At 37.9% G+C, this 109,728-nt stretch carries 87 protein-coding genes; 48 read left to right on the forward strand and 39 right to left on the reverse strand.

What is annotated here, in order from left to right; genetic code table 11:
• Positions 1 to 365: transposase (locus tag QNI15_RS30570; protein WP_314035506.1), on the forward strand; the 365-nt coding region annotated here is incomplete at its 5' end.
• Between the two features lie 622 nt (positions 366 to 987).
• On the opposite strand, the gene QNI15_RS30575 is transcribed toward QNI15_RS30570, so the two are convergent.
• Positions 988 to 1,782 (reverse strand): outer membrane protein, encoded by a 795-nt coding sequence (locus QNI15_RS30575; RefSeq protein ID WP_313992902.1) that lies wholly within the window; start codon positions 1,780 to 1,782, stop codon positions 988 to 990.
• A 199-nt stretch (positions 1,783 to 1,981) separates the two neighbouring features.
• Here QNI15_RS30575 and QNI15_RS30580 point away from each other — a divergent pair, with 199 nt between their 5' ends.
• Genes QNI15_RS30580 through QNI15_RS30595 form a run of 4 tightly spaced genes read left to right on the forward strand, consistent with a single transcriptional unit; the run spans position 1,982 to position 3,914 of the window.
• The gene (locus QNI15_RS30580; protein ID WP_313992904.1) at positions 1,982 to 2,497 is read left to right on the forward strand and encodes a DUF4442 domain-containing protein; all 516 of its coding nucleotides are present in this window, start codon (positions 1,982 to 1,984) and stop codon (positions 2,495 to 2,497) included.
• The gene (locus QNI15_RS30585; protein ID WP_313992906.1) at positions 2,478 to 2,918 is read left to right on the forward strand and encodes a GNAT family N-acetyltransferase; all 441 of its coding nucleotides are present in this window, start codon (positions 2,478 to 2,480) and stop codon (positions 2,916 to 2,918) included. Before QNI15_RS30580 ends, QNI15_RS30585 begins: the two co-directional genes overlap by 20 nt.
• 23 nt (positions 2,919 to 2,941) lie before the next feature.
• The gene (locus QNI15_RS30590) at positions 2,942 to 3,421 is read left to right on the forward strand and encodes a nuclear transport factor 2 family protein (RefSeq protein WP_313992908.1); all 480 of its coding nucleotides are present in this window, start codon (positions 2,942 to 2,944) and stop codon (positions 3,419 to 3,421) included.
• 43 nt (positions 3,422 to 3,464) lie between these two features.
• On the forward strand, positions 3,465 to 3,914 hold the full coding sequence (locus QNI15_RS30595; RefSeq protein ID WP_313992910.1) for a nuclear transport factor 2 family protein: 450 nt from the start codon (positions 3,465 to 3,467) through the stop codon (positions 3,912 to 3,914).
• Between the two features lie 61 nt (positions 3,915 to 3,975).
• On the opposite strand, the gene QNI15_RS30600 is transcribed toward QNI15_RS30595, so the two are convergent.
• The 4 genes from QNI15_RS30600 to QNI15_RS30615 all read right to left on the reverse strand — a co-directional run bounded on the left by QNI15_RS30600 (position 3,976) and on the right by QNI15_RS30615 (position 9,559).
• Complete coding sequence (locus QNI15_RS30600; protein WP_313992912.1) at positions 3,976 to 5,367, reverse strand: hypothetical protein; 1,392 nt, start codon at positions 5,365 to 5,367, stop codon at positions 3,976 to 3,978.
• A 468-nt stretch (positions 5,368 to 5,835) separates the two neighbouring features.
• The gene (locus tag QNI15_RS30605; RefSeq protein WP_313992914.1) at positions 5,836 to 6,045 is read right to left on the reverse strand and encodes a heavy-metal-associated domain-containing protein; all 210 of its coding nucleotides are present in this window, start codon (positions 6,043 to 6,045) and stop codon (positions 5,836 to 5,838) included.
• 103 nt (positions 6,046 to 6,148) lie between these two features.
• The gene (locus tag QNI15_RS30610) at positions 6,149 to 7,084 is read right to left on the reverse strand and encodes a cation diffusion facilitator family transporter (protein ID WP_313992916.1); all 936 of its coding nucleotides are present in this window, start codon (positions 7,082 to 7,084) and stop codon (positions 6,149 to 6,151) included.
• A 36-nt stretch (positions 7,085 to 7,120) separates the two neighbouring features.
• Complete coding sequence (locus QNI15_RS30615) at positions 7,121 to 9,559, reverse strand: heavy metal translocating P-type ATPase (protein ID WP_313992918.1); 2,439 nt, start codon at positions 9,557 to 9,559, stop codon at positions 7,121 to 7,123.
• Between the two features lie 219 nt (positions 9,560 to 9,778).
• On the opposite strand from QNI15_RS30615, the gene QNI15_RS30620 reads away from it, so the two are divergent.
• Together QNI15_RS30620 and QNI15_RS30625 are read left to right on the forward strand one after the other, a co-directional pair.
• On the forward strand, positions 9,779 to 10,657 hold the full coding sequence (locus tag QNI15_RS30620; RefSeq protein ID WP_314035508.1) for a LytR/AlgR family response regulator transcription factor: 879 nt from the start codon (positions 9,779 to 9,781) through the stop codon (positions 10,655 to 10,657).
• 123 nt (positions 10,658 to 10,780) lie between these two features.
• Positions 10,781 to 11,878, forward strand: a complete 1,098-nt coding sequence (locus QNI15_RS30625) for a serine hydrolase domain-containing protein (RefSeq protein ID WP_313992922.1) — start codon at positions 10,781 to 10,783, stop codon at positions 11,876 to 11,878.
• A gap of 142 nt (positions 11,879 to 12,020) precedes the next feature.
• Here QNI15_RS30625 and QNI15_RS30630 read toward each other — a convergent pair whose 3' ends face one another.
• Complete coding sequence (locus QNI15_RS30630; RefSeq protein WP_314035510.1) at positions 12,021 to 12,542, reverse strand: helix-turn-helix domain-containing protein; 522 nt, start codon at positions 12,540 to 12,542, stop codon at positions 12,021 to 12,023.
• A 317-nt stretch (positions 12,543 to 12,859) separates the two neighbouring features.
• Here QNI15_RS30630 and QNI15_RS30635 point away from each other — a divergent pair, with 317 nt between their 5' ends.
• Positions 12,860 to 13,666 (forward strand): 3-keto-disaccharide hydrolase, encoded by an 807-nt coding sequence (locus QNI15_RS30635; RefSeq protein WP_313992926.1) that lies wholly within the window; start codon positions 12,860 to 12,862, stop codon positions 13,664 to 13,666.
• Positions 13,667 to 13,698: 32 nt separating this feature from the next.
• Here the strand turns inward: QNI15_RS30635 and QNI15_RS30640 are convergent, their stop codons facing one another.
• On the reverse strand, positions 13,699 to 15,027 hold the full coding sequence (locus QNI15_RS30640; RefSeq protein ID WP_314035512.1) for a hypothetical protein: 1,329 nt from the start codon (positions 15,025 to 15,027) through the stop codon (positions 13,699 to 13,701).
• A 138-nt stretch (positions 15,028 to 15,165) separates the two neighbouring features.
• On the opposite strand from QNI15_RS30640, the gene QNI15_RS30645 reads away from it, so the two are divergent.
• Together QNI15_RS30645 and QNI15_RS30650 are read left to right on the forward strand one after the other, a co-directional pair.
• Positions 15,166 to 15,690: a DUF2911 domain-containing protein gene (locus QNI15_RS30645; protein WP_313992929.1), complete on the forward strand. Its 525-nt coding sequence runs from the start codon at positions 15,166 to 15,168 to the stop codon at positions 15,688 to 15,690.
• A gap of 87 nt (positions 15,691 to 15,777) precedes the next feature.
• On the forward strand, positions 15,778 to 16,935 hold the full coding sequence (locus tag QNI15_RS30650) for a hypothetical protein (RefSeq protein ID WP_313992931.1): 1,158 nt from the start codon (positions 15,778 to 15,780) through the stop codon (positions 16,933 to 16,935).
• Between the two features lie 86 nt (positions 16,936 to 17,021).
• Here the strand turns inward: QNI15_RS30650 and QNI15_RS30655 are convergent, their stop codons facing one another.
• Both QNI15_RS30655 and QNI15_RS30660 read right to left on the reverse strand, forming a co-directional pair.
• On the reverse strand, positions 17,022 to 18,749 hold the full coding sequence (locus tag QNI15_RS30655; RefSeq protein ID WP_313992934.1) for a serine hydrolase domain-containing protein: 1,728 nt from the start codon (positions 18,747 to 18,749) through the stop codon (positions 17,022 to 17,024).
• 64 nt (positions 18,750 to 18,813) lie between these two features.
• The gene (locus QNI15_RS30660) at positions 18,814 to 19,935 is read right to left on the reverse strand and encodes a helix-turn-helix transcriptional regulator (protein ID WP_313992935.1); all 1,122 of its coding nucleotides are present in this window, start codon (positions 19,933 to 19,935) and stop codon (positions 18,814 to 18,816) included.
• 119 nt (positions 19,936 to 20,054) lie between these two features.
• Between QNI15_RS30660 and QNI15_RS30665 the strand changes: the two genes are divergently transcribed.
• Complete coding sequence (locus QNI15_RS30665) at positions 20,055 to 21,098, forward strand: phosphotriesterase family protein (RefSeq protein ID WP_313992936.1); 1,044 nt, start codon at positions 20,055 to 20,057, stop codon at positions 21,096 to 21,098.
• 14 nt (positions 21,099 to 21,112) lie between these two features.
• On the opposite strand, the gene QNI15_RS30670 is transcribed toward QNI15_RS30665, so the two are convergent.
• Positions 21,113 to 22,132, reverse strand: a complete 1,020-nt coding sequence (locus tag QNI15_RS30670) for a VOC family protein (RefSeq protein ID WP_313992938.1) — start codon at positions 22,130 to 22,132, stop codon at positions 21,113 to 21,115.
• A 214-nt stretch (positions 22,133 to 22,346) separates the two neighbouring features.
• Positions 22,347 to 23,690 carry a Gfo/Idh/MocA family protein gene (locus QNI15_RS30675; protein WP_313992940.1) on the reverse strand — a complete coding sequence of 448 codons (1,344 nt, stop codon included), beginning with the start codon at positions 23,688 to 23,690 and terminating at the stop codon, positions 22,347 to 22,349.
• A 304-nt stretch (positions 23,691 to 23,994) separates the two neighbouring features.
• Between QNI15_RS30675 and QNI15_RS30680 the strand changes: the two genes are divergently transcribed.
• Complete coding sequence (locus QNI15_RS30680; RefSeq protein ID WP_313992942.1) at positions 23,995 to 24,930, forward strand: CPBP family intramembrane glutamic endopeptidase; 936 nt, start codon at positions 23,995 to 23,997, stop codon at positions 24,928 to 24,930.
• A gap of 36 nt (positions 24,931 to 24,966) precedes the next feature.
• Here the strand turns inward: QNI15_RS30680 and glpK are convergent, their stop codons facing one another.
• Positions 24,967 to 26,442, reverse strand: a complete 1,476-nt coding sequence (gene glpK, locus QNI15_RS30685) for a glycerol kinase GlpK (RefSeq protein ID WP_313992943.1) — start codon at positions 26,440 to 26,442, stop codon at positions 24,967 to 24,969.
• 303 nt (positions 26,443 to 26,745) lie between these two features.
• Here glpK and QNI15_RS30690 point away from each other — a divergent pair, with 303 nt between their 5' ends.
• A complete protein-coding gene (locus QNI15_RS30690; RefSeq protein WP_313992944.1) occupies positions 26,746 to 27,738 on the forward strand; it encodes a 2-hydroxyacid dehydrogenase in 993 nt (330 codons plus the stop codon).
• A gap of 40 nt (positions 27,739 to 27,778) precedes the next feature.
• On the opposite strand, the gene QNI15_RS30695 is transcribed toward QNI15_RS30690, so the two are convergent.
• The 4 genes from QNI15_RS30695 to QNI15_RS30710 form a co-directional block, all read right to left on the reverse strand.
• Complete coding sequence (locus QNI15_RS30695; protein ID WP_314035514.1) at positions 27,779 to 29,566, reverse strand: ABC transporter ATP-binding protein; 1,788 nt, start codon at positions 29,564 to 29,566, stop codon at positions 27,779 to 27,781.
• A 220-nt stretch (positions 29,567 to 29,786) separates the two neighbouring features.
• Positions 29,787 to 30,440, reverse strand: coding sequence for a DUF2461 domain-containing protein (locus QNI15_RS30700; RefSeq protein WP_313992946.1), 654 nt, complete (start codon positions 30,438 to 30,440; stop codon positions 29,787 to 29,789).
• 72 nt (positions 30,441 to 30,512) lie between these two features.
• A complete protein-coding gene (gene ispG, locus QNI15_RS30705; RefSeq protein WP_313992948.1) occupies positions 30,513 to 32,522 on the reverse strand; it encodes a (E)-4-hydroxy-3-methylbut-2-enyl-diphosphate synthase in 2,010 nt (669 codons plus the stop codon).
• 93 nt (positions 32,523 to 32,615) lie between these two features.
• Positions 32,616 to 33,326: an SDR family oxidoreductase gene (locus QNI15_RS30710; RefSeq protein ID WP_313992950.1), complete on the reverse strand. Its 711-nt coding sequence runs from the start codon at positions 33,324 to 33,326 to the stop codon at positions 32,616 to 32,618.
• Positions 33,327 to 33,617: 291 nt separating this feature from the next.
• Between QNI15_RS30710 and QNI15_RS30715 the strand changes: the two genes are divergently transcribed.
• The 5 genes from QNI15_RS30715 (at position 33,618) to QNI15_RS30735 (ending at position 37,314) form a co-directional block, all read left to right on the forward strand.
• Positions 33,618 to 34,355 carry an MlaE family ABC transporter permease gene (locus QNI15_RS30715; protein WP_313980594.1) on the forward strand — a complete coding sequence of 246 codons (738 nt, stop codon included), beginning with the start codon at positions 33,618 to 33,620 and terminating at the stop codon, positions 34,353 to 34,355.
• Positions 34,356 to 34,410: 55 nt separating this feature from the next.
• Complete coding sequence (locus tag QNI15_RS30720) at positions 34,411 to 35,175, forward strand: ABC transporter ATP-binding protein (RefSeq protein WP_313980596.1); 765 nt, start codon at positions 34,411 to 34,413, stop codon at positions 35,173 to 35,175.
• Positions 35,176 to 35,211: 36 nt separating this feature from the next.
• Entirely contained in the window at positions 35,212 to 36,585 is a 1,374-nt protein-coding gene (locus QNI15_RS30725) for an MATE family efflux transporter (RefSeq protein WP_313992952.1), read from the forward strand.
• Between the two features lie 144 nt (positions 36,586 to 36,729).
• Positions 36,730 to 36,906 carry a DUF6728 family protein gene (locus tag QNI15_RS30730; protein ID WP_313980600.1) on the forward strand — a complete coding sequence of 59 codons (177 nt, stop codon included), beginning with the start codon at positions 36,730 to 36,732 and terminating at the stop codon, positions 36,904 to 36,906.
• A 48-nt stretch (positions 36,907 to 36,954) separates the two neighbouring features.
• Positions 36,955 to 37,314 (forward strand): MmcQ/YjbR family DNA-binding protein, encoded by a 360-nt coding sequence (locus tag QNI15_RS30735; protein WP_313992953.1) that lies wholly within the window; start codon positions 36,955 to 36,957, stop codon positions 37,312 to 37,314.
• A 10-nt stretch (positions 37,315 to 37,324) separates the two neighbouring features.
• On the opposite strand, the gene QNI15_RS30740 is transcribed toward QNI15_RS30735, so the two are convergent.
• The 4 genes from QNI15_RS30740 to QNI15_RS30755 all read right to left on the reverse strand — a co-directional run bounded on the left by QNI15_RS30740 (position 37,325) and on the right by QNI15_RS30755 (position 41,025).
• Positions 37,325 to 37,627, reverse strand: a complete 303-nt coding sequence (locus QNI15_RS30740) for a hypothetical protein (protein ID WP_313980604.1) — start codon at positions 37,625 to 37,627, stop codon at positions 37,325 to 37,327.
• Positions 37,628 to 37,700: 73 nt separating this feature from the next.
• Positions 37,701 to 39,206, reverse strand: a complete 1,506-nt coding sequence (locus QNI15_RS30745; protein ID WP_313992955.1) for a Do family serine endopeptidase — start codon at positions 39,204 to 39,206, stop codon at positions 37,701 to 37,703.
• 325 nt (positions 39,207 to 39,531) lie between these two features.
• Entirely contained in the window at positions 39,532 to 39,960 is a 429-nt protein-coding gene (locus tag QNI15_RS30750) for an Hsp20/alpha crystallin family protein (RefSeq protein ID WP_313992957.1), read from the reverse strand.
• Positions 39,961 to 40,287: 327 nt separating this feature from the next.
• Complete coding sequence (locus tag QNI15_RS30755) at positions 40,288 to 41,025, reverse strand: SDR family oxidoreductase (RefSeq protein WP_313992959.1); 738 nt, start codon at positions 41,023 to 41,025, stop codon at positions 40,288 to 40,290.
• Positions 41,026 to 41,401: 376 nt separating this feature from the next.
• Here QNI15_RS30755 and QNI15_RS30760 point away from each other — a divergent pair, with 376 nt between their 5' ends.
• The 3 genes from QNI15_RS30760 to QNI15_RS30770 all read left to right on the forward strand — a co-directional run bounded on the left by QNI15_RS30760 (position 41,402) and on the right by QNI15_RS30770 (position 50,362).
• A complete protein-coding gene (locus QNI15_RS30760; protein ID WP_314035517.1) occupies positions 41,402 to 44,671 on the forward strand; it encodes an AAA family ATPase in 3,270 nt (1,089 codons plus the stop codon).
• A gap of 38 nt (positions 44,672 to 44,709) precedes the next feature.
• Entirely contained in the window at positions 44,710 to 48,045 is a 3,336-nt protein-coding gene (locus QNI15_RS30765; protein ID WP_313992963.1) for an AAA family ATPase, read from the forward strand.
• Between the two features lie 76 nt (positions 48,046 to 48,121).
• Complete coding sequence (locus QNI15_RS30770; RefSeq protein ID WP_313992965.1) at positions 48,122 to 50,362, forward strand: AAA family ATPase; 2,241 nt, start codon at positions 48,122 to 48,124, stop codon at positions 50,360 to 50,362.
• A gap of 50 nt (positions 50,363 to 50,412) precedes the next feature.
• On the opposite strand, the gene QNI15_RS30775 is transcribed toward QNI15_RS30770, so the two are convergent.
• From QNI15_RS30775 to QNI15_RS30790, 4 genes are all read right to left on the reverse strand, one after another.
• A complete protein-coding gene (locus QNI15_RS30775; protein WP_390902226.1) occupies positions 50,413 to 51,600 on the reverse strand; it encodes a DmpA family aminopeptidase in 1,188 nt (395 codons plus the stop codon).
• 143 nt (positions 51,601 to 51,743) lie between these two features.
• A complete protein-coding gene (locus QNI15_RS30780) occupies positions 51,744 to 53,888 on the reverse strand; it encodes a xanthine dehydrogenase family protein molybdopterin-binding subunit (protein WP_313992967.1) in 2,145 nt (714 codons plus the stop codon).
• 2 nt (positions 53,889 to 53,890) lie between these two features.
• Positions 53,891 to 54,352 carry a (2Fe-2S)-binding protein gene (locus QNI15_RS30785; RefSeq protein ID WP_313980625.1) on the reverse strand — a complete coding sequence of 154 codons (462 nt, stop codon included), beginning with the start codon at positions 54,350 to 54,352 and terminating at the stop codon, positions 53,891 to 53,893.
• Positions 54,353 to 55,195: 843 nt separating this feature from the next.
• Positions 55,196 to 57,055, reverse strand: coding sequence for a glycoside hydrolase family 13 protein (locus QNI15_RS30790; RefSeq protein WP_314035519.1), 1,860 nt, complete (start codon positions 57,053 to 57,055; stop codon positions 55,196 to 55,198).
• Between the two features lie 242 nt (positions 57,056 to 57,297).
• Here QNI15_RS30790 and QNI15_RS30795 point away from each other — a divergent pair, with 242 nt between their 5' ends.
• Positions 57,298 to 58,944 (forward strand): VWA domain-containing protein, encoded by a 1,647-nt coding sequence (locus tag QNI15_RS30795; protein ID WP_314035521.1) that lies wholly within the window; start codon positions 57,298 to 57,300, stop codon positions 58,942 to 58,944.
• 81 nt (positions 58,945 to 59,025) lie between these two features.
• Here QNI15_RS30795 and QNI15_RS30800 read toward each other — a convergent pair whose 3' ends face one another.
• The 3 genes from QNI15_RS30800 to QNI15_RS30810 all read right to left on the reverse strand — a co-directional run bounded on the left by QNI15_RS30800 (position 59,026) and on the right by QNI15_RS30810 (position 63,908).
• Positions 59,026 to 60,141 carry a hypothetical protein gene (locus QNI15_RS30800; RefSeq protein ID WP_313992972.1) on the reverse strand — a complete coding sequence of 372 codons (1,116 nt, stop codon included), beginning with the start codon at positions 60,139 to 60,141 and terminating at the stop codon, positions 59,026 to 59,028.
• Between the two features lie 77 nt (positions 60,142 to 60,218).
• Positions 60,219 to 61,322, reverse strand: coding sequence for a serine hydrolase domain-containing protein (locus QNI15_RS30805; protein WP_314035523.1), 1,104 nt, complete (start codon positions 61,320 to 61,322; stop codon positions 60,219 to 60,221).
• A gap of 138 nt (positions 61,323 to 61,460) precedes the next feature.
• The gene (locus QNI15_RS30810; RefSeq protein ID WP_314035525.1) at positions 61,461 to 63,908 is read right to left on the reverse strand and encodes a T9SS type A sorting domain-containing protein; all 2,448 of its coding nucleotides are present in this window, start codon (positions 63,906 to 63,908) and stop codon (positions 61,461 to 61,463) included.
• Positions 63,909 to 64,319: 411 nt separating this feature from the next.
• On the opposite strand from QNI15_RS30810, the gene sucD reads away from it, so the two are divergent.
• Entirely contained in the window at positions 64,320 to 65,195 is an 876-nt protein-coding gene (gene sucD, locus QNI15_RS30815; protein ID WP_313992978.1) for a succinate--CoA ligase subunit alpha, read from the forward strand.
• Positions 65,196 to 66,198: 1,003 nt separating this feature from the next.
• On the opposite strand, the gene QNI15_RS30820 is transcribed toward sucD, so the two are convergent.
• Positions 66,199 to 67,065, reverse strand: a complete 867-nt coding sequence (locus QNI15_RS30820) for an SDR family oxidoreductase (protein WP_314035527.1) — start codon at positions 67,063 to 67,065, stop codon at positions 66,199 to 66,201.
• A 342-nt stretch (positions 67,066 to 67,407) separates the two neighbouring features.
• On the opposite strand from QNI15_RS30820, the gene QNI15_RS30825 reads away from it, so the two are divergent.
• Positions 67,408 to 67,593 (forward strand): CsbD family protein, encoded by a 186-nt coding sequence (locus tag QNI15_RS30825; protein WP_313980642.1) that lies wholly within the window; start codon positions 67,408 to 67,410, stop codon positions 67,591 to 67,593.
• 164 nt (positions 67,594 to 67,757) lie between these two features.
• Here the strand turns inward: QNI15_RS30825 and QNI15_RS30830 are convergent, their stop codons facing one another.
• Both QNI15_RS30830 and QNI15_RS30835 read right to left on the reverse strand, forming a co-directional pair.
• Positions 67,758 to 68,042 carry a hypothetical protein gene (locus tag QNI15_RS30830; RefSeq protein WP_313992984.1) on the reverse strand — a complete coding sequence of 95 codons (285 nt, stop codon included), beginning with the start codon at positions 68,040 to 68,042 and terminating at the stop codon, positions 67,758 to 67,760.
• A 630-nt stretch (positions 68,043 to 68,672) separates the two neighbouring features.
• The gene (locus QNI15_RS30835) at positions 68,673 to 69,368 is read right to left on the reverse strand and encodes an OmpA family protein (protein ID WP_313992986.1); all 696 of its coding nucleotides are present in this window, start codon (positions 69,366 to 69,368) and stop codon (positions 68,673 to 68,675) included.
• 622 nt (positions 69,369 to 69,990) lie between these two features.
• On the opposite strand from QNI15_RS30835, the gene QNI15_RS30840 reads away from it, so the two are divergent.
• Positions 69,991 to 70,620, forward strand: a complete 630-nt coding sequence (locus QNI15_RS30840; protein WP_314035529.1) for a porin family protein — start codon at positions 69,991 to 69,993, stop codon at positions 70,618 to 70,620.
• Positions 70,621 to 71,063: 443 nt separating this feature from the next.
• Here the strand turns inward: QNI15_RS30840 and tamL are convergent, their stop codons facing one another.
• The 3 genes from tamL to QNI15_RS30855 are packed head-to-tail and all read right to left on the reverse strand — an operon-like array spanning position 71,064 to position 78,655.
• Positions 71,064 to 73,442 (reverse strand): translocation and assembly module lipoprotein TamL, encoded by a 2,379-nt coding sequence (tamL, locus tag QNI15_RS30845; protein ID WP_314035531.1) that lies wholly within the window; start codon positions 73,440 to 73,442, stop codon positions 71,064 to 71,066.
• 4 nt (positions 73,443 to 73,446) lie between these two features.
• Entirely contained in the window at positions 73,447 to 78,462 is a 5,016-nt protein-coding gene (locus tag QNI15_RS30850) for a translocation/assembly module TamB domain-containing protein (RefSeq protein ID WP_314035533.1), read from the reverse strand.
• A 10-nt stretch (positions 78,463 to 78,472) separates the two neighbouring features.
• Positions 78,473 to 78,655 (reverse strand): hypothetical protein, encoded by a 183-nt coding sequence (locus QNI15_RS30855; RefSeq protein WP_313980655.1) that lies wholly within the window; start codon positions 78,653 to 78,655, stop codon positions 78,473 to 78,475.
• Between the two features lie 333 nt (positions 78,656 to 78,988).
• On the opposite strand from QNI15_RS30855, the gene QNI15_RS30860 reads away from it, so the two are divergent.
• The 3 genes from QNI15_RS30860 (at position 78,989) to QNI15_RS30870 (ending at position 80,792) form a co-directional block, all read left to right on the forward strand.
• Positions 78,989 to 79,507, forward strand: a complete 519-nt coding sequence (locus tag QNI15_RS30860) for a hypothetical protein (protein WP_313992994.1) — start codon at positions 78,989 to 78,991, stop codon at positions 79,505 to 79,507.
• Positions 79,508 to 79,596: 89 nt separating this feature from the next.
• On the forward strand, positions 79,597 to 80,403 hold the full coding sequence (locus QNI15_RS30865; RefSeq protein ID WP_313992996.1) for an SDR family oxidoreductase: 807 nt from the start codon (positions 79,597 to 79,599) through the stop codon (positions 80,401 to 80,403).
• Between the two features lie 140 nt (positions 80,404 to 80,543).
• Entirely contained in the window at positions 80,544 to 80,792 is a 249-nt protein-coding gene (locus tag QNI15_RS30870; RefSeq protein WP_314035535.1) for a hypothetical protein, read from the forward strand.
• Positions 80,793 to 80,896: 104 nt separating this feature from the next.
• Here QNI15_RS30870 and QNI15_RS30875 read toward each other — a convergent pair whose 3' ends face one another.
• Positions 80,897 to 81,235, reverse strand: a complete 339-nt coding sequence (locus tag QNI15_RS30875) for a response regulator (RefSeq protein WP_313980662.1) — start codon at positions 81,233 to 81,235, stop codon at positions 80,897 to 80,899.
• A gap of 447 nt (positions 81,236 to 81,682) precedes the next feature.
• On the opposite strand from QNI15_RS30875, the gene QNI15_RS30880 reads away from it, so the two are divergent.
• From QNI15_RS30880 to QNI15_RS30890, 3 genes are read left to right on the forward strand one after another with little or no spacing between them, the layout of a single operon-like run.
• A complete protein-coding gene (locus tag QNI15_RS30880; RefSeq protein WP_313980666.1) occupies positions 81,683 to 81,955 on the forward strand; it encodes a YtxH domain-containing protein in 273 nt (90 codons plus the stop codon).
• Between the two features lie 42 nt (positions 81,956 to 81,997).
• Positions 81,998 to 82,318, forward strand: coding sequence for a phage holin family protein (locus tag QNI15_RS30885; protein WP_313993000.1), 321 nt, complete (start codon positions 81,998 to 82,000; stop codon positions 82,316 to 82,318).
• Entirely contained in the window at positions 82,302 to 82,697 is a 396-nt protein-coding gene (locus QNI15_RS30890) for a hypothetical protein (protein ID WP_313980670.1), read from the forward strand. The genes QNI15_RS30885 and QNI15_RS30890 overlap by 17 nt, the downstream gene beginning before the upstream one ends.
• Here the strand turns inward: QNI15_RS30890 and QNI15_RS30895 are convergent.
• A complete protein-coding gene (locus QNI15_RS30895) occupies positions 82,685 to 83,128 on the reverse strand; it encodes a response regulator (protein ID WP_313993002.1) in 444 nt (147 codons plus the stop codon). The two genes, QNI15_RS30890 and QNI15_RS30895, sit on opposite strands and share 13 nt — an antisense overlap.
• Positions 83,129 to 83,604: 476 nt before the next feature.
• On the opposite strand from QNI15_RS30895, the gene rpoN reads away from it, so the two are divergent.
• The 4 genes from rpoN to QNI15_RS30915 all read left to right on the forward strand — a co-directional run bounded on the left by rpoN (position 83,605) and on the right by QNI15_RS30915 (position 90,186).
• Positions 83,605 to 85,074, forward strand: a complete 1,470-nt coding sequence (rpoN, locus tag QNI15_RS30900; RefSeq protein WP_313993004.1) for an RNA polymerase factor sigma-54 — start codon at positions 83,605 to 83,607, stop codon at positions 85,072 to 85,074.
• Positions 85,075 to 85,182: 108 nt separating this feature from the next.
• Positions 85,183 to 86,664: a sigma-54-dependent transcriptional regulator gene (locus QNI15_RS30905; RefSeq protein ID WP_313993006.1), complete on the forward strand. Its 1,482-nt coding sequence runs from the start codon at positions 85,183 to 85,185 to the stop codon at positions 86,662 to 86,664.
• 99 nt (positions 86,665 to 86,763) lie between these two features.
• A complete protein-coding gene (locus tag QNI15_RS30910; RefSeq protein ID WP_313993008.1) occupies positions 86,764 to 88,674 on the forward strand; it encodes an ATP-binding protein in 1,911 nt (636 codons plus the stop codon).
• 72 nt (positions 88,675 to 88,746) lie between these two features.
• The gene (locus QNI15_RS30915) at positions 88,747 to 90,186 is read left to right on the forward strand and encodes a hybrid sensor histidine kinase/response regulator (RefSeq protein ID WP_314035538.1); all 1,440 of its coding nucleotides are present in this window, start codon (positions 88,747 to 88,749) and stop codon (positions 90,184 to 90,186) included.
• 28 nt (positions 90,187 to 90,214) lie between these two features.
• Here QNI15_RS30915 and QNI15_RS30920 read toward each other — a convergent pair whose 3' ends face one another.
• Entirely contained in the window at positions 90,215 to 91,186 is a 972-nt protein-coding gene (locus QNI15_RS30920; protein ID WP_313993012.1) for a YihY/virulence factor BrkB family protein, read from the reverse strand.
• 231 nt (positions 91,187 to 91,417) lie between these two features.
• On the opposite strand from QNI15_RS30920, the gene QNI15_RS30925 reads away from it, so the two are divergent.
• The 10 genes from QNI15_RS30925 to QNI15_RS30965 all read left to right on the forward strand — a co-directional run bounded on the left by QNI15_RS30925 (position 91,418) and on the right by QNI15_RS30965 (position 103,194).
• Complete coding sequence (locus tag QNI15_RS30925) at positions 91,418 to 91,573, forward strand: lmo0937 family membrane protein (RefSeq protein ID WP_313980682.1); 156 nt, start codon at positions 91,418 to 91,420, stop codon at positions 91,571 to 91,573.
• 209 nt (positions 91,574 to 91,782) lie between these two features.
• On the forward strand, positions 91,783 to 93,132 hold the full coding sequence (locus QNI15_RS30930; protein ID WP_313993014.1) for a sigma-54-dependent transcriptional regulator: 1,350 nt from the start codon (positions 91,783 to 91,785) through the stop codon (positions 93,130 to 93,132).
• A 560-nt stretch (positions 93,133 to 93,692) separates the two neighbouring features.
• Positions 93,693 to 93,770, forward strand: a complete 78-nt coding sequence (gene kdpF, locus QNI15_RS39025; protein ID WP_390902227.1) for a K(+)-transporting ATPase subunit F — start codon at positions 93,693 to 93,695, stop codon at positions 93,768 to 93,770.
• 37 nt (positions 93,771 to 93,807) lie between these two features.
• Entirely contained in the window at positions 93,808 to 95,520 is a 1,713-nt protein-coding gene (kdpA, locus tag QNI15_RS30935; RefSeq protein WP_313993016.1) for a potassium-transporting ATPase subunit KdpA, read from the forward strand.
• Positions 95,521 to 95,580: 60 nt separating this feature from the next.
• Entirely contained in the window at positions 95,581 to 97,653 is a 2,073-nt protein-coding gene (gene kdpB / locus QNI15_RS30940; RefSeq protein ID WP_314035540.1) for a potassium-transporting ATPase subunit KdpB, read from the forward strand.
• Between the two features lie 77 nt (positions 97,654 to 97,730).
• Complete coding sequence (gene kdpC, locus QNI15_RS30945; RefSeq protein ID WP_314035542.1) at positions 97,731 to 98,300, forward strand: potassium-transporting ATPase subunit KdpC; 570 nt, start codon at positions 97,731 to 97,733, stop codon at positions 98,298 to 98,300.
• A 45-nt stretch (positions 98,301 to 98,345) separates the two neighbouring features.
• Positions 98,346 to 99,455, forward strand: a complete 1,110-nt coding sequence (locus QNI15_RS30950) for a porin (protein WP_314035544.1) — start codon at positions 98,346 to 98,348, stop codon at positions 99,453 to 99,455.
• Positions 99,456 to 99,542: 87 nt separating this feature from the next.
• Positions 99,543 to 100,673, forward strand: coding sequence for a sensor protein KdpD (locus QNI15_RS30955; RefSeq protein ID WP_314035547.1), 1,131 nt, complete (start codon positions 99,543 to 99,545; stop codon positions 100,671 to 100,673).
• Complete coding sequence (locus QNI15_RS30960) at positions 100,674 to 102,521, forward strand: ATP-binding protein (protein WP_314035549.1); 1,848 nt, start codon at positions 100,674 to 100,676, stop codon at positions 102,519 to 102,521. It abuts the gene before it with no gap.
• 49 nt (positions 102,522 to 102,570) lie between these two features.
• Entirely contained in the window at positions 102,571 to 103,194 is a 624-nt protein-coding gene (locus tag QNI15_RS30965; protein ID WP_314035551.1) for a DUF4240 domain-containing protein, read from the forward strand.
• Between the two features lie 77 nt (positions 103,195 to 103,271).
• Here QNI15_RS30965 and QNI15_RS30970 read toward each other — a convergent pair whose 3' ends face one another.
• Both QNI15_RS30970 and QNI15_RS30975 read right to left on the reverse strand, forming a co-directional pair.
• Positions 103,272 to 103,733, reverse strand: coding sequence for a ferritin-like domain-containing protein (locus QNI15_RS30970; protein WP_314035553.1), 462 nt, complete (start codon positions 103,731 to 103,733; stop codon positions 103,272 to 103,274).
• A 159-nt stretch (positions 103,734 to 103,892) separates the two neighbouring features.
• A complete protein-coding gene (locus QNI15_RS30975) occupies positions 103,893 to 104,462 on the reverse strand; it encodes a hypothetical protein (RefSeq protein ID WP_314035555.1) in 570 nt (189 codons plus the stop codon).
• A gap of 523 nt (positions 104,463 to 104,985) precedes the next feature.
• Between QNI15_RS30975 and QNI15_RS30980 the strand changes: the two genes are divergently transcribed.
• Positions 104,986 to 105,978 carry a YheT family hydrolase gene (locus QNI15_RS30980; RefSeq protein WP_314035557.1) on the forward strand — a complete coding sequence of 331 codons (993 nt, stop codon included), beginning with the start codon at positions 104,986 to 104,988 and terminating at the stop codon, positions 105,976 to 105,978.
• 15 nt (positions 105,979 to 105,993) lie between these two features.
• Here QNI15_RS30980 and QNI15_RS30985 read toward each other — a convergent pair whose 3' ends face one another.
• Positions 105,994 to 106,746 carry a sterol desaturase family protein gene (locus QNI15_RS30985; protein ID WP_314035559.1) on the reverse strand — a complete coding sequence of 251 codons (753 nt, stop codon included), beginning with the start codon at positions 106,744 to 106,746 and terminating at the stop codon, positions 105,994 to 105,996.
• A 270-nt stretch (positions 106,747 to 107,016) separates the two neighbouring features.
• Between QNI15_RS30985 and QNI15_RS30990 the strand changes: the two genes are divergently transcribed.
• A complete protein-coding gene (locus QNI15_RS30990; protein WP_314035560.1) occupies positions 107,017 to 108,459 on the forward strand; it encodes an exonuclease domain-containing protein in 1,443 nt (480 codons plus the stop codon).
• A 35-nt stretch (positions 108,460 to 108,494) separates the two neighbouring features.
• Positions 108,495 to 109,505: an ion channel gene (locus tag QNI15_RS30995; RefSeq protein ID WP_313993038.1), complete on the forward strand. Its 1,011-nt coding sequence runs from the start codon at positions 108,495 to 108,497 to the stop codon at positions 109,503 to 109,505.
• Positions 109,506 to 109,728 lie beyond the last annotated feature (223 nt).

The raw sequence follows: 109,728 nt of genomic DNA on the forward strand, positions 1-109,728 counted from the left end.
GGTTTGCTCTGATCGAGAATCAGGCACAATTGTGTAGTTATGCTGGCTATGATGTAATTGAAAACCAATCGGGAAAACGGGTAGGTATGGGTCGGATCAGTAAAAAAGGCAATGCCCATATTCGACGGGTGTTGCATTTACCTTCTTTTTCAGTGGTCAAATACGAGAGAAGATTTACCGTTTTCTATCAGCGTATTTTTGAAAGAAGTTATCTGAAGATGAAAGCCTATGTAGCGGTTCAACGCAAATTGCTTTGTGTGATCTATGCCTTGTGGAAAAAAGAAGAACGGTTTCAGGCTCAGCTTGATACCACTCAGCTTAATACCACTCAGACCAGTTCCACTCAGGCTAGTTTGGTTCAGTAGAAATAAGAGTAAATACTCACAAGCCTATTGCGCTAAAAAGGTTGTAGCTACCACAGTGGGTAGCTACGCAAGATGAACGACCTGCTAAACAGGACCTGTTCTCTTTGAGAGTGTAAAGATAAGAATAGCTTAAAATAATTATAACATTTTTGTTGACTTTACAGACAGTACCTTGTGGCAAGGTTAGCGGCCTTTCCGATTGGAAAATAATTTTTTCTCACAAACCAAACAAAGCTCTATTTGTCAAAAATTTCTTTCAGACGGACAAAAAAGTAGTAATACAAGGCAAAATATTCAAAAGATAGTCAACACAGATGATTGACCGGAACTATGGTCAAAATGGTAATCGAAGACCGAGTGATCGGGCAACTATTCAACAAGGTGAGTGAACAGAAATCGAATCACCTTGCTAAATGACCAGAACTTTGTTCACTTTTTTGTTTTGACCATTTTTCCAGTCACTTTTCAGAAATATTCGAACTCTGTTCATTTTTATCTTTGACTGGAAGTATGGTCACTTTGCCTAATGACCATACTTCCAGTCGTTCTTACCATTGACTGATATTCCGTCCATAACTGAAAACTATCCGAATGTCAGTCAAACAATTGTTCTTTCTATAAATTATTGGCCCTGAAGAGTCAACGTAATACCTAATCGGAAGGTAATCTGTTCAATATAAGACTGATATACATTGCCTACATGGTGCTCGTGAACGACCTGGCTTTGGGTATTGATAAATCGGGCAGTATAGGGAGTCGATCCATCTGCATTCGTTACCGGATGGTGATGATTTACCGGATCAGGATCTGCAGGGATATTGACATTCATATATCGTACAGACCCACCCTTTGTGTAATCTGCGGATAGATCTATCCAGAATCTTTCTGGAATTGTTTTCTTACATATTGTACTTATATCCCATCGAACGCCAGCCCCCAAGGTAGCAGCAAAGGCTCCATCCTTCAAAAGTGAAGTGTTTTCCAGAGGTTTACATCCATCTGTATCCTGAGGGTCAGGGATGCTTAGATTTGTCCAGTAGTGGAAATATCCTCCCTTAGCCTGTATATAAGGAATTATTCCACCTGTTTGTACAAGATTTACCCTACCCACCAGCATAAATGAACTAAAGCTATTGTTAACATTGACATCTACCTCAGTAGAAGACCCATCACTAAACTGATACCTCTGATGTGTTTTCTGACTACCATAGCCATTGATCCCTATTTCTGCACCTACAGAAAAAGGGGTATTAGGTAGTCTGTACATACCTTGGAGATTTAGCCCACCAGCATGTTTAATATACTTTCCCATGACACCCTGAGGGCGTGAATAATTCCCTTGTAACGACCATTCCATCTGAGCTGATGCAAATTGAAAAATGGCCAGAAAGAAAATAAGTAAAAATGCTTTTTTCATAGTATGCAAGTAGTTGAGTTGAAAGATAAGATATTGTAAGAGAGGGAATTGTGATGCAATCTTCAGAGCAAAATTCATGCTGAACTTATGTGGATATACTTCCTTGTATGAGATTTATTTATATTTACTAGTTTTTTTACTGGCAATACCTATTTTATTTAGATTGTAGATAAGGCTAACGCAAAAACTTAGTGTTGGTATGAAGAAAGAATCGTTTAAAACCTGGTGTTTTCGTTTGTTTATGAACTGGTATCCTATGTACATGGGTACAGGCGGTAAGATACTGCGTATCTCGGGTGACTGGCAGGAAGTCAAGGTTCGTTTGCGTCGTAGTTTGTGGACATACAATTATGTAGGAACCATATTTGGCGGAAGCTATTTCAGTGCTTCGGACCCTTTTTATATGCTTATGTTACTTCATAATCTAGGTAAAGGATTTGTTGTATGGGACAAATCGGCTGGTATACGTTTTAAAAAGCCCGGTAAAACCACTCTATATGCTGACTTTGTAATCACATCTGCTATTTTAGCTGAGATCCAGCAACAGATACTTATTTCAGGTGAGATAGATTACTCATTTGTTGTACACTGGAAAGACAAAACCGGCAAGGTCTATGCAGAAATAGAAAGAACTGTATATATTGCCAACAAACAGCATTACCTAAAAAAACAGGCTGCCCGTCAGCTTTCTGCTCATGAAAATTCAAATTCGTGAAGGCACCATTGATGAAGTGCTTTCCGTTTATCAATCCATTCCTGAATTTCAGAATGCTCCAGCCAAAAAGGCCTATGAACAGCGTTTGTTTCATTCTAACCGATATCTGATCCTGATAGCCTGCAATTATACACAGCCTGTTGGCTTTAAAGTAGGATATGAAAAGGATGCAGATGGTTCGTTTTACAGTTGGATGGGGGGAGTTGCCAACGAATACCGCCGACATGGTGTTGCCGGGCAATTGATGGATGTAATGATACAGTGGGCTAAAGATCAAGGATATACAACTCTTCGCTTCAAAACACGTAATTGCTTCAAACCTATGCTGATCTTTGGAATAAAACGTGGATTTGATATTTATGGCATTGAACCCAGAGAAACACTGGAGGATTATAGAATTTTACTGGAAAAGAGATTATAAAAGGATAAACTTCATACTTTTACATGAGTCAAAACCAACAAGTTATAGAAACCTTATATTCTTCTTTTTCCAGAAAAGATTATAAGGGAATGGCTGCCTGTTATCATCCGGATGCTACCTTTACAGATGAAGCTTTTAATCTGAAGTCAGCAAAAGAGATTGCTGCTATGTGGCATATGTTGATTGAGTCCGGAAAAGATATGCGCATGGAGTATAGAGATATTGAGGCTGATCAACAGAGTGGGAAGGCGCATTGGGAAGCCTACTACAGTTTTTCCAGAACAGGGAACAAGGTACATAATATCATTGATGCTACTTTTGAGTTTAAAGAAGGTAAGATTATCAGGCATCGGGATTATTTCAATTTCTGGAGATGGGCAGGCATGGCTTTGGGGATGCCTGGGAAACTTTTGGGATGGACTCCACTAATCCGGAATAAAGTACAGAAAACAGCCCGGGAAAATCTGGATAAATTTATAGCCAAACATCCTGAATATTCATGAGCTTTGGAAACTTCCGTTTTTTGTTTTATAACCATATTAAACTATGACTGATTATTTAGAAGTAGTAAATGTTGTCCAGAATATCTTTATTGGGGCAGATGAACGAGACTGGCAAATGGTGCATGCTTCATTTGCGCCCAGAGTGTTGTTGGATTATACATCTATGACAGGAGGTAAACCGACAGAGCTGATACCAGAACAAATCATTGATGCTTGGAAAGCTTTATTACCCGGTTTTCAGGCTACACATCATCAGTTGGGAAATTTTAAAACAGTCATCCAGGAGAATAATGCGGATGTGTTTTGTTATGGTACGGCAACCCATTATCTACCAAATCCCAGTAATCAGCATGTATGGACAGTAGTTGGGACTTACTTGTTTCAACTGATTAAGAAAGATAATGAGTGGAAGGTGAGCAGAATGAAATTTAACTTTAAATACCAGGATGGCAATCTAGAATTACCAAAACTAGCAACCGAAAAAGTAAAATGATAAAATCCATCCAGTAGAGTGCTAACTAGTACTGGATGGATTTATAGCTACCTATATAGCATCAATGATGCATAGAATGTTTATTCATACTAAGCAGAGAAGGCGTGAGACGTATATATACCTGTGCTGAAAGCGGTGTCTTCCCATAGATACTTTCCAGTGTTTTTTCTGGCATATAAAGTGATCCCTGTAAACCTGCGTTCACATTGGTATGCAGAAATGTATATACAGTGTAACTAACTCCAAGAGTAATAGCATGTACATTAAAGCGTTGATCTGCTAATATGGGGTTTCCGGAATCTACATCTAAACCAAGTTCTTCTGACGATTTTTGTACAAATTCATAACGGCCATAGGTTGCAAAACGGTTGAGTTGTAAATTGCTTTCTGCCAGCACAGAGTGCTCTTTATGATGCCCCCCCGCATCATTAAGCCCCCATACCAGGGATGATGTCCAATGGCTATTGGGATTCAGCATTTTGCTATGAATAACAGAGGCTGTAGTTCGTTTAATGTCTTCTGACGGATGTAATTGTTCCGGACTTTTAATCCAGCCCTGTGAAAATTGCAGAGCAAAATTAGCCGTTGGGTTCAAGGAAATCCGATAGCTGTAGCTATCAAACCGGGGTTTATCAAAGTCATACCGATGTTCGTCTGGTTCACGACCTGTGAAACTGGAGCCTTCTACTTTAAACATCTTATATCTGAATCCTACTGTTGCTACTCCGAACACAATGTGTGTTGCATCCTGCCAGTGGTGACTCAGCGGTGCATCCGGATTATTAAAAGCAGAAATACGGTGCATAAAAGCTGTAGGTCCAATAGCAGGTTCGCCAGGATATCCAATATACCCAAACACATCTATATCCTTGCTAATCATATGCGTATAGCCTACACTTACTTCTGAAAACAAATCATGCGGATGTTGCCTGTCAATCAGTGGTTTCCCTTGATACGATTCACCAGACTGAAAGAGAAGGGGATATCCGTCATTTCCCATAGTTAAAGGATCTAATGACATCATGAGATGGAAAGACAGCAATCCTCTTTTGCCAATTTCCCGTTGAGCCATGCCCATAAACCAGTTAGGCACATCAAACTTTTTGCCTCCCCGACGATAATCATTGTTCAGATTCTGCCAGTTCTGACGCAGGAAAATACTCCCATGTACCATATAACTCCATTTGTGGGAATGTTTCATATAGGCATATAGTGGAGTTTCATCTGGTAGCCAGGAGGTACCTGAACCATTCCGGTTCATGGGAAGGTTTCTGGAAAACGAATGTGTCATAACAGGCATTTCATCATGATTCATATGCTCTGTATATGCAGAATCTTTTTGACTATTTGATGTGCTATCATGTTTCATTCCTTCCATGTTGTGATGTTCATGTTGGGCAATAGCAGGATAGATGCTGAAAGTCAGCATTAGCATAAAAAATATTATTTTCATATCAAGGGTATTAAATGGTGTTGAAGATCTGATTAGAATAGAAGCAATCCAATAGTTTATAGAACAGCTTCATATAATAAAAAATTGGGTCTCTGTCAGAGCTAGTATCAGATAATCAGCTTCCTGTATTGGAGATACAAAGGAAGAGGAGGTATTTTCAATTTTGTAGTAAATAGAAAGAATGTACTATTGTCAGCAAGTGGAAAGGCTGAATAAAAAAGTGAATAAAACGTACTGACTACATTCTTCTCTGAAGGGGTTTTACACGATTGACTATGTGAAGCTACTTGCCAAAAAGCGGACAAACTGTAGCAATCCTTAGTTGTTGAGCGACAAGTCTGTTGTGTATGGCATGGACATTCTCTGGTACAAGTCTTCTGTGTTTCGGCTGGGAGCAGGAACGAGAGAAGAATCAATACCAGAGATGCTATGTTTTTCATATGGAGTGGTTTTTACAATTTTCTTATTTTATATGGTCTCGCCTTTATATCCGGCTTTTCCAAGAGCTTCTGATACTTCTTCTGCCTTCACATTTTCTGTTTCTACTTCTAACACCTTGTCTGGACTTGTCAGATCTACTTTCCAGTGGTCTATGCCTTGTACTGCATTCAGGTGTGGAGTTACTTTGGCTATACAGCCATCACATTTGATATTGGTTTTAAATTTTAGTGTCTTCATAACTTTAGTGAATTTGATACTACAAAGATAGCAGGGGATAGAAGGTATACTGTTATATAATTGTCGCTATCATGTGTATAATTTTGGTGTAATCTTACAAATATTAACACTGTTTACTGGTACATTCCTGTGTAACTAGCTCTGTTTCAAAGGTTGCATGCTGAATATTCATATGTTCCAGTTCATGCCGGAGTTTCTTCTTGATCTGATCTGCTGCTTCAAAATCCGTATTGCTATCCAAAACCAAATGGGCTGTGAGTGCATTTTCAGTTGTGCTTATAGCCCAGATATGAATATGGTGTATTTTGTGAATACCTTTTATCTGTAAAGCTTTTAATTCTACCTCATCAAAATTAATGTCTTTGGGCACACCATCCAATGAAAGAATAATGCTATCTCGCAATAGTCCCCATGTTCCAATCAGAATCACAACAATTACAATAAAGCTGGTAATACTATCTACCCAGTACCAGCCTGTGGCAGAGATGAGTAAACCCGCAAAGACTACTCCTAACGATACCAGCGCATCCGCTACCATATGCAGATAAGCCCCTTTAATATTCAAATCGGTATGCTGACTTCGAAAAAAGAGAAATGCTGTCAATGAATTAATTAGAATTCCCACACCTGCAACAATTGCCACTTCACGGCCTTCTATGGGTTGAGGGTGATTTAGTCTCATGGCTGCTTCGTAGCCAATGCCTCCAATTGCAATCAATAGGATAACTGCATTCAATAAGGCAACCAGTATAGTAGTTTTTCGATAACCATAGGTGAATGTGTGGGTTGGCTTTACTTTGGCAAGACGAAATGCCAGGAGTGCTAATGCCAGACTGGCTACATCACTCAGATTATGACCCGCATCTGTAAGCAGAGCCAGTGATTTGGAGTATAAGCCCACCCCGGCCTCAATAACTACAAACGCCAAATTGAGCACAATACCTACCACAAAAGCTGTGTTTATATTGGTGATTGGGCCATGCATATGTCCATGATCGTGTGAATGACTGTGCCCGTTATGCGAATGTGTATGTGCCATAAGATGCAGTAGTAATGGTTGTAAAGTTGCGTACAATCAGGAATCTAATTTTTTCCAGCGTAACCGAAGGCTATTGCTTACTACAGATACAGAACTCAATGCCATCGCAGCTCCTGCAACCATGGGATTGAGCATATACCCATACAATGGATAAAGAATACCTGCTGCAACCGGAATACCTATCAGGTTATAGATAAATGCCCAGAACAGATTTTGCCGGATAGCATTGACTGTCAGACCGGATAAACGAATGGCTTGAGGGATACGTTGCAGATCGGATGAAATAAGTGTCATTTTGGCGACATCCATAGCAATGTCTGAACCTTTGCCCATCGCAATACTTACATCTGCCTGTGCAAGTGCCTGTGAGTCATTGATGCCATCACCCACCATTGCCACAACGTTTCCCTGTTGTTGCAAGTCTTTGATAAAATCTGCTTTCTCAGATGGCATTACCTCTGCCTTATAGTGCCGTATACCGACTTGTTTTGCTACTGCCTGAGCTGTATGTGCATTGTCCCCTGTGAGCATATAAATTTCAATGCCATTCTTTTGCAAACGACTGATTGCCTGAGAAGATGTCTTTTTAATTGTATCTGCAATAGCCAGAATAGCTAACAATGTGTTGTCTTCTGAAAAGAAAATTACCGTTTTACCTTCTTTTTGCAAATTTTGGGATTGATCTTTTAGTGTAGAATCAGCAGAAATGGCATTTTCTTCCATAAAGCCTTGACTACCTATCCGATAGGTTTTGCCCTCATACATGGCTTCCACACCTTTTCCTGTGATACTTTCAAAAGAGTCCAGCGGTACAGATTTGATGCCTTCTTTGCGTAGTTTTCGTACAACTGCCTCTGCCAATGGATGCTCTGATTGCGATTCAATTCCCAACAAAATGGATTGCTGCATACCAGATAATGAAGCGATTGAATGCATATCAGTCACCTCTGGTTTTCCTTCCGTAATGGTTCCGGTTTTGTCCAGCACAATAGCTGTAATTTTATGTGCTAGTTCCAGGCTTTCTGCATCTTTAATCAAAATGCCATTTTCTGCACCTTTACCAACACCTACCATAATGGCAGTAGGAGTTGCCAGACCGAGAGCACAAGGGCAGGCTATAACCAAAACGGTGACCAGCGCCAGTAAGCCTTGTGTAAGAGCATTGTCTCCTCCAAAGATTTGCCAGAGTACAAAGCTCAGCATAGCAATACCAATGACTACCGGTACGAAGATACCTGCAATTTTATCTACCAGTTTCTGGACAGGCGCTTTGCTACCTTGAGCTTCCTGTACCCGTTGAATAATGTGCGCCAGTAAAGTATCACTTCCTACTTTCTCTGCTATAAACCGAAAACTTCCTTTTTGATTGACTGTACCTGCCAGTACTTTTAACCCTTCTTTCTTTTCCACAGGTATTGGCTCTCCGCTGATCATGCTTTCGTCTACAAAGGAACTGCCTGATAGTACTAAACCGTCCACGGGTATTTTATCTCCTGGACGAACCAGTAATTTATCTCCAACTTGTACCTCACTGATAGTGATTGTTTGTTCCTGTCCTTCCGGAGTGATTCGGGTAACTTGTTTGGGTTGTAAACCAATGAGTTTTTTGATCGCAGATGAGGTATTGGATTTTGCCTGCTCTTCCAGCATTTTTCCTAATAGAATAAAAACAATGATTACGGCAGCAGATTCAAAATATACATGTGGATGTAAACCTCTGTGATGGAAAAATTCGGGATACACTGTAGTGAATACACTAAATAGAAAGGCAATCCCAGTACTTAATGCTACCAGGGTATCCATATTAGCATTGCCATGACGAGCCAGTTTAAACGCATTTACAAAAAAGCTTTTACCAAATACAGACAATATAACTGCCGTTAATACCATCATAATCCAGTTGCCATAGGGAAGATCCATCCAGAACATCCCAATAATGACTACAGGTATGGCAAGAACCGCTGACCAGACAGTTTTGAACTTTAACGCCAGGTAATGCTTTTGTTGAGCCTCATCCTGAATATTGCGACCTTCTGTCTGTTCCAATACCAGATCATAACCAACCGATTGAACCGCTTTACGGAGTTCCGCTGTGTCAAGAGTGCCTGGAATATATTCTACCTGCGCTGAGCCATTGGCATAGTTTACGGAAGCATTCACTACTCCTTTCTGAACCTTTAAAATACTTTCTACACTAATAGCACAGGATGCACAGGACATTTCCAATACAGGAAAGGTTTGTTTCAGTGTAGCTACATCATAGCCAAGATCCCGAATGGAACGTACAATTTGGGGAATGCTGTTTTTTTGCGGATCAAGGCCGACTTTCGCCCATTCATTATTTACGTCTACGCTATGGTTTGTAATGCCATCAATTTTATCTAATTCCTGATCGACAAGCATTGCACAATGTTGATTGTCTACTCCAACCAATGGAATTTTAACAGATGTGGTATGTTGAGTTGTTGTTTCCATGACAGCTTTGTATCAACGTGTTGTTATGATACAAAAGTATACCTTCAATGCCTGAATAGTATTACATAATTTTCGGGAAGTATTGCAAGATTTTCGGTAAAGCTTTTATCAGTTAACCATTAGGCTTTAAAATAAACCTCTGATACAAAAAAAATCAACCACTTATTCTATGGATCTATTTTTGAATGAAAGATAACAAATCTATTCTTTGCCATCAGCATGATCCCAGCATCAGTTTCTCAAGTAGCTTATAAAGATAAATGGGTAAGAGCCATTATTCTGCCCCTTATGTTATCCTTTCAGTTATATCTGGACTATAGTGAAGATTTTTGGGATTGGAAGTTGGTATATTGCATAGTTGCAGATATTCTGACTGCTATTTTGGTTTGGGAGTTGGTACGAATGGTTGTTCTACTATTAGATCGTTATTATCACTGGCAGAATGGTTTTCTGAAACGATTGTTACTCCAATTGCTGATAACTGTTCCCGTCTGTCTGGTACTTATCATTGGTATCACCTGGACGACTTACACATTTATTGTTACGTCACATGATCCCAATCTATGGATTTACTTTTATAGAATTGATTTACCTGTTATTGCTATTTTGTTGTGTATGCTCAATTTTATTTATGTAAGCCTTTACTTCTATCGCTTCCACCAACAACAAAGCTTCGCTATGCCATTGGCAGAGAAACCCATTGAGGAGGAAAGAAATGTGCCTTTACCAACACCTGAGAATAGCCGACTATTGATAAAATCAGGTAAGAAAGAATTAATTCTTAATATATCAGAAGTTATAGGGGCATTTGTTACAGATGGAATTTGTTGGGTAGTAACTACAGAAGGGAAGAAATTGGTTGTGGATTGTTCGTTGGATTATCTGGAAGTAGCATTGAAAACTGGCAATTTCTTTCGGGCTAATAGGCAATTGATTCTTTCTCGTATCTTGGTAAAATCAATTCATTCTGATACATATGGAAAAATAAAAGTAGTGCTTAAAGAAGGTAGTGGAGTATCAGGAGAAATCTTTGTGAGCCGAACTAAAGCAGCAGAATTTAGGAAATGGATAAAAACGGAAATAGCATTTCATGGTTGAAGAAATATCATTTCAGCTAAAAAGGGGATTTAAAGGCTGGAAATGAAAGAATATGGATCTTGTTTTGAGTGATCAATAGTATCTCGTTCACTCAATTGTTTCATTCATTCAAAACAAGTAACTATGAAAGCTTATCTGATGAGTATTCTACTCCTTGCCAGCTGTCTGGGTTGTAAAGAAGATGCTACCCAACCAATTGTGACCAACAATCCACTGACTTCTTCACTTGACCAGACAGTTCATAGCGCAGTCGAAAAATATGCTTCTGCATCCAGTACCGGAGGATTTGTGATTGGAATCTTTCGCAATGACAGTACATTTATTTATCGGTATGGACACAGCAATAAAGAGGCACATCAACTGCCTGATGAAAATACTATTTTTGAAATAGGGTCAATCTCAAAAACCTTTACTGCTGCACTTATGGCTGATTTTGCTGCTAGCCTCCAGATAAATCTGGAAGAGCCAGCCAGTAAATTTTTACCTCTTCCTTCTTTGGAAAAAAATGGAATTCAGGTAAAATTAAAAGATCTACTCAATCATAGTTCCGGATTACCCAGACTGCCTGACGACCTGGTAAATGGAGCAGATGCTCAGGAACCCTATAAGCATTATGATAGTACAAAGGTATATACGTATCTGAAAAATAAACCACTGAAGAATACACCTGAAACAGTATTTGAGTATTCAAACTTGGCTTTTGGAGTTGCAGGGCTGCTTCTTGAACGAAATACAGGGAAAAGCTATGAACAACTTGTGGAAGAGAAGATAGCTATACCTCTGGGAATGCAGGATACAAAAATAACTTTGTCCGAAGATGAAAAGCTGAGATTTGCAAAAGGGTATGATACGAAAGGTAAACCTGTAGCATACTGGAATGATATGAATGGGTTTAAGGGAGCAGGTGCATTGCGTTCTACTGTAAAGGATTTGTTAGTATATGCACAAGCAAATATAACCCCTGGCAATAATACAATAGGCAAGAGTTTCGCAGATTGTCTTCAGATTACATCTACTTTGGATAACACAAAAGTAGGATTAGCCTGGTTTGAACTGACCATTAATGACCAGCCAGTATATGTGCATGATGGAGGAACAGGAGGGTTTACCAGTTTCATTCTTTTCTCAAAAGAGAAGAAAAGAGCACTGGTATTACTGGCTAATAACTCAACAGAAAACTTGAGTAGTGTGATAGATAGGTTAAGTAAATCTGTCTTTTGATTGAAAGTTGGACTTTATTAATTACCCGAAAAGAAGATTTTTTATTAGAAAGCACTGCCACTTTTGAAGTGAAAGAGAATGCCTCATGTACATAAATATGAGGCATCAGTGTTGTATTTTTATAGATTTGTATGGATGTGGTTTATATCTGATCCAGAGACTTTCGTTTCTTTTCTTTCAAGTGCTTGAAATAACTAGGTGTTAACCCCGTTACTTTTTTGAATTGATTGGAAAGATGTTGTACACTGCTATAGTGAAGTTGATCGGCTATTTCACTCAATGACAGTTCATCATACATGAGTAGTTCTTTTACCTTTTCTATTTTCTGATTGATAATGTATTTTTCAATCGTAATACCTTCTACTTCTGAGAAAAGACTGCTTAGATAGCCATAGTCACGATTAAGCTGTTCAGCTATATAATCGGAGTGATTTACTTTTTGCAGATTATCATTTTCTGAATGAATTAGGGTAATAATTACTGTTTTGATACGTTCGATCATTTTTTGTTTTTTGTCATCCAGTAATTCAAATCCCACTTCTTCCAATTTTTCTCTGAGTGACTGAGCTTGATCGACAGCTAATTCTTCCTGTATCTGTACTTCTCCCAACCGGATATCTATAGGATGTAATCCTTCTTCCTGGAGTACCTGTTGTACAACCATCTTGCAACGGTTGCAGACCATATTTTTTATATATAAAGTATTCATTGATGGCTTGTTTTACGTATTTCTATGATGTTGTATCCTTCCATAAGATCAAAAAGAATTGGTCAAATATACAAAAAGCTATATTTAGCAGAAGCACATTTATATAGACATATACCTCGTTTTCTATCTTGCTCATAGTAAATAACATAAGATCAGAAAGTTTTGGTTTGACTCATTGCTTTTTTGAGTTGAAATTCTGTAACATTGTGTACCTCACCTTTTACTATAGGTGTTTTGTTTCACTTATTCATCTCAAACCTTCTGTACAATCCATGAATGCTAAATTTTTACTGGTATTTGCCGTAACAGGAAGTGTATGGTTATCAGCCTGCAACTCTTCCACTAAGCATGATGAAAACACAACTGATACTGCTTCTGTAGCGACTAATGATACTACAGCAGTACTGACTGAAACAGCTTCTTTAAATAAACTTACCAGTGAAGAAGAAAGTCAGGGTTTTAAATTGTTATTTGATGGACAGTCCACCGCCGGATGGCATAGCTATCTGAAAGGAGACAGTGTAATTGGCTGGAAAGCAGAAGGAGGTATATTGGTGTGTCCAGGTAATACAGGAGCTGATTTGACCAGTAATGATGAATATGAAAACTTTGAACTTCGGTTTGACTGGAATGTAGAGCCTAAAGGAAATAGCGGAGTAATCTACAAGGTACTTGAAGACAAGAAGTATAAAAGTACCTATGAGTCAGGCCCTGAATATCAGATTATTGATGACAATGGCTATCCGCCTTATATGGAAAACGGAAAAGAGATTCATATAACAGATAAGCAAAAGTCAGGAGCTAACTATGATATGCAGGCTCCATCCGCTTTCAAAGCCAAAGCACCTGGTGAATGGAACGAAGCAGTGATTATTGTAAATAAAAACCATGTGGAACACTGGCTAAATGGTGAGAAGGTAGTGGAATACGAGTATGGAGGACCTGAATGGAAGAAACAATTAGCTGTGAGTAAGTTTACTAAATGGCCTTACGCTACTCCTCACGCCAAAGGAAAAATAGCTTTCCAGGATCACGAACACAAAGTAGAATACCGAAATATACGCATTAAAATATTGTAAGTCCTGCAAACTATCTTTCAGACTCAGACAGATTACATAGCTGTCTGAGTCTGAAAATTTTCTTCATATACGACCTCTCCATTCAATCGTTGAAGTTTGGTATAACGTATTGACCCCGTTCCCTGAAAACCATAATGAATCCCAACAATCCGAGTGGCGGCATTAGAGAATGAAGTTTCTAGTGCTTTTTTACCATTGATGAAAAATTGTACTTTTTTGTTCCTGGATTCCACTCTGACTTTTGTCCAATGACTCATATCACTTCCAAATCCTGACAAATCAGTCGTTTTGCCTTCCATAAACTTATCGCCTACCGACATATTCAAATCTGATACACAACCTAGGTTACTTAGCGGTATACTCATCATATCATTTTCCAGTAACAACATAATCTGTGAGAACTGACAAATTGCTGAGCCCTGGTTGTAGTTGCTTTTTACTTCTGTTTCAAAAATGAAATTATCGTTAAGTATTCCTTTAAAGTCGCGAACATTCCGAAATATGACAAAAGGAGGTTGAGGTTGCATAGGGATGTGTTTAGCCTCGATCTGTACAGGCGACAATCCAAGTGTACCATTCTTTCTCGTTTCCTGTTCTGAGAAATAGACAGGAACAGGTTCCTGTTGAACGGCTACAATCCAGCCATCTGATGGAATAAGCAAGTCATGTTCTTTAACAATCCGATCTCCTACTACAAGTTTTGCTTTAAAGAATCCAGGATAATAATAAATGGAAGTATATTGATGTTTGTTTTTTGGAACCTGAACCCGTCGTTTAGGGTCCCAGGATTGCTGAATAAATACCGAATCAGTAGTAGCCGCAGTAGCATCATAGGTAAAGACTACAGAATTTGGGATGCCTTTGGTAACAGGTTTACTAGTAAACGAGAATGGGGTCGAAGATTGGCTTTCTTTTTTTATGTCTGCTTTGGAAAACGTTTGGATAGTAAGCCAGCCTGCACCTGCCAGTAGCAAAATCAGACTAAATACCCCAATGCTCTTTGTCTGAAAACGTGGTTCTGTTTTGGGTGGGTTTATCTGTTGGGATACCACTTCAGTTTGAGGAACAGTAATACGAGGTTGTTCTTCCTGTATACTTTTTAGCTTAAACTCTCTCCAGTTTTCATACCCTACAAAGCTAGCCAGTGTATTAAGCGTGCTTAGATTAGGTAAACTCTCATATTTTACCTTTCCCCACACTCGTTTCAATGTAGTAGGACTGAGGTTTATTTTTGTCTCTTCATAAATCTTTTCACTCAGTTCTGTAAAATCCTGATTTTTCCAGGACTCACTATTTCCCCAGCCTGTCTTTTCCTCAATCAGGTGTTTACACTTTTCAATAAGAACATCTTCCGATTGCATTGTTGTAAGGGTTTTGGCTTATCAAAGATACTATTTTTATGCTTGCTCCAACTTGCACCAATTTGGAAAAGTGGTGAATGGCGCATTTGGCCCATATATGGGACCTTTGCACCATGTTTCATTCAAATCTAATCACACATGACAACCCAATTAAGAAAACACACACTGAGTGCCATCCTGTTTATGTTAAGCTTTATCACTATGGATGCATTTGCTCAAAATGACAAGCCACGTGAGAGTCCCCCAGCTACTGCAAGCGGAAAGGCTGGAAATAAAACCATTACCATTCAGTACAGTCAACCTGCAGTGAAAAACCGGGATGTCTGGGGTAAGCTGGTTCCTTATGGGCAGGTATGGCGTACAGGTGCCAATGAGACTACTTCTATTGAATTCTCTGATGATGTAACCATAGAAGGAAAACCTCTGGCTAAAGGAAAATATGCCTTGTTTACCATTCCAAATGAAAAAGAGTGGACAATCATTTTCAATAAAACTATTAAATGGGGTGCTTTTAGCTATAAACAGGAAGAAGATGTATTGAGAGTAAATGTGCCAGTAAAAAAATCCAAAAGCTTCACTGAGAGAATGACCTTCACTGTTTCCAATCAGGGACTTGTAACACTTAAGTGGGAAAATGCACAGGTAGATTTTACTGTGAAATGACTTATTCTGCTTTCTTCTATAAACGAATGAAAGCAGAATTTTTACGTTGTTGAATCCGAAAATCTCAATCTCCAAACTACTACTTATATGAAAGCTATATATTTATTTCTAAGCTTGTGTTTGACGTCAATGGTTTTATTTGCCCAATCTAAGAGTAAATCACGTTCAGGGGCTTTAACACAGAGCAAGGTCATCACTATACCTATGCAGGCAGATCGCTGGGAGTTTGCACCTCAGAAGGCAGAGTTTATGACCTATAAAAATGTGCAAGGCATGAAGTTACTGCCTAAATCCGGACCTGTTGTATTGAAAGACTTTATATTCTCAGACGGAACTATTGAGTTTGATGTCGAGCAAACCGAATCCACCTTTGTGGGTGTATATTTCAGATGGCAGAATGCTATGGAATCTGAATTTGTATACTTACGGGCACAAAGAGTTAATAACCCCAAAGCAATAGATGCTATACAATATGCACCAATTATTGGGGGAGTAAACATGTGGGATATGCTACCTCTTTTTCAGGGACCCGCTTTGATCAAAGAAAAAGAGTGGAATCACATTAAACTGGTCGTTTCAGAGTTACAAATGAGAGTGTATGTAAATAACAATGCTCACTCCACACTTGAAATACCTCGTCTGGAAGGAAATATCAAACAGGGAACTATTGCCTTTGAAGGCCCCGCTGTTTATGCCAACCTTGTTGTAAAGCCTGGACAAATTGAAGGCTTATCAACTACAGAAGGTATTGATCTGACCAATCATGATTCCCGATATATTCGTTCCTGGGCCGTTACAAAACCTGATTCTCTTCCAATGGGAAGGGAATTACTTAATGTAAAGGCATTTCCTACAAAAGAGACCTCCTGGGAATCTATACAATCCGAAAGACAGGGTTTAGTAAATCTGACTCGTATGTATGGAAAGAGCGACTCTAGAAGATATGTATGGTTAAAAACTACCATTAAGGCAAAGTCAGATCTGATTCGGCAAGTGAGAATGGGCTTCAGTGATGAAGTTTGGGTAATGTTGAATGGCAATCCGGTATATGTAGATAAAAATCTGTATGGCGCCATCCTGATGAAACCTCCCTTTGGCAGATGCTCTATTGAGAATACATCTTTCACTTTACCTCTAAAGGCTGGTGACAATGAGTTGCTTATTGGTGTTGCCAATAGCTTTTATGGATGGGGAGTTATTGCCCGCTTTGACAATCTGGACGATATAGAACTGGCTGAAAAATAGTTTTATTCAGAGGCAGTTGTTATATGCTGCCTCTGAGTAGTTTTCTTAGTTGTTGACAGGAATGGTAATGCCTCTAAATAAGAAATTTATTTTTCGAACCGGACATTTCGAAAATCGTCAGCACCTATAACAAAATGATCTATTCGATCTTTTTCTTTTCCTCCAAACTGAAAGATTGCCTGGTTATCAGGTGCATAAAAAGTATGTGTTCCAATGGGAATGGTTTTGATGCGAATAATACCCTTAAAGGTGACAATCAAATTTTGCTTTTTGACTTTTACCTTCATTCGGCTATGTGTCTCTTTATTGGTGTAGCTACCTGTATATTTCTTTAGTTCAGCCGTTTGTAGAGTAGGAGAGGGATTCATTCGAAAGTGGGTAGTATCATTTTTGAATTTTTGGTGGAGTAATACTTCTCCATTTTCCGAATGAGAGAACCAGATGTGAAGGTACAAATCGGGATCGCCAACTTTTGTCACAAAATGATTATTTCCAATACCCATTAATTCGTGTAAGGACTTATTGGGTCTGAAAGCCAGATATACTTTTTCATCTTTTATCAGAATCTGTCTGAATCGATAGCGGTTTTTCTTACTGATGCCTTCATAGTTACTGAGTTTATCTTTAAAGAAGTTTTTATCGATAGGAAGAAATTGATAAGGTTTTCTAACTGTATCAGTAGGCTGAGGTCGGATATTTAATATCAGATCCGCCAGGGCAAAGGCTTTTCTTTCTGTATCATCATAACGGGAACTATTGGCAAGACAAATAATGCTTAGGTGTTTGTCAGGAAAACGTACCATAGAAGCTGTATATCTGTAATCATCACCTCCATGCCCAATTGCAGCATTATTGTGATACGAATGGATATTTAATCCAAAGGCATAATGAATGGTATCGCCATTATTGAGTATGTAAGGAGTTTGCATGGTTGATATAAGTTCCGGATCTTTTTGGCCTAACCGATTATCCCAAAAGTTTTCATTCCATAAGATCAGATCATCAACTGTCGTGATTAGATTGTGATCACCTACTATACCTCCATCTATAGGTGATTTTCGCTTGAATTTTGTCGGATGTTTACGTCTGGGTTGATAGGGAACAGCTCGTGTGGATGGTTCGCCAGATACTACATCATTAAAGAACGTATGATTCATCTGAAGAGGTTTGAAAATATACTGATCTGCAAATAATCGTAATGACATTCCGCTAATCCTGTGTACAATCTCACCCAGTAATACATAGTTTATATTAGTATAGGCATGTTCATCGCCAGGCTTAAAATTCAGATCCTGTTGATTTGACATCAGAGAAAGCATGTTAGCTGTAGTATTGTATTTTTTTCGAATGTTTCCTTTCAGATTTATTTTGCCTGATAATACCGCCAGTACATATGCTTCCCGTAAACCACTCGTATGTGTGAGCAAATGTCTGACAGTCACTTTCTCTTTCAACTTAAATTCAGGAAAGAATTTGCGAATATCATCGTCAAAAGAGAGTTTACCTTCTTCTTCCAACAGAGCTATACACATGGCGGTAAACTGTTTGGCTACAGAGGCTACATTAAATGTGGTTTGAGGTGTATTGGGAAGATGCCGTTGGATATTCGCCATACCATATCCTTTGAGTAATAGCACCTTTCCTTCTAAAACTACTGCAACCGAACCACCAGGGCAATCTGATTTATTCCAGTCAGAAAAAATAGAATCAACTCTATTTTCCGTAGTTTGGAACGTAAATGAAAATGTATTTTGAGATATACAAGGACATGAAGCAACCAGAAACAAGAGCGAGAATAAGAGAGCTTTTTTCATTCGTTTTTTTGAGCGAAACAATAGAAACTCTCTTTTCAAATCTTCTCAAAACTGGTTTTGAGAGTTAATTTTTAACTTTTCTGCTTTCAGACTGTATAAACTCCTTAGGTGTCATTTGCGTCAAAAGTTTGAAAACACGTTGAAACGTTGCCTGAGAGCTAAATCCACAATCCAGGGCGATTCCTGAAATAGTCATGTGTTGATTTTCGCTAGCCAACAGGCGTTGTTTAACTTCATTAACACGATACTCATTTACAAACTCACTAAAGCCTTTCTGTAAATGTTGATTGAGAATAGATGAAACTTGTCTTGAATTTAGGGAAATATGATCTGCTAATTTTGCTACGGTGAGATCTGGGTCGAGATAAAGTTTTTCGCTTTCCATAGCTTCCTGCATTTTTTGTACACAAACAGCAATTTCATCAGGTGTTAATGTGTCCAGAGAAGAAGAACCTGCTTTGACGGTTTCAAGATACACTATCTTGGTACGATGATACCCTGCAAAGCTAATCCAATAAATAAGAATGACGAGTAAAATTTCTGAAGGGTAGTAGTGATTATCGTTGTAAGTAGGCCATAGAAATGGTGAAAGCACTGTTGCTATCCATACAACACCTAATACAAACATGGTTAAAACTAACAATTTTATCCATCGGTATACCGTAGGTAGTGGCTCAGAGGAATCCTTTTGACGAATCAACCTGGCTGTATATACAAGATATACCCAGAATATAGCCACACTAAAAGGTTCTGCAATCGTCGCCTGCCAATGATCTATTTTCTGAGCAGAAAAACCTGGCTCTATAAATCGCTCCTTTTCGAGAATAAAATACAGTATTAGACAGCAGCGGAGGCCAAATTGTATCAGTACAGGAGCATAATACCAGATAATAGGTTGTGGTATTTTTTGTTGAGGATAAAAGATTGCATAAACATACAGATACAAGCTGGGACCAAGAGCAAATATCAGTGTGAAAGGAAAAAGGGCAAAAAAGTAAGAATTTATACCTGAACTCCAGTTGAATGTTTCAAAACCGTTGTATACAAGCACCGCTACAAATATTCCCAACGATATGCTTTTTAATCTGTTTTCGTCTTTTGAAAAAAACAAAATAATACTTACTAACAATCCCTGTATAGCACCGAATAAAATAAGTAAATTGATAAGGCTTAGATTTAATGACATAACTATGCTGGTTATCAGTCAAAAGGAGCGGAAAATATTGTGCTGGTTAAGTAAAAATACGTAACTTGAATCAGAACCGAAAACTTACATTTTTCCAAACTCACTATAACTCTAATTCTATGAAAACGGTGACCCGACGCGAGTTTATACGAGTTTCTTCCGGAGTCCTTAGTGGATTACTAATTACTCCATCTACTGCTCTCTCCTTCCAACGGATACCTCCCAGAATTCAGTGTGTGACAACCAGCAAAGAGGCATCTTTTATGGGTGTATCACTCATTCATGAGCATATTTTGGTAGATTTTATAGGAGCAGATAAGTATAATCCAAATCGATGGTACAGGGATCAGGTTTTAAAGAAAGTGTTACCTTATTTGCAGGAAGTAAAAGCTTTGGGGTGTCAGACTATTGTAGACTGTACACCCGCTTATTTGGGAAGAGATCCACTTTTGTTAAAGTTAGTCTCACAGGCGACAGGTATACAGATTATCACCAATACAGGATACTATGGTGCCAGACAGAATAAATTTCTACCAGCTTTCGCATTTACAGAAAGTGCAGACCAACTGGCAAGCCGATGGGTGAGAGAATTTAAACGGGGAATTGATGATACAGGAATTAAACCTGGTTTTATAAAGATAGGAGTAGACCCAGAACCTTTATCACCTATTCATCAGAAGTTGGTACAAGCTGCTGCACGAACACATTTAAAAACAGGAATGGTTATCGCTTCACATACAGGACCTGCTATACCCGCTTTTGAGCAGATGGAAATATTACGCAATGAGGGTGTGCATCCACAGGCATTTATCTGGGTACATGCACAATCTGAACCAGAAAAAGAAAAATACATTGAAGCTGTGAATGAGGGAGCCTGGGTGAGTCTGGATGGGGTGAGTGATCAAAATGTAGATGAGTATCTGCAATTGCTACTCTTCATGAAAGAAAAACAACTATGGCACAGAACACTGGTTTCACACGATGCCGGATGGTATCATCCGGGAGAACCTAAAGGTGGGGAATTTCGTCCCTTTACAACTATTCATAAAAAATTGCTTCCCCTTATGGTACAGAATGGATTTACTCAAGTTGAAATAGATCAGCTTCTCAAAGTTAATCCAGCTAATGCATTTGCTATACGTGTAAAACCTTTGGTCAAATAAAAAGACAAATGAGCTCATTTGTCTTTTTTATTGCCACTTATAGTTTCTGAAGGCTGGTTGATATAAACGGTGCGAGGTCCTTCTCTTCCGTCTTCAGCATACATCTCACAATAGATTCCTTCAGGCGAATGGGTAATAGCTGTTATATAAGGAGTAGGCTTATTACGATAAATTAACCGGGAAGGACGTAGGTTAAATTCATAACCTTTAATGGCTGCGGACTGATACGCAGGCTGAGGGTCTTTGTATAGAAATCCTATCTGTTCTATTCCTGGCCTGAACTGCATAGAATCCATTCTATGAACAGTGCTTGACGGAATGTTCAATGCTTCCGGAACTGCCATGATAAGTATATGGTCTCCAACTTTCATTTTGCAATAAAGATTGTTTCTCTTTAAAATTTCACCATTATACACATCCTTGAAGAAGTTGATGTTTTTTTCCAGATTCTCAACCAACAACATCACATGGTCAATGCCATATAAAGTTTCTTGTGATCGTTCCCGATTACGTTGTATGATAACAATACGGGTGTATTCTGGCCCCCATATCATTGCAGCCTTGGAGGATTCTCCCGGAATATCAACTTCGGTGGATATTACTTTTATACCTTGTGTTTCCAGTGACTTCAGTGAATATTTAATGCTTTCTGTACGTAATGCTAGCCAATGTACACCATAGGTAGGTGGTGTTTTTGCTGAGACTTTTACTGATGTTCGTTTCCAGCGGATAGGATCTTCCTGCATATACATACCCTGATAAGGCCCACGAGGTGAAATAGCTATAGAGGCTTGTTCTGGTCTTACTTCAAGATAGTCGATAAACGAAAGAGGATTTTTGTCTGGTCTTGCCAATGGCTTTGCCTGAAAGTGCTTGACAAAAAAATCTTTGGCTGCTTTGGGATCATTCACAAAATAGTGAATATTATCCAGCATGATTGGAGGTGTTTCCGGTTGATCTGTGGGTATAAAAGCACAGCAAATCAGTGTGAACACAGATAGCACGCCCAGCTGATAAAGTCTTGGCAGAGACATAACGCAATGTCAGAGGTAGAAGTGGATAATATTTACCAGATAATTTAAAAGTATAGATTAGTCCAATATAATGCTAATGTAATAAATATTCATAAAAGTGTATACTGAACACTTCTTTTAATTTCTTTTATTGGTAGTATATCCGAAGTTTGGTAAACAAAAAAAGCCTCTTTGGAAAAGAGGCTTTTCATATAAAAATGTATAACATGTTGGTTTATAGCTCGAAGCCAGAACGATATGTTCTCGATACATATTGATTTAAATCAGGCGTTCCAGGGAACTGCATATTGGCAGAATCCCATGTTAGTTTTTGGCCTGGCATGCGTAAAGCCATTACTCCCAATAACATAGTTTCAGTAAGTGGACCTGCATAATCAAACGGACAATTAGCCTTGCCATTTCCTTTACAAGCCTCAGCCCAGTTTCGCTCATGACTCATTCCTACTCGTGGAAAGAGTTGTTTGGGGGCTTTAAAATCCTGCATTTTTGTAGTTGGCAGCAGACGTGGCTTACTTCCATATGTATCATGCATAAGTTTTCCCTTGCTCCCTATATAAAGTACACCCCCTCCTCGATCTATCTTTTCTTCAGGTAAAAGTTCTTTCGGTCTTTCTGGCAACAGTCCACCATCATACCAGGTCAAACGAACTGCTGGCATTTTACCTCTGGCTGCAAAATCATAATATACAATAGAGGCTACCGGATAGGTTTGTCCATTAAACTGAGAAGAAGAGGCTTCTACATGTGTGGGTGCTCCCAACCCTAGTGCCCATACAGGGTGATCTATCAGGTGAGCTCCCATATCACCTAATGCGCCAACACCATAATCAACCCATCCTCTCCATTTGAATGGATGGTAGGCTGGATTGTAGGTTCGTGGTTGAGCTGGTCCTAAAAAGAGATCCCAATCCAATGTAAGAGGAGTGGCAGGAGCATCTGTAGGGAATGCAATACCTTGTGGCCAGATAGGTCGGTTGGTCCATACATGAACTTCTGTAACTTTACCAATCATATCTGCAGCAATAATCTCATTGATTAAGCGAGCGTCGTCATTGGAGTGGCCTTGATTTCCCATCTGGGTAACAATTTTAGGCATTGCCTTCGCCAGTTTGGCAAGTTCCCGAGCCTCATGCAATGTGTAGGTTAATGGTTTCTGTACATATACGTGTTTGCCAGCTTTCATTGCGGCTACTGTTTGTACTGCGTGTAAGTGGTCTGGAGTGGCAATTACGACTGCATCTATATCTTTTTGCTGCTCCAGCATTTTGCGATAATCCTTATGACGTTTGGCATTGGGATAGGTTTCGTATGTTTTGGCTGCATACGCATCATCTACATCACATAATGCTACAATATTTTCGGTAGGTGCCAGATTGCGCAAATTAGCAGCCCCCATACCCCCTACACCAATTCCGGCAATATTTAATTTATCGGATGGAGGAATAAATCCTTTTCCTAATACATGCCTGGGTACAATCATAAATGAAGATGCTGCAAGTGCAGAATTTTTCAAAAATTTTCGTCTGCTGTTTGAGTGATCTGTTGTATTTTTTTTCATGAGTAAATGGAAGGGAGATAAACGTATGAATAGAAAAGTAAGTAGATTAGCAAACTAAGAGGAGATATACCCATTAGTTTTACCTTATTTTGTCTTTGAAAAGTAAAAATATTTCGCATTTTAATCAATATTGTTAAAAAAATATTTCTATTTAATAATCTATCGGTTATACTTGGTAGCTAGATTATTAGAGATTTCTTCCAAAGAAAATGATTTCTTTCCGGGCAAAACTCCTACTGTAGATACATTCAAGCAATACAATCCTTTAAAACCACCTTTTTTAATTTAACACTATTTTTTTCTTATGAAGAAAATTATACATTATCTTCTTACACATATTCGTCAAGATTTTACGATAAAAACATATGGATTGGTTACCCTATTTCTGATAGTTTGTATTTCGTTTAATTATTATGTAGATCTGGAGGACAGCATAATTGACAGTTATGTGGGAAGACCACAACGTTACTTATGGTATTTTCTTTTGTACAGCTTTGCCTATTATGGTACTATTGGAATTTTACGAATAACCGGACAGTTAGCTGAAAAGTCTCTGGATAAAAACTTTTGGGTATATAGTTTATTTGGAATGCTTGTTCTTAGCATAGAACCAGAATTTTCGTATTCTGTTGGTTCGTATGTGAGCAAATTGGATAATAATTTATATTACTGGAATTACAAACTAGCACACGAATTAGCTCCATTAGTATGTACATTGATTCCGTTAGTGCTGTTTTATACATATTACCGTCCTCGTCCTGAAACTTTTTATGGCCTTACTACTCATAAGGTTGATTTAAAGCCTTATTTTATTATGTGGTTGATTATGATACCTCCTATTATCTGGGCCTCTTTTCAACCGGACTTTCTGGCAACCTATCCTACGTATAGATCTCCATTACCTGATGAACAGTTGGGTTTACCCAAAGGTATACTTGCATTTATTTATGAACTAGCTTATGGCTCTGCATTTGTGATGACAGAGTTAATTTTCAGGGGGTTTCTGGTGATTGGCATTGCAGTAATCATTGGGAAGGAAGCAATTTTACCTATGGTTGTTACCTATGCGTTTTTACATTTTGGTAAACCATTAGGGGAAACTATTGGAGCTATTTTTGGAGGATATATTTTAGGAGTTATTGCTTTGTATAGTCGAAATATATGGGGTGGGGTAGCTATTCATTTAGGAGTTGCCTGGCTGATGGAAGTTGCAGCCTGGATTCAGAAAGGATTGAAATAAAGCCTGCTTGTCTAACTAACAGGCTTATTCTGACAGTTATTTAAACAGACGAGCTGCTTCTACTGCTTTTTGCCAGCCTTTATAGAGCTTGGTTGTTTCCGTAATTGGCATTTGTGGTGTGAATGTGTTCTGAGCCTGCCAACGTTGGGCTATTTCATTCCTGTCTTTCCAGTAACCAGTTGCTAAACCTGCCAGATAAGCCGCTCCGAGGGCAGTAGTTTCATTCACTACTGGACGAACAACGGGTACACCCAGGAGGTTACTTTGAAATTGCATGAGGAAGTTATTGGCTACTGCTCCTCCATCTACGCGGAGATTTTTTAATTCAATACCGGAGTCTTGTTGCATAGCATTGAGAACATCTTTAGTTTGATAGGCTATTGCTTCTAATGTTGCACGTACCAGATGTTCACGTTGTGTACCTCGGGTCAATCCAAAAATAGCACCACGGGCGTCACTATCCCAATAGGGTGTACCGAGGCCGACAAAAGCAGGTACAACATACACACCATCATTGCTGGCAAGTGAATACGCTTGTTTTTCACTGTCGGTAGACTTTTGCAATATCCGCAAACCATCTCGCAACCATTGAATAGCTGAACCAGCAACAAAAATACTTCCTTCCAATGCATACTCTGTTTTTCCTCCAATTCCCCATGCAATGGTTGTGAGTAGTCCATTTTGAGAAGAAACCGCCTTTGTTCCTGTATTCATTAGCATAAAACATCCTGTTCCATAGGTGTTTTTAGCCATACCTGCTTCAAAACAGGCTTGCCCGAATAACGCTGCCTGTTGATCTCCTGCAATACCCGCTATTGGAACTTCTTCTCCTCCAAAAGCAGCCGTTGTGTATCCATATACCTCTGAGCAAGACCGTACTTCAGGTAATATAGATTCAGGAATTCCAAATAGATTCAATAACTCTTGATCCCATTGGAGGGTATGGATATTATACAACATTGTTCGGGATGCATTAGTATAGTCGGTGACATGGGATTTTCCACGTGTCATTTTCCATACCAGCCATGTATCAATTGTTCCAAATAATAGTTCTCCATTTTCTGCCTTGGCTTTTGCTCCAGGTACATTGTCAAGAATCCACCGGATTTTACTGGCCGAAAAGTAGGCATCTATTAGTAAACCTGTCTTTTGACGTACAGCGTCTGAATATCCTCTTTGTTTCCACTCTTCACAAATACTAACAGTTTGTCTGGATTGCCATACAATAGCATGATATACGGGCTCTCCTGTATTTTTATCCCAGAGTAGGGTAGTTTCCCGTTGATTGGTGATACCAATAGCTGCTATCTTTTTGGCTGTTAATTTCGAAAGTAATTCACCTATGACAGAACCGACTGAAGTCCAGATTTCATTAGCATCATGTTCGACCCAACCAGGTTGAGGAAAGTATTGTTTGAATTCTTTTTGTGCAATGTGAACTATGTTTCCAGCCTGGTCAAAAGCAATGGCACGCGAACTGGTTGTGCCCTGGTCTATAGCAAGAATATACATATTTTATTAACTGGGTTTAAGTATAATGGTACTCAGCTTATCTGAAAAGCTAAGTGAATGAGACAAAAGTGTTAGGTATATATATGGAGGGTAATATAAAAATATTATTTGTGCTTTAACGAGGATATATTGTAAATTAATTAGTGGTGATGAGAAAGATTTGGACCAAGAATGATTTCTGTCAGAAAAGAAGAGAGAGGTGTAACAGAAAGTTTTTATAATTTGCAATGGGTTGATTATCAGTTTTTCTTACTAATACAAGAGCTGCTAATTATTTTTCTAACTATTTAACACACTACACCCATGAAAATTGCTTTTTTTAGTGCAAAGCCTTATGAGAAATCGTTTTTTGAGGAGGCCAATCATTCCCACCAGTATAGCTTGAACTATCTGGATATCCCATTAAACGTTCATACAGCTAATCTGGCCAAAGGAGCAGATGTTGTTTGTATTTTTGTAAATGACAAAGCAGATGCCAAGGTTATTAAAGTTCTTGCACAAAATGGTATACAATTAATTGCTTTACGCTGTGCAGGGTATAATAATGTAGATTTATCTGCATGTAGAGAAGAAGGTATACAAGTAGTTCGGGTGCCAGCTTATTCTCCCTATTCAGTTGCTGAACACACCATTGCATTGATACTGACACTTAATCGCAAAACACATAGGGCATATAACAGAGTGAAGGAAGGTAATTTTTCATTGGATGGTCTGATGGGTTTTGATCTACATGGAAAAACTGTGGGTATGATAGGACTCGGGAAGATTGGATTCATTACCGCACAGATACTCAAAGGATTTGGATGTAGAGTATTGGGATATGACATTGCAGAAGACAAAGAGGCTAAACAAATAGGAGTGGAGTATGTTTCCCTGCAAGAGCTTTTGCGGACTTCAGATATTATTTCTCTGCATTGCCCCTTAACTCCACAAACGCATCATATCATCAATAAAGAGACAATTAGTCAAATGAAGAAAGGCGTCATGATTATCAATACAGGGCGGGGTGCGTTAATTGATGCGAAAGCAGCCATTCGAGGGCTAAAAAATGAACAAATTGGGTATATGGGTCTTGACGTATATGAGGAAGAGGCAGATCTGTTTTTTGAAGACTTATCAGAAAAGGTGATCAAAGACGATGTTTTTATGAGATTATTGACATTTCCTAATGTACTTATTACCGGGCACCAGGCTTTTTTTACACAAAATGCGATGCATAATATTGCAGAGACAACTTTGCAGAATATTCATGAGTATGAGCAAAAGCTTCCTTTGACGAATCAGGTAAAAGTTTGAGGTACATTGTACCTCAAACTCAAATAATAACAGAAAGCACCTACGCCATAGCAGTGGTAGCTACATGGCTTTCCTGATGACGCCACATTTCCTGAAATACATGACTACTTGTATACAATTTGTCAAATGATCCTTCATCTACAATTGATCCGTTTTGCAGAACATAGATGTAGTCAAAATAGCGTAATAAGTGCAGACGGTGCAGAGAGGATATTACTGCTTTATCTGAAAATTCTTTGAACAGATTTTCATAAATCTTTACTTCTGTTCTTGGATCAATGCTACTTGTCGGTTCGTCCAGTAATACAATATGGCTGCTTTGTGCGGCCAGAATACCTCGGGCCAATGCCAGTCTTTGTTTTTGTCCACCCGAAATATTGACACCTTTTTCCTGAATTTGTGATTCCAGGCCATTTGGAAGGTTTTTAGCGACTGATGCAAAATGTGCTCCTTCACAAACTTGCCATACTTCCTCTTTGCTGAATGGCAATCCCAGAGTGATATTATATTCAATGGTATTTTCAAATATTTCGGGCTCCTGAGGGAATAAGGTCATTGTATTCGTTAATGTTCCCCATTCGTTTTGAATATCTCCATTAATGGAAACCTCAAAGCCTGGCTCCGGCTCATACAGCCCACGCAATACTTTGAGTAACGTACTTTTACCACTTCCACTTTCCCCAATGAATGCAATACGTTGACCACGTCGTATCGTCAGATTGATATTCTGTAGTTTCTGTGGTGGCTTTTGCCCCTTTTGAATTACATTCTCCTGATGCGTGAAATTCAGATTGGAAATATCTATCGTGTGCCAGTAATCAGGCATTGCTACCTGGGCTTCCGGACGGTGTTGGTTTAAATACGTAACACTGATATCTTTTGCTGTCTGAACGTCAGTATTGTATTGTATTACCTGAGTATATTGGTATGCAACATCATGAAAAACACTGGTGAACTGATTCACATACCCAAGAAGAGTTACAAGGCCGCCTACATAAAATACTTCGCCTGGAGTCCAGTTTTGATAGACATAGCCAACTGTAATAATAGCATAGGTGACAGCAACCAATGTATCTGCTGAAAACCATTTCCATTCATTGATAATTACATTCCGGCGAAGAGGAGGAAGAAGATCTTTTACTTTGCTCATTAATCCGTCTTCCATGCTTTTCTCCAGTCGCAAAGTAATCACTGTAATAATATTGGATAAACTGTCAAACAGGGTAGACGAGACTACATGCTCTTTTTCGTTTACTTCTTCCAGCGTTTTAATGAACGGCTTATCAAATTTGAAAATAATCCATACCGTAATGATACCCAGTGCTACGCCAATTCCTCCAAATATGGGTGAGAAATAGAGCATTGCCGCAAACGAAAATACGAATTTGGAAAGCGCATTCAGGTATTGAAAACCCCCATCAAAGAAGTTTTTAAGTGCTTCGTATGCCTTGCGAATACGATTGATAGTTGATCCACTATGGTGATCCTGATGCCATTTGATAGGCAAATGAAGTACCTGATGATACATTTCCTGTAGAAAGTTACGGCTTAAGCTAAACGCCAGTTGCCGTTCCATAACACGTGCAGGGCCATGAAGTGACCATTGAAGGAGCTTTATCCCAATATACACTGCGGCATAAAAGCCTGCATACTCTAAAACACGTGTTTTGTCATGTTGGATTTTATTCACAAACCAACCAAAGAAGATTGGATTCAGGGCGTTGAGCAGGTTAGATAAGATAAACAACGCATAAATAACGAGAAAACGTTTCCGTTCCTGACGCGCATAGCTCCATGCTGTGCGAATGAGTGATAAATAAGGATTCAATTTGGATAATAGCTAGTTAATCTACAAAGAAAAGGATGGTTTATAAGACGTGTGTGTAACGTGGTATATGACTTTTTAAAGGTACAAAATAAAAACGTGTCGGTTCTTCATTTTGTTACACATTTGTCGCTATAGTTTTCAGGAAAAAATTACATTTCTGTAATTTAATCTGAGCAAACAACCAGCTAAAATCCTTATTGGTAAAAATCGGGGAAATTAATTATACAATGGCAGTTTTTAGAAAATCATTTAAAGGTTTTATTGCCTGAAATACCTCAACACAACTATCCTTGAATGTTTTTTTATTGAGTTCTGCATCCGTAATCCTACATGAAACAGTAAAACTTTTTAGTTTAAGCCATTCAATATCAGGATGATCGGAGGGATATCCTTTGGGTGATGTTTTTAATTTTTCCTCTTCAGAGAAGTCTTTGAAGAATTTTTGAAAAGTTGCATTATCTATAATCTCATGAAGCTTATGCCCATTATAGTCTATTTCCTGACGAATTTTTTTTAGTTGATCGGCTGGTGGCATCCAAAGCCCTCCTGCCAGAAAAGACTCACCCGGTTGTATATGTATATAATACCCTGGCCAAACCAGACTTTTGTTTGCATTCGCAATCCATGCACCGTAGTGGGTTTTGTAAGGGCTTTTATCTTTTGAGAACCTAACATCCCGATAGATTCGGAATACACAGCTTTTGGCTTCCAGTTCTGATAGTTCAGGTTCAAAAGGTGCCATGGCTGCCAGTATTTCTTTCACCAATTGAATAAATACAGAACGGCTTTGTTCATATTCATCTTTATGTTCCTGAAACCATTCACGTGTATTGTTGTCTTTAAGGTGATTGAGAAAGGTTAAAGCGGTTTGCATGATGTAAGTGGTGACAATTTTTTTAGGGCAACAAACTAAATAGTAATTAAATAAAAATTGCTTAGAGTAATGCTAAGCTTCAATAGCTTCTACTTCGTTCCATCGTCCATCCTCACGTATAAGTTCAATTAGTTCATCCAACGCTTTATCAGACGGAACATTCTTCTTCACTACGTTCTGACCTCTATATAAGGTGATTTTTCCAACCCCTGATCCCACATATCCATAATCTGCATCAGCCATTTCTCCTGGTCCATTAACAATACAACCCATAATGCCAATTTTTATGCCTTTCAGGTGATCCGTTCTTTTTCGGATCATGGCAGTTACATCCTGTAAGTCAAACAATGTACGACCACAACTTGGACAGGAGATATATTCAGTTTTACTCATCCGAGTACGAGCTGCCTGTAAAATACCGAAGGCAGTCTGGTTCAGAAACGAAAGCTTCTTTAAGAGATCTTCTTTGGAAGTCAGATAGGTTTTCTCTGTACCTAGTAAAATCCCATCTCCCAAACCATCAATCAGTAATCCGCCTGCATCTGTGGACGCATATAATAATGTGTTTTCTTCATTTTCCTGATAGTCTCTTCTAAGTACTACAGGACAGGTTATTTTTTCTTCCAGTAAAAAGAAAAAGAGTCGGCGTAAGGCCGCCATTGCATGAGCATTCTCAGTCTTAATCCACAACACTATAGTCGTATCTGTTTTCAGTAATTGAATAAACTCAGGCTGCCACTCCTTGTACGTCAACGTCACGAAGTTAAGCATCGGATGTTTTTCTGTAGCCTGAAGATAGTCCAATCCATTAAAAAGAGGATACGTATTTAGTTTATCATCTATAGCTTGCCAGGTGGTTGCATCTAAAATCTGACGGGAACCATTGGCAATCATAAATGGAATGGGTTGTTTGCCTGCATATATATAGTCGGCTCCCAGATCGTTCATTTTCCATTTGTCGAGTAATGGAAGATAAAAGTGTCCGATTGATTTCAAATCCTCCATCTGGACATCTGAAACCTGAGAAAAGTCGGCAATGACACGTGGTACATTTTGTCCACCAAAGTTTACTACTTCGTGTGTATGCCTGCGAAAATACTGATAAGGGTTAAGAAGAGTTTCAGTATGATTAATTGTAATTGGTTTGATCGGTTTTGCATTCTCGGCCCTACGTGTATATCTGTCAATAAGAGCCTGCGCTACTGGAGCTTCTAATTCTGGTGCCTCTGTAAGAGAAACACGAACCGTATCACCCAAACCGTCCTCCAGTAATGTTCCAATACCTACTGCAGACTTAATACGCCCATCTTCAGCTTCTCCGGCTTCTGTTACACCCAAGTGTAAAGGATAGGGCTTAAGCCCTTCTTCTGCCAGTTTCTGAACTAGTAGTCGGTAAGCCTGAACCATCACCTGTGTATTGGAAGCTTTCATGGATATGACAATATTGTAGTAATTCATATCTTCACAAATACGCAAGAACTCCAGCGCTGATTCTACCATACCCAGCGGTGTATCACCATATCTGCTCAAAATTCTGTCAGATAATGAGCCATGGTTGGTGCCAATCCGCATAGCTGTACCATATTCTTTACAGATTTTCACCAGTGGGATAAACTTCTCCCGTATACGTTCCAGTTCTGCCTGATAGGTGACATCTGTATACTCTATGGTTTCAAACCGTTTCTTATCTGCATAATTTCCTGGATTAATGCGTACCTTTTCTACCAGTCGGGCGGCTAATTCCGCAGCATTGGGTGTAAAGTGAATATCTGCAACTAAAGGCACTGTGTATCCACGCAAACGAAGTTCACGTCGTATATTACCTAGATTTTCTGCCTCTTTAATACTGGGTGCTGTAATCCGGACATATTCACAACCAGATTCAATCATTCGTATCGTTTGTTCTACAGAACCCATTGTATCCATTGTATCAATAGTAGTCATAGATTGTACACGAATAGGATAATCGCTACCCATTGGCACATCTCCAATATTGACAGTGATAGTTTTGCGACGTTTATATTCTGTCAATGATTCGCAATACGAAGGATTAAGTATGATAGAATTTTGCTGTGATGTCATAGATTATTGAAAATAGTCACACAAAAATACATAGGTTTTGTGTAAGTGCAGATACTTTTGTAAAACGAGTTTACCATTCAAAATGTTCAGATCTTAATTAATATCTCCCAGTTGAGGGCGAAGTACTATTTCTTCCACTACTGTATTTTTAGACAGGCAATGAGTGCTATATATTGCTTCTGCAACATCTTCGGATTTCATAAATCGATCTGGTGGGAGTGAAGTTCCTTCCCAACTGGCTGTAAGAGTGGCTCCTGGTAGTACTGCTGTAACGCGTATCCCTTTATCTTTTAATTCTTCTCTTAATACTTTGGTCATGCCATACAACGCAAACTTACTGATGCTGTAGGAACCTCCATTGGGGTAAGCAATGATACTGGCGATAGAGCACATAGTGAAAATATGTCCGTCCTGTCGTTTGATCATTGGCGGAAGTAATGCTCTGCTCAAATAATAGGCAGAGTAAAGATTGGCATCTATCTGAGATTCCAAGGCTCCTTCTGGTTCATTGTAAACTTGTCCCGGTACAAAAAAGCCACTGTTATTAACCAGTACATCCACAGGACGGTTTAACCAGTTAATAAAGTCTGCAAATTGTAGAACTTGTTCCTTTTTTGACAAATCTGCACATTGCCAGAATAATTTACTTTGCGTAAAAGTAGATTCAAACTCTTGTTGCAAGGATAACAAATCTTTTTTTGTACGTGCACATGTAATTATATCAAAACCATTGGCTGCAAACTTCCAAACAATGGCTTTTCCAATACCTTTTGTGCCCCCAGTTACAATTAATAATCTATTCATAAAGTAAGAATATACCTATTTTAGGATCAGTACCCCAAAGATAGAATATAAAAATGCATAATCCGTTGTTGTAGTGGTTCAGTTATGCTTTGGTTTTCTTATTTTCTCTTTATTCCTTTGCTCTTGCTTTTATAAAGCAGAACCAGGAACAAAATAAAGGGTAAAAATTGTACTTTAGTTGCTGGAAGGTAAAGTATAAGTAAATAATTTAACTCTTGAGGTATTTTCATCAGAGTAATTTTTTCAATTTTACGTATCAATCATTTTTATTATTTCAAGAAACAGGTAGTTATGTATCTTCTCTCTCAGTTTGGTAAGTATTGTTTGTTTATTGCTTCCATGTTCAGGAATCGTGAAAAATTCGGAGTATATGTTTCCCGAATACTGGATGAGTGTATGTTGATTGGAATTGATTCCATTTTTATTGTGGTAATTGTTTCCACATTTATAGGAGCAGTAACTGCATTGCAAACAGTATACAATCTGGTAAGTCCATTGATTCCTCTTACCATTGTGGGAGTACTAGTTCGGGATACTACTATTCTGGAACTGGCCTCCACCGTTATATGTATAGTTTTATGTGGAAAAGTTGGCTCCAACATCGCAGGTGGTTTAGGTACCATGCGTATTACCGAACAGATTGATGCCTTAGAGGTAATGGGAATTAATTCGGCCAGTTATCTGGTTTTACCAAAAATTATTGCTGCGTTGATCACATTCCCAATGTTGGTAATTCTGGCTTCTTTTCTTTCCATCTATGGGGGGTATCTATCCAGCACTTTATCCGGATTAGTTACTAAGTCAGACTATATTTATGGTATCCGATCAGATTTTAATCCGGGTAACGTACGTTTTTCTTTAGTCAAATCATTTGTATTTGCCTTTCTGATTTCTTCTATTTCTGCTTTTCAAGGTTATTATACCAGAGGTGGTGCATTGGAAGTTGGACAGTCCAGTACTAAGGCTGTAACTAATAGCTGTATTGCTGTTCTGCTGGCAGATTATCTGCTTGCTCAATTACTATTATAAGCAGGTTTGAGAAAATATTTTTATGAGGTTATTCAAAACTATACTTTAAAGATAAATGATTGAAGTTGTTGATGTATCCAAGACATTTGGGGATAAAGTTGTACTAGATGGTATTAATGCCCGGTTTGATGATAGTAATACAAGTCTGATTATCGGACAAAGTGGTCATGGAAAATCTGTATTACTCAAATGTATTGTGGGACTTATTCAGCCAGACAAAGGGAAAGTGTTGTACGATGGACGGGATTTTATTAGTGGAGATGATGACACCAAGCGCGAAATCAGAAGAGAGATAGGCATGTTATTTCAGGGCAATGCTTTGTTTGACTCAAAAGATGTGGAAGGCAATGTGATGTTTCCGCTGGATATGCTTACCTCAATGTCCAGAGAAGAAAAGCTGGAGCGGGTCAATTTTTGTCTGAAGCGGGTAGGGCTGGAAAATGTGAATAAACGTATGCCTTCGGAAATTAGTGGAGGTATGCAGAAGCGTGTAGGGATTGCAAGAGCTATTGTCTTAAATCCAAAATATTTATTTTGTGATGAACCCAATTCCGGTTTGGACCCTCTCACTGCCATAAAGATTGATGAACTGATAGGTGAGATAACGGACGAGTACAAGATAACGACCATTGTGGTAACACATGATATGAATTCGGTAATGACTATTGGGGAGTATATTTTGTATATCCATCGGGGTCGAAAACTCTGGCAGGGAACCAGTCAGACTATTACAGATACTACGTCACCGGAATTGCAGGAATTTATTTTTGCCAACCGATTATTGCGAGATGCCAATAACCAAAGAGCAAAGACCTCCTGATTGGAGGTTTTTTTGTTTTTAATAAAACTATAAACTATGAATCTGAACACTTACCGTAAAGAACTTAAAGAAACAATCTATTTAGGAGTACCCATTATTATAGGACAATTAGGGAATGTATTGATGGGAGTAGGGGATACTATTCAGGTTGGACGATTGGGAGCTTCCCCGGTTGCTGCTTCAGGATTTGCCAACTCCGTGTTCTGGCTTATTTCAATTATAGGGATTGGTTCATTAATGGTAGTAGGCCCACAGACGGCTACCGCAAAAGCCCAGGGTAATCAGGCTGAATGCAGACGTATTTTATTATCCGGATTGTATGTGGGTTTATTCTGGGGAATTGTTGTGGCTGGACTGTTCCTTCTTGTATCACAACATTTTGGTTTGTTCAATCAAAAACCAGATGTACAGGCATTAGCTACAGACTACAGTTTCTATGTAGCGTTTTCTGCCATTCCTTTGATGATATATGCTGCTTTGCGTCAGTTCACAGATGGACTTTCCTTTACACGGGTTACTATGATTATTACCCTATTGGGAACAGTACTGGACATTTTTCTGAACTGGGTGTTTATTAATGGTAAACTGGGAGTACCAGCCATGGGCTTGAATGGGGCTGGGATTACAACCATAATCTCCAGAACTGTTATGGCTATAGGACTTGGTGTATATATTGTAAAGGATAACATTTTTAAACCCTTTATCTCGGTACAGTCTGAAAATTCGTTGATACCCTTACTGGTCAAACTGATACGCTTAGGATTACCGGGTGGATTACAGTTGTTTTTCGAAATAGCTGCTTTTTCATCTGCTACTTTTTTTGCGGGTTGGTTAGGTACATTGCAACAGGCTGCACATAGTATTGCACTCAATATGGCATCTGTTACGTATATGGTGGCAGCCGGATTATCCTCAGCAGGTGCAATCAGAGTAGGGCAGGCTGTTGGACTTCGGGACCGGCATAAAATTATCCGTGCAGGAGCTATTACTGTATTTCTTGTTATTTTATTTATGGGTACAGCCTGTCTGACTTTTTTGGTACTGGCTCGTTCCCTAACTTCATTGTATACAGATGATGTGGCATTGATGACAATCACTACTTCGTTGGTTATCATTGCAGGATTCTTCCAGCTTTCTGATGGACTTCAGGTAACAGGATTAGGTATACTACGTGGAATTTCAGATGTGAATATTCCAACTTATATCACGTTGGTTGCCTACTGGATTGTTGGATTACCTATGGCATATGTATTTGCTTTTGTCTTGAAACTGGATATTCAGGGAGTTTGGTATGGCCTTTTTCTGGGGTTAACTACTTCTGCCTTGCTTTTACTCACACGTTTTTACAAACTGACAGCCGCAGCAGATTTTGAGTTTAAATCTGTGCCTCAGGAAATACTACATGGATAGAAGTATAGGTCTATTTTAAAGATAATTATTGCATATTGAACACTTTTTGTGTTCATTCGGGTATTGATTTTCTGAACCATTTAGTATAGGAGCAGGTTTTCCAAGTAATATATATTCATTTCTCCTTCCCAATCCTTTTGTGATATGAGTCGTTTAAAACATTTGCTGGATCTAAGCCCTGTGGTATCTTACTGGTTTCGTAAGAAAGATCCAAATAATCGCCCAAACTTTAATCTTCGCATGATGCATGGTATTAACAAGATTTCTATGATCATGTTTTTGTTGGGCTTAATCTTTATGATTGTTAAAAAGTTTCTGTAACAGATAGATCTTTAGTCTTGGCTGTCCTTCTTCTGTAATTTTCAGGTTATGAATCTTGAGTCTTTTCGTGAGTATTGTCTTTCTAAAAAAGGAGTGACCGAGTCTTTACCTTTTGGTGAAGGTACTCTGGTGTTTAAAGTAATGGATAAGGTATTTGCTTTAACTGGATTTGATAGCCAACCTTTATCTTTTAATATCAAATGTGATCCTGAAAAGGCAATAGAATTACGGGAACAACATAGTTGTGTATTACCCGGATATCATATGAATAAAAAACACTGGAATACAATTATAGCTGACGGATCAGTGAAAGACCAGTTATTGCAGGAATGGATTGACCATTCTTATGAACTGGTTGTAAAAGCTTTGACAAAAGCCAAAAAGGAGGAACTTGCTGCAGTTGAATGAGATAAAAGTATTAATGGGCTACATGTTTTGATACATGGATTTTGCTTGAATCGCTTTCTGTTGAATGAGAAATATGATGTTTAGGATGCTTTGGTTTTTTATCTTCTACAAATAACATTTTCTCATGTAATACATTGATAAAGCGATGATACATTCCTGGCTTATACTGTTTTAATTCTCTGTTTGTTGTAAGCATATGACGGTCAGTTGTATTGACAAAAAGAACACTGACTAAAAAATAAATAAACAGGAATACAAATGAAGGCCCTAATACCAGTAGCAGCTTTATTTGTCTTTTGGAAAAACTTTTCATAGAAGTATGGATTCTAAAAACAAAGCCTCTGTTGTTTCCAGCAGAGGCTTTAAAATTACAAATAAAATTCGGATTATTTTTCAAATCCATAAATAAGCTTTTGTGAACTATTCGGATATTTTCCCATTAGATTGACCATATCATCTGACTGGTTAATAGCTTTTAATAGTTCATCTACATTTTTAACAGGCTGATTGTTCACTTTCATAATAATAAAACCTGGACGAACACCTGCTTCACGAAGTTTACCAGTATAAATGGAAGAAACTTTTACACCAAATTCAACTCCTGCCTTCTTCTTATCCTCTGCTGATAAATTGGCAAATTCAACTCCAAGAGATTCCACAGCTTCACTACGCTCTCTTTTTACGATTGCTGCGTTATTGGATAGACCTTTCAATGTAACCTTTACAGCGGTCTCACTACCTTTGCGGTTAACTAAAACATTGATAACATCTCCAGGACGATGACGAGCAATCTTTTCTTTGATATCAGCAATGGTTCCGATTGAACTCTCATCAATTTTAAGAATCACATCATTTTCTTTCAGACCAGATGAAGCCGCAGAACCACCTGCAATCAAGCTATCAAGGAATACACCAGATTGAACCTTCAGACCATTTTTCTCAATAGCTTCTTTGTCTACCTGACCCAGTACCACTCCCAGGTAAGCTTGTTGTACAGAACCATATTTCAGGATATCTTCTACTACTTTGCTTACCAGATTAGCTGGGATAGCAAATCCATAACCAGCATAGCTACCTGTAGGAGAGGCAATAGCTGTGTTGATACCAATAAGATCTCCATTCAGATTAACCAGAGCCCCACCACTGTTACCAGGGTTAATAGCTGCGTCAGTCTGAATGAAAGATTCTACAGGAACACGGTTTGCCGCATCCCCTTGTAAGATACCAATGCTACGACCTTTTGCACTCACAATACCTGCTGTTACAGTAGATTCCAGTTGTAATGGAAATCCAACTGCCATTGCCCATGAACCGATCTTAACATTGTCAGAGTTGGCAAAGGCTAGTTTAGGAAGGTTGTTTGCAGAGATTTTAATAAGTGCAAGATCTGTATTTGGATCTGTACCAATCACTTTCGCTTTGAAGGAACGTTTGTCGCTCAGGAAAACCTCCAGTTCATCTGCATTTTCAACTACGTGGTTGTTTGTTACAATGTAACCGTCTGAACTGATAATTACGCCAGAACCAGATGCTTTTTGAGGTCCTTGTGGACGCATTTCGAAATCACGGAAACGGCGGCCAAAGAATTGTTCAAATGGATCCATACCTTCCTGATCTTCTCTCTCTCCACGAGAAGCTACCTGACTACCAACAGTAGAACGGATGTTTACAACTGCAGGAACAACCGCTTCTGCTGCTGCCGAAAAGTCTCCCTGTGGATTTTCATTACCAGAAACAACAGATGCATTATGATAGAAATCAGCTGCTTTCTCAATAAATACAGGTTTGTTATCTCCACGATTAAAGCAGGCAAAACCGCCCAATGTTAACATGCTGCCAAGTATGGCAGCAACAAAGATTTTTGCATATTCTGCACTCAACAACTTTTTCATACTTCGGAATTTTTAGACTATTTGAGTTTTGTTAAATAATGTTTTTTGCTGCTATAATAACAAATTTCATGCGTGTCGGATTGTGTTGTCAGTGTTTTTTAACACAATTTAACTAAGCTTAACAATTATTTAGAACTAAGGTTTTGTGATTGGGTTTCAATTGCAATTATTATAAAAATTAACTAAAAAACTATGCTATATGTTGTCTTAAATGATTGCAATTGTGACAAGTGGTAATTAATGCTATGTAAACTATCCGAGTCTTAACATAGAAAAACCTTATGAAGTTTATCTTCATAAGGTTTTTACTGGAAGCAACATTTGCTTATTTAATAGCAATAGATTTAGGTTTTACTTCTTCTGCTTTTGGTACAACTACTACCAGAACACCATTTTCATATGTAGCTTCGATATTTTCTGCGTTCACATTTTCTGGTAAAGTGAAAGATCTTTTGAAAGAAGAATAGTTGAATTCTTTACGTGTCCATTTTCCGTTTTCTTCTTTCTTTTCTTCTTTTTGCTCAGAAGAAATTGTCAATACACGACCATCCAGATTGATGTTGAAATTTTCTTTTTGTTGTCCAGGTGCCGCAACTTCCAATGTGTATCCTGTTTCATTTTCATGAACGTTTACAGCTGGAATGTTTGAGCGATAATCTTGTCCTACAGAAGTGTTGAAATCATTTAATAATTCGTTCAAAAGGTTTCTGTAAGGGAAAACACTGGATGGTTGGTTGAATCTAACGAGTGCCATAGTTTTACTAGTTTTAAGTTATTTAGTTGAATGTTTTTTCGTTTTGTGTACCTTTTTGTAATCAGGTACGCTATGTGTTATTCAACTTATATACCAACCGGAAAAAGCGATAATTTTTAACAGTTTGAGAAAGATTTTAATGACAAAAAGTCTTATATTGCGTCTTTTATGTCTTTTTTAATGACATAATGTCTTTTTTCCTTTGTTTAGCTCACACAAGTATGGGCGTTAAGGTGCCTGGATAAAGAAACAGCCTGAAGGATGGTCCTTCAGGCTGTTTCTTTAAGTGGGTTATTCATTTATACCTATAAACTTGTTGCTTATCTTTTATCGGCCATTCATAGCTAATAAGGCATCTGCAGGAGAGGATTTGCTTAAATCGTAAATATATGCGGTTTGGCCAACATGAATCTCATATATATCATTCTTTAAAGAATGAATAAGATCTTCCGCTACAGCTTGTGGAGAAATTCCATTCTCACCACCTATCTCTTTTGAAAAATCAGTATTTACTAGGGGAGGCATAAGCTCATATACTTTAACTGAAGTATTTTCGAGTGAAATCCGGATTGATTGAGAATAGGAATGCAAAGCAGCTTTGCTTGCTGAATAGGTACTCAATTTATGGTTGGGGACGAATGCTACTACAGAAGAGACTTGTACAATAGCTGCTTCTGGCTGTTTTTTAAGAAGAGGCAATAGTTTTTCATTCAGTCGTATGATAGATAGATAATTGGTAAGGATTTCTGCATGAGCATAATCAAATGATTGAGTATTTTCAGAAAGATCATGTAGATAAGCTTTGCCTGCATTGTTAATTACAATGTTCAACTGAGGATATTCACTATATAACTTCGAGACGAGGTTTTCTACATCCTCTTCATTGCTGATATCGCTTACAATAGGTATAACGCCAGGCAATTGTTCAGCTGCATATTTTAGTCTGTTTTCATCTCTACCTGTAATAATTACTTTGTTTGACTTTGATACAAATTGTTTGGCGATTTCAAATCCGATACCAGCACTTCCACCAGTAATAAGGATTGTATTGTTAGATGTTTTCATTTTGTTAAGGGAAAGAATATTTGAATTATTATACTGATTGGTTTATTGTCTACTTTGGTGTCTGGTGTTTTGTTGGTTAAATAATAATTTAAAGCGTAATTATCTTTTCAAAAATACCAATAGGTATTTTTATTATTACACATCTTTTATGGATAAAGTTCGTATAGCTTAATAAATTTTGCGAAAACTGTATTAATATATAATGGATGTGCTATTTGAGGAGATGATAAATATACTTATTGGTATGTAATATATGTTCATTGCAAGGTTTGTGTTACTGTAGGTAACCAACTGAAAAGTAACATGGATTGAGCGTAGAGATTTAGTAGATTTTAAGAAAAGATTTATCTTGCTGGCATCTATTTACTTTTAATGAATGAAAATTCTTCCATTACATTTGCTTATTGGTGAATCTCTGCATCAATCTGGCAATAGAATGTTATTCCCACTGCATTTGCCAGAAGTTGTTCGATTTAATACCTCACCACAACAACTAGCCAAACAGGTTGCCAAGGCGTTTCAAGAGAACGTGCTTAAGAAGGGGCTTTACGATCAGATTCTAAGCTATTTTAGTAATGAGGATCTGATACAGGATAGGTTGAATGTGAAGCTGGATGCCTCTGTTGATCAGTTGTTCCCAGAGCTTGAGCTTTCATTTGATATTTTTTATTTTCAGAATGAAAGTCTGCAATTTATAGGATTTGTTCCCTTACTGAGTATTGAGTCTGTAGGAAAAACGCTTGATGAACTCTATATAAATCTTTCGGAGAATATACGGTTAGAATTTATACGAAAGAAGCGTCTTCAGTCTGTTGCTACATTAATAACCACTCAGTGGTTTAGTGAGGTAAAGGTCCATCGTGTGCCAGTTGATCTTACCTTCTACACATTGGCAGAGCTTGAAAAAATGGCAGAGGCTGGTAAGCAGCAGATTTTACCGGAAGTTGCACAAAAAATGAGTTCAGATGCTGGGATGTTAGTAGGATTAACAAAAGAGTATGACCAATTAGCATCTCTTCTAAGTGGCTATTTGCGAAATAGTGTTGTAGTGGTAGGTAATACCGGAAAAGGAAAAACCACATTGATTCGTGAATTTGTTAGTAAGAGAAATCAGAATGGATTGGGGAATGTAGCTGTCTGGGAAATTTCCGCGGCACAACTGCTTCATCGGCTTACCTCCTTGGGGAGCTGGGAAGAATACCTGGCATATATGTGTAATGAACTGAGGGCCAAAGGCGACCTTCTATATATTAGTAATCTGGCTGAATTATTTGAGGTTGGTCAGTATGTAGGAAACAGTATGTCGTTTGCTGATTACCTGCGCGATTATATTGCCAGAGGGGAGATTACTGTGATTAGTGAATGTACGCCTGAACAGATAACACAGATTGAGTTAAAGTCTCCTGGTTATACTGCACTATTTGCGCAAGTAAAAATTGAAGAGATGCCTGGCCCTGTAATTCAACAAATTGTATTGCAGAAAGTTGCACTGGCAAGCCAGTCTAAGAAGATTGCAGTGGAAGATGTGGCTACAAAAGAAATTTTACGTTTACAGCAATGGTATAGCCCGTATTCCGGATTGCCAGGAAAAACCATTCGTTTTCTGGAAGCATTACTTTCAGAAAACGAAAAGTATTCAACCATATCCAAATCAGATATTTATGCCCGTTTTTGCCAGGAGACCGGTATGCCTGAATTCATGATAAATCCGGATATTCCGTTGGATATTGACGCCATGAGCCAATTTTTTTATAAGAACATTTATGGTCAGGAAGATGTCATTCAGACAGTCCTGGATGTCTTGATTTCCATTAAAGCAGCTGTAATACGAAGAGGCAAACCATTGGCTTCACTATTATTTGTTGGACCCACAGGTGTAGGAAAGACAGAAATGGCAAAGGTGTTGGCAGAATTTGTATTTGGCAATCGCCAGAAAATGATTCGCTTTGATATGAGTGAATATGCAGATTATCTATCCGTGTTACGACTTACAGGTGATCTATATGCCTCGGGTGAGGGCTTGCTGACAGCAGCTGTTAGACGTGAGCCTTTTTCTGTATTGTTGTTTGACGAACTTGAAAAAGTACATCCCTCTTTCTACGATCTGTTATTGCAGATTCTTGGTGAGGGTCGGCTAACAGATTCAAAAGGTCGGGTGGCAGATTTTTGTAGCACTATTATTATCCTGACTTCTAATATTGGGGCTCGCAGTTATCAGGTTGGGACGGTTGGTTTTATAGAAACCAAAGCTCAGAAAGAAACTGCTATATCTCATTTTCAGAATGAAGTACAGAATTTCTTCCGGCCTGAATTATTCAATCGCTTGGATCGGATACTGGCATTTGCTCCTTTGGAGAGATCTGTAATCCGACATATTGTAGATCGAGAGATATCAATTCTGAAAAAACGAGAGGGTATCAATGGTCGTAACCTTGTGATCGATATAGCCAAAGATATACTGGACTATTTGGGTAGAGAAGGGTACAACTGGGCATACGGAGCACGTTTTCTGCAACGAACCATTCAGGATAAGATTGTAATTCCGCTTTCTGGTCACCTGAATACATATGAGTTTCATGTGCCTCTGGACATTACAATAGATCTGAAAGAAAACGAACCTCATTTTCGGATCAATCGAAGAAATGAAACACAACTCATTGAGCAGGTAGTTGAGGAAAATTCAGAACTTACCGTTATTGAATTTACAAATGAAGTTACTAAACAACGACGAAATGCCATTACTATTCGTAATGGTAGTTATTATGCACACTTTATTAGTCGTCTTGATCAGTTGAATCGGAAACTGGCAAAACTAAAAGACAAAAGACAGGAGGAGAAATTCTGGAAGGATGATGTGCAGAGCAAAGTATATTATGAACTGATGGGTATCAGGGATGATTTTGATTTGATTACTCAGCAGATACAGTCTATAGAAAGCGAGAATTTCCTTTTATTAAATGGGATTGAAGGAAAAACTCCGGAATTGTATCGGCTTTTTAAATCATGGAAAACCCAATTTCAGAATTTGAAAATAAAGCTGGTACGACAGGAAAATCCTGAGTTTATGAAATGCATTATTGGCATTTATGGACATGCAGGGAGTGTAATGCAACTGGCTGATATCTACAGGAACCTGAGCATGGAGAGGGGATATATAGTCAATGCTTTCCAGATCTGGCACAATAATCAGGAAATTGTATTCACAGGCGAAACCTGGCAAAGGTTTAGGCCTTATAACTTGTATGCGGATCTTAAAAAGCAACCGTTAGTATACCTGCGATTTTCGTATGATAAGCCAATAGATGATAACTATGCTTTGGTTGGCGTTGAGTTGGAAGTAACAGGGAACTTGCCTTTTCTGTTTTTTAAAAGTGAAAATGGAGGACATAATGTGACAACTGCCACAGGTGAAATACGAAAATATCAGGTAATTGTCTCTACCCAACCTTTTGATAAGTTTAAGACTCCTGGCGGTATTCATCGGAAAAACTTTTTTGAAGGTCATAAAGCCCGCCGTCAGTATACACCCAAGGGATTACAGGATACTACCTATGATTTACTTACAAGTACAAACCAATATGAACAGTCTTTAAGTAAAGTTCTGCAACATCAGTTTAATACAGCTATTGACAGTTATCTGTTGTAAAGACATTTTCTTGTACTCTCCAGTTTTGCAAATTTTACATGGCCAATATTCATTTTGAAATACCTATCTGGGTTCAACATAAAAAAGAGCAATACATTATTCGTCCGTTGTTTCATTCGGAATGGTATGCAGCTGATGAACGGTATGAGAATGCTATTCGCAAACTTACTCAGCTTATCCGAAAGGAATTTTCACAATATAGAGTTGAGCGGGATAACTCGGATGAGTTGTTATGGCTGTTGTTTAATCCGGAATTCAAGTTTGAATCCATAGATTTGGATTTTAATTATGGGCAACGCTTTTTTAATGGAAAGTTGTCTGTTGCCTGGTTTATACAAGGAGAGTATACAGTAGTATTATTGCCAGCTTTTGGAAATTATCAGTTTATTTCCAGAAAACCCAATGCACGCAGATCTGATGTGATCGAAGAAGTAATACAACAAGTCCAGATCTATGCACGCAAGTATACAAAGAAGAAAGATGAAGAGTTTATACTGGATGGATTTGCATCAGGCAAAGGTGAGTTTTGTACAACATTGGATCTGCACATGTTTGTGCCTGGAGAAAAAATCCTTGGAGATACTAACAACCTGTTTCAACAGTTTTTTCGTAGTGAAATATCATTTGATGGCAGACGGGAAATTGTACGCGTAGGACACGATCTCAATGACTGGTATCCTACACAACTCAGCAGAGCATATTTTTCAGATTTGATAGTGGAACAGCTGAAAACTTTACTCTATAACCGGGAGAATATCCCTGTTGTACTGATAGGAGATCGTAAAGTAGGAAAAACAACGATTCTGCATGAAGTAGTATACCGACATGTGGAAGAACATGCCGACAAGCAATTATCTAAGCTGGATAATGTCTGGAATGTCGATCCTTCCCGAATCATTGCAGGGATGAGTATAGTCGGTGCCTGGCAACGACGCTTTGAAGCAATCATTCGCTTTGCTATGCATCCTCTTGAAAAGAATCCTCGCCAGGATAAGTTATATTTTACAAATATCGTGTCTTTGTTCCGGATTGGGAAGTCTTCACAGAACAGCATGACATTGAGTGATGTGCTGAAACCCTATCTTCAGGGACGTAGATTGCAGGTGATTCTGGAAGCTACTCCTGAAGAATGGGCAGTTGTCAGTGAACTAGATCGAGGGTTCACAGATTTGTTTAAGGTTATTCGTTTGTATGAACCAGATGAGACCACAGGACTGAAGATTATAAGCAAACTTCGTAACCAGCTTGAGCAGGAGCATCAGTTTGGTATTACGAATCTGGCTTTAGTTCGATTAATTGAACTTCAGAAACGCTTTCATATTTCCAGAGGTTTGGTTGGAGTAGTAGCGGAAAGTTTGCATCAATTGGCAACTAAATATGCTAAAAAAGAGATTGATGTACAGACGATCATAAGCGAATTTAGTAGTCAGACACATTTGAATGAAAGATTGGCAAATCAGGATATTCGTATTGGTCGGACTGAATTTGCTGATTATTTGGCTGAACGCCTTATTGGGCAACCAGAAGCTGTAGATTGCCTTACAGATGTTTTGAATGTAATCAAAGCACAGCTGAATAATCCTGAGCGTCCGTTTGGAGCGTTTTTGTTTATTGGACCCACAGGGGTAGGCAAGACACAGGCAGCGAAAATTCTGGCTAGATATTTATTCACACACGATGAAAGCCTGGTTCGTTTTGATATGAATGAATTCATCGATGATGACGCTGTAAACCGATTGGTAGGCGATTTTACCAATCCAGAAGGCCAACTTACTACTAAAATTCGTTACAACTCCTTTTGTGTTCTTCTATTTGACGAAATTGAGAAAGCACATCCGGATGTACACAACCTGTTGTTGCAGATATTAGGTGAAGGTCGTCTGACAGATGCCTTGGGACGGACTGTCAGCTTTTGTAATACTGTTATTATCATGACGTCTAATCTGGGGGCAGAACGTGTTGGAAAAGAAATCAATCTGCAACGTAGAGAGGATATCACAACTCGGACATATGAAAAGGCCGTGCGTGATTTCTTCCGACCGGAATTCATCAATCGGATTGACAGAATTGTCTTTTTTCAAAAGCTTACCTCTCAACACATTGGGCTTATTGCCTGGCTTCAGATCAAAGAACTACTTAAACGGCATGGTTTTCTGCGTCGTCATACTATTTTGAATGTTTCACCAGAAGTGTTGGAAGCTATTGCTCAAAAAGGATTTGATCCGGAAATGGGAGGGAGAGCACTAAAACGTCAGATTGAGAAAGAACTCACCGTATTGATTGCCGATAAGCTGGTACTGATTGCCCCTGACAAACCTGTTATTTTTAGTTTGTTTCACCGGGATGATCAGTTTATGCCACATCTTACTCTGTTGGAACATATACCAAAAAACGAAACATCGGAACTGCCTAACCTGGAAAATCTTGAAATTACATTTGATTTGTTTGCTGAATTGTTGGAAACAGTAGAGGATATTAAAGAAGAGTTGCTGGAAATGGATCAGGAGAATAGCAGTCTGGTATATTCAACGGAAACGAACAAGGAAGCTTCCCAACTGATGTATTTTAAGGAATCGTTAACAGAGATAGAAGCAAAGCTTACGAATATTCTTTGGGAGTATCAGGCTGGTAAGAAAATGAATATTGCAAAGACGGTTCTTCCTTTAAAAAGTGTTTCGGGAGTAAAAAGAATACGTAACTATGGTTGGAATGGCGAAGGGAAAGCATTCTTGACAGAATTATATAGTCAGCTGGAAATATCAGATTACTTTAATGAGATTCATGAATCTGCTGCCCGAATAGTAAACGAAACGAATGCTTTGTACTTCTATCTGTCACAGGACATAGCATGGCTTGATTTCAACCTTACTTGTTATGTAGAGCAACGACCTGGGCAGATTTTACTTCGTATAGCGTCTGCCGTTGAAAACTCAGGAAGTAATGAGATAGAATATATGGAGAAGATGTATAGGACAGTATTTGGACTTACTACAAAAGTAAAGCAGGAAAAAGGCTATATCTACCTACATATTCATGCTACAGGTGTATACCATCTGTTTCAGCAGGAAGTTGGATTTCACATGTTTTTTTCTTCTCATGAAACCTCTGTTCCGGTGGAAGTTTCTGTGTATCCAGTTGAGACTGGCTCAGATATAAATACCCTCATATATGAGATTGAAAAAGGAAGGAAATCTCCTGTTGATAGTGATGAACAATCTGTAAGTCACATTGTACGCCTATACATGCTGGGAGATGGTAAAATCAAACGTACACTCATTACGGATTTAAGGTCTGGTATTGTTCATAATAAAGACCTGACTTATCAGGAACTCAAATGGTTGTTTTATGCCAATACCATTACTCAGGATGAGTAAAGAGAACATATATATTTGAAAGATTTATTGCTGATTTTGTTTCAATTATCTTTTAGCGGATGCGCTACTACATTTTATGAAAATACTGGAGTTTCCTTTACTGTGTCGCCGAATAGATGAAAATACCATACTGGGGCAGATTATAGGCCTGGATAAACAACTGGTGTCTGATGATATTCGTGGCCTTACAGGTGATTTTTCGGAATATATTGAAAAGCAACTTCAGCGGGGAGCATACTACGAACCAGAGATTCTACAACCAAGGATTAAAACACTCAAACTTATTATACGTCCTCACTACCAGGAAAAACAGCGAATTTATCCTGTAAAAGAATCTATTGAGTTTCCGGTTTATGCTGTATATGGAGGCAATGAACAGGGGTTTTTCGAGTGCTTTCTACCATTGCTTGATAAAAGTTTTTATTTCTATTCTGAAAAAGATCTGGATAAACTCATAGAGCACTTTGCCAAAGATGTACTTCACAACATGGATCCTGGCAAAATCTATAGTTTATTGCAAAGTTCTGCTCCATGGTTGGAGAGTGTTACTGTGAAAGTACCTAGGGTCGAGCAGCCCAAAACTAAGGCAGATGATTTCTCACATCTCCAAATGCTGAACAGTGTAGCTGAGAGACTTCCTTATGCCAGAAAAAATACCAGGTTAGTCCTGGATGCGGCCTGGGAGAGGGGAGAATTTGTTGATAAGCTGATTTCTTTTCTGTTGACAGGAAAAAACAATGTTCTGCTTGTGGGTAATTCAGGTGTTGGTAAAAGTACCATTATCCATGAAGCTATTCGAAAAATACATCAGCAGGAGAAGTCACAGGAAGATTTCGAGCGTCATTCATTCTGGCGTACAACTCCTGCTCGTATTACTGCCAAAGCAAAATATCTGGGTGAATGGCAGGAAAACTGTGAAGAACTGGTCAGTGATCTGGTACATGCAAATGGTATTGTCTGGATTGAGAATTTTGTGATGCTGGCTCTAACTGGTGGAGAAGGACCCGAGGATTCTGTAGCTGCTTTTCTAACCTCATTTATCCGGCAAAAACAATTGCAGATGATAAGTGAAGTAACTCCTGAGCAATTAGATGTAATGCGTAAGCTTTTGCCTGGCTTTGTCGATCATTTTCAGATCTTGCCCGTGCAGGAGATGAATACGGCTACAATGTTAAAAATATTCGATTACTATACAGCACATGCTGAAAAACATCAAAAGGTTTCTTTTTCACATCAGGCTCTGGAAACAGTGTATATGCTTCTGGATCGATTTGTCCGTTATGAAAGATTCCCAGGTAAGGCCATTCGCTTTCTGAATCAGTGTGTGAATAAAGCGCTTCAGACCCAACAGTCGATTGTTGATCCGCAGGTGGTTATCAAAAATTTTTCTCGCCAAACTGGTTTGCCCGATATCTTGCTTCGGGATGACTTGCTATTGGATAATAAGGTGCTAAGAAAGCATTTCAGTGATCGCATTAAAGGGCAGGATCATATACTAGAAAAAATTATTTCAGTGATCAAAGTATTTAAGGCCGGTTTAAATGATCCCAATAAGCCCATTGCTTCCATGATCTTTGCCGGACCTACCGGAGTAGGGAAAACGGCTACTGCTCAGACCCTGGCCGATTATTTCTTTGGTATTGGTCAGACCTATCAACCTCTGATACGGCTTGATATGAGTGAGTTTCAGCACCCTGGACAAATTTATCGATTGATTGGAGCTGAAGGCAAGCTGGTACAGTTTGTCAGAGAAAAGCCGTTTTGTGTAGTTTTATTGGATGAAATTGAAAAGGCGCACCCATTGATTTTCGATGCCTTGCTTACTGTGTTAGATGAAGGGATCTTAATTGATTCAACAGGACGGGTAACAGATTTCCGGAATTCGATCATTATTATGACATCCAATCTGGGAGCTTCGCAGCGTGGTTCTGTAGGATTTCGTAATTACCAGACAAATGATTTTGAGGCTGGTATCAAAGCCTTTTTCCGTCCTGAGTTTTTTAACCGGATTGATCTCATACTGCCATTCTATGCATTAGATCAGGATACCATCCGTGAAATTACTTTGTATGAACTGAGTCATATTGGGACGCGGGATGGTATTAAGAATCGTGGATTAAAGCTTTCCTATACAGATGAGTTAATTCATTATATAGCAGAGAAAGGCTTTGATAAAAAATATGGGGCTCGTCCTCTTCAGAGGGAAATTGAACGGTTGATTGTCGCCCCATTGGCTCGACTGATTTTGCAGCGTCCAGAATTATACAATCAGGAGGTCTTGATCGGGTATGAGAAGGATTCAGTTGTATTTGTCTGATAGTTTATAATTTTTTCTTTGACGTCTTTTAAACAACTTCAAAGAAAAAATTACTCAAGTCGATTATATTCTTTCAGGATTTTGACCACTTTGTCCATAGGTAACGCTTCAATTACATGTTGTTCTTTACCTGTTGTGGTTTCGGCTTTAGTCATTGAGTTGATAATAGCTTCCTCTGTGGCTTCAATTACTGCCATAAATAGGGAAGACATGTAATCGTTGTGTAACAATGTAACAGTTTGGGTTGGTTGAGAGGGTTCATAGGGTATCCGAAGTGCTGGATCTGTAGAAAATGCTATGACATAATCGCCACTACCGTTGGCTGCAATTCCTCCGGTTTTTGCAAGTCCAAGCATAGCGCGTTTTGCCAGACGTTCCAGATTACGGGCATCCAGTGGTGCATCTGTTGCTACGATGATCATACAGGAGCCATCTGCGTCCTCTGTTTTTTTCGTATTTTGAGACTTACTGTCACCAGGAGTTTTTCTGGATTCTTTCTCTTTTTTCAATTGTGGACTTAGGTAATATTGGTCAAGGCGCTCTCCTACAGGTGCACCTGCTATTTGTAATACGCCACCAAAGTTGGTTTGGACAAGGACGCCTACTGTATATCCTCCAACCGCTTGTGGTAGCATTCTGGAGGAGGTGCCAATACCTCCTTTGAATCCAAAGCAAACAGTACCCGTGCCAGCTCCAACATTACCTTCCTGAACAGGTCCTTCTGTTGCTTTTTGAATTGCTTCCAGTACATGTGCTTTGGTGACATGTCTTCCACGAATATCATTCAGATAGCCATCATTCGTTTCTCCTATTAGTGCATTTACTGATTGTACTTTCTCATTGCCAGCTTGGTCCAATGTATACTGAACAGTTGCTTCCATTGCTGTACCAACACTGAGGGTATTGGTGAGAATAATTGGTGTTTCCAGATTGCCCAATTCTGTTACCTGTGTACTGCCACTTAATTTTCCAAAACCATTGCCAACATAGACTGCTGCAGGTACTTTTTGCTGGAAAATGTTGCCATCATGTGGTGAAATAGCCGTAACACCCGTCCGGATTGAGTTGCCTATATGTAAAGTCACATGTCCAACTTTGACTCCTTGTACATCCGTTATTGCGTTGTGGGTGCCTGTTGGTAGTACTCCAATCCGGATACCATATTCTCTTGCTCTTTTTCGTCCAGAAGAAGTTTGTTTGGCTTGGCTGTACACATGAACCAGGAATAGAGGGGTAATCAGGATGGCAAAACAAAGTCGCCTGGAAGATAGGCTATACACTATAAAATGAGAGTTGATGAAAATGGAAGAAGATCCTATAATCTAAAAATAAAAGTTGCCCTTTCTGAGTATATTGTAATCAAAAAGGGCAACAAAACAAATTATGAAATTCCTTTCATTCCTTCCTGTTCTGCAAAAGGCTGGTTACGGAGTCGTTTGCCTGTAGCTTTGAAAAGGGCATTAGCAACTGCGGCTCCGGTAGGAGGCAAGGCCGGTTCACCCAAACCTGTAGGATCAATAGTATTTTCAACAAAATGCACTTCCACTTCCGGAATCTCATTCATGCGGATCAGACGATAGGTATTGAAATTAGATTGTTGGGGTGCACCATCTTTGAATGTCAGATTAGCGTACATAGCATGCCCTAGTCCGTCTACAATACCCCCCATTATTTGCTGACGTGCTCCACTTTTATTGATGACTACTCCACAATCAGCGGCTGCATAGATTTTCGTTAGTACTGGTTTCCCTTTTTGCATGACTACTTCACCTACCTGTGCAACATAGGAGAAGTGTGAAAAATAAACACTAAATCCTTGAGATACCCCTTTCTTTTTACCCCAACCTGATTTTTCAACTGCGAGCTGAATAACAGATTTCAAACGGTCAATATCGTATTTAATGGCACCTGTCGGAGATTTTTTTGCTTTGTCTAGTAACTCAAGCCGGAATTGTACCGGATCTTTTTTGGCTGCAGAAGCTACTTCATCCAGAAAAGCTTGTTCTGCAAAGGCCAGAAAGTTGGTAATAGGAGCCCTCCACGGACCTGTTGTGATTGGAGATTTATGTTCTACTGTATCAATGAGCAGATTCTCAACAGCTCCTGAGGGGAAGTTATCTTCACGGGTACAGTTGCCTGAATTCATCCCTACACCTCGTAATTTGTAGCCAACCAGATTGCCTTGTTTGTCTAATGCTGCTTCAAAACGATAACGTACTGCCGGACGGTAACTGCCGCCTGTCATATCATCTTCCCGTGTCCAGATCACTTTTACAGGTGCTTTGACAAGATTTGATACCTCCACAGCTTCCAGTACATAGTCGGTTTTTAGCCGACGACCAAATCCACCTCCCATACGCGTCATTTCAACAGAGACTTTTTCAGGAGCAATATTCAGCAGTTTGGCTGTTTCGTTGCGTGCAGCCTCGGGGGTTTGGGTTGAACCTATGAGCTCTACGCTATCTGGTTTGACATGCGCAAAGAAGTTCATAGGTTCCAGTGGACTGTGCGAAATAAAAGGACACTGATATTCGCTTTTGATTACCTTGGCTGCATTCTTAAACGCCATCTCTACGTCTCCATCTTTTCTGCGAACAGTTGTATTGGGACTATTTAATAATTCTTCGAAAATACGATTGTGATCCGTAGTGCTTTCCAGATCACTTTCTTTTTCATACTCTATTTTTAGCAAATCAATAGCTTTCTTCACCTGCCAGGTTGATTTACCTACCACAGCTACATTGTTTTTAAAGGTAATTACATCGGTAATACCAGACATAGATTTGGCTGCTGTGGAATCAACAGATTTTAATTTCAATCCAAAAGCTGAAGGGCGTTTGATCATTGCAAACAGCATTCCTTCCCGATAAAAGTCTATTCCATAGAGGGGCTGACCTGTGAGAATCTTAGGATTATCGACATTTTTAGCTACCTGACCAATCAGTTGGAAATCTTTGACTTCTTTTAGCTTTACATCAGAAGGTACAGACAACTTAGCTGCTTCTGAAGCCAGTTCTCCATAACTTAGCTTACGCCCTGAGGTAGTATGAATAACCATCCCTTTTTCTGTCTTACATTCAGCTACTGGTACTTTCCAATGTTTTGCCCCAGCTTCGAGAAGCATCTGACGGGCTGTAGCTCCTGCTTTACGTAGTCTTTGCCATGAATGTCTGATAGAACCACTGCCACCCGCGACCTGCCTTTCAAATTTTTGGGTGTCGAGAGGTGCCTGCATTACGTTTACATTCTTCCAGTCCACATCCAGTTCTTCGGCAACAATCATAGGAAAGGCTGTTTTGATGCCTTGTCCTACTTCCGGATTAGGGGAGAAAATAGTCACAATGCCATTGGGGGCAATAGAGAGATAACTGTTGAAATCAATAGCCCCAGCAAGAGTACCTTCAGTTAGGATAGCTTGTGTATCTGCGCTGGCAGTGTTCCAGTTAAATCCCAGAAATAGCCCCCCACTCGTTGCTATTGCCAGTTTTAAGAAATTTCTTCGGCTAGGGTTAGGTAGAGTAGACATAGCTATTTGAGTTTAGTAGAGGCAAGTTTTACAGCTTCACGGATACGATGGTAGGTTCCACAGCGACAGAGGTTACCTGACATTGCTACTTCTATTTCTTCCTCTGTAGGTTTAGTATTATGTTTTAGAAAGGAAGCCGCTGTCATTATCTGACCAGCCTGACAATATCCACATTGGGGTACATCTACTTCATCCCATGCCAACTGTACTGGATGGTCACCAGTAGAGGAAAGTCCTTCTATGGTTGTTACCTTTGCTGTACCGATAGCGGATACAGGTAATACACATGAACGGGTTGCCTCTCCATCCAGATGAATAGTACAGGCTCCACATTGAGCTATACCACAACCATATTTAGTACCTACTAGTCCTAAATGGTCTCTCAAGACCCATAAAAGAGGAGTTTCTGGATCAACATCTGCTTCATAGTTGCGTCCGTTGACAAGTAGTTTGAAAAGTGCCATTGGTATAGTTAGGAGGTTAGTATAAACTAAATTACAAAAATTAGTGGATGGCTTATACAAATCAGGAGAGAAATTTATACAATTAAGTGAAAAGATGCTTCTGCTATAAGGTATTTGACTAAAGGAGGCATATAGGAGTTTGGTATTTAGATGTGAGCAATAATGAAACAGCAGTTACTTAGCATCTTGTTAATTTACCCTTTATCAGTTTTTTGGTACATGTGTTCCCTCCTATAGGGGAGGGAACACATGTACCAAAAAACAAAAAATGTAAAGTAAGCTAAAAAGTACTAAAAAGTAAGCTAAAAAATATATTGCAAACTTCTTGTTATACAGTTAGTTGGTAAATAAAATAAAACGAGTGAGCTAAAAACAGGTTATTGATGATCCAAAAAACACCGTTTTTTTTAGCTCATTTTTTAGTTTTTCCACATATATCAAATCTAAAAAATGAGCTAAAAACTAATGTGATTTTTGTTGAAAAAGTGCAATTTGCTAGGGGGCTGCCTTTGTTTCTATGGAATAAATCTATTTTTAATGATAAATCTCTCTAGTCAGACTGCTTTATCCTATATATAATTGAACTCACTACTTAACCTAACAAGAAATATTAGCTGATACCTAAAAGAGTGATGAACTGAGTTCCGATCAAAATTCAATTTGCTGTGAGTTATGCACATAGAAAAAATGATCGGAACTCTGATTAAAATCAAAAGTGATTAAAGTTATGTTGAGAATCAAAATTGTTGTGTATAATGAGTAATCTCTCTGCCAATCAGTGTGGCTGCATTGTCTTTGCAAAAACAGTTTTTGCTATGAATTATACACATATAGATTGTCCTCTCATTGTTTGAGTTCCAGTACCAAAGATGTTTTTGCCGGGATCTTTAGTGTAGTCAAATCAGAGATGTTTTCTCCAGAAATAATATCCCTGGCTTGTTTAAAGGATTGCAACCGCTCTGAAAATCGTTTTGTTGAAAGGTTTTTTTCCTTAGAACTACCATTGAGGATTACCATAACAGATTCATTTGCTGTATAGCGGAAGTATACATATACATTGTCTTCCGGTAAATAATGCATCAGCTTGCCTGTATGAATAACGGATTGCGTTTTGCGCCAGTCCAGTAGCTTCTTTATAAGCTCATAGGCTTCATTTTGACTGGCATTACGTCCCTGACCGGTAAATGCATTGATCGGATCTCCAGGCCAGCCTCCGGGAAAATCTTTGCGTACATCAGGATGAACAGCTCCATCTCCATCCATTAACAGCTCAGTGCCATAATAAAGCTGAGGGATACCACGTGTAGTTAACAGTAGTGTAATGCCAAGTTTAAACTTCTGAATATCTCGTCCAATACTTAAGAAAAAGCGCGTCAGATCATGATTATCGAGAAAGATTACATTGTTATTCGGATTGGGATAAATAAAGTCCTGCCCTAACAACATATAAAGCCGAACCAGGCCAGTATCCCAGCTTCCTTCTTCCTGTAGAGCCTGTATCACTGTACCATAAAACGGAAAGTCTGTCACTGAAGGAAGTTGAGTTACATATCCATCTGTGCCTTTAAAGCCTTTTTGCCAGTAAGCTGTCATTGGTACAGAGTTAATCCATGCCTCACCCACCAGGTTAAATTTGGGGTATTCGTTTTGTAAGGCTGCTGCATAGTTAGCCATAAATTCTTTATCAGGGTATGGGTAGGTATCCATACGTATTCCATCAATCCCCGCATATTCAATCCACCATAGGGAGTTTTGAATCAGATAAGTTGCAAATCTTGGATTGGTTTGATTGATATCAGGCATAGAGGGAACAAACCATCCATCTGTCATTTTACGTAAGTCAGATTGCGAGGCATAGGGATCTGATGGCGTGCCAGTTCTATAACTTGTAAGCATAGGTTCTTTTGCCTGTGAGTCATGTATCCAGTCTTTTTCCGGTAAGTCTTTCATTAGCCAGTGTTCAATTCCTATATGATTAGCCACCATATCCTGAATAACCTTCAATCCTGATTGATGGCTCTGATTTACAAAGCTGACATATTCCTCATTACTTCCGAACCGACGATCTACCTGATAAAGATCCGTAATAGCATACCCATGATAGCTTTCTCTGCGTTGGTTGTTTTCCAAAACCGGGTTTAACCAGATGGCTGTAACTCCAAGATTTTTAATATAGTCAAGATGATTGGAAATTCCTTTTAAGTCGCCTCCATGTCTGCCAAAAGGCTTGTTTCGGTGAGTTCCTTCGTACATACCAGCTATGGTATCGTTTTGGGGATTTCCATTGGAAAAGCGATCGGGCATGATAAGATAAAGCACATCTGCCGGACTAAATCCCTGGATACGATTGGTGGATGAAGACTTTGTTCGAAGTTCGTACTGATGGGTAAATGTTTTTTTGCCTATTTTAAAGGCTATAGGTACTTTACCAGCTATAGCATCCGGGGAGATCTGGAGATTTAAAAAAAGATAATTGGGACTCTCAACTTTTTCAATGCCAGATAAGTTTACACCTTTATAAGATAATGAAACTTGTGCCTGACCTATTCCAGGGCCATGTACTAAAATCTGTAATCCAGGATTTTTCATTCCTACCCACCAGAAGGCAGGTTCAACGTGCGACAGGGTTATTTTTTGTGCAAAGGCGGATGATGAAAAAATGACCCAGATAAAATAAAAACTCAAATGAGTAATGGTTTTCATATGTAAATATTTCTGGATAATAAATATAGGTTCAAAAGTACAAACAATTAGTACGAAAGCAAGAAGTTTAGTACAATTGGAAAGTGAATTGAGAATATGTTGATGTAGTCGAAATGTAAGGGTGAAAGGGTATTTCTGTGAAGAAGCTAATATGTAAGAATTTACGTGTAGAATGGTGGAAGTAAAATAATGAAAGGTCGGTATTTGGATAGGAAAAATTAATATTGTATAAAGTGTTGATTATGAAGGTAGAACAGGAGTTTAAACAGTTTGTGGAGTTCGGACATATTTTTGATAAGTCCACACGTAGAGAGTTGGTCCGCTATCTGAAAACAAAATTGTATGAACCGTCATCTTTGAAAGACAATGAGTTAGCTGTTACGGATTCTCAGGAAGGATGGATAACTGTTCTGGACAAAATTTTTACAGAAGACAAGCTTCTTCGGGTTACAGTAGGGAATGAAGCACTCGCTACCCAGATTATTCATGATACGCTTCTATGGATGCGTAGATCACAGAATGAGATCAACAAAAACAATCCGTGTCAGGAGGAGTTTGGGATGTTCCAATCCTGGAGAGATCGTCCTTTACGACTATGGGCTGAAACCTGGTATCATCTTACAAACTTTCTGAAAGAGGCTTATACAAGAGAACAACTGGATGTTAGTTTTTATGAATATCATTTTGATCCGGTTTTCAGAGATAGGGAACGATTCTATAAAGAGATTGAAGGTGAAGGCGAAGATACTCATCCTGTTAACCGTTTGGTGAATGATTTACTAAGGCAATGGGAGATACTATTGGTTCAGAAAAGTCTTCAGTATGAAATGCAGGAGATACAGGAAAAAATGCAGGCGTATAGTGAACTTTTATATGCCAAAGCCTCCGAATATGAAAAGATGGTTGACTTACTGGAACCCTTTGCTCAGGAAGTAGGGCGATTCTGGAATATGTCAAGAGGTTTATGGAAACAGACCAACTTTGATGTATTACAAAAGTATCGGGAGCTTTTGAAAAATGAAGATTCTATCAGGGAACTAGCTGATTTGTTAGGACGTATGCGAGAGGCTCAGATTGAAATCGAACATGAACAATATGAATATGCTATTGCTAAGGCTACCTACAGGCCTAGTCTGGAAGAGTCAACTGAGATTGGTGGGGTTTATGAGAGTAATAATCTGAATTATCTCCTGCCTGCAGAGACTGTTTTGTTAGGTGATACAGAGACAGAAATGGCTTTTTACAAAAAATACATAGACAACGGATTATTAACTTTTCAGTTTCAGGGAAGAGAAATTGTAAAAGGAGAGGGGAGCGCTTCCGGAAACCGTGAACTGATACGTCGCAAGCACAAAGGTCCGTTTATTATTTGTGTAGATGCGAGCGCCTCTATGGAGGGGACACCGGAATATGTGGCTAAAGTCTGTTGTTTTGCTATTTTGCAAATGGCTGCACGGGAAAAACGAAGCTGTTATCTGATATCGTTTTCTACGGGCTTGCATACCATTAACTTACTGGAGTTGGAAAATTCCATGGACCAACTGGTCAAGTTTCTATCTATGACTTTTAATGGCGGTACTGACATCCATCCACCTATGTATGAGGCATTGACTATGTTGCAGACTCACAACTACAAAGAGGCGGATGTGCTAATGATTTCTGATTTTATTATGTATGAAATGCAAGACCCTCTGTTAAAGCGTATTCGTCAGGAACAACAAAAGGGAACACACTTTCATAGTCTTACTGTACATACTGGTACTGATCCCAATATTCGTGTAGTAGAAGTATTTGATAATTATTGGATTTACAATCCGGAAAGTAAGGAGATTGGCCGGCAACTGGCTGTAGATTTACAAAAGATTAATGTGGGGATACCTCAGATATAAGTATTCTTTGGAAAAGATACTTATATCTGAGGTAATCTGTTGTTTGTCAGATTAGTAGTGAGAAACTGTGTCGAATGGTTCTTAAAAAGAAAAAGGATTACGAGCCATGCGTTTTTGTTCTTGTTTAAACGCTTTCAACAGTTCCCGTACGTATACTGGGTCCTGCAATGTTTGTACTTCTTCTTTTAATTGCTTAATATACTTCTTGAGTACATTTACTTCCCGTTTTACATTAGCATCCAGGCGTTCCGGAGGCATACATAATTGAGAGTATAAGGAAGGTGCAAACGGATTATCACCCATTTGCAGAGAGTATAATTCTGCTTCCAACTCATCAATTTGTTCCTTCAGTAACTTGTTGTAATATTTCAATTGCTCATCTGGAAGAAGCTCAAAATCTCCATGATCTTTTTGTTTGTATTCTAATTGCAAACGTAAAAGTTCAAAGAGGTCATCGTTTTCATATGCCTGAGTGATTCGTTGCATAATCAACGTTTTTCTTTCCTTTTCAAGTGCATCAGGTTCTCTGTCCGGATGAAATTCTTTAACCAGTTGCATATACACAGAGCGTACCGTCTTAGTTATGTTTTGTGCTTCCTGGCGTATTTTTTCTTCTTTGGCTATTTGTTTGGCTGTCTTCTTTTTATTAGCCTTTCGTTCTTCTTCTTTGGCTGCTTCCTGTTCTACTTTGCGCTCATAGGCTTCCTTAAAGGTATTGACATCGCTAAAGTCTGCATCTTCATCCATATCAATTCCCATATTGGCAAACATTTCTTTCATCATTCCACCCGTTTCCTCATTGGCCTGTTGATTGTATTCGTCGAATGACTGTCCTTCATATTTTTCGAACAGGGGCTTCAGATCTTCATAACCTAAATCTGCAATTAAGGGATATACTTGTGTGACAATAAACTCTGCCAGTGTTTCATTGTCACGTTTCTTTAATGCACCCGAGTCATGTACTTTATCCAGTGCCCAAAGGGATTGAATCTTGAGTTCTATTTTTTGTTTTTCAAGAGGCACCAATAGTTCGTTAACTTTTTGCTGAGCTTTTTCCAGAACAGTTTGTGTACTGGTAAGAGCTTGCTTAAGTCTGTCAACTTTTTGCGAATAGTTGTTAAACTGTTTCTGGAGTTTAGATAATTGCTTTCCTTCTTTTGTCTGAATAGCAATTATATGTTGATTTTCTCTATCCATAGTTTTGTAAGTAGTCTGTACAAAAATAAAACTTATGAAGTTACTTAATTGGTTCTACTATTTCTTTACGACATACTTTATAGTTTAAGAGCTAGTTGCTCAAATACCTGTTCCCATCTGACATTTTTTCCGGATTGTTTGCCCAGGCGGACAATAATGAGATTTTTGGAAGGATTGACATAAATATATTGCCCGTGAAATCCATTAGCTTCAAAATTACCTTTTTTTGTATTGGTAAACCACCATTGGTACTGATAATAGGGTACACTTCCCTGAGTTGTGTCTATTTGAGTAGATTCTTCAACCCATTTTGCAGGTATCAACTGTTTACCATTCCAGTTGCCTTTATGAAGATAGAGTCTTCCGAATTTAGCAAAGTCTCTTGCTTTGGCATTAATACAACAAAATGTTTTTTCAAGTCCGTTCTTCTTTTTATCAATACTCCAGGTGGCATCATATTCCATTCCAAGAGGTTGCCACAGTTTTTCATTTAGGTAGTCTGTTACATTTTTATGTGTAGCCCGTTCCAGTATTAATCCAAGCAGTTGAGTGTTAATGCTCCGATAGGCAAATTGGGTTCCCGGCTCATAATCCATTTTCAGACGGGAGATATACTTACGCAGATTTCGACCATAATAGATCTTAGCAGCCATACCGAATGGTGAGTAATAGCTTTCATTGGCTTTGATACCCGATGTCATTTGGAGTAAATGACGGATGGTTACTTTATCAAAGTCTTTTTTGCCTTTAAACTCTGGGATATAGTCTATGATTCTATCATTTACACTATGAATGTGACCTTCAGAGATAGCAATTCCGATCAATGCCGATGTGTAAGACTTTGCCATAGAGAATGAAGCCACAGTTGAGTTTTTTTCATACTCTTTAAAGTATTTTTCAAACAGAATGGAATCATTTCGGATAATCAGAAAAGCCACTGTTGGTGTGTTTTCAAGCAGGCTATCCAGAGTCTGAATCTTTACGTGCTGGAATATTTTCTGACTTAGATGTTGGGTTTCAGTGAAATGAAAAGGAGTAGGGCTGGCGGGAAGGAGACGGGAAGGAAATATCTTATAATCAGTGATATTGGAAAAGTTGTACCAGACAAATCTGCCAACCAGGCAGGAAGTACAAGTAAGGAATATAACAAGCAGCAGAGTAGTTTTAATCAGGTGGTGCATGGATGGGTAAATAGAAAGTAATAAGATTGGAGAATAGGTGCAATCAGTTGAGTTGCAAAAAATGAAATTTACTAAAAAAATATCCCTCTTCCGAAACTTAATTCAGAAGAGGGATAGGAATACATACTAAGCGTTTGCCTATTGTTTTACAATTTTCAATGTTTGTCTTTTCTCTCCCTGAGCTACCTGCATCAGATACAAACCATTTGGCAGACGGCTGGTATCTACAGGTAACAGACTATTATTTACTTCAGGTGTATATTGATGTGTATATACTTGTTGACCTTTCACATCATACATTTTTACACTTACTTTTGCCTGATCACTTCCTAAAAACAGAAGATTGAATTTGCCATCAGATGGGTTTGGATAAGCTGTAAGAATTTCAAATGCATCTGCTTTGTTTGCCAGAATCTCTGAGCTTTCACGAGCTGCACCACAAGCTGCACTGGTAGATGCTTTACTATTAAATTTGACTACACCTGCACCATCTTTCCATGAGATTGTTGTAGTGTTAGATCCAGATACTGTAGCTGTAGTGAAGTAGCTATATCCTGGAGGAGCGATAACGCTACCTTTCTGGTTTGTTTGGTATACTGACCAATCTACACGAACATTGAATCCATTTGGGTTATTGATACGCCAGCGACGTGTGGAATCAGGAGCCTCTGAACACACAGCTGTAAAGCCAAGAGAGCCGACATAATTTGGTTTTAAACCTACTGCAGCCACAGCTGCTTCAGCATTGAGTAGTCCAAATCCTGTACGGTAGTCAAATCCTGAGGAAAATCCTGCTGAATTAGGGTCATCCATATCCACTGCAGTATAGGCCATAGTACCTACAATGTGTTCAGGGGTAAGTCCCTGTGGGCTACGGCTTGCTTCGATCATCAATGCTGCTACAGCTGCTGCATGTGGGGCTGCAGCTGAAGTTCCAAAGAAATTAGGCAGCGTATCACTATCCTGAGCAATATCTTCTGTAAAAAATGTAGTATTGGTACCATCAACAGCAGTAATTTCTGGCTTATTACGCACTACGTATCCAATTCTATTTCCGTCAGTATCAAAAAAAGTAGGTGTACCACCTAAGGAAGAAAAGCTATTGATATAAGGTGGATTAACACCAAATGCAGGGGTATTATAATAGGCGGATGCTCCTACTGCTACTGCACCAGATGCATTGGCATGTCCTACCAGAGTAGAACTTAAGATACCTGGAATTTCAGGAGTAGTTAAATAAAAAGCACCATCACCAAAATTGACATATTTCAGTCTGTTGGGATCTGGACCCGCATATTTTACGATATATAGGTAAAATGTTTCTGTCGTAGTCGTATTTAAAGGGTTGTTAAAGTAACTGAATACCTCAACAGGATTTCCACTGGCAATATTATCACTTGCAGCACCTGCTATAATAGTACCTTGTGCATTTAACAGATAAATATCCATATCTGACTCCGCACCTACTCCTGAAGCTGAATAAAAAGAGTCATCCCATTGAAAAGAACAACGATAAGTACCTCCTTTAGGAATAAAGATAGGTTGATAATACCTGGCAGGATTTGTATACGCACCAAAGTTATGAGCTTCACCCAAATCACTTCCCATTGGAGATTCACCTGTGTTACGGAAATCGCTTTCATATGATGCACGTCCCTGATTACCGGCAGCAGAGAAATAGCTAACGCCCTGAGCAGCAACTATATCAATCGCCTGAGCAATGATTCCATCCTGAAAAAAAGGCTCGGCATAATAAATAACGTCATCTGTGATTACTTTGCAGCCACTGTTTGCCAGACGAATAATCCCTTGTGCAAAATCTGCCTGTCCATTGAAAGCTGTGTGGAATGCTAGTTCAGATCCTGGAGCTACATCGTGGATTAATTCTATCATAGCCCGTCCTTCGTCTGAGCCTCCGGATGTAATATCAGACAATACCTGAACAGGTTTGGTATGATTGTAAGGATTTCCTGGGCCTGGAAGGTCACCTGTCAGGACACCTTGTGCAGCTCCATTTAGATTATTATAGCTGTCAGATAGGACACCAATTTTTACTCCCAAACCGTCAACTCCATAGTTTTTCTTAGCAATTGTACTGCGCATTGCTGAATCTGCCTGGCTGGTAGCAAGGCCAACGTTTTTCCAGGGTTTATAGGCAGGCATTACAAATTTTACGGAAGAAATTTGTTGCATTTCAGAGATAGCACTTATTGGAAGCAATCCTGAAATTACTCTGCCAAACATGCCTTTTATAATCATTCCTTTGGATTCAAGAATTGACTTTAAGGCTGTTGCATCTCCCTTAACTGTAATATCAACTACTACCTTGTTATCTACAACCTGTAAAAGTTGCTCGTTGGAAGGTATGGAAGTGCGTGCACTACTTTTACGTGCTGAAGAAGAGTAGGATTGCTCAAGCTCCAACAGATCAGATGTAACTTTTGTTTTTACTGGTTTAATGTTGGTTTTTACAGGCGTTTGTAATGTAGGATTACCTACAATTTGAGCTGATAATACGGATGGGGTTAATAGCCCAACCAACGCCAAACAAAAAAATGCAAAGCGGTTTAGTAGTCTGTGTTTCATAAAAAATAAGGATTTGTGATTCTTGTATATGAAAAAAGTTTAAATAATGGGGTTTTCAAAATTATTGCTCCGATTTTCGATGAATTTTTTATATTAATTACTGTATTTGGTTGATATACTGAAGTTGCTTGTCTCTTTTTGAACGGGGGCTGTGGGTTAATTGGTTGATTATCTGTTGTATAGTAGGTAGAAGAGGTTTTTTGGCTGAGAGATGTAAGTTCTTTGGGAAAATCTCACTGATTTTTGAAGAGGTAGTTATCTATATTTCTTTTACTTGAAAGGGACAGTGTCTTTATATGTATCATAGCTATGATTTTGTAGTGCTTTTCTCTGAGGAAATATTTTTACTTCTCTGATTTCCTCCTATTTTTGCCCCGTCTTCATTATTCAACCTTAACTCAGCCGAATGTCATGAGTGTATTAGTCAATAAAAACTCCAAAATTATTGTACAAGGCTTTACTGGTTCTGAGGGTAGTTTTCATGCCCAGCAAATGATAGAATATGGTACTAACGTAGTAGGAGGAGTAACGCCAGGTAAAGGTGGTTCGACTCATCTGGAACGTCCGGTATTCAATACAGTAAGAGATGCAGTAACTTCTACAGGTGCTGATGTTTCAATTATTTTTGTGCCTCCTGCATTTGCAGCAGATGCTATTATGGAAGCTGCTGAAGCAGGAATAAAAGTAATCATCACTATTACTGAAGGAATTCCTGTTAAAGATATGATTCCTGTAAAAGAATTCGTGAAAAAGAAGGGAATAACATTGATTGGACCTAACTGTCCGGGTGTTATCACTCCAGGAGAAGCTAAGGTAGGAATTATGCCTGGATTCGTTTTCAAATCAGGAAAGGTTGGCATTGTTTCAAAATCAGGTACATTAACATATGAGGCTGCAGATCAGATCGTGAAGGCTGGTTATGGTATTTCTACTGCCATTGGTATTGGCGGTGATCCTATCATTGGTACTTCAACCAAACAAGCAGTTGAATTACTAATGAATGATCCTGATACAGATGCTATTGTTATGATTGGTGAGATTGGTGGTAGCTATGAGCCTGAAGCTGCTCGCTGGATTCGCGAAAATGGAAATCGCAAACCTGTGATTGGATTTATTGCCGGACAAACTGCCCCTAAAGGTCGTCGTATGGGTCATGCGGGTGCCATTATTGGTGGAGCAGATGATACTGCTGAAGCAAAAATGCGTATTATGAGTGAATGTGGCTTGCATGTTGTTCAATCTCCTGCTTTGATTGGAGATACAGTGGCAAAAGTATTAGGTGCATAATCTTGTATTCATAAAGTAAATTGCCGCTTAAAACCTGCTTGTGGTATGCCCGCAAGCAGGTTTTTTTATGAATATACCCAATAAATAATTCGATTGGGTATTAAATTCTACATAATTCCACAAAATAGTGAATGTAAAGGCTATTTTTAGCCTTAAAACTGGTGGCATGAGGTTTTTAAATTACTAGGCATACAGAACAAAGTAGGAGACTGGAAGGAGGAGGAGTGATTCAATCAATATAACAGCTGTTTACCATTTATTAGGTGGTGAACTAACAATTAGTAAGACAGATAAGAGTTCTTTTTAAGAACCTCAAAAATAATAAAGATTAGAGTGGGTTAGATTAAAAATAGACGGTGGTTTCGCTGAAAATAGTTGGTAACATTTACCAACTATTTTTTTTGCCTTCCCTTTTCAAAATATGTGGTTTATCATATAGTAATTTGAGTAGTCAATTCTACAATTACCTGCCAAATCACTTGCTGAAAAGCTTTTTATTCTGAGGTATGTATTTTTCAATTATGTAAGAAATCTCAGAAAGAGGTTAGAAGATACATTAACCTTTTCTGTTTGATTTTCGTATAAAAAATAGTCATATAACAGATAAGACAATGGTACGCAGGCGATTACTTATATTATCAGCAATTCTACTTTTGATCTGGATAACAGGGATGTTTGTATTTCATACTACTCTGGAAGGATATTTACATATGTTTTTACTACTGGCTACGAATAGTGCCTTATTTTGTATAGTTCGAGAAGAGAAAGAAAAGCGTGCAGATGAGCAAATTGGGTAGTAATTTGTATAGGAGTTATATTTTAGCTTCAGTTTTAAAAAATATAAAAAAGCTCACAAGACAAATTGTATTTTTTCCGTGTTTTGATTTACTTGCGAGCCATTAATCTAAAGATTAAACCCTTTACTATAACAAACCACTTTTTAGCACAAAAAAGCTGATCTTCTGTAAGACCAGCTTTTTTTATAACTAAGGATAGCGCTTTATTAGCTATTTACAACAGTTCCGCCATTTACATGGATTGTCTGACCACTAATATAACTGCTGTCCTTGGAAGCAAGGAACACATAAGCTGGTGCTACTTCGGATGGCTGACCTGCTCGACCTAATGGCGTATCCTGACCAAATTTACTTACTTTCTCTTTATCAAAGGTAGCTGGAATAAGAGGTGTCCATATCGGACCTGGCGCTACGGCATTAACCCTAATTCCTTTAGAGGCCAGATTTTGGGAGAGAGCTCTTGTAAATGATATAATCGCTCCTTTGGTTGAAGAGTAATCCAACAAAGTAGGATTGCCTTTAAATGCTGTAACTGAAGCCGTATTGATAATGGTGGCATTTTCAGACATAACGTTCAGAGCTGCTTTGGTGAAATAGAACATAGAAAATATATTCGTTTCAAAGGTTGCACTCAATTGCTCTTTAGTAATTGCCTGTATATCTTCCTGTGGATGTTGTTCGGCTGCATTGTTAACCAGAATGTGTAATTTTCCGAATCTTTCCACTGTCTGTTGAACTGCATTACGACAAAAGATCTCATCTCTGATATCACCTTGAATCAACAGGCATTGCTGACCTTCCTCTTCTATCATTTGCTGGGTGATATGTGCATCTTCGTTTTCAGTTAGATAAACAATGGCTACATGAGCGCCTTCACGGGCATAGTGTACAGCTACTGCACGACCAATGCCACTATCGCCACCTGTAATCAAAGCTACTTTGTTAGACAGTTTACCACTTCCTTTGTAATCATCACGAATAACTTCAGGCTGGGGCTGCATCTGGGTTTCCAATCCAGGCTGGAAACTTTGTTCCTGTTTAGGAAAATGATTAGGATATTGATCAGTAGGCATAATATAATAATAAGTTAGTTATATATAGAAAATGTTTAATTCTGATGGAGGAGACGATAGTGTCTGACAAAGAATGGATTACTATTTTCTGCTTTGTTATATAGTTAAGTGGGGCTGTTATCTGCTGTTAAAAACTTATGCCTTTTACCCGTTAGTTATTGATGTTTTTGAGTGTGCAAAAAAGGCAACAGAAGGATGGTCTTTTGGGGAGTAAATCATAGTAAAAAACAGTTTAAAAAGTAAGAAAGGGCTTTTAATCAGAGGCATGATTCTAGATATATCTGTCCTATAAGCAGTGATTTTAACACTGTATTTTACTTATCAACTTAAAATTATATCGTTATGAATAAGCTAACAATGAAAGGCAACTGGAACGAAGTTAAAGGAAAATTAAAGCAGAAATATGGTCAATTGACAGATGATGATCTAATATTTGCTGAAGGAAAAGATGATGAGTTGCTGGGTCGTCTGCAACAGAAACTTGGTAAAACCAAAGATGAGATCCGCAAAGAAATCGCAGAGTTTTGATAGGGGAGATCTAGTAGCTGAAAAGGGCATGTTCATATAATGAGCATGCCCTTTTGGTTTATAAAACTTATACATTCTTTCGTTTGTGCTGTTTATTCGCTTTCGAACCATGTATACAAGATTTCTATCTTGGACGTCAAGCCGGAAGCAAGCAATCGCACCTTTTATGCTTGATTCTGAAGCCAGATTTTGGCATCCTCGTAAGCTCCGAATGATCTGATAATATCCGAACTGGGAATTGCTTTCTTCGCTGATAATTCAGCAAAAATATTTGGTGAAAATATCCAGGCAAAATGCTTTAATCCTGCACTAATCATGGCAGGAAACCACACCGTTGCTGTCCATTCTGCTGACTCATTCCAGGGGCCTTTTACTTCTGTATTGTCATTCAGGATTTTTGAGATTTTATATTCTTTTGTGAGATCAAGGATTAAGTTGCCTGAACTCATACTCTTTGTTCTGATAACCGATCCATTTACAGTGCATAATTTTTGAAACAGGCTCAAAACTAATCTCTATGTTTTTTGATTTGTACATTGATTGCATAGGACCTCATTTTTAGTTGTGATACCAAATTTAATTATAATAGCTAAACATCCGGTCATACCTGCCATTTCTTATCCGATTGCTGATGTAATGAAACTATTTCTCTATTTGATAAAGAGTTACTTTTTCTATGATTTCGAGGATACTTATTTGATATTCAATGTAATATATTTAGAATACAGATTTTAACCAACTAACAGAGGAATAATAACATACTATTTACTAAAGAATACCTATCTGCATGAAAAGTTAATGAATTGTGATTGTTAATACCTGTTTTTTAGATAAAGTGTTGTTATGTAGGTTATTATCTATTGGTATCCTTGCGTGTATTTTAAGCTATTCCTTACAGTTCTGTCAAAATCGACATACTTAATGGTTAATCTAATCTCAATGGAGAAGGAAAAAGGTAAACATAGCCCTTATATAACAAGAGTATACATCTCTATATTTATATATGAGATTAGTTGGGTAAAAAACAGAAAGGGAACCAATATATCGGTTCCCTTTCTGCTGGTGATAATAACGATTTTTTATTTCAGACTTAAACTACCATCTTTTGCATCCTTTTTAAGGTCATCATTGGCAAACACTGCTACTTCTACACGTCGGTTTTGTTGCCGTCCGTTATCAGTATCATTGGAAGCAACGGGTTCAGTTTCTCCAAAGCCTCTGGTTCCCAAACGATCAGTATCAACATTTAGTGATTTCAGATACTTACTTACTGCTTTAGCTCGTTTTTCAGATAGTTTCAGGTTATAATCATCTGATCCAACATTATCCGTATATCCATCTATCAGAATATTAGTGTCTTTGTATTTCTTCAATACATCAGCCATTTTCTGAATATTCTTCTTAGATTCGTCACTTAGCTCATCTGAGTTAAATGCGAAAAGAATACCTGAATTGAAGGTGATTTTTATACCTTCTCCAACCCGTTCTATTTTGGCATTGTCAACTTCCTTGTTTAACTCTGCCGCTTGTTTATCCATATAGCGTCCTATAGCGCCGCCTGCAACACCACCAATTGCAGCCCCAATTATTACCCCACCTGCAGTGTTTCCTGCTTTGTTGCCTAGTATACCACCTACAGCACCGCCTACAGCTACTCCCGCACCTGTTCCTATGGCAGTTCTTTTATTGTTACGAATTGTATTACAACTGAATAATAGAGATGCACCTAGTGCAACGGTTACAATCGATTTTACATTAAGGGTTTGTCTTTTCATAGTTATAAATTTTAGTACTGAATATAGTTTTACAAAAAATATGCCTTTTTGCCTTATTGAGATAACTGTCTATACAATAATGTGGACCTATCGTGTCTAAATTGTGGAGATTTAGGGACGAGCGAAACAAAAAAGAAGCATTTCTATAATGGAATGTCTTTTTGATATGGATAGTAAGAAAGATGGTAGATTTTACTGCCAGATGTATTACCTAAACAGACGAGTTATGGACTCCATTTTTGTGAATTCTATTGCGCTTATGTATTGTGTATCAGGGTTGTTGATTTGTATATACAATTACAAAGATGTGAAGAGTAATGTAACACGACAAGACTAAGTAGAATAGAAAATAGTTACTACTAAACTAATCATTAAGTGAACTACTTTACTCAATATACTAAGGCGAATGAGAGCGGACTTTCATTCGCCTTTTTATTTTTAAAGCTTAATTAGTTGAAATTTATAGTTTATGTAGAGATCAGCGGGCAAAAAGTGGAGGATTTTCTGCAATCATACTGTGCCTTGCATTTTTTACGATGTATATATGCTGGGAATAGTATTTGAAACTAAGTGTATAGAATAAATTCAATTTACTTAATTTTTTATCTCAATTGTATTAACTATGAAAAAGGTACACTATGTAGGAGTAATTGCTTTATTACTTCTATTTTTTGCAACATCAACAAGCTATGCACAAGCAAAATTTGGTATCAAAGGCGGAGTGAATTTATCTAACTTTTATTCCGGAGATGATGTTAGTGACAACAACCTAAAACCAGGATTTCAAGCGGGTTTATATGTGAAGGCTCCCATTATTGAAGATGTATTATTTATTCAGCCTGAGTTGTTATATACTCGTAAAGGTGCTCAATCAACCTATAGTAATTTTATTCAGGGAAGTGGTAAGTACCAGTTTGGATTAGGATATGCTCAGTTGCCTGTTTTGTTAGGTGTAGATTTGGGAATATTTAATATTCATGCGGGTCCATATGTGGCTTATCTGACAGATGCTAAAGTCAAAGATGTAGATAATGACGGAAGTATCAATGGGGTTACAGATTTGAACCGGGACAATTTCAATTCGTTGGATTATGGGTTATCAGGCGGAATCGGACTGGATTTTGAAGCTGCCCAGATTGGATTGCGGTATGATCTAGGCCTGCGTGAAATAGGAGCATCAGGGCTGGCAGGTGAGCTTACTAAAAACTATAAAAACAGTGCTATACAACTATATGTAGGCTTCCATTTTTAAGCCTTGCACAAATACTGAACTTTTAATAAACAGCCCTCGGTTTTCCAAAATCGAGGGCTGTTTTGCTGTTTATATCATAGTTTTCGCTGAATGTGTTTGCATTATTAGAAACATAATTACATATTTGAGTCAGAGACAGTGGATAGTACAATCCAAAAACCTTGCAATCTGATTGATGTATCGTCAATCGTGTTTAAAGTTTACCCACGCATCACGAGCTTGTTCTTGACTAAGCGGATACTGCACCGGTATAGCTATTGCGGTTTTAATTAAAGAATTCAATGAGTCTATACCGGTGCGTATCCGCATCGAGTTGAACAATCCCGTCCTAAGTATTGTACGAAGGTGATTGTATACACTGTCTTTTTCTCAGATTATTATATACTGAAAATAGAAATGCCTGGTATTTTGCCAGGCGTTTCACTTTTGAATAAAAGGCAGATTCAGAATGGATATCCAATCGCTATATTGAAAATTAGGTTGTTACTACGCCATCTGGAATTGAAGATATTCACATTTTGGATCACCCAACGGTTGTTTTCCGGCAAATAAGGTATTCGCAATGGGAATGCAGCGTCCAGGCGTAGGACAAAAAAGCTGGCATCAAGCCGTAATCCCAAACCAGTACCTACAGCGATTTCTTTATAAAATCGATTCCATGCAAATTCTCCACCTGGACGTGTCGTATCACTTCTGACCAACCATATATTTCCTGCATCAGCAAAGATCGCACCTTTCAGATAACCAATAATACCAAAACGATATTCAACGTTCGTTTCTAGTTTTATATCACCTGTCTGATCTATGAAGTAGTTAGTATTTGTATTTTGTAAGGTGCGAATATCAAAAGATCCAGGGCCAACAGACCGTGCTCTGAATGCTCGGATACTATTGGAACCACCCGAACTAAATTGCTTTACATAAGGCATTGTGGTAGCATTGCCATAAGCAAAACCTGCTCCTGCAATAAAACGGACTGCATACTGATTCTTAGAATCTATATCGTGATAATATCGCAGATCAACATCTGCTCTGGAGTATTGAGAATAGGGGCGACCAGCAATCTCGTAAGCTTTGTCGGAGGCATTTTCCTTCGATTTAGCCAATCGTTGAGTCAGGTAAGCAAGGTTACCTGAGAAGTCCAGACTTCCGGCAAAATAGATGTTATCTTTTTTGCGTTCATCCTGTTCTCCTGTCTGTGAGTTATAAGTAAAAGTGTAACGTGATCCTAATATAAACTGATTACGTAAACTACGTTGTAAGTATGGATCATTTTGCAGCCGGCTCTCAAACAACTCAGATATGTTTCCTAATTGGAAAAAGGTAATATCTGCTGGGTAAAGTGTGTGATTTTTTTTAGCTGTCTCTCTCCAGGAATAACCATACGCAATATTTAACGAGTTAAGGAGAAAATAATCTACCCGGTTTTGCAGTTTGAACCCTATCTTCATAGTCGTTTGGGGCATATATCTATGCGAAGAGTAGGGGATATGGAATGGCGAAATAAAACGAGGTATAGTAAGGCTGGCCTCACTACCTAGCTCGTATGCATTAACAGGACTTTGTTTTGTATTTGCCTGTACTTCATAAGCTCCATTAATCTGAAACTGGAAAAGTTCTGCCCCTTTTAAAAAATTGCGGTTGATGAATGAAGCTGTTACTGCCGGCCCGACAAAGTTGTTTGATTTGGAATTGATCTGTACTTCAAAGCGCAGTGATTTTTTTAACAATGGGGTAAGTAATATACGCACCCGAAGCAAGCTGTCTCCTTTGGGTGTAAATCGGATATTAACAAATTTAAAAACACCCAAATCTGTGAGGCGGCTTAAGGTAAGTTCATGATCTATTCGTCGATATAAACTATCTTTGTGCAAATTGACAGAGTTAAGAATAATTTCCGGACGAAAATCATTGCGACGATAGCGATATTTATATCCCTCAATGGTATCCGTTGCATACTTCCCGCGTGTAGTAGAATCTCGTGTGAGTTGGTATTGGTTAACGATTGTAATGGTATCAAGCCTATATACTTTTTTGGCCTGATCTGGTATGTTTTCAAATCCAAGATATAAATCAACCTGTCGTTTGCCTACACTACTGTCAGCATTGAAAATCAGATAATTACTGCTGAAATAATAAAATCCACTATCACGTACTGTTTCAGCCACCCGTTTAATTTCTTTTTCCAATGTAGCTAACTTATAAATGTCATTGGTTTTGAGAAGACTTTCTTTGGGGAGGCCTGTTGATAAATTACCATATACAGAGTCCAATCTTTCATAATGTATATCACGAATTCGATAGGGTGGAGTTATTATATAAGCTGTATAGTCAACCTCTGCTGTTTTGGATTTTTTTGCAACCGCAAATTCTACATTGGCTTCAAAATATCCATTGTTTTGAAGCACAGTTTTAAGATTAAGAGAAGTTCGCTCTGGTGAAACATCGCTTAAGAAAACAGGGGGGCGTCCTAGTTTTGTCTTTATAAAATTACGAAGTCCTTTTTTTTTCTTGGGAGTGCCTGCAATGTAGTAAAACCACAGGGTAGGTCTCATACCCAGAAAGCTTTTATTAGGAGAAGGTTTCATTACTGCTTCCATCTCCGTTTCCAACTGACTTCTGTTAGGTATGCCTCCATTGTGTTTAAACTTTAGGTCAGCGCCAGTATATAAATATTTGCCTTCTGGTATAAAGCGTGTACCTGTACAGGCTGTAATAGTTACTATCCATACTAGCAAACAGGAACGACTACATAAAAATTTACATAGACCTAAGTAAACAGAATTCTTTTGATGATAAGTTGTATGAGGTTTGGGTTTCATTCGTTTATTCTGCTAAAGCTTTTGAAAACAATTCTTTGAATGAATTGTAGTCTCTTACAAAAATAACTCCGGCTCCAGTTTTATATATCTGACCACTGACGATGTCAAAATCGCGTTTACGAAAGCCAAGTAATCGCAATCTGCCATCTTCTGTCAGTTTATATTCAAGTTGCAGGTCTCCTAAAAAATTTGATAGATCTTGCTGACTGGATGCTGGACTGCCTTCCAGGTTAACATTGCCCGTTACTTTTACTATTATGCGATCATTTAACAGATTTTTAGATACACCCAATTCTAGTTGGGTACGTCCTTGTCCAGACCCGGTCGTATAATCCTGGTATGAATTAACATCAAGTTCCAGTTCTACGCCCTGAATCCTATTTGCTAATTGATTAAGTTGGTCAGTAAGGATTTTGCTGACGCTACTCCGCACATTCTCTTCAATTCCCGTTGAGGAACTTTCAAACGGATTGTCAGAAATAAATCGTTGTAAAATAAAGAGCGCAAACACCTGTTTATTTAAATCAGATTCACGGGTATTTATCTCCTGAAGAGTTGAGTATACAATACCGCCGATGGCATTTTGTTTATCCTGAGGCATGTCCAGTTTAAAACTGATTTCGGGTTTTAGTAAAACGCCTTTCAGATTTAAAATAACATAAAACGGCATGCGTTGTTTGGCCTGACTTAACCGCTGATCTGACACCTGGTTCTTAATTAGATCTGCTGCAGGTGCCTCCACTGTATAAGTTGCCTGAATATCCAGAGCAGCGTTCAATGGATCTCCCGTCCAGGTAATGCTACTGTTCTTATTAAGGGCAAACTCTCGTTTTACCAGACCATAAAAGGATAAGGAGTATGTTCCACTAAACACTTGATAACGCCCTGTCAGGTCCATATTGCCACTTGGGTCCATTGTATAGCTAAGTGTAGTTTCTCCTTTTACTGAAAGCTTATCACCCGCTACCGGATCTATAATAACATTTAATGTACTGGAGGTATCTATCTCTATATTGGTTGTAAGTTCGTAGCCTCTCAGTTCACTTTTAGTTGTATCTTTTACAGCCTTTGATTTCATGCTTTGTATAAAAGGATCTTGTTCTGTTCCTATATCTACAAAGCGAACAATCCCTTCACGCCCAGCTACTACGTCATCTGACTGAGGAACTATATAGGTTAAATTGCTTCCACTTTCTACTTTAATATTAGCATTCACAACAGGCTTATACGAATCTCCTCTGATATTTACAGTTGTACTGGTTATAAGTTTACCATAGTACATGTTATTATCTTCAGGCTTTGTATTTAAAACCTGAAATTTGTCAGCATTAATACGCAGCTGTAGCTTGTAATAGGAGTAATCCTGAGTTAGGATATCACCATTGATAGAAATATTATGATTAGACTGGTCCTGAATGGTAAACTTTTGAAAGTGTATTCCTTCTGCATCAAGCTGAATTGCCTGATTAGTAAGTTTAAATGGACTGTCCAGCATTTTGAGGTTAAAGGAAGTATTCTGAAAAACAAGCTCACCCTGTATAGCAGGCTTGGCTGTACTACCTTGAATCTTAAACTGACCTGTTGCATTTCCAGAAAGCTCTTTCAGTTGACTTTGAGCAAATGGATAAAATGATTTAAGGTTTAACTCTGTAATAGTGGCAGTTAAATCAATGTTATTTTCTGTAGCATTGGATAAATAAAATCCTGTTACATCCATTTTATTACCATTGCCAGTTAGATTTAAAGCAACATCAAATCTTCCTTTTTCTTTTTGTTGAGCAAGTAAGTGTATATCTCCAACCCGCTGTCCCGTATAGGAAAAGTTATCAATATCTAAATCGGCCGTTATTTCACTGGTTTGCGCCTGATTTACCATACTTGCCTGTCCATTTAGTACACCACTTACAAAACTTGTATCCGAACGTACAATTTCTCCAAGAGTTTCCAGACGAAAGTTGGTAAAGGCAGCTTGTAAACTTGATACCTGGTTGTTCACATTAGCAATAGAAAACTTTTGACCATTTTCTGTAAAGATCAGGTCTTTAAATAGAACCCCTGATTTACTGATTATGATATCATTTGACTCCGCCACTTGCCATGGACGATAATTGAGTTTTACACTATCGGGAAAGAAGTGAAACGAGTACGCATTATTAGGTAAACTATGAAAATTACCACCTAAAAGATATTTTTGTTTATTAACTGAATCCCGAATGATGAGTTGAGTCAGCAGGTTATTTTCTGATGCCTTGGTTAATAATGATACATTTCTGATTAGAATGCTCGATTGTTTAATTTGCTCAACAGTGAAAATGGCTTTTAGTTGTTTGGGTGTAGACTCTACCAGAAAAAGTGCCGTGTCTATTTTGATCTCGCCATACTTCACGCTATACACCTGTGCTTTGAGGTCTAGTTGCCCTTTACGGCTATCAAATTCACCGCGGATTTCACCAGGCCGAAGTGAATCTACATCAGGAAGTAAAATTTCTGTAAGGGCTGCTGTATTTCGAAGGTTAAGTGCAAACTCAAAATTTTGAGGTTCAGATTCACTATAGGCAGGTGCATTAGGTAGGGCATAATAACGGGTAAGGTGTTTTTCAAGTGCGCCATACAAACCACTCCAGTTAATATTGCCCCTGAAATATCCTGATAGAACATCTGAGTTGAATTTTATATCTGTTTTAGCTTTTGACTGGACAGAAACATATAAAAGCGAATCAATAGTATAGATTTTACCTTTGCTGGCTACTGCAACCTGACGTATATCTACATTACCATTAATATAATCTGCTGACTTAAAGTTGAGATCGGCTGTAATTCTGGCTCTGGTACTTAAATCCCGGTTAGTAAGATTTAACTTTTGCCAGTTGGCTGTTTTCATATCTATGACAGCGACATAATTTGGGATTTCCTTTCGAAAGTCAGCACTTCCTATGAGACTGAAATTAAGGTTGGTATCTGCCAGTGAAATATTTGCTGCAAATTGGGATGGATGCGCCAAACCGTCGATAGCTATATTGCGATAGGTATATTTCTTATATTCTACAGTTTGAATCCGGGTAATTATTTGGGTTTTCATATCTTTTAACGAAAAACCCGATCCATCTATGGTTGCTGATGCTGTCAGATTGCCAATATCCTTATCTTGTTTGATGAGTTTGCCCAAAGCTATCTTGCGAGCTTTTACTCGAGCCTGATAGGTTCCATTTGAAAAGCTTTTGTTTGTAACGAGATGAGCATTCGCAATGATGTCTCCGAGAGTAGTTTGAATCTGCGTTTTCGTTGAAATATTATGTGTTGCTCCACTGATCGTTGATGTTAACTGAATATGTTGGGGTATTCGGACGCTTGAAGGAAGCATAGCAGGAGGGAGCAAAGTTCGAATATCCAGAGCTGATGTTTCAAATGGAAGAATGGCTAATTGAAAGGTAGCCCGGTCAATATCTGGAAGATTTCGTATATGACCACTGATATTCAGTCGGGTAGTAGAAAAGGTACTTGCCTGAAATTCTTTAATCGCTAAATTTTTAACCTGTCCTTTTAGTGTTGTCTTTACATGTAGAGTTGTGTTTTCTGTAATACGCACAGGGATACTTTTAAGCAAGTCTGGCTGGAAATAAAGTAAATCCTTGACACTTAGTTTGCTTTCAGGAATTTGAATATCGAGACCCATATCAGGATATGTTTGACTTAAGGTCGAAAGGGACTGAAAGGTTGATCGGATATCACCTTTTAGTACACTATTATCTGTTTGAACAAATAGATTTGCAGCTTCTGCCTGGGTGTCAGTAAGAAGAACTTTTGTTTTTAGGTTATGCAGTTTAAACCCACTCTTTTCCTGAAACTTAAGTGTGTTGATAGTAGCAGCTATTGTATTGTTGTCATATGCTACATCCTCTGCTTCTATCTGAATATAGGACAGTAACATATGAGCAAAATCAAATCCTTTGGTTTGTTGTGGTGAATTAAAATCATCATAAATGATATGATTATCTAAAAGAGACAAATCTGCCAGTGTAACCTTCCAGCCACTTGCTGTATCTTTCGGGGATGTATTATTAATAGTAGTTTTTGCTTCAGATTTTACTAATTCCTGTTTTCGGGCTTCCTGCTGATAACGAACAACAGAGTTTTTTAATGAAAAGGTATTCAGATCTAATTTCTGTGTTGGAAGATCAATAGCATTTGCCTCAATTTTCGAGGTACCTATGTCAGCTTTAAGGTTTAGGCCACTAGGCTGATCATAGTATTTAATATGAAGATCTTCTAATGAAAGCGTTTTAAAGCTAAGAGCTGGTAAGGCGGATGAATTAGCAGTATCAACGGGTTGAGTGTTCTTTGTTTCACTAGTCTTTTCAAGACTACCAGACTCAAATAGTACAGAGGTGTGTTGTATAGCTAGTTTGTCAACAGCATAAATTGATTTGTTCAGATCCAATTCCTTGAACGATAAGTCAAGGTTTCCCAGGTTGAGTACAAGATTTTGCTTACTTATATCATCTTTATAGGTTGCATATATATCCTTTAGATTTACATCATCGATTGAAAATTGCCACGGTTTACCTGTTGTGTCTTCTTTCGCTACAGTAACGGAGTCAGAAAAAGCATTGATGATAAAATCATAATTAAAACTACTATCTGGTAAAGTACGATTAATATGCCCTGTAAATGTTTCAAGTTCTACACCATTTATAGCAATGCTATGACGGGTTAGTCCAAGCATGTCAATATTTACTGCCAGTCTGTGACTGAATAACAAAGTGTCCTTTTTCTGGTCTTCTACATAAATATCTTCCAGAACAATCTTTTTGGGAAATGCAACGTTAACTCCACCTACTTCCACACGTGTCTTAATTTTTTTCTGCAGATATTCTGCAATCTGTGAGGTCAGATAAGTTTGAACAGATGGAATTTGTAAAACCAATACTAAAAGCAGGAGTATGACCAACAATCCTGAAATTGTCCATACTCCTGCTTTTAGTATTTTCTTAGCGATTCTGGATGCAGATAAGTTTGTCATTATTTATGTTTCACTCCGAGGGTAATTGGTTTTTTAATTCTTTGGCTTTCTTCTTTTGTGTTTGATCTGGATTTACAGGAGCATCTTCGTTTGTTTCGTTATATCCTTTCTTTCCATTCATATTTACTTCTTCTGAGTGTGCAACGGCTTTCTTTTGAGAAGTTTTGGGAATATCCTTTCCTGTCTTTTTCATAAAGGTAATTGAAGTGATGATAAATGAAACTAGCTGGTATGACACAACAGCCTAAAAGTCTGTATCAAAAGAACTGTGCCTGATTGCTTTATAATATGACAGACCGATTATCGTATTGTGCTGTATGCTGTCTACAAAGTAGCCGGATGTGGAAGAATCGAAACAAACTTGAGGTGAAATAACAACAGGAGGGAGCCTGAATCCAAGAATTAAGCTTTTTATTCATACCGGAACATTATTTTAAGCTACCATTTTACCTGCATTGTCAGCGAGCAAAGAATCATTTTACATTTATCTTCTTATTTCTCAATACTTTATTGGTAAAACTTCCCCATGGACAATTTACGCAAATACCACACATCTCTCAATCGTTTATTGCTGGCTCAGATGTATCGGACCGAAGCCTACAAGAAAGCCTCAGAAGGTACTGTTGATATAAAGATGAAGCGCCTTTTTAAAGATAATGCAAGAATTGGAAAAAAGTTTATTGAAGATATTTCTTTGATGATTAATCCACTAATGATAGCTGAGACGGAAGATACGGATTTACCGACTCATTATCAGCGTACATGGGAAGCTTTACCAGATATATTATTTGGAGAAAGTAAAAATACTGTTTTGGATCAATACTTGACAGGAGAGAATCTTTCATTCCAGTTATATACAGAGGTATTGAATTCAGAAACAGAGTTTCCTGAACTTGTTAGAGATGTTCTGCTAAGTCAACAGGAAATTATACGTTATACAATAGAAGAAATGAAGGAGATGAAAGTAAGTAAGTTAAATCTTTTCTTTCGTAAATTTACTCAACTCAGACGCTTCTTTTTTCAGCGAAGAATTCAATTTCAATAAAATACCTGTATAATCTATTCACTAGCCTAAATAATAACTTTCGTTTAGAGAGTGTTATTTGGCAAATTCACTATAAGTGTTCACAATCAATGACATCCATAACATTAAAAGGACAGGCTGCTATTGTAACAGGTAGTAGTTCTGGTATTGGTAAGGCTATAGCATTAGCTTTGGGAAAGGCAGGTGCTAATGTACTTGTAAATTATCACGGACATGCAGAAGAAGGAGAGAAAGTGGCTGAGGAGATACGGGCAATGGGGGTAAACTCTATAGCTATTAAGGCAGATGTTAGCCAAGAAAATGATGTCAATGAGATGTTTGATCAGGCATTAAAAACTTTTGGGCGGATTGATATTGTGATTAGTAACTCCGGAATTCAAAAGGATAGTCCATTAGTAGACATGACACTAGATCAGTGGAATCAGGTGATAAATGTAAATCTTACAGGCGCTTTCTTATGTGCTCGCAGGGCAGCGCAGGAATTTCGTCGTCAAGGGATAGATGCATCTATTTCAAAGGCTGCTGGCAAATTGATATTTATGAGTTCTGTTCATGAGGTTATTCCTTGGGGCGGACATTGTAATTATGCCGCTTCAAAAGGTGGAATGATGTTATTTATGAAGTCTATATCTCAAGAACTCGCCCCACATAAAATTCGAGTGAATAGTATTGGACCGGGCGCTATTCAAACTTCGATAAATAAAGAAGTATGGACTGACAGTGAATCCAAAGAAAAACTGCTGGAATTAATTCCTTATGGGCGAATCGGTTTACCTGAAGATGTAGGAAAAGTAGCTGTCTGGCTAGCTTCTGATGAGGCCGATTATGTAAATGGTACTACCATTTTTGTTGATGGTGGAATGACCCTTTACCCCGAATTTGCTGATAATGGGTAATACTATATATATTTTCAATTCTCTGTAACTTAAATTGAAAAAAAAGCCTTTTTCTCTAGTGGCATGTTGTTTTACTAAGCTATAAAGTAAGAATTGGAGGTTTTATCCCTAATTCATTTTATTAATCTAAAACTACGTTTATGGAAACCAATAAAGAAGCACAGAAAAATCCTGAGAATAAAAAATCTGTATTAACAGATAATAAGGACGGAGTAGAATTTAAAAAAGGAGATGACAGACCCGTTCAGAATTCTACACAACAAGGTTTTGGTTTAGATGATGGTCCTAATCAACCATTAAGCAAAGAAATGCTTAACGATTTACAGGATGCTGGTCAGAGCGATTTGCAACGGCAACGTGAAGAAGAAAAAGCAGAAAAGAAAAAGTAAAACATATAGAATAAAAGAAAGCAGAACATATGTTCTGCTTTCTTTTTATTTAAAAATTTAAAATATGAGAACTCTATTACTATAACAAGTTCTTAGATTATATCTTATTTAAGTAAGTTCCGAATAGTCATAATGTTAATAGGTTTCTCAATAAACCAATCAACACCAGCCTCGATTGCTTTTTCACGTAGATTATGCATAGCGCTTATCATAATAACTTTTCTATTTGCGCCATTTTTAAACTTGTTTATATAGTCTACTCCCTGTCCGTCTGGGAGATTATTGTCAAGCAAAACTACATCAGGCTTCAAGGAAGATACCTTCTCTATCCCTTCATTTAGGGAGAATGCGCATTCTACCGCATTAGAATCATTAACCAAAAGCTTCTGTAGTAATAGACAGATTTCTTTTTCGTCCTCTATGATTAAAACTTTCTTTTCCATTCGTGCATAATTTCATTCTTTTCTATCTATGTAAAAATCATGCCAGTTGCTGGATCAATAAACTGTAAGGGCTTAAAGTTAGAAAAAATAAAACTGTTAGCGTGGAATAGTATGAAAATGAATAAAGAAAGGGAATAAAGATATGACTTTGGAAGAGGAGATAGAAATATGTTTTGGGTAATTTTTAATTCCGCCTTATTGAGAATGACCCAAATGTAGAAACGTTTCTACATTTTCACCTATCGGCTTATCTCTACTAAGTAAGGTTCATTAATCATCACATCCAAACATATAAAACCTTTACAAAATCTACTATAAAAATGTTTGTATAAATGTTTTTGTCTATTAATAGTTATAAATCAAACAGGTTAATAAGCCTATAAAGTGTAAAGTGGCATCTTTTTTTTACTTCTGCAGTTATTTATAACCTAAAAAACAAATAAGATTATGTCAAATAACGGTAAAATTTTCTTGGGAATTGTAGCAGCAGCAGCTTCAGGAGCTATCATCGGAATGTTATTCGCACCAGATAAAGGAAGTGGTCTTCGTAAAAAGATCAGCGAATCATTAAGTGATTGGACAGATGAAGTAGTAAAAGCTGTAGCTAAAAGCAAAGATACAATAAACTCTACAGTGGATAAAGCTAGTACTAAAGTGAAATCTGCCGTTGAAGAAGGTGCAAACTATGCAAATCACGCAAAATCCTCTTCAAACGTATAGGAAGAAATTTCAATGAGTGTCAAAGACAAACTCGAAGATTCAATGGAGCACATCGAAGCGTATGTACAAACACGTTTCGAGCTTGTGCTCCTGAATACTTCTGACAAGATCGCCCATCTTATCACTGATATTGTACTCTTATTTATCGTAGGTATCGTATCCCTGTGTATTGCACTTTTTGTGGGAATCGGATTAGCTTGGTGGATTGGAGATAAGCTTCAGAATATGCCAGCTGGTTTTTTTATCGTTTCCGGAATTTACATTCTTTTGGGAATTATCTTATACATAGTGTCTAAAAAGACCATCAAAACTACATTTGTAAAGCAACTATTAAACTTGTGGAATCATGATAGGAAACATTGAAACAGATCAGGACTTTCTTAGCGAGAAAGAACGATTAGTCGCAGAAGCCGAAATGCACAAAGGCCAGATAAAACAGACTATAAAAACTTTAAAAGATGAAGTAAAACCATCCAATCTTGCCAAAGATGTACTTGGTAGCAGTTTTACTCCTGAATTATTAAAGTATGGTGCATGTATAGGATCATTTGTCCTGGTAAATGCTTTATTACCACGTCGTACTTCCTGGTTAATTAAAGCCGTTGTTCCATTTATAGCAAATCGTTATTTGAGTAAATATATAGATCAGAACTACTATACATGGTCAAATCAGATTGTTGATCAGATTGATCATGCTGAAACTGAACGAAAGCTAAACAAGTCAATTGCTTATAATGATTGATTAATCATGGACCTTCTAGGTAATGTTACAGAGCCCAGCCAAAAATCACGGATAGATCTGATTAGATCTGTTAGTTTTGTATAGTCGCTGGGCTTTACTATATAACTGTTGGCACCTAACTGATAGGATTCCTCAATATCTTTTTCTGCCTCTGATGTAGTAAAAACCAACACCGGAATAAAACGCCAGTCCGGATTGCTTTTTATTTCTTTTAAAGCCTGCCTTCCATCTTTTCGTGGCATATTCAAATCCAGAATAATCAATCCTGGAGTGAGTGATTCGTCATTTTGTTGCTTATGAAGATGATCTACCAACTCTACACCATCTCGAAAGTAGATAACAGGATTAAGTATTTTCTCTTCCTGAAAAGCATTCTGCAATAAAAACCTATCATCTGCATCATCATCAGCAACAAGGATATAAGGATTCATAGAAACTAAATTTTGTAGAGGAATCTGCTCAAAATCTACATAATAATCTTACCAATAACTAAGAACTCTACAAAATGGTTCTATATACCTTTAATTATTGGTTTTGACATCTTTGCATCCTTGTTCTGGGATAGTCAAGTTATGCTTCTATAATTGTATATATTCCTCAAGTACACTGAAAGTAAATACATCTGATTCGTGCTTTACTCTTCTACACTCTTGGAATAGTGTGGAAATAGTAATGAAAATGTTGTCAAAATCCAGTTAATATACGGATGTTGTGGAATTATTTCTACAGTGTGTGTTGTTTCTTTAGTGGCTGACCAAATACAATATTTTTTTATTTTAAATATAAGTGCCACATTTTCAGGTGTTTATAGAGAAGGTTATGGGTTTTGTAAATACGGTATGATATTCTGGCCTAAGAGTTGGTAATATAAGATGACATTCTCTTACTGACCTAATTTTTTATTACTATGCTAAAGCAAACTCAAGTTCAGAAACAAGGACTTCGCATTGCTCCTACACACATACAAATGCTAAATCTTTTGCATCTGTCAACTGATGAACTTGTTCAGCAGATTCAGAAAGAACTGGAGGAGAATCCAGCTTTGGAAGAAGGAGGAACTATTGCTGAAGAAACAGAAAGTGATGTGGTTACAGATGAATTTGAAGGTGATGATATGTATGAAGATACACCTGTAACTGAGGAACTGTACGATTGGGATAGCTTGGTGGATGACGATATGCCTAACTACAAAACTCAGGTTAATAATTATGCAGATCAGGAAGAATATTCCCGTCCTATACCTCAGGCCAAATCATTCAGAGAAGAGTTAAAAGATCAGATACATTTTTTACCATTAACAGAAAGACAGCAACAAATTGCTGAGTTTATACTGGACTCCATTGATGATGATGGGTATCTGCGTTATTCTGCAGAAGATCTTGCCGATGATATTTCTTTTTCATTAAATGTTTTTATTGATGAAGAAGAAATCGAATCTATCCGAAAACTTATTCAGCATCTTGATCCTCCTGGAATTGGTGCACGTGACTTACAGGAATGCCTTCTTTTACAGTTATCAAGACGCGAAACAGATGAAAATGTTCTTCTCGCTTGTACAATTGTAGAGGATTATATGCATGAAATCGAAACAGGTAATTACGATCGTATTGTGCGGTTGCTGGGATTGGATTATGAACGGATGCAGGAAGTTCTGAAGCTGATTTCCTCTTTACAGCCAAAGCCTATTTACAGTGATGCAGCTACTGCTTCAGTAAATGAATATATTGTACCAGACTTTATTCTTCAGTATGAGAATGGCTCAATTCGTGTAATTCTCAACAGCAAAAATGCACCAGAACTTCGTTTAAGCCGGGCAATGCTGGATATTGCTCAGGGCAAGGCTAAAACAGATAAAAGTACTTATCAGTTTGTCAAAAATAAGGTTGATTCAGCCAGATGGTTTATCGATGCTATTCAGCAGCGGGAGAATACGATGCTTAGCACGATGAACGCAATTTTGCAATTACAATACGATTATTTTGTTTCTGGAGAAATTGTGGATCTGAAGCCAATGATTTTAAAAGATATAGCAGATATGATCGGGATGGATATCTCTACTATATCCCGGGTTACAAGTACAAGATATGTACAGACACCCTTTGGAATAATCCCTCTGAAACAATTATTTACAGAAAAAACAATTCGGGAAGATGGAGAGGAAGTGTCTACAATGGAGGTGAAAGAACTAATTGCAGATATAATTGAGAACGAAGACAAAAACCACACACTATCCGATAAAGAGATTGTAGATTTGCTGGTATCACGTGGATATAGTATCGCTCGACGGACAGTAGTAAAATATCGGGATCAGTTAAATATCCCATCTGCAAAATTACGTAAATGGACAGATGTTGGTAAACATAAACTGAGAATATAGATTACCTGTCGGCAATAGGTCATATTTCAGACAAGTTGCCGATTCAGTATTTTTAACTAGTATAGAGATACTCATAATAACCAATCAACCTTTTTAACCTATTCTTGTATGAGCAAAATTCTGGTAATTGATGATGATTTAGACATTTGTTTATTGTTAAAACGCTTTCTAACAAAACATCAATTTGATGTTCAGGTAGCAAACAATGGAAAAGACAGTCTTCATATTTTGCAAGAATTTAAACCGGATCTGGTGTTGACTGATTTCAAACTTGGAGATATGACTGGTGGAGAAATCTTAACAAAGATTAAAGAAAAATATCCACATGTTCCCGTTATTGTTATTACGGGATATTCTGATATTAAAATAGCAGTTGACGTTATGCGTTTGGGTGCATTTGATTATGTGACCAAACCTCTTTTTCCGGATGAAATTCTCCTTACTGTCCGAAAAGCATTAGAAGACTCTCAGGAAAAGGCTACCCAGCAAGTTGCTACACCAGTTATTGAATCTGGTAAAGCAGAACTAAATGGAGATAGTCTTGCAGAAAGTACCAAAAAGACAAAGACGTTTCGTTTTAACAGCGAATATATTTTTGGGAACGATCCTGCTTCCAAGGAACTTTACAGACAGATAGATCTGGTTGCTCCGACTAATTATAGTGTCATCATTTATGGTGAAAGCGGGTCTGGTAAAGAGGCTATTGCACGTGAAATCCATAAACGAAGCAAAAGACGTGACCAGCCGTTTGTGGCAATGGATTGTGGCGCTATTCCCCGGGATCTGGCAAATAGTGAATTGTTTGGTCATGAAAAAGGATCATTTACAGGTGCCTTAAGTACTAAAATAGGTCATTTTGAACAGGCAAATGGAGGAACTCTGTTTCTGGATGAAGTTGCCAACTTATCCTATGATGTGCAGGTATCCTTATTACGTGTGGTACAAGAACGAAGAGTGAAACGAATCGGTAGTACTAAAGAGATACCGTTGGATGTTCGCATTGTGGTGGCAAGTAATGAAAAGCTGATGGATGCTTTTCGTCAGGGTAAGTTCAGAGAAGATCTATTTTATCGCTTTAATGAATTTAGCATTGATGTTCCACCTTTACGGGATAGAAAAGAAGATGTTATGACCTTTGCGAGCCATTTTCTTCAAACTACCAATTCGGAACTGGGTAAAAATGTGAAAGGATTTAGCGATGATGTAATTGCTCATTTTATGAGATATCCATGGCCAGGTAATCTGAGAGAATTAAAAAATGTTATAAAACGAGCTACTCTTCTTACAGATGGAGATTATATTGAGGCTATAACCTTACCGTTTGAGATTTCGAATTATTCAAAGCTACAGTTTATTGATGATAGTCCAGTCGCCTTACCAATACCGGAAATAGAGACACATTCTGACGTTAATTCTGCTGCGGCTACTTTATCACGAAAGAATAGTCTGAAGGATGTTGCACATGGAGCTGAGTATGAAATGATTCTTAATGTATTGAAACAGGTAAACTTTAACAAAAGTAAAGCTGCCAAAATACTGGATATTGATCGGAAAACATTATATAATAAACTAAAAATTTATAACCTATAAAATTTTTCGTGCACTAACAGTATTGCTATGATGTGTAATTCCTGTTAGTGTACTTGTATATATGCAGAGTTAGGATATCTGCTCAATCTTTTACAGTCCATGCATCTTTCATCCATTATTCCTGGTCCTCGGCTTGATTCTGAAATCCTTACAGAAGATACTTTCCAGCGAATTATTGGACTCTCGTCTGTTATTATCCATATTCATGAAATTTCAGATCTAAAGATTATTTTTATCAATAAAGAGATAAATGATTTGTTAGGGTATAGTCTGGCAGATCTGGAGGAAATGAACAGATCATTGCCTGGATTATCTGATAAATTGTTTCCAGAAGGCTTCACAGGAGTTGATAATGGACTTCCGGAAGTGTGGCTTAAAGAAAGCACTGTAAAACATAAAGATGGAGGTGTAAGATACCTAAAAACAAGATATACAGTTTTAAAAAAAGGGGAGAAACAAGTTACCGGAATTCTGGGATATTCAGAGGATATTACCGAGGAGAAGATACTGTTGGAACAACTCAGACAACAGGAGTTGATTATGACCCAGGCAGAGGTAGCCATGAAATTTGGTAGTTGGGAGTGGGATATTAGTACTAATAAGATTGTATGGTCCAAAGGTCTTTGGGAAATATTTGGTCAGGATTCTCAATTATTTGAGTTAAACTATGATTCATTTCTCAGTCTGATTGATTTCAGGGATCAGAAAAGAATGAATGATTGCATTGCAAAATGTACACAGGATCATGTTCCATATGAAATAGAACACAGGATAATAAGACCTGATGGTGAACAACGAATTTTATTGGGTAAAGGACAAACCATTCTTGATGAGACAGGTAATACAATAAAACTTCGTGGAAGTGCAGCTGATATTACTGAAATAAGAAATACTACACGCCAGTTAATCAATAGCGAGGCTTTGTTGAAAGAAGCAGAATCTATTATGGGATATGGTAGTTGGGAACTGTGTCTGGATACTGGAAAGATGAGTTGGTCGAAAGGAATGTTTCAACTGCATGAGGTAGTTGAAAATGCTTTTCAGGCAATATCTTTTGATGAGTATCTATACCATTTCATCAAGAAAGAATATAGAGATATTGTTAAAAACGCCTCACTTGAGGCAATTGCTAACCAGCAAACCTTTCATATAGAAGCACAGTTGATTACTTCAAAGAAACAGTCCCGGATAGTAATTATTCATGGACGACTAGGAGAAGATGGGAGTGAGTATCCACGTAGAATGGTAGGTAGTATAAATGACATTACTCAATTACGTAAATATGAAGAGGAACTCGAATCAAAAATTCAGGAACTTAATCATTCCAACCAGGAACTGGAACAGTTTGCCTATGTTGCTTCTCATGATTTACAGGAACCTTTACGCAAAATAAGAGCATTTGCTGAGTTTTTGCAGCAACGCCTTGGTTCTAAACTTACAGAGAGTGAGTTTGATTCACTGGAAAGGATGAGAGAATCTGCCAAACGTATGCAGGAAATGATTCATACCTTACTTGAATTTTCACGAATTGGAAGGTCTCAGCAAACTTTTATCGAATTGGACTTATCTCAAACTTTGCAAAAAGTGTTGGAAGATTTAGAAGAGATGATAAATGAAAGGCAAGCTATAATACAAATTGGGAATTTGCCTAAGGTTATGGGGGTTAGTACACAAATGCACCAGCTGTTTCTAAATCTGATTGGTAATGCCTTAAAGTTTAATACCCATCAGCCAGTAATTGTTGTTTCTTCCAGTTTAAATCAGGAGATAGATACTAAAAAATACTGGCAAATATCTGTTTCAGATAATGGAATAGGCTTTGATGCTGAGTACGCTGAACAAATATTTATCTTATTTAGACGATTAAATGCGCGCTTTGAATATTCTGGAACAGGCATAGGTCTATCTATTTGTAAAAGGATTGTTGAAGGACATGGAGGCACTATATGGGCAGAAAGTGTTCCAGGAAATGGGGCTACCTTTACTTTTACATTACCTTTCTCTGAGTAAGCATATAAACAGACATTTTATTAATTACCTGTAAAAAAATCCTTTAAGAGAAATAAAGGTACCACTCTACAAATGGAAACTATTCGTGTGCTGTTAGTCGATGATGATGAAGATGATTATTTATTAATGAAAAACTATCTGAGTGGCATACCAGATAAAGAATTTATGGTCAGTTGGGCCTATCGTTATCAGGATGCCATTCAAAAAATTGCAGAAAAGAATCATGATATCTATATCTATGATTTCTTTCTTGGTGCAAAGAATGGGTTGGACCTTATTCGGGAAACCAAAGAAATTGATGAAGATGCTGCTATTATACTACTGACAGGTAAAGGCAATTCGGATATTGACAGAAAGGCGACAGAACTTGGAGCTATGGACTATCTTATCAAGAGTGAATTAGATAGCGAGAAAGTTGAAAGAAGTATCCGGTATTCCATTGAACGTATGTCTGCAATTCGGGCTTTACGCGAAAGTGAACGTAAATACCGGAATATCTTTGACCAGTCTCAAGACTTTATTTTTTTGATGGATGATAAAGGAACTATCTTGGATGTTAACTCAGCAGGAAGCCAGATTCTGGGATATAAGAGAGACGAGTTCTTACAGATGCAACTTCAGGACCTAATGGAAGAAACAGCACATAAGCGACAACTACACGAGTTGCTCCAGAATAAAAAAGAAGTAAGTGAGTGGGAAGCTGTTTTTCTATCCAAAAGTCAGAAAAAGCTTTATTGCCTTCTTTCGCTGGGCCGCCCGTCTAATGAGGATAACAGTTACTATCAGGGCACACTGCATGATGTAACTGAAAAGAAAAGACTGGAACGAAATGCTACTCTGGCTGAAAAAATGGCTGCCAGTGGACGTCTGGTACGTACAATGGGTCATGAAATTCGCAATCCTTTGACAAATATTAATCTGGCTTTGGACCAACTGGAAGCTGAGTTGGTAGATGACTCCTTTTCGTTGTATACAGATATTATCAAACGTAATGTGAATAGAGTAAATGGTCTGATTACTGATTTGTTGAATTCGCTCAAACCTACGGAAGTGAGGCGTACATTTTATCCTGTCCATCAACTATTGGATGAAACTATTGATCTGGCAAAAGATCGGGCTCATCTGAAGAAAGTGACTGTGGTGAAACAGTACGAAAAAACTGAGTGTGATTTAAATCTGGATAAATCACTGGTATCAATAGCTTTACTGAATATCATTATTAATGCTATTGAGGCAATGTCAGAAGATATAGGTACACTAACTATCGGAACAGAAATTACAGATACCTATTGTCTTACATTCATAGAAGATAATGGAGTGGGTATAAAAGAGGAAGAACTGCAACACCTGTTTGAACCTTACTTTACAACAAAACAGGATGGTATGGGGCTTGGGCTTGCAGCAACACTGAATATTCTCCAATCACATGGAGCAACAGTAGATGTAGAGTCTGAATTAGGGATAGGTACTAAATTTACTATCCGTTTTCCGAGAAATGAAAACCTGAATTAAATCTAAAACTAACCTTTTAAGAAAATCCTCATTTCTCAGCCAGAAGTGAGGATTTTTTATTTTCATGATTAATGGTCTTCATCTCATTTGCTGAATGTTCTGTTTCTTCTTTAACAATAAAGACTGCATGCTTAGACGGCTCTATAGGTGTCCCAAAACATTGTGAGTAAACCTTTGTAAACTCTGCACCAAAATAGAGGATAATAGAGGAGTAATATACCCACAACAGAATCACAATAATAGAACCGGCCGCCCCATATGTGCTACCAACATCAGATTGACCGAGATAAAAACTTATCAGAAATTTACCTAACGTAAATAATACAGCTGTAAATGCTGCACCAATTAATGTGTCTTTCCAGCGAGGGTTACCATCCGGAAGTACTTTAAATATTATTGCAAATAGTGCTGTAATGACACAGATTATAAGAATGTAATTTAGAGCATATGCAATATAGAGTGTGTAATCAGAGAATAGACGTTCTAACTGTTGGCTGAGAATATCTAAAAAAGCACTGACTATAAGAGATACCAATAGTAAAAAGCCTAATGTAATAATAAGAGAGAAGGATAACAGGCGATTTTGAATAAACTTAAACCACCCTTGTTTGGGTTTAGCCTTGATAGACCAGACAGAGTTTATAGAATCCTGAATTTCAATAAATACACCAGTCGCACTGAATATTAATGTCGCAATACCTATGATAGCCCCCATATGACTATCTCCAGATATCTGTACATTTTTAATTATTTCCTGTATTTGCAACGCTGCACTTTTACCAATTACCGAATCTATCTGACCGTAGATACGACCTTGTATAGCTTCCCTTCCATAGAATACCCCTAAGAGTGAGATCACAACAATTAGTAGAGGAGCTAGTGAGAAAACTGTATAGTAAGATAAAGACGCACTAAGCTTCATCGCATTGTCATTTATAAAAGCATTGAAGCTACCTTTTAATACTGTCCAGAAGTTTTGAAAAAATTTTTTTACATGCATAGTTGTACTAGTAAGGTCATTCGGAATCTCAACTAATGCAAAGAAAAATTTCGTAACTTCTTGAAATGGTTGATTTTGCTTGCGAATTGTAGAAAAACAGTCACAATTGTACCCTATCTACTGAATGGTTGAGTACTATACTAAGTGAGTTTATACTAAGAGAGTAATGGCATGATTCTTTGAAAATCTTTGGTAGTAAAAACAAACTGAATATACTAAACCTTATCAACCATGAGAAATTTATTGTATATCGTTGCCGTCATTTTATTGATTGGATGGCTTTTGGGATTTTTTGCATTTAGCCTTGGTGGATTAATCCATATTCTATTAGTAATTGCTGTAATCGCATTGATTCTGGCTGTTATTAGAGGTGCTGCCAGTGTGTAGCAGGGTTATATTTGTATTGAATCTTTTGGAATTACATATAAGAAAGATGTGAGAATTGAATGGAGTAAGATAATCTTTCTTTTGGCAAACAGCTTATATCATATAAGCTGTTTTTTGTTTTTAGAAATATGATACGTTGCAGGGCTTTTTAGAAAAGTTTGATGTGCAAATAGTATACTTGCAGGCTTTTACTGAAATAAAGCTGTTGAATGACAAAGCCATCCCTATTAATTATTGATGATGAAGTAAAGCTGAGATCGTTATTGACACGTATTCTTGAGCTTGAAGGATATACTATCTGGCAAGCATCTACTGTACGCCAGGGTTTACAAGAACTGGAAAAACACACAGACGTTTTACTGATTTTAACTGATGTTCGATTACCTGATGGGGATGGAATAGATCTGTTACAAAAAGTAAAATCAAAATACCCAGAGATAGAAGTTATTGTAATGACTGCCTATGGTACCATTTCTGATGGAGTAAAGGCCATGAAATTAGGTGCGTTTGATTATATCACAAAAGGTGATCAGGATGAACAAATGCTTCTCACCATAGAAAAGGCTTTGGAAAAAGCTCAGCTTAGAAAAAAAGTCTCAGAGTTGGAGAGTAAGATGAATACGCAGAGTGGTTTTGAGACAATTATTGGCTATGCACCTGCTATAACTAATGTAATCAATATGGCCAGAAGGGTCGCTGCAGCTGACACTTCTGTTTTATTGGAGGGTGAAACAGGAACAGGAAAAGAATTATTCGCACAGGCCATTCATCAGGCAAGTACACGAAAGGGAAAACCCTTTGTAGCAGTTAATTGTAGTGCTTTTCCCAAAGATTTGCTGGAATCTGAGATGTTTGGCTACCGGAAAGGAGCCTTCAGTGGTGCTGTATCTGATAAAAAAGGTTTATTTGAAGAAGCAGACACCGGAACCCTATTTCTGGACGAAATCGGAGAGATGCACACAGATTTACAGTCCAAACTCTTGCGGGTACTGGAAACCCAGACATTTACCAAATTAGGCGATACTAAACCTACCAAAGTGAATGTTCGTATTGTAGCTGCAACCAATCGAGACCTGAATAAAGAGGCAGAGAAGGAGCATTTTCGTCTGGATTTATATTATCGGTTATCGGTCTTTAAAATCCAGATTCCAGCTTTACGTGAACGCAAGGATGATATACCCGCTCTAGCTTTGCATTTCTGCCAGTATTATGCTTTAAAAACTAATAAAAGAATCGATTCCCTGGCCCCTGACTTTATCAAACAATTGTTGGGATATAATTGGAAGGGCAATATACGTGAATTAAAAAATATCATTGAACGAGCTGTTATTCTTTGTGACTCGGATCAACTTACAGCAGATCTGCTACCTATTGAAATTCTGTCAGATAAAACAGATAAAGCTATCAACCATTCTGAAACATCTATTTCAGCAATTGAGAAGATTCATATCCAGAAAATTTTGTCCGTAACAGGCGGTAACAAACCAGAAGCAGCTAATTTGCTTGGTATAGGTCTTACTACACTTTACCGAAAGATGCACGAATATGGTTTAGAATAACTCCATTGCTTTCTGTTAAAAAGCCCTGTAGATGCAAATATCTATAGGGTTTTTTATTTCACTCCAATCCTGTTGAAAATTCTATTTTATCAATTTTAGCAAACCCATTTTTTCATTTTGAAAAAAAATCATTTTCAAAATGAAAAAGTTAAAGCTCTTTAATTATTTCTTGTTTGAGGTAAGTAATTGATTTTTAGAAAGTTGTTGTTTATGTCTAATCCTTTTAGATAGATGGCATTTCATTTGGCATTAGTGAGGAAACGATTCGATAAAACCAAATCGAAATTAACTCTTAACAATACTCTTTTATGTCGCTTCCAATTCTGCTTTTCATTGCCTTTTTGCTTTGCTTGATAGGATTCTTCTTGTCCTATAATTTACCAAAGAAGAAGACTTCAAAAGTTTCTGTTTCTAAAAATTATAAATCATAATCGGTTACTACTATGTCTGACGTTCTGATGATCATTCTACTTGTTCTTGCTGGTCTGATCTGCTTCTGGCTATTTTTTAAATCTGTTGACTTTTTTGAAAATGTTTAATCTGTCAACCCTCTCTACTTTATGATTGCCTTACTAATTATTTCTATTGTGGTTTTTGGGTATCTGTGTTATGTACTCATCAAGCCTGAAAAGTTCTGAGAATATTTGTTTACGCTTATAAAATTTATACTATTCTATGATAAATGAATTGGCAGGAGTTGTAGTCATTTTCGCTGTTATTATTTTGACAGGCTACATCCTGGGTAAATATATAGCCAAAGTTTATGCAGGAGAGAAATCTCTGCTGGACTTTATGTCTCCACTGGAAAATATGTTCTATCGCCTGTCAGGTATTGATCCAACACGGGAAATGACTTTGAAGCAGAATTTGTTTGCCCTGCTTACAATCAATCTTATCTGGTTTTTACTAGGTATGCTGGTATTAATGACACAAGCGTGGTTACCTCTTAATCCGGATGGTATTCCGAATATGTCTCCTCATCTGGCTTTTAATACTACTATCAGTTTTATTGTTAACTGCAATCTACAACATTATTATGGCGAGTCAGGGGTATCATACTTTTCACAGTTGTTTGTTCTGACGTTTTTTCAGTTTGTTTCTGCTGCGACCGGTATGGCTGCTTTTGCCATTCTCATTAATGGGCTACGTGATCGGACAACAAGTGATCTGGGGAATTTTTGGAATTACTTTATAAAAAGCATTACCCGTATCCTGTTGCCTATTTGTGTGATGCTGGCTATTGTCTTTGTGATTAATGGTATGCCTGCCACATATGAAGGAAAGGAAACCATTCATACTCTAGAAGGAGCCACTTTACCTGTGTATAGAGGACCTGTAGCTGCTATGCTACCCATCAAACACCTGGGAACTAATGGGGGTGGTTACTTTGGAGCAAACTCTGCCCATCCATTGGAAAACCCCAATTATTTTACCAACTCTGTTGAGTTGATTGCACAAATGATCCTCCCTGTGGCGTTGGTGTTTACCCTGGGTTTTTACCTGAACAGACGAAAGCTTTCCTGGATGATATTTGGTGTGATGACGATAGGCTTCCTAGCACTGGCTATTCCGACTATGATTGCAGAAACACAAGGCAACTCTGCTATTGCAGCTATGGGAATTAACCAGTCTCATGGCAATATGGAGGGAAAAGAAGTGCGCTTTGGTCCGGTTGTTTCCGGATTCTGGTCTATCGCAACAACCGTAATCTCAACTGGATCCGTAAATGGTATGCAGGATAGCTTAACTCCACTTTCCGGCTTGAATGCGTTACTGGCAATGATGATTAATGCTTTTTATGGTGGAGTAGGTGTAGGCTTCGAAAACTTCTTCATCTACCTGATTATTGCAGTATTTATATCTGGTCTGATGGTTGGACGTACTCCAGAAATGCTGGGGAAGAAAATTGAAGCACGGGAAGTAAAGATTGCTATGATTGTGGCTTTGTTATCTCCGTTTTTAATTCTGGTTGGTACAGCTATGACAGCTTGGTTTGCGGCAAATAACGCAGCCCTGGTAGGATATGGTGGTAAAGAATCCTGGTTGTACAATCCTGGCTTCCACGGATTTTCGGATATACTCTATGAATTTACTTCCTCTAATGCCAATAATGGTTCTGGTTTCGAAAGTCTGGGAGATAATACTCCCTGGTGGAATATTGCTACGGGTTTTGTTCTGATCCTGGGGCGCTATATACCATTGATCGGGCCTGTAGTTATAGGAGGATTGATGGCTCGCAAGAAATTTATTCCAGAATCATCAGGTACCTTACGTATTGACACAGTAACCTTTGGTGTGATGATTATGGCTGTTGCAGTAGTGATTACAGCACTTTCATTCTTTCCCGCACTGGCATTAGGACCTTTAGCAGAATATTTCTCTATGTAATTGATTTTGGGAAATATATAATATATGTTCTGTTTGTAACTTATTGTTTATCAACGAAAAATGGCAACTAAAAATAAATCCGGATTATTTCGGAAAGAATTTATGGCCGATGCTTTGAAAGAATCATTTGTCAAACTTAATCCGGTTACAATGATTAAAAATCCAGTCATGTTTACCGTAGAAATTGGAACAGTAATTATGCTGGCTGTGTGCCTCAATATTCTATTGACAGGTGAGGTAAGCCAGGGATCTCTGGGATATAATCTGAGTATCTTTGTTATTCTTTTACTTACACTCTTGTTTGCCAACTTTGCAGAGGCATTAGCGGAAGCAAGAGGAAAGGCTCAGGCAGAATCCTTACGAAAAACCCGTTCAGAAACCCCGGCTAAGCGTGTACTTTTGGTTGGAGACATTAAACTGAATGAAATTCAGGTAGTGAGTTCTTCTCAACTTAAGAAAGGAGATATATTTGTATGTGATGCTGGAGATGTAATTCCTGCTGATGGGGAAATTATAGAAGGATTAGCTACAATTGACGAATCAGCGATTACAGGTGAATCCGCGCCCGTAATTCGGGAAGCAGGTGGAGACCGTTCAAGTGTAACAGGCGGTACACTGGTATTATCTGATCATATCAAGGTGAAGGTAACCACTCAACCCGGTGAAAGCTTTCTGGATAAAATGATTGCGTTAGTAGAAGGTGCAAGCCGCCAGAAAACTCCTAATGAGATTGCACTTACTATTCTGCTGGTTGGTTTTACACTTACCTTTTTACTGGTAACAGTTACACTCAAACCGTTTGCTGATTATGCACAGACTCCTATAACTATTGCTGCACTAGTATCCTTGTTTGTATGTCTGATCCCAACTACCATTGGAGGATTGTTATCTGCTATTGGGATTGCCGGTATGGACAGAGCGCTACAAGCAAATGTAATTACCAAGTCAGGACGTGCTGTAGAAACAGCAGGGGATATTGATACGTTGCTTTTGGATAAAACGGGTACAATCACCATTGGTAATCGGAAAGCGACAAATTTTTATCCTGCAACCGGAATTGACAAAAAGTTATTCATTGAACATTGCATGTTGAGTTCACTGGCTGATGAAACACCAGAGGGAAAATCAATTGTTGACCTAGCTGGTACTAGTTTAAATGGATCTGCCTCTGGTAAAAAAGAGCTACCGCAGGGTAGTCTATTGATTAAATTTACCGCAGAAACCCGTTCCAGTGGTGTAGATCTGACTGATGGACGCAAAATTAGAAAAGGTGCTTTTGATGCCATTAAACGAATGGCATTACAGAGTGGAAATACTTTTCCAGTAGAGACAGAAAATACGGTAAGAGATATTGCTGCTAATGGTGGAACTCCTTTAGTCGTTGCAGAAAATAATATGGTAATGGGGGTAATTGAATTGCAAGATATCATCAAACCAGGTATCCAGGAACGATTTCAGCGTTTGCGCAAAATGGGAGTGAAGACTGTGATGGTAACAGGTGACAACCCGTTAACTGCCAAATATATTGCAGAGAAGGCTGGGGTAGATGATTTTATTGCCGAAGCTACTCCAGAACAAAAGTTAAACTATATCCGTAAAGAACAAACTGGTGGTAAGCTTGTCGCTATGATGGGTGACGGTACCAATGATGCACCTGCTTTGGCTCAGGCAGATGTGGGGGTTGCTATGAACTCAGGTACACAGGCTGCAAAAGAAGCTGGTAACATGGTTGATCTGGACAATGATCCTACCAAACTTATTGAGATTGTTGAGATTGGTAAGCAACTACTCATTACTCGTGGTACACTCACTACCTTTTCTATTGCCAACGATGTGGCTAAATACTTTGCCATCGTACCCGCTTTGTTTATGGGATCGATTCCTGCTTTACAGGCTTTGAATATCATGCATTTGACAAGTCCTCAATCAGCTATTCTGGCAGCTGTGATCTTTAATGCTATCATTATTCCTTTTCTGATTCCTTTGGCGTTACGAGGTGTAGAATATAAACCAATTGGAGCCAGTGCATTATTGAGAAGAAACTTACTGGTATATGGTTTGGGAGGTGTTATCGTCCCTTTTATAGGGATTAAAATCATAGATGTAGTGATTACACTATTGGGAATGGCTTAAAGAGATTTTTCAGATTGGTAGACACATTAACACTGATCTGAACTCCCACTATTTTACTTACTTAATGAACTTTGTATATGTTATCGTATTTAAAACAATCCGTCATAATTACGTTAGTATTGTTTGTGTTTTTGGGTGGTATATATCCTTTATTTGTTGTAGGAATTGCCAGAGTCGTTGGCCCAAATGGGGGTAAAGGAGAAATCATCAAACGAGGAGAGAAAATTGTAGGGTTTGCTAATGTAGCGCAACCCTTTACCTCTGACAAATATTTCAATTCGCGTCCTTCTGCTTTCAACTTTGATGCAACAAATGGCTCTTATGGCTCCAATGCTGGTCCATCTAATCCGGATTATCTGGCAACTGTTCAATCCAGAATAGACACTTTTCTGGTACATAATCCTGGAATTAACAAATCTGATATTCCTTCTGAATTAGTTACAGCTTCTGGTAGTGGACTTGATCCTCATCTATCTCCGGAAGCTGCTTATGTTCAGATTGCACGTATTGCTCAGGTCCGTAAGCTTTCCCAGGATAAAGTCAAAGCATTGGTTGACGAACAAATGGAAGACCGTTTTTTAGGTATCTTTGGTCCTCGTCAGGTAAATGTCCTGAAGCTGAATCTCGCTTTGGATAACCTTAAATAATTTCTTATTCAGTTAATTTTCTTACTTAAATAAAAACCAGTATAAATGAAAAAATGGATTGTGGCAGCTTGTTTGACTGCTTCAGTGGTTCTTGCTCAGGGACAGACTGTATCGACTACAGATAGTATTGAAATTGCTAAACCTAAGTTGACATTTAGTGCTTTTGCAGACATTTATTATCTATATGATTTTAACCAACCTGAAAACCATGAACGTCCAGGTTTTGTATACGCACATAGCCGGCATAATGAGTTTGCTCTCAATAATGCGGTTATAGGGGCTGCCTATACTTCTGACGTCGTAAGGGGAAATATCGGATTGCATACGGGTACCTATGTACAGCGGAATTATGCTGCTGAAACAATAAATGGTTCGGAAGTACTTAAGTATATTTACCAGGCTAATGTTGGTGTTCGCTTAGCCAAAGGGCTGTGGCTGGATGCTGGGATCTTACCTTCACACATTGGATATGAGTCGGCATTATCTATTGATAATCCAACACTCACACGATCACTAATGGCCGACAATACACCATATTATGAAACAGGAGCAAAGCTTACCTGGGATATCAGTGATCAACTGACCATTTCCGGACTAGTTCTGAATGGATGGCAGCGAATAGTTGAAACAGATCAGAATAAAGCCTTAGGTACACAGATTCAGTATAAACCTACTAAAGGCGTCTTATTGAATTCCAGTACGTTCTTTGGAAAAGAAGGGACCTATCGTTATTATCATAACTTCTATACCGTTCTTGATCTGATCGACAAAGTTACCATTATTGCCGCTTTTGACATTGGCTGGCAACAACAACTGGATTTAAATGGTAAAAAAGATGGCACCAAAACTTGGTGGAATCCCAATCTGATGGTTCGATACAAACCAACAGATAAAGTAGCCATAACTGGAAGAGTAGAATATTATAATGACCCTAATAACATTATCATTGCACCTACAGCTCTACCTGATGAAATATTTGTGACCGGTTTTAAAACATTTAGTCCCTCATTGAATCTGGATTATTTCCCAATTGAAAGCGTAGCCTTACGTATTGAAGGGCGATTATACTCTGCCTCAAATGCTGTGTTTATGAAAGACAATCAGACTAAAAAGACAGATGGTATAATTACAACCTCTATGGCATTTAAGTTTTAAGTTTACCAAAAAGAATAAAGTTAGAGGAGATACAATCCTCCTTTGACTTTGTATATTCATTCTATCGTATAAATTACGCTATTCATCATGCCTGAGCTAAGCCAGAATGAGTCTGCTGATCATTTTTTACAACTCATTCAGAAATCACGGAAAGGGAAATTTAAGCTCTACATAGGAATGAGTGCTGGTGTCGGAAAGACATACAGAATGCTTCAGGAAGCCCACCAGTTGATTCGTAGTGGTATTAATCTGAAAATCGGATTTGTAGAAACACACAATAGAGCAGAAACTGCTGCATTGGTAGGAGATCTGCCAACTATTTCCAGAAAAAAAGTATTTTATAAAAGTAAGGAACTGGAAGAAATGGACCTGCAGTCTATTCTAAATCAGCATCCGGAAGTGGTAATAGTAGATGAGCTGGCACATACCAATATTCCTGGTAGCAAAAATGAGAAAAGATGGCAGGATGTAGTTGAATTGCTTCAGGCTGGTATCAGTGTGATCAGTGCAGTAAACATTCAGCATCTGGAAAGCTTGAACAACCAGGTATATCATATTACCTCAGTTGAGGTATCTGAAAGAGTGCCTGATCATGTATTACGTATGGCAGATGAGATAGTAAACATTGATTTGCCTGCAGATGAACTGATTCAACGACTCAAGGATGGAAAAATATATCATGGTGCAAAGATAGAAGCCGCATTGTCTAATTTTTTTCGGTCTGAACAGATTTTACAACTTCGGGAACTGGCATTAAAAGAGGTTGCCTATCAGGTTGAGAAAAAGATTGAAACAGAGGTGCTGGGGCCCAATCGATTACGTCCTGAAAAGCTATTGGCCTGTATTAGTTCAAACAATGAAGGAGCACAGAAAATAATCCGTCAGACTGCCAGACTTGCCAGCTACTATGATGCCAGTTGGTATGTGGTGTATGTTCAGACTCCACGCGAAGATCCGGATAAAATTAAACTAGCATCCCAGCGACATCTGATCAATAATTTTAAGATGGCAACAGAGATGGGAGCGGAGGTAATACGAGTAAAAAACAACAGTGTGTCAGATGCTGTTTTAAACATTGCTTTGGAGAAACAAATTAGTTTTATCATTTTAGGTAAACCCCATTTTAATCATTGGAATTTTGTATTCAAGTCAACTTTATTACGAAATATGCTTCTTAAAACAGAATCCACACCTATTGATTTAATCATTGTATCCTAAATGAAAATAAAAACCAAACTGGTAGCAGGGATTGCTTTTCTATTTGCCTTATTTGTTATAATCGGAGGGTTGGGTGCATACTTTATCAAATTATTGTCCAATGAATCTGATCAGATTATTGAGGATAATTATGAATCTGTAGAGTACACCAATGCCATGACGCAGGCGTTAGATGAAATGAAAAGATACCATACCGAGTTTTTTTTCTCTCCCAATCAAGATAGCCTTACCAATCTGGTACGTGAACAAATGCTCAGACAAGCTATTGTTGAATTTGAAAAAAATCTGAAAAATGAAGAGGATAATATAACAGAGTCCGGTGAGAAAGAATTAGTACAATCTCTCAGAAGTAACTATACACATCTGCTACAGCTGACTCAGTCTGCTACAAATAGGTCAACGCCCTCTGATTATTATTTTAATGAAATAATCCCTCAATATAAAGATCTCCAGAAGGATATTTATCAGATTTCAGAGGTAAATCTGTGTGCAATAGATCGTAAGAATAATAGTGCACAGGCTACAGCTCAAAAAGTATTGAGTTATATATCAGTGATTGGAGTTGTAGCCTTCATTGTATATTTCACTTTCTTTTTGAATTTCCCAGGATATATCGCTAATCCTATTCAGGAATTATCCCATAGTATCAGACTCCTTGCCAACAAAAATTATCAGCAACGTTTGCATTTTACATCTAATGATGAATTCGGCGAAGTCGCTAGTGCATTTAACTCGATGGCGGAAAAATTGGATGAGTATGAAAACAGCAACCTAGCTAAAATCCTGTTTGATAAGAAACGTTTGGATACTGTGATAAATAATATGCGGGATGCTATCATCGGATTGGATGAGAATTTACGCATATTATTTATTAATCAGGAGGCTACAAAGTTGATGGTAGTAAATTCTGAAGAAGTGACAGGGAAATATGCTCCTGATATAGCACTAACCAATGACCTGATGCGGAATTTAATTCAGGATCTTGTCACTGATGCAACTTCTGAAAGCCAAACTCCACTAAAGATTGTAGTGGACAATAAAGAATCCTATTTTACAAAGGATATTATTGATGTGGTGTTTGTGCGTACAGGTGAAACCAACTCCCGAAAAATTGGATATGTAATTGTCCTTAAGAATATTACTCATTTTCAAGAATTAAATGTAGCCAAGACTAACTTCATTGCCACAATTTCGCATGAATTGAAAACGCCAATATCTTCGATCAATCTAAGTTTAAAACTACTGGAAGACGATCGTATCGGAAGTATCAATGAAGAACAAAAATATATGATTGATAATATAAAGGCGGATACACAACGATTATTAAAAATTACCCGTGAGCTACTGGATTTGACACAGGTTGAGACTGGAAATATCCAGTTACATTTCAGGGCTACCAAACCGCAAGAGATTATTGACTATGCTTATGAGGCTCTAAAAGCTCAGATGGATCAAAAAAATATACAAATAGAGATTATTGCTGACAATACTCTCCCTGAATTATATATCGATCGGGAGAAAACTGCCTGGGTAATGATTAATCTTTTGTCTAATGCAGTACGTTACTCATCAGAACAAAGCAGAATCATTATTAGCGCAAAACAGGAAAATAAAACTGTGGTTTTTTCTGTACAGGATTTTGGGAAAGGAATTGACAAAGTTTACCAGGAAAAAATATTTGAACGGTATTTTCGTATTCCAGAACAGAGTAATGGTTCTTTAGGTACAGGCTTGGGATTAGCCATTTCAAAGGAATTTATAACTGCACAAGGTGGAAAAATATGGGTGGAAAGTGAACCTGAGCAAGGAAGTATTTTCATGTTTACTATTCCTGTAACATTGGTATAAATGGCATTAATGTTACTTGTAAACCCATAGTATGATAAACAAACCCACTATGTCACCACAGGAAGAAGAAAATTTATTCTGGAATGCAATTGAAAAATCTAATAAGTCACAAACCTCTCACTGGAGTGATTATGATATTGAAGAGCATCTTGAAAATCTGGTTGAACTACTTTCTCATCACAGCAAAGAAGAGTTAGTTATTTTTGAAAAGGTATTTCAGGAAAAGATGTATGAGCTTTACACTGCGGAGATTGCCGAATTGTCAATAATCTTAGAAAATGGATATACAACTGAAGATGGCAAAATTATTTTTGATGATTATATATCTACTGATGGTTTCATTTATTTTCGGTGCTGGCTTATATTAAAAGGAAAGGAGTTTTTTGAAGAAATCACAGAGGATATAAACGCTTTTATTAATGGAAAATATAGTTTTGATATAGGCAATAATTGGGCTGAAGGACTTTTATATGTTTCTGAAGAAGCATATGCTATCTATAATGATAATGAAGAAAAGATTGAAATTCAAGATGCTGTAACAAAGTTGTTTCCAGATGTTATTCATTATGACTCATTAGATGGAGAAATGGATGGAGTACCTATAAGTGGGGAAGACCTACAGGATATATACCCTCAACTAGTTAAAGAAATAACAGATTTAAGGAATATGTAGATGGTTATATAATAAAAAATGTGATAGCCAATGAAAATTATTGGCTATCACATTTTGAATATTATGATTTATAGAAATTAATAGGCTGCTTGGCTGGAACGCAGATATTGACTGATTGTATCATGCGTTCTTTGAATGCTATCCCGCTGACTTATTAGTGTCTCACGAAGGCTAGCAGATACATTGTCTTCCAATGCGTCATCATAGGCTTTAATAGCTGCCTTATCTCCAAATTCGCAAGAGCTTAGAATCGATTCACGATCTTTTCCTGTGAAAGCTGCTTTCAGATCCATCCATGCTTTATGGATTTGTCCGGTAGCAGTTGTACCTCTTTCTGGCTCTCCACCCAATGTTGTTACTTCCTGTATCAAATCATTACGGAAGCCTCTACTCTCATGGATAAGATTGGCAAACATCGCCTTCAAATCTACATCTTCAAATTCAACATCTTTCATGGCTCTTTCATAGCCTTCGATACGATCATTCAAAATTTCTATAACATCATTTAAAATAGAAACTGATTTTTCACTAGCTGACATAAAAACGTTATTTAGGTTAATAATCAATACATATTTATGCCTCTAATGCCAAAAAATGCATGCCATTATGTTTTTATCTTATAGAAAAAAAGCAATAACCAGCCCAAATGTATAGGCTGGTTATTGCTTTTTCATAGGTTATATGCTTCTAATAAGCCATTATGCAGTTTTTGGGTTGAATACTTCTGCATCTGTAGAACCCAAACCAGATTGGGTATTATAATCAGCAACAGAGGTTCCCAGAGGCTTGCTAGCAGCTTCGCCTACAGACATATCTACATAATTGAGGTTTTCAACACGCTGTTCAATGTGATCGATCAGGAAAGATGGGCCGTCGATTACCGCATTGCGCTCTTTTACCTCAACAACTATAGGTCGGTTCATTGATCCTGCAATCATGGTCGGGATATAGATATACCGATTGTTTTCTTTGTGATCCATTGCATAACCACTTGCTTGCAGAATAGCATCCAAGCGATCTTGTCCTGTATCAGAGTCACCATAGCGAACACTGGTATGTGAAAGTGTATTACGGCTTGCAAAGCGATATATATCAACTGCAAGAGCTACACCCCAAAAACCTATGAATAGCCATAAACGCCAGTCCAGGCTAGTACTTCCCTTTTGCCAGTAGGACAAGCCCATGAATAAACCGATGATACCTGCCATGATTAAAGCGGAGAAAGCAACTCTCTTGGTTACTAAGGCTCCAATGTTGGTGTCTTTCATACTTGTAATTGTTATGATAAAAACATTTTTACTGTGAGAATTCAGATTTGATGTAGAACTAATACAATATTAGTTGCTTTTGATTTTTGTTAGAATTTGTTTATATCCGAAATATTGCGCTGTAAGTTTATCTAACTGTTTAGTGGTTCGTGGCCTGAAAAAATGGATACTTCACTAAGTTAAAGTATTCTTTTTTAAAGAACAAGTTTTCTTATAGTAAGATTGTTCCTTTAACATAAATACCATTTTTACCAGAATGGTGACCGTTGGAATGGGAAAATTTTTATAAATACTGATAAGGTTTTAAAATGTGACCCTATTCAGAAGATCCAGTGTAAGAAAAAATGTAAGAAATAAACCTTTTTTCGTTGTTTTTGAGTTAAATGAAAAATATCTATACTCTATCTAAGATAGGAGTTCCAAATACTTTTATAGTTAGCAGTGTTTACATTTGAAATTACTTTTGATTTTTTGCGAAGAGTAGCTGAACTTTGCCATACTATTACCTGACAGATGATGACTTATGCCTTATTTACAAGAGACAACCTATAGATCACCCTTTTACCTATTTAATGGTCATTTACAGACGATCATCCCTGCTGTTATGCGAAAGGTAAACGGTATATCCTATTACAGAGAACGTATAACTACTCCTGACGAAGATTTTCTGGATTTGGATTGGGCTTTTGCAGAAAATAAAAGAAAAACAGAGCCTACCCCATTAGCCATTATTAGTCATGGACTAGAAGGGGATAGTCAACGGCCTTATGTAACTGGGATGGTACGTATATTAACATCAGAAGGCTACGATGTACTTGCATGGAACTATAGAAGTTGTAGTGGCGAAATAAACCGTCAGAGAAGATTCTATCATATTGGAGCTACCGATGATTTACACACAGTAGTTGAGTATGTAACTCAAATGAAGCCAGAATATACAGAAATCGTTTTGTTAGGATTTAGTGCGGGAGGCAACATTACTCTAAAATATCTGGGTGAACAAGGTGCTTTACTAGCACCATTTATTAAAAAGTCAGTAGTATTTTCCGTTCCTTTAGATGTGAAAACCAGTAGTGCTAAGATTTCGAAGCCTCAAAATTTTATTTATGAACAACGGTTTTTGCGCAGTCTTCGAAAAAAAATTCTCAAAAAAGCTGAAATTATGCCGCAGGAGATTGACATTATGCCTCTTCAGACTATCCGTAAGCTTAAGGAATTTGATGACGTATATACGGCTCCTCTACATGGATTTAAAGATGCAGTTGATTATTATACCCAGAACAGTTCCAAGTTTTTTTTACAAGGTATTAAGGTTCCTACATTAATTGTCAATGCAATCAATGATCCTTTTTTATCCCCTGAATGCTTTGATCAGTCTCTAGTGACAAATCTTCCTAATGTATGGTTACAGATTACTCAGGCAGGTGGACATTGTGGGTTTATGTATCAGTCATTACAAAACACTTTTTGGTCTGAGACGAGAGCTTTATCTTTCTTAAAGGAGTCTGATTTCTAGAATCCAGCAATAATCTTATTCTTTTATAGATTGCTCTCTGTTTCGTTGAAATTGCTCTGTATAATCAGGCGCAATTGTACCAAATAACGAATCCCAAAATGTAGTGTAGAACCCAAAGTTGTATTGCTCATTTTGATGATGCTGGTAATGAAAAGTAGCAGTGGCGATCAGTTTTACTACTGGAATTCTGAGCCAATTGGCTGGAAATAATTCAACATTCATATGTCCTAGCATTCCAAAAATGACATTTAATGTCAGATACAGAATCACAGCATATAAATTGGCTGGAAATACTAATAATAAAATAACCCATAAACTTCCAAATGAAAACGTTTCAAAGGGATGCAACACGAAAAGATCAATAGGCTGAGGATTTGTGTATGTATGATGTAGTTTATGTACAATTGAATAAAGGAAGGTTCGGTGAACAATATAATGGAGAAAGAACATGACTGCATCCATAGTTAGAATGAGTATAATTGAGTCTATAACAATGCGATAAGAAATACTTTCATCAAATTGTATGTATCCCCGCTTCCAGCATTCATAACCTGCATACGTAATAAGAGTATTGATAATAACTGAAATAGAAGCCAGTAAAACTTCTTTACTGGTTAATGTCTCAACTAATTTTGAGAGTTGCTTTATACAGAAACCATAGGTCAACCAGTTGCTGATAAGCAATGTTAATAGGACAATAGTTGCATTCTCAAGCCAAAAAAATCCAAAGGCTTCCCAACGATTAATACTTTCCAAAAAGTGCAGCATAGGATAAAATAGTAAATAACGTGCTGTAAATTAAGTAGATTAGCTTGTTTATATAAGAGTGATTCTCTCTTTTCCTTACAAAGCACCTATTCCATATGATTTTGCCAGTTTTGCTGAATCTATCTTCTTCAGACTAATGGGAATGAACAATTTACAAAATGGCAACGTTATGAAGTCGTTGAAAAAAAGTATTTTTGTAATAGGCAAACTTCTTACTTACATTAATGCTTTCTGTCTGTAAACTATTGTCTCTGATCTGATAACCGCATAATCCATCACATTTTGTACGCCATAGTTGATATTGAGACCACGGGAGGGCAGCCTGACCGTGACCGGATTACTGAAATTGCTATCGTTTTACACAACGGCAAAGAGGTGGTAGAACGTTATGAAACATTGATCAATCCTGGTCGTTCTATTCCTTATGAGATTACTCAGCTGACAGGAATTTCTAATGAAATGGTACGGGATGCACCTCCTTTTTATGAAGTGGCTCGCAAGATTGTAGAACTTACCGAAGGAGCTATTTTTGTTGCACATAATGTCCGTTTTGATTACTCATTTATCAAGTCTGCATTCAAAGATCTTGGATACAATTATCAGCGAAAAACATTATGTACAGTACGAATGAGTCGGAAGTCATTTCCGGGTCTACCCTCATATAGTTTAGGCAAGTTATGTCATTCGCTTGGTGTTACTATTGAAAATCGCCACAGAGCAATGGGAGATGCTGAGGCAACTGCAGAGGTATTTGGGATGATTATGAATCAGCATCAGATTACTGCAACTACGTCTGCTGATGTTGAGGATTGGCTTGCCCTTGAGGTTAAATCACAAACGTTACCACCTCGTATAACAAGAGAGCAAGTTCTGGCATTACCTGAAGATACTGGAGTTTATTATTTTCATGATGAACATGGGAAAGTTATGTACGTTGGAAAGAGCATTAATATTCGCAAACGTATCATTCAACATTTTCAGATAGATTATAAGAGTCGTAAATCAATAGAGTTTAAAAACAACATAGCTAGTATTACCTATGAGTTGACTGGGAGTGAACTGGTGGCGTTGTTATATGAATCGGATGAAATAAAGAAGATAAAACCTCGCTTCAATACACAACAAAAGAGATCACGTGCTGTCCCTTTTTATGGAATATATGAAGAAGCAGATAAAAATGGATACATTAATTTATATGTAGAAAGATTGTCTTCAGATAAAGAACCTTTAACCATGTTGGATAATTGGGAGGATGCCCGTAACTTTTTATATAACAGAGTTCAGAAGTATGGATTGTGTCTTCAGAAATGTGATTTGCATAAGACAGGAGGCCCTTGTTTCAATTATCATATTCATCAGTGTAAAGGTGCTTGTGTAGGGCTTGAACCTGTAGACGAATACAATAATCGCGCACGAGCTGCGATTGAAAGTTTCAGTTTCCAAAACGAAAGCTTTTTTATTGTTGGCCGAGGCAGACATGAAGATGAAAAGTCTGTTGTCTGTATTGAAAAAGGACGATACATAGGATTTGGTTACATTGATACTTCTATAGAAGAAGCAACACATGAAAACCTGCGGGCAAGCATACGTAAATACCCTCATAATCAAGATATTCAGCGTATACTATGCGGCTATGTACGTAACAATCGGTATGATAAGGTAATCCCCTATCAATCACTGTCTATGAAAGCTGTTGCAAATGATCCTGATTAATCTAATACGTAACCCATAACTATTGAAAAGGATGTATGAGTAAACATCGGCGTAAATCCCACCTCAAAGAAGAACAAAGAGAATTTGGATTTGGAAATAAACTTACTGACGCTACTACCAGACTAATTAATAAAGATGGAAGCTTTAATGTTGTTAGAAACAACAAAATATTAGGTCGTTACTATCTGGATCCTTATCATCGCTTTATTACCATGCGATGGCGTAAATTCTTTTTGATATTTCTGCTATTCTTCTTTGGCATAAATGGTGCATTTGCTGTAGTCTATACTTTGTTAGGCTCTGAACAGTTTCAGGGAGTATCCAGTGCAGGATATTTCAGTAATTTCTGGGATATGTATTTTTTTAGCACACAGACATTCACTACTGTTGGATATGGACATATTGCACCAATAGGTTGGTTGGCAAGTATGATCGCATCCCTGGAATCAGTGGTTGGATGGTTATCATTTGCTATTGCAACAGGTTTATTATATGGTCGTTTTGCAAGGCCCCAAGCACGCATATTATATAGTAAACATGCAATAGTTTCTCCTTATAAAGCCGGGATGGGTTTAATGTTTCGTATTGCCAATGCCCGTAATAGTCAGCTCATTGAAGTTGAAACTGAGGTAATTCTTAGTCTGATTGATAATGGCAATGAAACTCCTCGACGAAAATATTATAACTTAAACCTGGAACTCAATCGTATTAGCCTGCTTTCCTTAAGTTGGACGGTTGTTCATTCTATTACAGATTCGAGTCCATTATATGGTGTAACATTACAGGATTTGAAAGATAGTGATGCTGAATTTTGGGTTATGATTAAAGCTTTTGATGATACGTTTGCACAGGTAGTATATCAGCGAACTTCTTATTCCTGTGATGAGATAACATGGGGCGCAAAGTTTAAACCAATGTATTCACCAATTATAGGAAGTAGTAAAATTGCTCTGGAACTTGATAAAATTAGCGAAGTTGAAAAAGTTGACCTGCCTGAACTGATTATGGAAGTAGAAGAGGAGGAAAGGGGAGTGTCTGATTTATGAGATATAGTTTTTGAGAAATATATTTTTTTATATCTGTAACAATAGGTAGCGTTGTTGTATCTCTGTTAAAAAAATATTAGTATATAAATCATTTATTACTCTACCCGAGGAAAACTAGCAATAGAAAACAAAAAGGTTGAAATTTGGAGCGACCAAGCCACCAAACCAACCTTTGAGGATGAAAACAATCATCAGTGAGCAAGTTATCAAAATTTTAGACAAA

Origin of the sequence: Xanthocytophaga flava (assembly GCF_030068545.1) — a bacterium.
GTDB classification, from domain to species: domain Bacteria; phylum Bacteroidota; class Bacteroidia; order Cytophagales; family 172606-1; genus Xanthocytophaga; species Xanthocytophaga flava.

Coding starts and splice junctions, on each gene's coding strand:
- QNI15_RS30870 (WP_314035535.1), top strand. CDS start 80,544: ATGGAAACCAATAAAGAAGCACAGAAAAATCCTGAGAATAAAAAATCT.
- QNI15_RS30660 (WP_313992935.1), bottom strand. CDS start 19,935: ATGTCATTAAATCTAAGCCTTATCAATTTACTTATTTTATTCGGTGCT.
- QNI15_RS30950 (WP_314035544.1), top strand. CDS start 98,346: ATGAAAAAATGGATTGTGGCAGCTTGTTTGACTGCTTCAGTGGTTCTT.
- QNI15_RS30895 (WP_313993002.1), bottom strand. CDS start 83,128: ATGAATCCTTATATCCTTGTTGCTGATGATGATGCAGATGATAGGTTT.
- QNI15_RS30715 (WP_313980594.1), top strand. CDS start 33,618: ATGTATCTTCTCTCTCAGTTTGGTAAGTATTGTTTGTTTATTGCTTCC.
- QNI15_RS30780 (WP_313992967.1), bottom strand. CDS start 53,888: ATGTCTACTCTACCTAACCCTAGCCGAAGAAATTTCTTAAAACTGGCA.
- kdpA (WP_313993016.1), top strand. CDS start 93,808: ATGATAAATGAATTGGCAGGAGTTGTAGTCATTTTCGCTGTTATTATT.
- QNI15_RS30605 (WP_313992914.1), bottom strand. CDS start 6,045: ATGAAGACACTAAAATTTAAAACCAATATCAAATGTGATGGCTGTATA.
- QNI15_RS30770 (WP_313992965.1), top strand. CDS start 48,122: ATGAAAATACTGGAGTTTCCTTTACTGTGTCGCCGAATAGATGAAAAT.
- QNI15_RS30580 (WP_313992904.1), top strand. CDS start 1,982: ATGAAGAAAGAATCGTTTAAAACCTGGTGTTTTCGTTTGTTTATGAAC.
- QNI15_RS30795 (WP_314035521.1), top strand. CDS start 57,298: ATGAAGGTAGAACAGGAGTTTAAACAGTTTGTGGAGTTCGGACATATT.
- QNI15_RS30930 (WP_313993014.1), top strand. CDS start 91,783: ATGACAAAGCCATCCCTATTAATTATTGATGATGAAGTAAAGCTGAGA.
- QNI15_RS30970 (WP_314035553.1), bottom strand. CDS start 103,733: ATGTCAGCTAGTGAAAAATCAGTTTCTATTTTAAATGATGTTATAGAA.
- QNI15_RS30860 (WP_313992994.1), top strand. CDS start 78,989: ATGGACAATTTACGCAAATACCACACATCTCTCAATCGTTTATTGCTG.
- QNI15_RS30710 (WP_313992950.1), bottom strand. CDS start 33,326: ATGAATAGATTATTAATTGTAACTGGGGGCACAAAAGGTATTGGAAAA.
- QNI15_RS30810 (WP_314035525.1), bottom strand. CDS start 63,908: ATGAAACACAGACTACTAAACCGCTTTGCATTTTTTTGTTTGGCGTTG.
- QNI15_RS30730 (WP_313980600.1), top strand. CDS start 36,730: ATGAGTCGTTTAAAACATTTGCTGGATCTAAGCCCTGTGGTATCTTAC.
- QNI15_RS30765 (WP_313992963.1), top strand. CDS start 44,710: ATGGCCAATATTCATTTTGAAATACCTATCTGGGTTCAACATAAAAAA.
- QNI15_RS30610 (WP_313992916.1), bottom strand. CDS start 7,084: ATGGCACATACACATTCGCATAACGGGCACAGTCATTCACACGATCAT.
- QNI15_RS30885 (WP_313993000.1), top strand. CDS start 81,998: ATGGAGCACATCGAAGCGTATGTACAAACACGTTTCGAGCTTGTGCTC.
- QNI15_RS30595 (WP_313992910.1), top strand. CDS start 3,465: ATGACTGATTATTTAGAAGTAGTAAATGTTGTCCAGAATATCTTTATT.
- QNI15_RS30630 (WP_314035510.1), bottom strand. CDS start 12,542: ATGGTTGTACAACAGGTACTCCAGGAAGAAGGATTACATCCTATAGAT.
- QNI15_RS30855 (WP_313980655.1), bottom strand. CDS start 78,655: ATGAAAAAGACAGGAAAGGATATTCCCAAAACTTCTCAAAAGAAAGCC.
- QNI15_RS30675 (WP_313992940.1), bottom strand. CDS start 23,690: ATGAAAAAAAATACAACAGATCACTCAAACAGCAGACGAAAATTTTTG.
- QNI15_RS30745 (WP_313992955.1), bottom strand. CDS start 39,206: ATGAAAAAGTTGTTGAGTGCAGAATATGCAAAAATCTTTGTTGCTGCC.
- QNI15_RS30915 (WP_314035538.1), top strand. CDS start 88,747: ATGGAAACTATTCGTGTGCTGTTAGTCGATGATGATGAAGATGATTAT.
- QNI15_RS30690 (WP_313992944.1), top strand. CDS start 26,746: ATGAAAATTGCTTTTTTTAGTGCAAAGCCTTATGAGAAATCGTTTTTT.
- QNI15_RS30640 (WP_314035512.1), bottom strand. CDS start 15,027: ATGCAATCGGAAGATGTTCTTATTGAAAAGTGTAAACACCTGATTGAG.
- ispG (WP_313992948.1), bottom strand. CDS start 32,522: ATGACATCACAGCAAAATTCTATCATACTTAATCCTTCGTATTGCGAA.
- QNI15_RS30665 (WP_313992936.1), top strand. CDS start 20,055: ATGAAAACGGTGACCCGACGCGAGTTTATACGAGTTTCTTCCGGAGTC.
- QNI15_RS30905 (WP_313993006.1), top strand. CDS start 85,183: ATGAGCAAAATTCTGGTAATTGATGATGATTTAGACATTTGTTTATTG.
- QNI15_RS30620 (WP_314035508.1), top strand. CDS start 9,779: ATGATCCCAGCATCAGTTTCTCAAGTAGCTTATAAAGATAAATGGGTA.
- QNI15_RS30670 (WP_313992938.1), bottom strand. CDS start 22,132: ATGTCTCTGCCAAGACTTTATCAGCTGGGCGTGCTATCTGTGTTCACA.
- QNI15_RS30875 (WP_313980662.1), bottom strand. CDS start 81,235: ATGGAAAAGAAAGTTTTAATCATAGAGGACGAAAAAGAAATCTGTCTA.
- QNI15_RS30720 (WP_313980596.1), top strand. CDS start 34,411: ATGATTGAAGTTGTTGATGTATCCAAGACATTTGGGGATAAAGTTGTA.
- QNI15_RS30925 (WP_313980682.1), top strand. CDS start 91,418: ATGAGAAATTTATTGTATATCGTTGCCGTCATTTTATTGATTGGATGG.
- QNI15_RS30740 (WP_313980604.1), bottom strand. CDS start 37,627: ATGAAAAGTTTTTCCAAAAGACAAATAAAGCTGCTACTGGTATTAGGG.
- QNI15_RS30590 (WP_313992908.1), top strand. CDS start 2,942: ATGAGTCAAAACCAACAAGTTATAGAAACCTTATATTCTTCTTTTTCC.
- kdpF (WP_390902227.1), top strand. CDS start 93,693: ATGATTGCCTTACTAATTATTTCTATTGTGGTTTTTGGGTATCTGTGT.
- QNI15_RS30735 (WP_313992953.1), top strand. CDS start 36,955: ATGAATCTTGAGTCTTTTCGTGAGTATTGTCTTTCTAAAAAAGGAGTG.
- QNI15_RS30790 (WP_314035519.1), bottom strand. CDS start 57,055: ATGAAAACCATTACTCATTTGAGTTTTTATTTTATCTGGGTCATTTTT.
- kdpC (WP_314035542.1), top strand. CDS start 97,731: ATGTTATCGTATTTAAAACAATCCGTCATAATTACGTTAGTATTGTTT.
- QNI15_RS30985 (WP_314035559.1), bottom strand. CDS start 106,746: ATGCTGCACTTTTTGGAAAGTATTAATCGTTGGGAAGCCTTTGGATTT.
- kdpB (WP_314035540.1), top strand. CDS start 95,581: ATGGCAACTAAAAATAAATCCGGATTATTTCGGAAAGAATTTATGGCC.
- QNI15_RS30805 (WP_314035523.1), bottom strand. CDS start 61,322: ATGCACCACCTGATTAAAACTACTCTGCTGCTTGTTATATTCCTTACT.
- glpK (WP_313992943.1), bottom strand. CDS start 26,442: ATGTATATTCTTGCTATAGACCAGGGCACAACCAGTTCGCGTGCCATT.
- QNI15_RS30955 (WP_314035547.1), top strand. CDS start 99,543: ATGCCTGAGCTAAGCCAGAATGAGTCTGCTGATCATTTTTTACAACTC.
- QNI15_RS30820 (WP_314035527.1), bottom strand. CDS start 67,065: ATGCCTACTGATCAATATCCTAATCATTTTCCTAAACAGGAACAAAGT.
- QNI15_RS30850 (WP_314035533.1), bottom strand. CDS start 78,462: ATGACAAACTTATCTGCATCCAGAATCGCTAAGAAAATACTAAAAGCA.
- QNI15_RS30920 (WP_313993012.1), bottom strand. CDS start 91,186: ATGCATGTAAAAAAATTTTTTCAAAACTTCTGGACAGTATTAAAAGGT.
- rpoN (WP_313993004.1), top strand. CDS start 83,605: ATGCTAAAGCAAACTCAAGTTCAGAAACAAGGACTTCGCATTGCTCCT.
- QNI15_RS30965 (WP_314035551.1), top strand. CDS start 102,571: ATGTCACCACAGGAAGAAGAAAATTTATTCTGGAATGCAATTGAAAAA.
- sucD (WP_313992978.1), top strand. CDS start 64,320: ATGAGTGTATTAGTCAATAAAAACTCCAAAATTATTGTACAAGGCTTT.
- QNI15_RS30575 (WP_313992902.1), bottom strand. CDS start 1,782: ATGAAAAAAGCATTTTTACTTATTTTCTTTCTGGCCATTTTTCAATTT.
- QNI15_RS30995 (WP_313993038.1), top strand. CDS start 108,495: ATGAGTAAACATCGGCGTAAATCCCACCTCAAAGAAGAACAAAGAGAA.
- QNI15_RS30615 (WP_313992918.1), bottom strand. CDS start 9,559: ATGGAAACAACAACTCAACATACCACATCTGTTAAAATTCCATTGGTT.
- QNI15_RS30750 (WP_313992957.1), bottom strand. CDS start 39,960: ATGGCACTCGTTAGATTCAACCAACCATCCAGTGTTTTCCCTTACAGA.
- QNI15_RS30700 (WP_313992946.1), bottom strand. CDS start 30,440: ATGCAAACCGCTTTAACCTTTCTCAATCACCTTAAAGACAACAATACA.
- QNI15_RS30960 (WP_314035549.1), top strand. CDS start 100,674: ATGAAAATAAAAACCAAACTGGTAGCAGGGATTGCTTTTCTATTTGCC.
- QNI15_RS30645 (WP_313992929.1), top strand. CDS start 15,166: ATGACAACCCAATTAAGAAAACACACACTGAGTGCCATCCTGTTTATG.
- QNI15_RS30890 (WP_313980670.1), top strand. CDS start 82,302: ATGATAGGAAACATTGAAACAGATCAGGACTTTCTTAGCGAGAAAGAA.
- QNI15_RS30680 (WP_313992942.1), top strand. CDS start 23,995: ATGAAGAAAATTATACATTATCTTCTTACACATATTCGTCAAGATTTT.
- QNI15_RS30825 (WP_313980642.1), top strand. CDS start 67,408: ATGAATAAGCTAACAATGAAAGGCAACTGGAACGAAGTTAAAGGAAAA.
- QNI15_RS30880 (WP_313980666.1), top strand. CDS start 81,683: ATGTCAAATAACGGTAAAATTTTCTTGGGAATTGTAGCAGCAGCAGCT.
- QNI15_RS30910 (WP_313993008.1), top strand. CDS start 86,764: ATGCATCTTTCATCCATTATTCCTGGTCCTCGGCTTGATTCTGAAATC.
- QNI15_RS30625 (WP_313992922.1), top strand. CDS start 10,781: ATGAAAGCTTATCTGATGAGTATTCTACTCCTTGCCAGCTGTCTGGGT.
- tamL (WP_314035531.1), bottom strand. CDS start 73,442: ATGAAACCCAAACCTCATACAACTTATCATCAAAAGAATTCTGTTTAC.
- QNI15_RS30760 (WP_314035517.1), top strand. CDS start 41,402: ATGAAAATTCTTCCATTACATTTGCTTATTGGTGAATCTCTGCATCAA.
- QNI15_RS30600 (WP_313992912.1), bottom strand. CDS start 5,367: ATGAAAATAATATTTTTTATGCTAATGCTGACTTTCAGCATCTATCCT.
- QNI15_RS30840 (WP_314035529.1), top strand. CDS start 69,991: ATGAAAAAGGTACACTATGTAGGAGTAATTGCTTTATTACTTCTATTT.
- QNI15_RS30830 (WP_313992984.1), bottom strand. CDS start 68,042: ATGAGTTCAGGCAACTTAATCCTTGATCTCACAAAAGAATATAAAATC.
- QNI15_RS30650 (WP_313992931.1), top strand. CDS start 15,778: ATGAAAGCTATATATTTATTTCTAAGCTTGTGTTTGACGTCAATGGTT.
- QNI15_RS30980 (WP_314035557.1), top strand. CDS start 104,986: ATGCCTTATTTACAAGAGACAACCTATAGATCACCCTTTTACCTATTT.
- QNI15_RS30800 (WP_313992972.1), bottom strand. CDS start 60,141: ATGGATAGAGAAAATCAACATATAATTGCTATTCAGACAAAAGAAGGA.
- QNI15_RS30585 (WP_313992906.1), top strand. CDS start 2,478: ATGAAAATTCAAATTCGTGAAGGCACCATTGATGAAGTGCTTTCCGTT.
- QNI15_RS30655 (WP_313992934.1), bottom strand. CDS start 18,749: ATGAAAAAAGCTCTCTTATTCTCGCTCTTGTTTCTGGTTGCTTCATGT.
- QNI15_RS30725 (WP_313992952.1), top strand. CDS start 35,212: ATGAATCTGAACACTTACCGTAAAGAACTTAAAGAAACAATCTATTTA.
- QNI15_RS30975 (WP_314035555.1), bottom strand. CDS start 104,462: ATGAAAGACACCAACATTGGAGCCTTAGTAACCAAGAGAGTTGCTTTC.
- QNI15_RS30835 (WP_313992986.1), bottom strand. CDS start 69,368: ATGAAAAGACAAACCCTTAATGTAAAATCGATTGTAACCGTTGCACTA.
- QNI15_RS30635 (WP_313992926.1), top strand. CDS start 12,860: ATGAATGCTAAATTTTTACTGGTATTTGCCGTAACAGGAAGTGTATGG.
- QNI15_RS30785 (WP_313980625.1), bottom strand. CDS start 54,352: ATGGCACTTTTCAAACTACTTGTCAACGGACGCAACTATGAAGCAGAT.
- QNI15_RS30755 (WP_313992959.1), bottom strand. CDS start 41,025: ATGAAAACATCTAACAATACAATCCTTATTACTGGTGGAAGTGCTGGT.
- QNI15_RS30865 (WP_313992996.1), top strand. CDS start 79,597: ATGACATCCATAACATTAAAAGGACAGGCTGCTATTGTAACAGGTAGT.